This window comes from Amycolatopsis silviterrae, from assembly GCF_042684085.1.
Taxonomy (GTDB): Bacteria; Actinomycetota; Actinomycetes; order Mycobacteriales; family Pseudonocardiaceae; genus Amycolatopsis; species Amycolatopsis silviterrae.
Genome location: NZ_JBHUKS010000028.1, coordinates 55,073 through 168,190, shown reverse-complemented (window position 1 = coordinate 168,190; position 113,118 = coordinate 55,073). Strand labels below are relative to the sequence as shown.

The 113,118-nt window shown below is 70.3% G+C and carries 101 protein-coding genes and 1 riboswitch (1 of these 102 running past the window's edge); of the genes, 71 read left to right on the top strand and 30 right to left on the bottom strand.

The features are described from left to right. Positions 1 to 300 precede the first annotated feature (300 nt). From ACFSVL_RS36770 to ACFSVL_RS36755, 4 genes are read right to left on the bottom strand one after another with little or no spacing between them, the layout of a single operon-like run. Positions 301 to 606 (bottom strand): MoaD/ThiS family protein, encoded by a 306-nt coding sequence (locus tag ACFSVL_RS36770; RefSeq protein WP_378311142.1) that lies wholly within the window; start codon positions 604 to 606, stop codon positions 301 to 303. Beyond that, on the bottom strand, positions 603 to 1,718 hold the full coding sequence (locus tag ACFSVL_RS36765) for a WD40/YVTN/BNR-like repeat-containing protein (protein WP_378311140.1): 1,116 nt from the start codon (positions 1,716 to 1,718) through the stop codon (positions 603 to 605). The genes ACFSVL_RS36770 and ACFSVL_RS36765 overlap by 4 nt, the downstream gene beginning before the upstream one ends. A gap of 33 nt (positions 1,719 to 1,751) precedes the next feature. Continuing rightward, positions 1,752 to 2,549 (bottom strand): helix-turn-helix transcriptional regulator, encoded by a 798-nt coding sequence (locus ACFSVL_RS36760; RefSeq protein ID WP_378311139.1) that lies wholly within the window; start codon positions 2,547 to 2,549, stop codon positions 1,752 to 1,754. A gap of 58 nt (positions 2,550 to 2,607) precedes the next feature. Beyond that, entirely contained in the window at positions 2,608 to 4,716 is a 2,109-nt protein-coding gene (locus tag ACFSVL_RS36755; protein WP_378311137.1) for a 2Fe-2S iron-sulfur cluster-binding protein, read from the bottom strand. A gap of 205 nt (positions 4,717 to 4,921) precedes the next feature. Between ACFSVL_RS36755 and ACFSVL_RS36750 the strand changes: the two genes are divergently transcribed. Continuing rightward, complete coding sequence (locus tag ACFSVL_RS36750) at positions 4,922 to 6,343, top strand: alpha/beta hydrolase (protein WP_378311135.1); 1,422 nt, start codon at positions 4,922 to 4,924, stop codon at positions 6,341 to 6,343. Here the strand turns inward: ACFSVL_RS36750 and ACFSVL_RS36745 are convergent. Then, positions 6,340 to 8,202, bottom strand: a complete 1,863-nt coding sequence (locus tag ACFSVL_RS36745; RefSeq protein WP_378311133.1) for an FAD-binding monooxygenase — start codon at positions 8,200 to 8,202, stop codon at positions 6,340 to 6,342. The genes ACFSVL_RS36750 and ACFSVL_RS36745 overlap by 4 nt on opposite strands. Before the next feature lie 133 nt (positions 8,203 to 8,335). Between ACFSVL_RS36745 and ACFSVL_RS36740 the strand changes: the two genes are divergently transcribed. Then, positions 8,336 to 8,992: an IclR family transcriptional regulator gene (locus ACFSVL_RS36740; RefSeq protein WP_378311131.1), complete on the top strand. Its 657-nt coding sequence runs from the start codon at positions 8,336 to 8,338 to the stop codon at positions 8,990 to 8,992. 71 nt (positions 8,993 to 9,063) lie between these two features. After that, positions 9,064 to 10,008 carry a GNAT family N-acetyltransferase gene (locus tag ACFSVL_RS36735; protein ID WP_378311129.1) on the top strand — a complete coding sequence of 315 codons (945 nt, stop codon included), beginning with the start codon at positions 9,064 to 9,066 and terminating at the stop codon, positions 10,006 to 10,008. Here ACFSVL_RS36735 and ACFSVL_RS36730 read toward each other — a convergent pair. Then, a complete protein-coding gene (locus ACFSVL_RS36730; RefSeq protein WP_378311128.1) occupies positions 9,995 to 11,356 on the bottom strand; it encodes a serine hydrolase domain-containing protein in 1,362 nt (453 codons plus the stop codon). The genes ACFSVL_RS36735 and ACFSVL_RS36730 overlap by 14 nt on opposite strands. Then, positions 11,353 to 11,613, bottom strand: a complete 261-nt coding sequence (locus ACFSVL_RS36725) for a hypothetical protein (protein ID WP_378311126.1) — start codon at positions 11,611 to 11,613, stop codon at positions 11,353 to 11,355. The genes ACFSVL_RS36730 and ACFSVL_RS36725 overlap by 4 nt, the downstream gene beginning before the upstream one ends. A 178-nt stretch (positions 11,614 to 11,791) precedes the next feature. Here ACFSVL_RS36725 and ACFSVL_RS36720 point away from each other — a divergent pair, with 178 nt between their 5' ends. Then, positions 11,792 to 12,703 (top strand): GbsR/MarR family transcriptional regulator, encoded by a 912-nt coding sequence (locus ACFSVL_RS36720; RefSeq protein WP_378311125.1) that lies wholly within the window; start codon positions 11,792 to 11,794, stop codon positions 12,701 to 12,703. Between the two features lie 10 nt (positions 12,704 to 12,713). Here the strand turns inward: ACFSVL_RS36720 and ACFSVL_RS36715 are convergent, their stop codons facing one another. Continuing rightward, positions 12,714 to 13,859, bottom strand: a complete 1,146-nt coding sequence (locus ACFSVL_RS36715) for an FAD-dependent oxidoreductase (protein WP_378311123.1) — start codon at positions 13,857 to 13,859, stop codon at positions 12,714 to 12,716. 307 nt (positions 13,860 to 14,166) lie between these two features. Here ACFSVL_RS36715 and ACFSVL_RS36710 point away from each other — a divergent pair, with 307 nt between their 5' ends. The 10 genes from ACFSVL_RS36710 (at position 14,167) to ACFSVL_RS36665 (ending at position 24,937) form a co-directional block, all read left to right on the top strand. Beyond that, positions 14,167 to 14,691 carry a TetR/AcrR family transcriptional regulator gene (locus ACFSVL_RS36710; protein ID WP_378311122.1) on the top strand — a complete coding sequence of 175 codons (525 nt, stop codon included), beginning with the start codon at positions 14,167 to 14,169 and terminating at the stop codon, positions 14,689 to 14,691. Between the two features lie 189 nt (positions 14,692 to 14,880). Then, complete coding sequence (locus ACFSVL_RS36705) at positions 14,881 to 16,320, top strand: aldehyde dehydrogenase family protein (protein ID WP_378311120.1); 1,440 nt, start codon at positions 14,881 to 14,883, stop codon at positions 16,318 to 16,320. A gap of 24 nt (positions 16,321 to 16,344) precedes the next feature. Further along, entirely contained in the window at positions 16,345 to 17,616 is a 1,272-nt protein-coding gene (locus ACFSVL_RS36700; RefSeq protein WP_378311118.1) for an aminotransferase family protein, read from the top strand. A gap of 11 nt (positions 17,617 to 17,627) precedes the next feature. Next, positions 17,628 to 18,668, top strand: a complete 1,041-nt coding sequence (locus ACFSVL_RS36695) for an extracellular solute-binding protein (protein ID WP_378311116.1) — start codon at positions 17,628 to 17,630, stop codon at positions 18,666 to 18,668. Continuing rightward, positions 18,665 to 19,546, top strand: coding sequence for an ABC transporter permease (locus ACFSVL_RS36690; RefSeq protein ID WP_378311144.1), 882 nt, complete (start codon positions 18,665 to 18,667; stop codon positions 19,544 to 19,546). The genes ACFSVL_RS36695 and ACFSVL_RS36690 overlap by 4 nt, the downstream gene beginning before the upstream one ends. Further along, positions 19,539 to 20,357: an ABC transporter permease gene (locus ACFSVL_RS36685; protein ID WP_378311114.1), complete on the top strand. Its 819-nt coding sequence runs from the start codon at positions 19,539 to 19,541 to the stop codon at positions 20,355 to 20,357. Before ACFSVL_RS36690 ends, ACFSVL_RS36685 begins: the two co-directional genes overlap by 8 nt. Then, the gene (locus ACFSVL_RS36680; RefSeq protein ID WP_378311112.1) at positions 20,354 to 21,394 is read left to right on the top strand and encodes an ABC transporter ATP-binding protein; all 1,041 of its coding nucleotides are present in this window, start codon (positions 20,354 to 20,356) and stop codon (positions 21,392 to 21,394) included. The genes ACFSVL_RS36685 and ACFSVL_RS36680 overlap by 4 nt, the downstream gene beginning before the upstream one ends. Continuing rightward, a complete protein-coding gene (locus ACFSVL_RS36675) occupies positions 21,391 to 23,013 on the top strand; it encodes an amidohydrolase (RefSeq protein ID WP_378311111.1) in 1,623 nt (540 codons plus the stop codon). The genes ACFSVL_RS36680 and ACFSVL_RS36675 overlap by 4 nt, the downstream gene beginning before the upstream one ends. Before the next feature lie 6 nt (positions 23,014 to 23,019). Next, the gene (locus ACFSVL_RS36670) at positions 23,020 to 23,649 is read left to right on the top strand and encodes a flavin reductase family protein (RefSeq protein WP_378311109.1); all 630 of its coding nucleotides are present in this window, start codon (positions 23,020 to 23,022) and stop codon (positions 23,647 to 23,649) included. Between the two features lie 622 nt (positions 23,650 to 24,271). After that, positions 24,272 to 24,937: a DNA alkylation repair protein gene (locus ACFSVL_RS36665; RefSeq protein WP_378311107.1), complete on the top strand. Its 666-nt coding sequence runs from the start codon at positions 24,272 to 24,274 to the stop codon at positions 24,935 to 24,937. Here the strand turns inward: ACFSVL_RS36665 and ACFSVL_RS36660 are convergent. After that, positions 24,921 to 25,688 (bottom strand): methyltransferase domain-containing protein, encoded by a 768-nt coding sequence (locus ACFSVL_RS36660; protein WP_378311105.1) that lies wholly within the window; start codon positions 25,686 to 25,688, stop codon positions 24,921 to 24,923. The genes ACFSVL_RS36665 and ACFSVL_RS36660 overlap by 17 nt on opposite strands. A 518-nt stretch (positions 25,689 to 26,206) precedes the next feature. Between ACFSVL_RS36660 and ACFSVL_RS36655 the strand changes: the two genes are divergently transcribed. The 6 genes from ACFSVL_RS36655 (at position 26,207) to ACFSVL_RS36630 (ending at position 32,354) form a co-directional block, all read left to right on the top strand. Beyond that, positions 26,207 to 26,689, top strand: a complete 483-nt coding sequence (locus ACFSVL_RS36655) for a barstar family protein (protein ID WP_378311103.1) — start codon at positions 26,207 to 26,209, stop codon at positions 26,687 to 26,689. A gap of 72 nt (positions 26,690 to 26,761) precedes the next feature. Beyond that, a riboswitch (cobalamin riboswitch) is annotated at positions 26,762 to 26,905 on the top strand. A 105-nt stretch (positions 26,906 to 27,010) separates the two neighbouring features. After that, a complete protein-coding gene (locus ACFSVL_RS36650; protein WP_378311102.1) occupies positions 27,011 to 28,519 on the top strand; it encodes an ABC transporter substrate-binding protein in 1,509 nt (502 codons plus the stop codon). Next, positions 28,516 to 29,289 (top strand): class I SAM-dependent methyltransferase, encoded by a 774-nt coding sequence (locus tag ACFSVL_RS36645; RefSeq protein ID WP_378311100.1) that lies wholly within the window; start codon positions 28,516 to 28,518, stop codon positions 29,287 to 29,289. Before ACFSVL_RS36650 ends, ACFSVL_RS36645 begins: the two co-directional genes overlap by 4 nt. After that, positions 29,247 to 30,230: an ABC transporter permease gene (locus ACFSVL_RS36640; protein WP_378311098.1), complete on the top strand. Its 984-nt coding sequence runs from the start codon at positions 29,247 to 29,249 to the stop codon at positions 30,228 to 30,230. The genes ACFSVL_RS36645 and ACFSVL_RS36640 overlap by 43 nt, the downstream gene beginning before the upstream one ends. Further along, the gene (locus tag ACFSVL_RS36635) at positions 30,227 to 31,009 is read left to right on the top strand and encodes an ABC transporter permease (RefSeq protein WP_378311096.1); all 783 of its coding nucleotides are present in this window, start codon (positions 30,227 to 30,229) and stop codon (positions 31,007 to 31,009) included. Before ACFSVL_RS36640 ends, ACFSVL_RS36635 begins: the two co-directional genes overlap by 4 nt. Beyond that, the gene (locus ACFSVL_RS36630) at positions 31,002 to 32,354 is read left to right on the top strand and encodes an ABC transporter ATP-binding protein (RefSeq protein ID WP_378311095.1); all 1,353 of its coding nucleotides are present in this window, start codon (positions 31,002 to 31,004) and stop codon (positions 32,352 to 32,354) included. Before ACFSVL_RS36635 ends, ACFSVL_RS36630 begins: the two co-directional genes overlap by 8 nt. Positions 32,355 to 32,545: 191 nt before the next feature. On the opposite strand, the gene ACFSVL_RS36625 is transcribed toward ACFSVL_RS36630, so the two are convergent. Then, a complete protein-coding gene (locus ACFSVL_RS36625) occupies positions 32,546 to 33,076 on the bottom strand; it encodes a hypothetical protein (RefSeq protein WP_378311093.1) in 531 nt (176 codons plus the stop codon). On the opposite strand from ACFSVL_RS36625, the gene ACFSVL_RS36620 reads away from it, so the two are divergent. After that, positions 33,045 to 39,581 (top strand): DUF7927 domain-containing protein, encoded by a 6,537-nt coding sequence (locus ACFSVL_RS36620; protein WP_378311091.1) that lies wholly within the window; start codon positions 33,045 to 33,047, stop codon positions 39,579 to 39,581. The two genes, ACFSVL_RS36625 and ACFSVL_RS36620, sit on opposite strands and share 32 nt — an antisense overlap. Positions 39,582 to 40,436: 855 nt before the next feature. On the opposite strand, the gene ACFSVL_RS36615 is transcribed toward ACFSVL_RS36620, so the two are convergent. Further along, positions 40,437 to 41,015 carry a DUF305 domain-containing protein gene (locus tag ACFSVL_RS36615; protein ID WP_378311090.1) on the bottom strand — a complete coding sequence of 193 codons (579 nt, stop codon included), beginning with the start codon at positions 41,013 to 41,015 and terminating at the stop codon, positions 40,437 to 40,439. Between the two features lie 50 nt (positions 41,016 to 41,065). After that, the gene (locus tag ACFSVL_RS36610) at positions 41,066 to 41,452 is read right to left on the bottom strand and encodes a hypothetical protein (RefSeq protein WP_378311088.1); all 387 of its coding nucleotides are present in this window, start codon (positions 41,450 to 41,452) and stop codon (positions 41,066 to 41,068) included. 238 nt (positions 41,453 to 41,690) lie between these two features. Here ACFSVL_RS36610 and ACFSVL_RS36605 point away from each other — a divergent pair, with 238 nt between their 5' ends. The 3 genes from ACFSVL_RS36605 to ACFSVL_RS36595 all read left to right on the top strand — a co-directional run bounded on the left by ACFSVL_RS36605 (position 41,691) and on the right by ACFSVL_RS36595 (position 44,373). Further along, entirely contained in the window at positions 41,691 to 42,314 is a 624-nt protein-coding gene (locus tag ACFSVL_RS36605) for a superoxide dismutase (protein ID WP_378311086.1), read from the top strand. Positions 42,315 to 42,701: 387 nt separating this feature from the next. Continuing rightward, on the top strand, positions 42,702 to 43,601 hold the full coding sequence (locus tag ACFSVL_RS36600; RefSeq protein ID WP_378311084.1) for a winged helix-turn-helix domain-containing protein: 900 nt from the start codon (positions 42,702 to 42,704) through the stop codon (positions 43,599 to 43,601). 280 nt (positions 43,602 to 43,881) lie between these two features. Beyond that, on the top strand, positions 43,882 to 44,373 hold the full coding sequence (locus ACFSVL_RS36595) for a hypothetical protein (RefSeq protein ID WP_378311082.1): 492 nt from the start codon (positions 43,882 to 43,884) through the stop codon (positions 44,371 to 44,373). On the opposite strand, the gene ACFSVL_RS36590 is transcribed toward ACFSVL_RS36595, so the two are convergent. From ACFSVL_RS36590 to ACFSVL_RS36580, 3 genes are all read right to left on the bottom strand, one after another. Further along, positions 44,352 to 44,633, bottom strand: a complete 282-nt coding sequence (locus tag ACFSVL_RS36590) for a DUF3040 domain-containing protein (protein ID WP_378311080.1) — start codon at positions 44,631 to 44,633, stop codon at positions 44,352 to 44,354. The genes ACFSVL_RS36595 and ACFSVL_RS36590 overlap by 22 nt on opposite strands. 323 nt (positions 44,634 to 44,956) lie before the next feature. Beyond that, positions 44,957 to 45,223 (bottom strand): GlsB/YeaQ/YmgE family stress response membrane protein, encoded by a 267-nt coding sequence (locus ACFSVL_RS36585; protein WP_378311078.1) that lies wholly within the window; start codon positions 45,221 to 45,223, stop codon positions 44,957 to 44,959. Positions 45,224 to 45,348: 125 nt separating this feature from the next. Further along, a complete protein-coding gene (locus tag ACFSVL_RS36580; protein WP_378311077.1) occupies positions 45,349 to 46,248 on the bottom strand; it encodes an RNA polymerase sigma-70 factor in 900 nt (299 codons plus the stop codon). A 172-nt stretch (positions 46,249 to 46,420) separates the two neighbouring features. On the opposite strand from ACFSVL_RS36580, the gene ACFSVL_RS36575 reads away from it, so the two are divergent. The 5 genes from ACFSVL_RS36575 to ACFSVL_RS36555 all read left to right on the top strand — a co-directional run bounded on the left by ACFSVL_RS36575 (position 46,421) and on the right by ACFSVL_RS36555 (position 49,891). Next, positions 46,421 to 47,044 (top strand): class I SAM-dependent methyltransferase, encoded by a 624-nt coding sequence (locus tag ACFSVL_RS36575; protein ID WP_378311075.1) that lies wholly within the window; start codon positions 46,421 to 46,423, stop codon positions 47,042 to 47,044. Positions 47,045 to 47,085: 41 nt separating this feature from the next. After that, the gene (locus tag ACFSVL_RS36570; protein WP_378311073.1) at positions 47,086 to 47,280 is read left to right on the top strand and encodes a hypothetical protein; all 195 of its coding nucleotides are present in this window, start codon (positions 47,086 to 47,088) and stop codon (positions 47,278 to 47,280) included. Continuing rightward, on the top strand, positions 47,277 to 47,798 hold the full coding sequence (locus ACFSVL_RS36565) for a TetR/AcrR family transcriptional regulator (RefSeq protein WP_378311071.1): 522 nt from the start codon (positions 47,277 to 47,279) through the stop codon (positions 47,796 to 47,798). Before ACFSVL_RS36570 ends, ACFSVL_RS36565 begins: the two co-directional genes overlap by 4 nt. A 26-nt stretch (positions 47,799 to 47,824) precedes the next feature. Then, entirely contained in the window at positions 47,825 to 48,355 is a 531-nt protein-coding gene (locus ACFSVL_RS36560; protein WP_378311069.1) for a Chromate resistance protein ChrB, read from the top strand. Positions 48,356 to 48,757: 402 nt separating this feature from the next. After that, entirely contained in the window at positions 48,758 to 49,891 is a 1,134-nt protein-coding gene (locus ACFSVL_RS36555; RefSeq protein ID WP_378311067.1) for an MFS transporter, read from the top strand. A gap of 520 nt (positions 49,892 to 50,411) precedes the next feature. On the opposite strand, the gene ACFSVL_RS36550 is transcribed toward ACFSVL_RS36555, so the two are convergent. Both ACFSVL_RS36550 and ACFSVL_RS36545 read right to left on the bottom strand, forming a co-directional pair. Then, positions 50,412 to 52,475 (bottom strand): phosphocholine-specific phospholipase C, encoded by a 2,064-nt coding sequence (locus tag ACFSVL_RS36550; RefSeq protein ID WP_378311066.1) that lies wholly within the window; start codon positions 52,473 to 52,475, stop codon positions 50,412 to 50,414. Positions 52,476 to 52,611: 136 nt separating this feature from the next. Next, positions 52,612 to 53,577 carry an Lrp/AsnC family transcriptional regulator gene (locus tag ACFSVL_RS36545; protein ID WP_378311064.1) on the bottom strand — a complete coding sequence of 322 codons (966 nt, stop codon included), beginning with the start codon at positions 53,575 to 53,577 and terminating at the stop codon, positions 52,612 to 52,614. A 105-nt stretch (positions 53,578 to 53,682) separates the two neighbouring features. Here ACFSVL_RS36545 and ACFSVL_RS36540 point away from each other — a divergent pair, with 105 nt between their 5' ends. Beyond that, positions 53,683 to 55,074 (top strand): FAD-dependent monooxygenase, encoded by a 1,392-nt coding sequence (locus ACFSVL_RS36540; protein WP_378311063.1) that lies wholly within the window; start codon positions 53,683 to 53,685, stop codon positions 55,072 to 55,074. 1 nt (position 55,075) lies between these two features. Further along, positions 55,076 to 55,717 carry a class I SAM-dependent methyltransferase gene (locus ACFSVL_RS36535; RefSeq protein WP_378311061.1) on the top strand — a complete coding sequence of 214 codons (642 nt, stop codon included), beginning with the start codon at positions 55,076 to 55,078 and terminating at the stop codon, positions 55,715 to 55,717. A 4-nt stretch (positions 55,718 to 55,721) separates the two neighbouring features. Here ACFSVL_RS36535 and ACFSVL_RS36530 read toward each other — a convergent pair whose 3' ends face one another. Both ACFSVL_RS36530 and ACFSVL_RS36525 read right to left on the bottom strand, forming a co-directional pair. Further along, the gene (locus ACFSVL_RS36530; RefSeq protein WP_378311059.1) at positions 55,722 to 56,126 is read right to left on the bottom strand and encodes an SRPBCC family protein; all 405 of its coding nucleotides are present in this window, start codon (positions 56,124 to 56,126) and stop codon (positions 55,722 to 55,724) included. Then, the gene (locus ACFSVL_RS36525) at positions 56,123 to 56,440 is read right to left on the bottom strand and encodes an ArsR/SmtB family transcription factor (RefSeq protein ID WP_378311057.1); all 318 of its coding nucleotides are present in this window, start codon (positions 56,438 to 56,440) and stop codon (positions 56,123 to 56,125) included. The genes ACFSVL_RS36530 and ACFSVL_RS36525 overlap by 4 nt, the downstream gene beginning before the upstream one ends. Before the next feature lie 131 nt (positions 56,441 to 56,571). Between ACFSVL_RS36525 and ACFSVL_RS36520 the strand changes: the two genes are divergently transcribed. Together ACFSVL_RS36520 and ACFSVL_RS36515 are read left to right on the top strand one after the other, a co-directional pair. Then, positions 56,572 to 57,624 (top strand): hypothetical protein, encoded by a 1,053-nt coding sequence (locus ACFSVL_RS36520; RefSeq protein ID WP_378311055.1) that lies wholly within the window; start codon positions 56,572 to 56,574, stop codon positions 57,622 to 57,624. Positions 57,625 to 57,748: 124 nt separating this feature from the next. Further along, a complete protein-coding gene (locus ACFSVL_RS36515) occupies positions 57,749 to 58,483 on the top strand; it encodes a S1 family peptidase (protein ID WP_378311053.1) in 735 nt (244 codons plus the stop codon). On the opposite strand, the gene ACFSVL_RS36510 is transcribed toward ACFSVL_RS36515, so the two are convergent. Next, a complete protein-coding gene (locus tag ACFSVL_RS36510) occupies positions 58,473 to 59,558 on the bottom strand; it encodes an ROK family transcriptional regulator (RefSeq protein WP_378311051.1) in 1,086 nt (361 codons plus the stop codon). The two genes, ACFSVL_RS36515 and ACFSVL_RS36510, sit on opposite strands and share 11 nt — an antisense overlap. A 101-nt stretch (positions 59,559 to 59,659) precedes the next feature. On the opposite strand from ACFSVL_RS36510, the gene ACFSVL_RS36505 reads away from it, so the two are divergent. From ACFSVL_RS36505 to ACFSVL_RS36480, 6 genes are all read left to right on the top strand, one after another. Then, positions 59,660 to 60,931, top strand: a complete 1,272-nt coding sequence (locus tag ACFSVL_RS36505) for a YbiU family protein (protein WP_378311050.1) — start codon at positions 59,660 to 59,662, stop codon at positions 60,929 to 60,931. A gap of 162 nt (positions 60,932 to 61,093) precedes the next feature. Beyond that, positions 61,094 to 61,231 (top strand): lasso RiPP family leader peptide-containing protein, encoded by a 138-nt coding sequence (locus ACFSVL_RS36500; protein WP_378311048.1) that lies wholly within the window; start codon positions 61,094 to 61,096, stop codon positions 61,229 to 61,231. A 21-nt stretch (positions 61,232 to 61,252) separates the two neighbouring features. Beyond that, positions 61,253 to 63,061 carry an asparagine synthase-related protein gene (locus tag ACFSVL_RS36495; protein WP_378311046.1) on the top strand — a complete coding sequence of 603 codons (1,809 nt, stop codon included), beginning with the start codon at positions 61,253 to 61,255 and terminating at the stop codon, positions 63,059 to 63,061. Then, complete coding sequence (locus ACFSVL_RS36490; protein ID WP_378311044.1) at positions 63,045 to 63,296, top strand: lasso peptide biosynthesis PqqD family chaperone; 252 nt, start codon at positions 63,045 to 63,047, stop codon at positions 63,294 to 63,296. The genes ACFSVL_RS36495 and ACFSVL_RS36490 overlap by 17 nt, the downstream gene beginning before the upstream one ends. Beyond that, on the top strand, positions 63,293 to 63,499 hold the full coding sequence (locus ACFSVL_RS36485; protein WP_378311042.1) for a hypothetical protein: 207 nt from the start codon (positions 63,293 to 63,295) through the stop codon (positions 63,497 to 63,499). The genes ACFSVL_RS36490 and ACFSVL_RS36485 overlap by 4 nt, the downstream gene beginning before the upstream one ends. A gap of 40 nt (positions 63,500 to 63,539) precedes the next feature. Continuing rightward, positions 63,540 to 63,971 carry a lasso peptide biosynthesis B2 protein gene (locus tag ACFSVL_RS36480; protein ID WP_378311040.1) on the top strand — a complete coding sequence of 144 codons (432 nt, stop codon included), beginning with the start codon at positions 63,540 to 63,542 and terminating at the stop codon, positions 63,969 to 63,971. Here the strand turns inward: ACFSVL_RS36480 and ACFSVL_RS36475 are convergent. Continuing rightward, complete coding sequence (locus ACFSVL_RS36475; protein ID WP_378311038.1) at positions 63,920 to 64,813, bottom strand: LysR family transcriptional regulator; 894 nt, start codon at positions 64,811 to 64,813, stop codon at positions 63,920 to 63,922. The genes ACFSVL_RS36480 and ACFSVL_RS36475 overlap by 52 nt on opposite strands. Positions 64,814 to 64,884: 71 nt before the next feature. Here ACFSVL_RS36475 and ACFSVL_RS36470 point away from each other — a divergent pair, with 71 nt between their 5' ends. Next, the gene (locus tag ACFSVL_RS36470; RefSeq protein ID WP_378311036.1) at positions 64,885 to 66,669 is read left to right on the top strand and encodes a gamma-glutamyltransferase family protein; all 1,785 of its coding nucleotides are present in this window, start codon (positions 64,885 to 64,887) and stop codon (positions 66,667 to 66,669) included. Positions 66,670 to 66,928: 259 nt separating this feature from the next. On the opposite strand, the gene ACFSVL_RS36465 is transcribed toward ACFSVL_RS36470, so the two are convergent. Continuing rightward, complete coding sequence (locus tag ACFSVL_RS36465; RefSeq protein ID WP_378311034.1) at positions 66,929 to 68,425, bottom strand: acyl-CoA synthetase; 1,497 nt, start codon at positions 68,423 to 68,425, stop codon at positions 66,929 to 66,931. A gap of 83 nt (positions 68,426 to 68,508) precedes the next feature. On the opposite strand from ACFSVL_RS36465, the gene ACFSVL_RS36460 reads away from it, so the two are divergent. Beyond that, entirely contained in the window at positions 68,509 to 69,171 is a 663-nt protein-coding gene (locus ACFSVL_RS36460; protein ID WP_378311033.1) for a TetR/AcrR family transcriptional regulator, read from the top strand. Here the strand turns inward: ACFSVL_RS36460 and ACFSVL_RS36455 are convergent. Together ACFSVL_RS36455 and ACFSVL_RS36450 are read right to left on the bottom strand one after the other, a co-directional pair. Then, positions 69,158 to 70,732 (bottom strand): succinic semialdehyde dehydrogenase, encoded by a 1,575-nt coding sequence (locus tag ACFSVL_RS36455; RefSeq protein WP_378311031.1) that lies wholly within the window; start codon positions 70,730 to 70,732, stop codon positions 69,158 to 69,160. The two genes, ACFSVL_RS36460 and ACFSVL_RS36455, sit on opposite strands and share 14 nt — an antisense overlap. A 16-nt stretch (positions 70,733 to 70,748) precedes the next feature. Then, positions 70,749 to 72,377: a GMC family oxidoreductase gene (locus ACFSVL_RS36450; RefSeq protein ID WP_378311028.1), complete on the bottom strand. Its 1,629-nt coding sequence runs from the start codon at positions 72,375 to 72,377 to the stop codon at positions 70,749 to 70,751. A gap of 115 nt (positions 72,378 to 72,492) precedes the next feature. On the opposite strand from ACFSVL_RS36450, the gene ACFSVL_RS36445 reads away from it, so the two are divergent. The 4 genes from ACFSVL_RS36445 (at position 72,493) to ACFSVL_RS36430 (ending at position 79,564) form a co-directional block, all read left to right on the top strand. Continuing rightward, complete coding sequence (locus tag ACFSVL_RS36445; protein ID WP_378311026.1) at positions 72,493 to 77,565, top strand: leucine-rich repeat domain-containing protein; 5,073 nt, start codon at positions 72,493 to 72,495, stop codon at positions 77,563 to 77,565. Between the two features lie 260 nt (positions 77,566 to 77,825). Next, positions 77,826 to 78,035 (top strand): CbtB domain-containing protein, encoded by a 210-nt coding sequence (locus ACFSVL_RS36440; RefSeq protein WP_009077103.1) that lies wholly within the window; start codon positions 77,826 to 77,828, stop codon positions 78,033 to 78,035. Between the two features lie 27 nt (positions 78,036 to 78,062). Then, a complete protein-coding gene (locus ACFSVL_RS36435; RefSeq protein WP_378311025.1) occupies positions 78,063 to 78,902 on the top strand; it encodes a CbtA family protein in 840 nt (279 codons plus the stop codon). Continuing rightward, positions 78,899 to 79,564, top strand: a complete 666-nt coding sequence (locus ACFSVL_RS36430; protein ID WP_378311023.1) for a (2Fe-2S)-binding protein — start codon at positions 78,899 to 78,901, stop codon at positions 79,562 to 79,564. The genes ACFSVL_RS36435 and ACFSVL_RS36430 overlap by 4 nt, the downstream gene beginning before the upstream one ends. 54 nt (positions 79,565 to 79,618) lie before the next feature. On the opposite strand, the gene ACFSVL_RS36425 is transcribed toward ACFSVL_RS36430, so the two are convergent. Both ACFSVL_RS36425 and ACFSVL_RS36420 read right to left on the bottom strand, forming a co-directional pair. After that, positions 79,619 to 80,269, bottom strand: coding sequence for a cutinase family protein (locus ACFSVL_RS36425; protein WP_378311022.1), 651 nt, complete (start codon positions 80,267 to 80,269; stop codon positions 79,619 to 79,621). 29 nt (positions 80,270 to 80,298) lie between these two features. After that, complete coding sequence (locus tag ACFSVL_RS36420) at positions 80,299 to 81,021, bottom strand: C39 family peptidase (protein ID WP_378311020.1); 723 nt, start codon at positions 81,019 to 81,021, stop codon at positions 80,299 to 80,301. A gap of 231 nt (positions 81,022 to 81,252) precedes the next feature. Here ACFSVL_RS36420 and ACFSVL_RS36415 point away from each other — a divergent pair, with 231 nt between their 5' ends. The 3 genes from ACFSVL_RS36415 (at position 81,253) to ACFSVL_RS36405 (ending at position 84,938) form a co-directional block, all read left to right on the top strand. Continuing rightward, entirely contained in the window at positions 81,253 to 82,005 is a 753-nt protein-coding gene (locus tag ACFSVL_RS36415; protein WP_378311018.1) for a hypothetical protein, read from the top strand. Further along, complete coding sequence (locus tag ACFSVL_RS36410) at positions 81,990 to 82,463, top strand: nuclear transport factor 2 family protein (RefSeq protein ID WP_378311017.1); 474 nt, start codon at positions 81,990 to 81,992, stop codon at positions 82,461 to 82,463. Before ACFSVL_RS36415 ends, ACFSVL_RS36410 begins: the two co-directional genes overlap by 16 nt. An 84-nt stretch (positions 82,464 to 82,547) precedes the next feature. Beyond that, complete coding sequence (locus ACFSVL_RS36405; protein WP_378311015.1) at positions 82,548 to 84,938, top strand: HAD-IC family P-type ATPase; 2,391 nt, start codon at positions 82,548 to 82,550, stop codon at positions 84,936 to 84,938. Between the two features lie 403 nt (positions 84,939 to 85,341). On the opposite strand, the gene ACFSVL_RS36400 is transcribed toward ACFSVL_RS36405, so the two are convergent. Next, positions 85,342 to 85,611: a DUF1918 domain-containing protein gene (locus ACFSVL_RS36400; protein WP_378311014.1), complete on the bottom strand. Its 270-nt coding sequence runs from the start codon at positions 85,609 to 85,611 to the stop codon at positions 85,342 to 85,344. Between the two features lie 187 nt (positions 85,612 to 85,798). On the opposite strand from ACFSVL_RS36400, the gene ACFSVL_RS36395 reads away from it, so the two are divergent. The 12 genes from ACFSVL_RS36395 (at position 85,799) to ACFSVL_RS36340 (ending at position 97,078) form a co-directional block, all read left to right on the top strand. Next, positions 85,799 to 86,731, top strand: coding sequence for a phosphate/phosphite/phosphonate ABC transporter substrate-binding protein (locus tag ACFSVL_RS36395; protein WP_378311012.1), 933 nt, complete (start codon positions 85,799 to 85,801; stop codon positions 86,729 to 86,731). Further along, positions 86,728 to 87,492: a phosphonate ABC transporter ATP-binding protein gene (gene phnC / locus ACFSVL_RS36390; RefSeq protein ID WP_378311010.1), complete on the top strand. Its 765-nt coding sequence runs from the start codon at positions 86,728 to 86,730 to the stop codon at positions 87,490 to 87,492. Before ACFSVL_RS36395 ends, phnC begins: the two co-directional genes overlap by 4 nt. Next, entirely contained in the window at positions 87,489 to 89,090 is a 1,602-nt protein-coding gene (gene phnE, locus ACFSVL_RS36385) for a phosphonate ABC transporter, permease protein PhnE (protein WP_378311008.1), read from the top strand. Before phnC ends, phnE begins: the two co-directional genes overlap by 4 nt. 109 nt (positions 89,091 to 89,199) lie before the next feature. Next, positions 89,200 to 89,940, top strand: coding sequence for a GntR family transcriptional regulator (locus ACFSVL_RS36380; protein WP_378311007.1), 741 nt, complete (start codon positions 89,200 to 89,202; stop codon positions 89,938 to 89,940). Next, positions 89,931 to 90,359 carry a phosphonate C-P lyase system protein PhnG gene (locus tag ACFSVL_RS36375; RefSeq protein WP_378311006.1) on the top strand — a complete coding sequence of 143 codons (429 nt, stop codon included), beginning with the start codon at positions 89,931 to 89,933 and terminating at the stop codon, positions 90,357 to 90,359. The genes ACFSVL_RS36380 and ACFSVL_RS36375 overlap by 10 nt, the downstream gene beginning before the upstream one ends. Next, positions 90,356 to 90,907 (top strand): phosphonate C-P lyase system protein PhnH, encoded by a 552-nt coding sequence (gene phnH, locus ACFSVL_RS36370; protein ID WP_378311004.1) that lies wholly within the window; start codon positions 90,356 to 90,358, stop codon positions 90,905 to 90,907. Before ACFSVL_RS36375 ends, phnH begins: the two co-directional genes overlap by 4 nt. Next, entirely contained in the window at positions 90,907 to 92,019 is a 1,113-nt protein-coding gene (locus tag ACFSVL_RS36365) for a carbon-phosphorus lyase complex subunit PhnI (protein ID WP_378311002.1), read from the top strand. The genes phnH and ACFSVL_RS36365 overlap by 1 nt, the downstream gene beginning before the upstream one ends. After that, the gene (locus ACFSVL_RS36360) at positions 92,019 to 93,818 is read left to right on the top strand and encodes an alpha-D-ribose 1-methylphosphonate 5-phosphate C-P-lyase PhnJ (protein ID WP_378311001.1); all 1,800 of its coding nucleotides are present in this window, start codon (positions 92,019 to 92,021) and stop codon (positions 93,816 to 93,818) included. The genes ACFSVL_RS36365 and ACFSVL_RS36360 overlap by 1 nt, the downstream gene beginning before the upstream one ends. A gap of 5 nt (positions 93,819 to 93,823) precedes the next feature. Continuing rightward, the gene (locus ACFSVL_RS36355) at positions 93,824 to 94,555 is read left to right on the top strand and encodes an ATP-binding cassette domain-containing protein (protein ID WP_378310999.1); all 732 of its coding nucleotides are present in this window, start codon (positions 93,824 to 93,826) and stop codon (positions 94,553 to 94,555) included. Further along, positions 94,552 to 95,733, top strand: a complete 1,182-nt coding sequence (locus ACFSVL_RS36350) for an alpha-D-ribose 1-methylphosphonate 5-triphosphate diphosphatase (RefSeq protein WP_378310997.1) — start codon at positions 94,552 to 94,554, stop codon at positions 95,731 to 95,733. Before ACFSVL_RS36355 ends, ACFSVL_RS36350 begins: the two co-directional genes overlap by 4 nt. Beyond that, the gene (locus ACFSVL_RS36345) at positions 95,730 to 96,551 is read left to right on the top strand and encodes an inositol monophosphatase family protein (RefSeq protein WP_378310996.1); all 822 of its coding nucleotides are present in this window, start codon (positions 95,730 to 95,732) and stop codon (positions 96,549 to 96,551) included. Before ACFSVL_RS36350 ends, ACFSVL_RS36345 begins: the two co-directional genes overlap by 4 nt. After that, complete coding sequence (locus tag ACFSVL_RS36340; RefSeq protein WP_378310994.1) at positions 96,548 to 97,078, top strand: HD domain-containing protein; 531 nt, start codon at positions 96,548 to 96,550, stop codon at positions 97,076 to 97,078. Before ACFSVL_RS36345 ends, ACFSVL_RS36340 begins: the two co-directional genes overlap by 4 nt. A 763-nt stretch (positions 97,079 to 97,841) precedes the next feature. On the opposite strand, the gene ACFSVL_RS36335 is transcribed toward ACFSVL_RS36340, so the two are convergent. Beyond that, positions 97,842 to 98,345 carry a DUF2938 domain-containing protein gene (locus tag ACFSVL_RS36335; RefSeq protein ID WP_378310993.1) on the bottom strand — a complete coding sequence of 168 codons (504 nt, stop codon included), beginning with the start codon at positions 98,343 to 98,345 and terminating at the stop codon, positions 97,842 to 97,844. Positions 98,346 to 98,385: 40 nt separating this feature from the next. Then, the gene (locus ACFSVL_RS36330; RefSeq protein WP_378310991.1) at positions 98,386 to 99,054 is read right to left on the bottom strand and encodes an ArsR/SmtB family transcription factor; all 669 of its coding nucleotides are present in this window, start codon (positions 99,052 to 99,054) and stop codon (positions 98,386 to 98,388) included. 163 nt (positions 99,055 to 99,217) lie between these two features. On the opposite strand from ACFSVL_RS36330, the gene ACFSVL_RS36325 reads away from it, so the two are divergent. Together ACFSVL_RS36325 and ACFSVL_RS36320 are read left to right on the top strand one after the other, a co-directional pair. Beyond that, positions 99,218 to 100,441 carry a Cmx/CmrA family chloramphenicol efflux MFS transporter gene (locus ACFSVL_RS36325; RefSeq protein WP_378310989.1) on the top strand — a complete coding sequence of 408 codons (1,224 nt, stop codon included), beginning with the start codon at positions 99,218 to 99,220 and terminating at the stop codon, positions 100,439 to 100,441. A gap of 187 nt (positions 100,442 to 100,628) precedes the next feature. Continuing rightward, on the top strand, positions 100,629 to 101,639 hold the full coding sequence (locus ACFSVL_RS36320; RefSeq protein ID WP_378310988.1) for a ParB/RepB/Spo0J family partition protein: 1,011 nt from the start codon (positions 100,629 to 100,631) through the stop codon (positions 101,637 to 101,639). Between the two features lie 66 nt (positions 101,640 to 101,705). On the opposite strand, the gene ACFSVL_RS36315 is transcribed toward ACFSVL_RS36320, so the two are convergent. Next, a complete protein-coding gene (locus ACFSVL_RS36315) occupies positions 101,706 to 102,281 on the bottom strand; it encodes a flavoprotein (RefSeq protein WP_378310986.1) in 576 nt (191 codons plus the stop codon). Positions 102,282 to 102,492: 211 nt separating this feature from the next. Between ACFSVL_RS36315 and ACFSVL_RS36310 the strand changes: the two genes are divergently transcribed. The 9 genes in view from ACFSVL_RS36310 to ACFSVL_RS36270 are tightly spaced (at most 26 nt apart) and all read left to right on the top strand, a layout consistent with a single transcriptional unit that may run on beyond the window. Beyond that, entirely contained in the window at positions 102,493 to 105,684 is a 3,192-nt protein-coding gene (locus tag ACFSVL_RS36310) for a non-ribosomal peptide synthetase (protein WP_378310984.1), read from the top strand. After that, positions 105,681 to 107,228, top strand: coding sequence for a GMC family oxidoreductase (locus tag ACFSVL_RS36305; protein ID WP_378310983.1), 1,548 nt, complete (start codon positions 105,681 to 105,683; stop codon positions 107,226 to 107,228). The genes ACFSVL_RS36310 and ACFSVL_RS36305 overlap by 4 nt, the downstream gene beginning before the upstream one ends. After that, positions 107,225 to 107,935, top strand: coding sequence for a thioesterase II family protein (locus tag ACFSVL_RS36300; RefSeq protein WP_378310981.1), 711 nt, complete (start codon positions 107,225 to 107,227; stop codon positions 107,933 to 107,935). The genes ACFSVL_RS36305 and ACFSVL_RS36300 overlap by 4 nt, the downstream gene beginning before the upstream one ends. A 1-nt stretch (position 107,936) precedes the next feature. Continuing rightward, a complete protein-coding gene (locus tag ACFSVL_RS36295; protein WP_378310979.1) occupies positions 107,937 to 109,079 on the top strand; it encodes an acyl-CoA dehydrogenase family protein in 1,143 nt (380 codons plus the stop codon). A 26-nt stretch (positions 109,080 to 109,105) separates the two neighbouring features. Further along, a complete protein-coding gene (locus tag ACFSVL_RS36290; protein ID WP_378310978.1) occupies positions 109,106 to 109,570 on the top strand; it encodes a group II truncated hemoglobin in 465 nt (154 codons plus the stop codon). A gap of 1 nt (position 109,571) precedes the next feature. After that, positions 109,572 to 111,155, top strand: a complete 1,584-nt coding sequence (locus ACFSVL_RS36285; protein ID WP_378310976.1) for a class I adenylate-forming enzyme family protein — start codon at positions 109,572 to 109,574, stop codon at positions 111,153 to 111,155. After that, on the top strand, positions 111,067 to 111,927 hold the full coding sequence (locus ACFSVL_RS36280; RefSeq protein ID WP_378310974.1) for a GNAT family N-acetyltransferase: 861 nt from the start codon (positions 111,067 to 111,069) through the stop codon (positions 111,925 to 111,927). The genes ACFSVL_RS36285 and ACFSVL_RS36280 overlap by 89 nt, the downstream gene beginning before the upstream one ends. 26 nt (positions 111,928 to 111,953) lie before the next feature. Beyond that, complete coding sequence (locus tag ACFSVL_RS36275) at positions 111,954 to 112,997, top strand: methyltransferase (RefSeq protein ID WP_378310972.1); 1,044 nt, start codon at positions 111,954 to 111,956, stop codon at positions 112,995 to 112,997. Beyond that, on the top strand, positions 112,994 to 113,118 hold the 5' portion of the coding sequence (locus ACFSVL_RS36270) for an AMP-binding protein (RefSeq protein WP_378310970.1). 1,282 nt of this gene lie beyond the right edge of the window; 125 of the gene's 1,407 nt are visible here — the first part of the coding sequence; the start codon lies at positions 112,994 to 112,996; its stop codon lies beyond the right edge, outside the window. The genes ACFSVL_RS36275 and ACFSVL_RS36270 overlap by 4 nt, the downstream gene beginning before the upstream one ends.

The following is a 113,118-nucleotide window of genomic DNA, read 5'->3' as shown; positions in this document are numbered from 1 at the left end:
ACTACCAGCGACGACACCAGCAACCAGCGCCCAATCACGAACTACAGCTGGAGTACTAACCGGCATCGCCGCTCACGAGGTCCGAAGCTTGCTTCGCCGCGGCCGCGGACCTCGCGAGTGCTTATGCCGGTTGGAACCGGTGCCAACACTCACGACCCAGCGGCGCGGGTCAGCCCGCCTGTTCCCTCGCCGGCGTGGGCGCGCCCACGCCGCTCGGAGCCGTATTAGCCCCGGGCCCCGGTGCGCCGCTGGGGCGTGCCGGGACCCGGGGTTCTTCCCCTCGGCCGGGTGGTTCGGGGGTCAGCCGCCTGCCATGGCTCCGATGATCAGGAACGGCTCGGCTCCGGAGAGGACCGGGGCGGGCAAAGCGGTGTCCGGGGCGGTGTTCGACAGGTCTTCCTCGCAGGCGAAGAACCGGACGAACGCGCGGCGTTTGCCGGTGGTCGTGTCGCGGATCGTGCCGCGCAGCTGGGGGTAGGTGCGTTCCAGAGCGTCCAGCAGGGCGTCCCGGGTGGGCGGGTCTTCGACCGGCAGCTCGATTTCTCCCTCGACCTTCGCCAGGCGGCGCAGGTGCGTGGGCAGTTTGACGCGGACGACGGTGGTCATCGCAGGGTTTGCACCTCGACCGAGCACACCGCGGGCAGGTCGCGCACGATCGGGGCCCAGCTTTCGCCCGCGTTGTTCGACGCGTAGACCTGGCCGCCGGTGGTGCCGAAGTAGATGCCTGCCTCGTCGAGGGTGTCGACGGCCATCGCGTCGCGCAGGATGTTCACGTAGCAGTCCTGTTGCGGCAGGCCCTCGGTGAGCGGTTCCCATTCGTCGCCGCCGGTGCGGCTGCGGTACACGCGCAGCTTGCCTTCCGGCGGGTAGTGCTCGGAATCGCTGCGGATCGGGACCACGTACACCGTTTCCGGTTCGTGCGGGTGGACCGCGATCGGGAAACCGAAGTCGCTCGGCAGGTTGCCGCTGATCTCCCGCCAGTGGCCGCCCGCGTCGTCCGAGCGCATCACGTCCCAGTGCTTCTGCATGTACAGCACGTCCGGCCGCGACGGGTGCAGGGCGATCCGGTGCACGCAGTGGCCGACTTCCGCGTCCGGGTCCGGGATGCCGTCGGAGTGCAGGCCGCGGTTGATCGGCTGCCACGTTTCGCCGCTGTCGTCGCTGCGGAACGCGCCCGCGGCGGAGATCGCGGCGAACATCCGCTTCGAGTTGCTCGGGTCGAGGATGATCGTGTGCAGGCACAGCCCGCCCGCGCCCGGCTGCCAGCCCGGCCCGGACGTGTGCTTGCGCAGCCCGGTCAGCTCCTTCCAGCTCTTCCCTCCGTCGGTGCTGCGGTACAGCGCCGCGTCCTGCGCTCCCGCGTACACCGTGTCCGGGTCGGTGAGCGACGGTTCCAGATGCCAGATCCGGGTGAACTCCCACGGTTTCAGCGTGCCGTCGTACCAGAGGTGGTCGCCCGCCCCGCCCTCGTAGGCGAAGTCGTGGTCGACCTGGCTCCAGGTCTTCCCGCCGTCGTCGGAGCGCTGGATCAGCTGGCCGAACCACGACGTGGACTGCGACGCGTACAGCCGGTCCGGGTCCGCGGGCGACCCGGCCAGGTGGTAGACCTCCCAGCCGCCGAAGTGCGGGCCGTCCACCTCCCATCGGGTGCGCGCCTCGTCCGAGGTGAGAATGAACGCGCCCTTGCGCGTGCCGACCAAAACGCGAACTCCAGGCATGCCTTCTCCCTCACTCCCTGCCCCTGACCAGGCTCAACCTAATCGCGCCAGACGGGAGCCGCCTCTCCATTCTTGCGCTCCCGCCGAGGCCAGCGGCGGCAGCGCGACGAGCACCGGAGGCGACCACGCGGGCGCGACGTCCAGCCGGACGTCCTGGCGCAGCGGCGCCGGCCCGGCCCGGATCCGCACCGGGCGGGCCGCCGCGCCGACCGCCCGCACGCTCGGCGCGAGCTGCCCGCGCGGGCCGGCGGCCGACGGCAGCGCGCAGGCCAGCAGCCGGTAGGTGCCCGGCGGCACGCCGACGAGCGTGAACTCCAGGTCCGGCCCGAGCAGCGAGCCGCTGACCGGGATGCCGCGCGCCGACGATCCGGCGAACAGCCCGACGTAGACCGCGGGCGCCCCGTCGAGCGCGGCGACCGCGGCCGGGCTCAGCAGCGCGCGGCCGGTGACGGCGCCGCCCGCGCAGTCCGGCCCCGCGACCCGCACCGGTTCCGGCGGGTGCTCGGCGAGGAGACCGGGCAGCTGCCGGAACTGGTGCGGGCTCACCCCGACCGCCGCGGTGAACCGCGTGGTGAACGTGCCCGGCGCGGAGAAGCCGACCTCGTGGCAGATGTCGACCACCTTCTCGCCGGTGTCCAGCAGCAGCTCCTTGGCGAGCTGGAACCGTTGCGCGGCAAGGAATTTGCCCGGCGGCAGGCCGATCTCCCGCTCGAACGCGCGCGCCAGGTGGAACGGGCTGTACCGGACGTGGTCGGCCACGTCCTCGAGCGTGAGCGGCCGGGTCCGCCCGGCGGCGAGGAACCTCGCCGCCTCGAGCACGGCGTCCCGCATGTGCACACCTCCTCGGATGTGCCGCCATGGTAAATCCGCCCACCGACAATTCCGGGAATCAGCCGTCTTCCAGGTCGAGCACGACCGCCGAGAGCGGGCAGCCGACGCAGGCGAGCACATAGCCGCCGGCGCGCTGCCGCTCGGTGAGGCAATTCGGCTGCTTCATCGAGACCTCGCCCGAGCGCAGCCGCACCAGGCATTCGCCGCAGTTTCCGACGGTGCACGAGTACGGCATCGGCAATCCCGCGGCGAGGCCGGCGTCGAGCAGCGTGTCGCCGGGTTCGACGACGGCCGAGCCGACGTTCTCGACGATCATTTCCTGCGGGTCGGCGCTCATTTCCACCGAGCCGGAAGCACCGCTGGTGTACCGCTCTTCGTGGAATCGCTCGTCCGGCACGCCCAGTTCCGAGACCGCGTTCCGGGCCGCCGCCATCACCGGTTCGGGGCCGCAGACGCAGTACTCCGCCGACGGGGACGCGTCGCCGAGCCACCGGCGCAGCAGGTCCGCGTCGATCCGGCCGCGTTCGCCGGTCCAGCCGTCGTCCGGACGCGACAGCACGTGCGTGACCCGCAGCCGGCGGGGGTGGCGGCGCTGCAGCCGGGCCAGCTGAGCAGCGAAGATGGTCTCCTCATGGGACCGGCTCGCGTACAGCAGCGAGATCCGGCCGCGGCCCGGCCGGGAAAGCCGGGTGCGCAGGACGCTCATCATCGGCGTGATCCCGCTGCCCGCGGCGATCAGCACCAGGTCGGCGCGCGGGTCCGGGTGGAACGAGCCGGACGGCCCGCGCACCGAGAGCCGGTCGCCGACCCGCAATTGTTCGTGGACATAGGACGAGAAACGGCCGCCGTCGACGTGCTTCACGGTCACTTCGAGCCGCTTTGTCCCGGGCACGGACGAGGCGGAATAGGCGCGGCGCACCGACCGGCCGCCGAGATCGGCGATCAAGGTGAAGAACTGGCCGGGGCGGAAATCGAATCCGGCTCCGTCTTCCAGCGCGACGGTCACCGTTCGCGGGGTTTCCCGGCGGATCTCGGCGACGCGCACGGTGCGCAGCGGGCGTTCGAGTTCCGGCGCGGAATCGGCGTAGCCTTCGTCGTGCAGCTGGCTGCGGTATCCGCGGTCGATGGCGAATCTGATCAGTTTCGGGAACCTCGCGGCCAGCTTGAACAGGAATCCCGGCGGCGCACCGGCGACGCGGCTGAGCGACGCGTGTTTCACCGCCAGCGCCATCAGGTCCGGCACCTGGGTGCGGTCGACGTGCGCCTCCGGATGCCACAGCCGCGACCGCTCGATCGCTTCGCTGGGGACCAGTTCGGCGTGCGTCACGTCGATCAGCAGGGCCGCCTGAGGGAGATTTCCGCGCAGCGACAGGGGTTCCAGCAGCGCGGGCTCTGCGGTGAGGGAGGCGGTGCCGCGCAGCTGGAGGACGTCGGTGCGGCCGGGGACGAGCGCGGCGAGCGCGAGTTCCGGGTCCTGCAGGAGGTTGCGGGCGGTGTCGGCGCGTTTGTTGCCGTTGCGGTCCGGGATGAGGATCGTGCTGCCGTCGACGACCTGCGCGAAACCGGGCTGGTCGCCGCGCGGGCTGGTGTCGCTGCCGCCGGTCGCGTCGCCGGTGGTGAGGACGAGGAACGGGGCGCGGGCGAGGAAATCGGCGACGCCGGGCCGGTTGAGCGGGCCGTCGGCGACGGGGGACGGCTGCGCGGCGGGCACCGGGCGCGGCTGCCAGAGTTTGGAGCGGAAGACGCACCGTCCGCAGTGGACGTATGCCTCCAGCAGATCCACCGCCGTTTCGGGGCCGTCCGAGGCGGCGACGGTTCCGTTGATCCGCAGGGTTTCGCCGACGCCGGGCAGCAGGAGCACGAAGGAGATGCCCTGGCCGAGCGCTGGTTCCGGGGCGTGGGCGGGCAAGGCGAACGAGAGCCGCGTGGAGGAGCGGACGCGCAGGAAGCCGGGCGCGCCGCCGACGAAGGTGCTGTGCCGGCCGCCGTCGGCGGTCCGGTAGCCGCATCCGGCGAACGGGGAGTGCGCGAGGATCGTTTCGCAGCCTTCGTCGAGCCGGTCGAGCTGCTTCAGCTTGATCGCGGGGCCAGGACGGCCGATGGCGGCTTCCAGCTCCTCGACGGTGGTCATCCGGCGGGGCTCGGTCGCCAGGTTTTCGCTGGTCATGACTCTATTGTGAGCATTAGCTCGGGTATTCGGCTACTCGCTTTTCGGCGCCGTGCGTACCCGGTGTTCACCATGGGCACGGCGGGGTCCGGCGGCGGCGGGTGCTCGCATTCCGGGCCGCGGCGGGGTGACAAATGGCAGGGGTCTGCCCGGTTCCCGGCTGATGTGGTGAATCGGCAACCTGATCCGATGAGGAGAGACCCTGATGCTGAAGATCGCACTTGTCGCCACGGCGCTGGCGGGGGTGGTGTCGGCGGCGCCCGCGTCGGCCGGGCCGCTGCGGTGGAGTGCCTGTCCCGGCTCGCCCGTCTTGCAGTGTTCGAAAGTGACCGTTCCGCTGGACTACCGGCATCCGGACGGCCGGAAGATCGACGTCGCAGTCTCCCGGTTGTCCGCCGCGAAGCCGGAGAAGCGGCGCGGCGTGCTGCTGATGAACCCCGGCGGACCCGGTGTTGCTGGGTTGCGCGCTCCGACCGCGCAGCCGTTCCCGCAGGCGGTGCGCGACAGCTACGACATCGTCAGCTTCGACCCGCGCGGGGTCGGTGCCAGTGCGGGGCTGACCTGCAATCTCACCGATGCGCAGAGGACGGCCGCGGCCAACCCGCCGTACCCGCACAACCCGGCGGACGTGGCGAAGTCCGCCGAGCTGGCGAAGCAGATCGCCAAGCAGTGCACCACTTCGGACACGGCTGACCTGCTGCCGTTCATCACCACCGCGAACACCGCGCGCGACATGGACCGCATCCGCGAAGCGCTGGGGGTGTCGAAGGTTTCCTACTACGGCGAGTCCTACGGCACCTACCTCGGCGCGGTGTACACGACGCTGTTCCCGGAGCGAAGCGATCGCGTCGTGCTCGACAGCAGCCTGCCGCCGGAGGGTTACGACGTCGAAGCGCTGCGGGCGCAAGCACTCGGCTTCGAGCTGCGGTTCCCGGACTTCGCGAGGTATGCCGCGGCGAAGGACCAGCAGTATCACCTCGGCGCGACTCCGGCGGCCGTCACCGCGAAGTACTACGAGCTGGCCGACCGGCTGGAACGGAAGCCGGAGTCCGGGTTCGACGGCACGGCGTTCCGCGGCTTCACGTCCGGGGAGATTCGCAACGACGCCAGTTTCAAGGAGCTTGCCACGTACTGGCACCTGCTCGACACGCACCAGCCGCTTCCCGGGACCGCCGCGGCGAAGGAAGACAGCGACCGCGGCACCTTCCCGGTCGGCTACCTCGGCGTGCTCTGCGGCGATTCGCAGTGGCCGACGTCGGTGCGGACCTATCAGCGCAACGTCGAGACCGACCGGGTCCGGTATCCGATGTACGGGGCCTACACGGCCAACATCCGGGCGTGCGCGTACTGGCCCGCGCCGGCGGAGCCGAAGGTGCGGATCACCAGCGGCGGACCGGCGGACGTGCTGATGGTGCAGAACCTCCGCGACCCGGCGACGCCGTTGCCCGGGGCGCTGCGCACCCGGTGGGCGTTCGGCGGCCGGGCCCGGATGGTCACCGCCGACCAGGGCGGCCACGTCGCGTACGGCGCGGGCGCGAACGCCTGCCTGAACGACGCGGCGACGGCGTACCTGGTCGACGGGAAGTTCCCGGCGCGGGACCGGTTCTGCCCGGCCGAGCGTTCCTAGTCGGCACCGAAGATAGGAGCGAAGAAAGCGGCCAGCTCGGCGGTGGCGGTGAGCGGCAGGACGTTCGCGACGTACTGGTCCGGGCGGACTACCACCACCGCGCCGTCGGGCGAGATGCCGCGGGCACTGAAGATCTCGTCGCCCGCGTAGACCTTCTCGTAGTCGATCAGCCCGAACGGCCCCGTCCGGGGCAGGAAGACCGTCGGGACTTCGCCGAGGTCGACGTCCTCGTACGGCTGCGGGTAGATCACCTTGACGTCGAACCAGGCGTCGGCGTCCAGGTCCTTCGGCGTGTGCGCCACGACCGGTGATTCCGGGGAGTTTCCCAGCCAGTCGGCGAATTCGGTGACCGAAGCGGGCGCGGCGGGGGCGAAAACGTAGATGCGCCACCGGCCGTCGGCCTGGGCGTGGTGGCCCAGCTGGACCAGGTTCGCGTCGCAGACCCGCATCGCGGGGGCCGATTTGAAGCGTTTGCCGATCGGGAAGCCGGTCGCGAGGTCCTGGTGCTCCGGCGTCGCGATGAGCACCGAGGGCTGGTAGCAGGTCATGAACCCGGACGGGAACTCGAAGGTCTTCACGTAGAACTCTTCCAGCTCCGCCGGATCGGCCAGATCCTCGGGCCGGGTCGCCATCAGGGTCGACCATTCCTTGTCGAAGTCGATGAGGTTCTTCGCGATCAGCTGGCGTTCCGCGGAGTACGTGGACAGCAGCGACGCGGGACCGCGGCCGTCCAGGACGTGGCCGAGTTTCCAGCCGAGGTTGAACCCGTCCTGCATCGAGACGTTCATGCCCTGCCCGGCTTTCGCGCTGTGCGTGTGGCAGGCGTCGCCGGTGATGAAGACGCGAGGCAGCCGGGAGTCGCCGACGGGGACGTCGTCGAACTTGTCGGTGAGGCGGTGACCGACTTCGTACACGCTGTGCCAGGCCACGTTCTTAACGTCCACAGTGTAGGGATGCATGATCGCGTTGGCACGCGCGATGATCTGGTCGATGGTGGTTTTCCGCACCGCTCCGTGGTCTTCCGCGGAGACTTCGCCGAGGTCCACGTACATCCGGAACAGCGCGCCGCCCTCGCGGGGGATCAGCAGGATGTTGCCCCCATCGTGGGACTGGATGGCGCATTTCGTGCGGATGTCCGGGAAGTCGGTGACGGCGAGGACGTCCATCACGCCCCATGCGTGCAAGGCCTGGTCGCCGACGAGTTCCCGGCCGATCGACTCGCGCACCGCGCTGCGGGCACCGTCGCAGCCGACCACGTACTTGGCCCGCACGACGCGATCCTCGCCGGCGCGCGGGCCAGTGGTGTGCCGCAGCGTGACGGTGACCGGGTATTCGTCGCCCTCGGTGACGGCGAGGGACTGGAATTCCAGGCCGAAGTCGGGCGTCATCCGGCTCGGCGAGTGGGCCATGTACTCCGCGAAATAGTCCTGCACGCGGGCCTGGTTCACGATGAGGTGCGGGAACTCGCTGATCCCGGTGGGGTCGTCGGGCACGCGCGACGAGCGGACGATGCGCTTCGGGTCGGCGGGATCGGGCTTCCAGAACGACATCGTGGTGATCCGGTACGCCTCCTCGACGATCCGGTTCGCGAAACCGAAGGCCTGGAACGTTTCCACGCTGCGGGCCTGGATGCCGTCGGCCTGGCCGACCTCGAGCCGTCCGCCGCGCCGTTCGACGATCCGTGTGGTGACGTGCGGGAACCGGGACAGCTGCGCGGCGGTGATCATGCCCGCCGGGCCGGTGCCCACGATCAGCACGTCGACCTCGTCCGGCAGTTCCGCGGGCCGGTCGATCCCGGTTCCGGCGGCGGGCAGGACGCGCGGTTCGCCGGAAACGTAGCCGTGGTGGTGGAACTGCATGGATTTCCTCACCTCACTGTGAAGCGCCCGGGGGACCGTGTTCGATAATCGAACTGATTGTTCAATTATTGAGTACATCGATGCTAAGGTGGGCCGCTCCGGTGCACAAGACCCCGCGGGGAAGGACCGAGTCGTGACGGAAGCCAAGCAAGCGGCCGGGTCGCAGACGTTGTCGCGCGGGCTCACCGCGCTGGAAGTCCTCGCCGAGGCCGACGCGCCGCTGTCGATCGGCGAACTGGCGGCGCGGCTCGGGCTGCACCGGTCGATCACCTACCGCATCGTGCGCACGCTCGAAGACCACGGGCTGGTCGTGCGCGGCGCGAACGGCGAACTGGAGCTGGGTGCGCGGCTGGCGGCGTTGGCGCGCAACGTTTCCCGTGATCTGCAGTCGACGGCGCTGCCGGAGCTGACCGTGCTCGCGAACGAACTGGGCATGACGGCGTTCCTCGCGACGCTCGACGGCGAGGACTCCGTGGTCACGCTGGCCAGCGTCGAACCGCGGCAGGCGACGGCGGCGGTGGCGCAGCGGCCGGGCAGCAGGCACCCGATCACCGACGGCGCGCCGGGGCGGGCGATTCTGCAGCAGCTGCGCGGGGAGAAAGCGCCGTACGAAACGAGTCACGACGAGGTGATCCCCGGGCTGTCGTCGATCGCAGTGCCGCTCGCGGTGCCCGGACAGCATCCGGCGGCGCTGGCGGTGGTGTATTTGACCGGTCCGGCGGATGTGGCCGCGATCGGGGAGCGGCTGGAGCAGGCGGCGCGGGTGATCCGGGCGGAGCTGCATCCTTAGTGGACGGTGGGTTCGGCAGCCTGGGGAAAACTGTTCGACGCCGAGCCGTCCGCCTGAAAGAGTTGCCGACTATGACTGATCTGCTGACCGCCGCGGACGTCCAGCTCATGCAGGGCCTCGCGCAGCGGATCACCGCCGTGCGCCAGGACCTTGTCAACAGCGACGCGGCCTATGGCGAGCTGGCCTGGAACTGGGGCAGGGGGCACGCCGCGCAAGGGGCGAGCTGGGTCCGCCGCCTGTGGTTCGACGGAGGCGGAGCCGACCTCGTCGCGTGGGGCTGGGCGCAGCTGCCCCGCAGCGTGCGGCGCAGTGACGGGTCGGTGAAGGACGTCACCGGCGCCTACCTGGCGTTCCAGGTCCATCCCGACCACGCCGAGCTGGTTGACGAGGTCATCGACTGGTTCGACACCACCGCGGACGGCCTCGAACGCACCGTCCTGCCCGGCGCGGCCGACAAGTTCGGCCTGGAGCGCTGGGCGGCGCACGGCTACGAGCCCGATCCGGACGGTCTCGGCGACACCGGATCCTGGACGCAGCTGAACGAACGCGACCTCGCCGACCTGGAAAAGCCGGTGCTGCCGGACGGCTTCCGCTTCCGCACCGCCACCGAGGCCGGGCCCGCGGCGGCGTTCCAGGCCCATCTGGACGCCTGGGGCGTGACCGCGTACTCGCCGGAAGGCTACGAGGGCGTCCGCGCGACCCCGGCGTACCGCGGCGACCTGCACGTCCTGGTCGAAGCGCCGGACGGGACGATGGCCGCGTCCACGATCATGTGGCTCGACGAGGCGAACAAGACTGTCGAGTTCGAGCCGGTCGGCACCCATCCGGACTACCGGCGGCGCGGGCTGGGCCGGGCGATGCTGCTGCACGGCATGGACCGCGCGCGGGCGGCAGGGGCCACCCACGCGACGGTCGCTTGCCTTGGCGCGCCTGGACATCCGTCGGCGCGCGGGCTGTACTACAGCGTCGGGTTCCAGGAGATCTGCCGGGACGTGCCGCTGCTCAAGCCGGCGTGACGCGGGGGTGCACCCGGCAGTTGGTGTGAAGGTACCGCGCGCGGCCGTCCGCGAAGTCGTACATCGCGACTGACTGCGTGTCTTCGAGCGGATCCGCTGGCGGCAGCAGGAAAAGCGTGTCGCTCACCGGAAGCAGTTCGTACCGGACGCGGTGCGGTTTCCCGAGGAAATCCGCCTGTCCGGGGTCGATCGCCAGCGTCAGGTGCAGCTTGCCGGACTCGGCGGACACCTCGTACCGCGCGCCGGGACGCTCGTAGACGCCTTCGTACCGGGACGGGTCCAGCTTCCGCGCGGGGTCCGGCGCGGGCAGCGCCGGGACGGCGGCCTCGGTCAGGACCTCAGAGAACACCTTGCGGCAGAAGCTTTCCCGTGGTCCGCCGTTGGTCAGGATCGCGACGGCGGTCTTCGACTCCGGCAGGACCCGGAGCCGGGCGTTCTGGCCGATCGTGCTGCCGTCGGTTGCGTAGACGGTTTCGCCGTGCCAATCGCACACGATGAGCCCGAGCGCCCATTCCGGTCCGAACAGCAGCGGATCCGGCACCGGCACTCGCGAACTCTTCATCTCCCGGAGGAGTTCGGCCGGGAGGATGCGGGTTCCGTTCGCCGCCACGCCGTCGTTCAGCAGGACGTGCGCCAGTGCGAGGACTTCCCCGGCGGTCGAAGTGATCCCGCCGCCGGGACCGTACGCGCGCGGCAGGTGGTCGATCGGGGTGACGATCGGGCCCTCGGCCGGCGACCGGATCAGGTGCCCGGTCGCCGCCCGGGTCGCGTCCACCTGCTCGGGACGGGTGTTCGTGCTGGTCAGGCCCATCGGGGCGAAGAGCCGGTCGCGCATCAGGCCGTCCCAGGTTTTCCCGTCGGCGACCTCCAGGATCCGCGCGAGGATCGCGTACCCCAGCGCCGCGCTGTAGCCGTGGGTGCGGCCGAGCGGGAAGACCTGCGGCGCGTCGGCGATGTTCTCCGCCATGCGCGCGCAGACGTCGTCACCCTCGCCGGGATCGCCGTAGGATTCCTCGATCCCGTTGGTGTGGTTCAGCAACTGCCGCGGCGTGACCTGCGCGCTGGTCACCGGATCGGCGACGGCGAAGCCGGGCAGATACGTGCGGACGGGCTCGTCGAGATCGGCCTTCCCCTCGCCGACGAGCTGCAGGAACGCCAGCGCGGTCCACGTTTTGGTCATGGATCCGCACTGGTAGACCGTTTCGGTCGTCGCGGGCTCTCGCGTTTCGACGTTCTTGACGCCGACCGCGAACTCGGTGCGCCGCCCGTCGCGGAGGATGCCGACGGCGGCGCTCGGGATTCCGTACTCCGCCAGGAGTTCGGCGAGCCGCGCTGCGTCGAACGTCATCGCGCGAGACCGACCGCGTTCACGGCGTCCGCTTCGAAGTATTCCGTTGCGGCGTAAGCACCGGCGTGGGTCTCGAAGAACGCCCGGACCCCGTCGACGGTGTCGTGGGCGATCACGTTCACCGCTTTGCCGCCGTCGGTGCTCGCGATCGCCAGCTTCCACTTCGCGCCATGGGGGAGTTGGGCATGCGCCATCTTGAGGCTGCTCCAGAAGCGGGGGTGATCGGAGACCGTCGATACGGCCAGCACGTGCGTCATGGTTTTCCTCTCTTTCCGAATGCGGAAAAGCTACGTTGCGTTTTCTCCTTCGTCAACATCAAAAGAGCCAGTTTTCCCAGTTAGACGCAGATTATTGCAATGGGTATGAGAGTGAATGCAATTACCCGCGGCAGGTCGTTGCAATGTACTGTGGACGAATGCACGAGGGGGTGAGCCGATGCCGGGAGACCGGCTGACCCGCGAGGAACGGCTGCGGATCGAGGACTGGCTGGCCGGCGGGCTCGGGTACGCGGAGATCGCCCGGCAGCTCGGCAGGCCGACGTCCACGATCAGCCGCGAGGTCGCGCGCAACAGCACGGCCGGGGTCTACGCGGCGGACGACGCGCAGGAGACCGCCGGTCGCCGGGCCCGCCGCCGCAAGCCGGTCCGGCCCGCCGGGCAGGTGAGCGACGGTCTCCCGTCCGAAGCCGCGCGTGGTTTCGTGGACCGTTTCGCGCCGCTGCTTGCCGCGACCGGCCTGCCGCGGATGACCGCGAGAGTTTTCGCCTGCTTGCTGATCTCCGACGGCCTGACCTCCGCGGACCTGGTGCGGCAGCTGCGGGTCAGTCCGGCGTCGGTGTCCAAGTCGATCGGTTATCTGGAAGCCATGGCGCTGGTGCTGCGCCGCCCGGATCCAGGCGGCCGCCGCGAGCGGTACGCGATCGACGACGGCGCCTGGCTCCGGGCGTGGCGGGCCGACACCGACGCGCACGGCCGGATCGCGTCCGCCGCGCGCCGGGGGATCGACCTGTTCGGCGCCGACACTCCCGCTGGCGCGCGGCTCGGCGAGATGAGCCGGTTTTTCGGCAGGCTCAGCGAGCAAATGGGAGACAGCGACCTCGCGGAGGCCGTCGGGTACGACGCGTTGACCGTGGTCGCCGCGCTGGTGCACGCTGGACGGCCGCTCGCCCTGGACGCGCTGGCCGATGCGCTCGTCTGGCCTCGGGGCCGGGTGCTCGCCGCGGTGGAGGCGATCCAGTGTCGGCCAGCAATCGCCGACCCGCTGGCTTTGCGGATCGTCGGAGCTGAGACGTTCGGCTTGGCCGCCAGGGAGGACCGGCTCAGCCCGGCGCAGCGCGACGCACTGTGAGCCGGGCGATTCAGGCTGGCACGGGCAGCGGGGGCTGGCCCATCCGCAGCGCGCCGAACTTCGCGGACCTCCGGACCGCGTCGAACCCGTAGCCGAGCATCGCCGTCTCGTACTCCCGCAGCGCCGGAACGAGCGCGGCCCCGGCGGCGACCTCGGCGAGCTTTGCGGCGAGCAGTTCCGCGTCGCGCAAGGCGATGTTCGCGCCGACGCCGACCGCCGGGCTCATCGCGTGGATCGCGTCGCCGAGCAGCGTCACCGAGGTGGTCGGCCACGGGTCGATCGGCACGCTGGTGCGCATGAAAATCGGGAACAGCGTCGCGGGATCGGCGAGGGCCAGCAGCTCGCTCGCCTCCGGATTCCATTGGCGGGTCAGGGAAACCGTCAGATCCCGGAGCTGTTCGCCGGTGGCGGCGCGGAGTTCGCCGTCGGAACAGGGGAGCAGTTCGGTGCGGGCGGCGTACAGGCACATCACGTAGTCGCCGGGGTCGGTGAGACCGGGCAACGGAGCGGGCCGCCGGGAGTGGACCGGGGCGATGCCGATGTGCTGGTTGTCCGGGCCGACGAGCCCGCTGTAGATGCCGAACCATTCGTCGGGGATCAGTTCGGCTGTCTCGCGGGTGAGCGGGAAGCGGCCGTACAGGATGCGCACGCCGGTGTCCAGTACGGGTGCGTGTGGCAGGTATTGCTTGCGTACCACGGAATTAACGCCGTCGGCGGCGATCAGGACGTCGGCGGACTTGGTGGACCCGTCGGCGAACGTCGCGGTGACACCGTCGTCCAGGCGGTATCCGGTGCACTCGCGGCCGAACTCGACGACGTCGTCCAGTCCGTGCAGGAGGATTTCGCGGAGGGTGAGCCGGTTGATCGAGACGTTCCGCTCGACGGGCTCCGCGGGCGGCGTTCCGTCGAGGTATCCGGTGCGGGAAGGCGAAGAACTGGCCTCCCACACCGCCTTGGCGAGGTTTGGCGGGAGCAGCCGGTCGAGCGCGTCGAGGCCGTTCGGGTCGATCCGCAGGCGGTACCCCTGCAACCGGCCGACGGCCGAGCTGTCGCGTTCGCAGACGGTGACGGCGATCCCGGCGCGACGCAGGCCCTGTGCGAGCGCGAGCCCGCCGACGCCGGCTCCGACGATCAGGACGCGAAGGTTTTCAGGCACGGCGAATTCCCCTTCTGGATACGGAAACGAGGGGACGTGCTGGACGCACCTGAGCGGTGCGGGTACGAGCGCGGAGCGCCGCCCGGACTACCTACCGGGCTGTGGCTTTCGACGTCCTGGGCCACCATAGCTTTTTCCGGAAGCGGATTGTCAAGGACCGATCTCCGCCGCTGAACCGGCGGCACCGGGAAAGCTTGACCGCGATCCGCCGTTCCCCGGGAGTTGTTCCCGAAGCGCCCGCCGCTCTGGTCTACATTACAAACGTAATGTAGCGTGGGCGGAGCCCCAGCGGAGGAGGTGCGCAACCGTGGACGACCCGACCGGGATGAAGCTCGCCCTGCGCCGGGCGGCGGTCGGCGTGGTCGCCTCGGAAGGGCTGCGCGGCCTCACCTACCGCGCGGTCGCCCGGGCGGCGGGCTGCACCACCGGCGCGGTCCAGCACCACTTCTCCTCGATCGACGACCTCCTGCAGTCCTCTTTGGACCTCGTGCTGGAGGAAAGCGCCGAGAACGGCCTGATCGGGGCCCGCACCGGCGTCTGGGCGGACGGCCCGGAGGTGCGCCGCCGGTTCCGGGACAGCGCGGACCTGCAAGTGTTCCAGTATCAGCTGGTCGTGGAATCGGCGCGGCGGCCCGAATTGCGGCCCGTCGTCCGCCGGCTCTACGACGGTTATCTCGCCGCGGTCGGCAAGGAACTGTCGGCCGACGGCGGGCTGGCCCAGCTCGTTTTCTACGCCCTCGACGGAATGTTCCTGCACCAGGCGGCGGACCCGGACGCCGATCCGGGCCCGGCGCTCGAAGCCCTGCGCGGCCTGCTCGCGGCCGCGCGGTAAACCGAACCTCCCCGCACCCCGGCCGCGCTCGACGCCGCCGGGGCCGAAGTGTTGCCGAAACACGTTGTGCCGCAAGATCTTCCCACTGTCCTTTGCGGAATTTCGCCGCCGCTCAGGTGTTGACTTAATCAACACCTTGGGGTCAGACTCGGCGCATCCCCGGACCCGCCGACCCGAAAGGCACCTCCGATGCCCGACACCGCCGCCGCGACCTTGCTGATCGACGGCCGCTGGCAGTCCGCCCCGGCGACGTTCGACGTCGTCGACCCCGCGAGCCTCGCCGTCCTCGGCCAGGCCGCCGACGCGGGACCCGACCAGGCGCGCGACGCGCTCGCCGCCGCCGCGCGCGCTGCCCGGGGCTGGGCGGAGACCGACCCGGAAACCCGCGGCGGCTACCTCCGCGCCGCGGCCGCCGGAATCCGGGCGCGGCAAAACGAACTCGCCGCGCTGCTGAGCCGCGAGAACGGCAAGCCGCTGGCCGAGGCGAACGGCGAACTGGCCGGCGCCGCCCGGATGCTGGAGTGGGCCGCCGAGGAGGGCCGCCGCGCGTACGGGCGGGTCACCCCGGCGAACGCGGCCGGTCCCGGGCTCGTGCTGCGCGCGCCGGTCGGCCCGGTACTGGCGATCACGCCGTGGAACTTCCCGGCCAGCATGCTGATCCGCAAGGTCGGGCTGGCGCTCGCGGCGGGCTGCCCGGTGATCGCGAAACCGGCCGAGCAGACCCCGCTGATCGCCACCGCGCTGCTCGGAATCGTGCAGGAAACCGGGCTGCCCGCTGGCGTTCTGCAGTCCCTGACCACCACCCGGCCCGCCGAACTCGTCGGCGCGCTGCTGGCCGACCGGCGGCTGCGCAAGGTCAGCTTCACCGGCTCCACGGAGGTCGGGCTGGGCCTGCTGCGTCAGACCGGCGACATCCTCCGCCGGACGTCGCTCGAAATGGGCGGGCATTCACCGGCGATCGTGTTCGAGGACGCCGATCTCGAAGCGGCCGCGGCGGGCGTCGTCACCGGGAAGTTCTTCAACGCCGGGCAGAGCTGCACGGCGGTCAACCGGCTGTTCGTCCACGAAAGCGTCCGCGACGACCTGCTTTCCTTGATCGAGAAGAAAACCGCCGCGCTGAAGGTCGGCCGGGGCGACGCCGAGGGGACCAACGTGGGCCCGCTGATCGACGAGGCCGGGCTGGCGAAGGTGGAGAACCAGGTCGCCGACGCGGTCGGCAAGGGCGCGCGCGTGCTCGTCGGCGGCAGCCGGTGGACGGATTCCGCGCTGCCGGGCCATTTCTTCGAGCCCACCGTGCTGGACGGCGTCACCCCGGACATGCTCATCAGCCACGAGGAAACGTTCGGCCCGGTCCTCGCCGTCGCTACCTTCCGCACCGACGACGAAGCGGTCGACCTGGCCAACGCCACCGACTACGGCCTCGCCGCCTACGTGTTCGGCACCGACCTGCGCCGCATCTGGCGCACGCTCGACCGGCTCGACTTCGGCGTGTTCGGCGTCAACGACCCGGCTCCGGTGCGGCCGGAACTGCCGTTCGGCGGCCAGAAGAACTCCGGCCAGGAACGCGAAGGCGGGGCCGAAGGCATCGAGGCCTACACCGAGACCAAAGCCGTCGCTCTGCGGTTCTGAACCGCTCCCCGAAAGGAATCCGCATTGACTGACCTCGCCTCCATCGACCAGCGCACCCTCATCCATCCGCACACCGTGATCGGCGCCCCGGCCGAACCGCTCGTCCTCGACCGCGGCGAGGGCGCGCTGCTGTGGGACACCGACGGCAACCAGTACCTCGACGGCACCTGCGGCCTGTGGCAGTGCCCGGTCGGCCACGGCCGCGCCGAACTCGCCGACGTCGCCGCCGAGCAGATCCGCAAGCTGGAGTTCTACTCGTCCTTCGGCGACTACTCGAACGCCCCGTCGATCCGCCTCGCCGAACGGCTGCTTTCGCTCGCCCCGGCCGGGCTGGAACGCGTTTTCCTCACCAACGGCGGGTCCGAGGGCAACGAAACCGCGATCAAACTCGCCCGCCTCGCCTTCCACCACGCCGGTTCGCCGGAACGCACGGTGGTGCTGGCGCGCCACGGCGGTTACCACGGCATGGGCGGCGCCTCGCTGGCCGCGACCGGGATCGAGGGCTTGCGCGCCGGGTACGGGCCGCTGCTGCCGGACGTCGAATGGCTCGGCAAGCCGCACGGTCTCGAACACGGTCCCGACGCGACCGATCTGCTGGTGGCGGAGCTGGAGAAGCGCATCGAGGAGATCGGCCCGCACCGGATCGCGGCGTTCATCGGGGAGCCGGTGCTCGGCGTCGGCGGGATGGTGCCGCCGCCGGAGGGCTACTGGCCGCGCGTGCAGGAAGTGCTGCGCCGCCACGGGATCCTGCTGATCATGGACGAGATCGTGACCGCGTTCGGCCGCACCGGGCACTGGTTCGGCAGCGCGCACTTCGGCGTCGAACCGGACATGATCGTCACCGCTAAGGGGCTCACCAGCGGGTACATTCCGATGGGTGCGGTCCTCATTGGACGGAGGGTGCTCGAACTCGCCGAGGGCGCGACGTTCCTGCACGGTTTCACCTACAACGGCCATCCGGTCGGCGCGGCGGTCGCGCTGGCCAACCTGGACATCATCGAAAAGGAGAACCTGCTCGAACGCGCCACGGTGCTCGGCGCCCGGCTGCGCGCGCGGCTCGACCCGCTCGCCGAACTGCCGCACGTGCGCGAGGTCCGCGGCGTCGGCCTGATGCTCGGCATCGAGTTCGCCGACCGGCCCACCGCACCGGTGCAGGCGGGCTGCCGCGCGGACGGCGTGGTGGTCCGCGCGTCCGGGACCAGCATCGTGCTGTCGCCGCCGCTGGTGATCACCGAGGAACAGATCGACACGCTGGCCGACGTGCTGTGCAAGCACGTCGCGGCCGCGGCGAGCTGAACGGAGGAGCCATGAGACGCCGGATACCGACGCTGTTGTCCGCCGCACTTGCGCTCACCACCGCCGGCTGCGCGATTTCCGAAGGCGGCCCGAACTCGCTCGTGTTCGCCTCCTACGGCCAAGGCGCGTACCAGGCGGGCCAGCGCGCCGCGTGGCTCGACCCGTACGAGAAGCAGACCGGGACGACGGTCACCATCGACGGCCCGTCGAGCAACGCCAAGCTCAAGGCGATGGTCGAGGCCGGGAAGGTGACCTGGGACGTCGTCGACACCGACGCGTCCGCGGCCGCCGCGGTGTGCGGGAGCCTGCTCGAACCCGTCGACATGGGGCCGCAGGCCGCCGGGTTCCCGGCGGGCTCGCTCACCGACTGCGGGGTGCCGGACGCCTTCTTCGGCATGATGCTGATGTACAACTCCAAGGTCTACGGCCAGCATCCGCCGACGAAACTCGCCGACTTCTTCGACCCGAAGCAGTTCCCCGGCCGCCGCATCATCTACGGCGGCGACCCGAGCGTCGGCACCATCGAAGCCGCGCTGCTGGCCGACGGCGTGCCGCGAGACAAGCTGTACCCGCTCGACATGCGCCGCGCGCTCCGGATGTACGACCGGATCCGGCCGCAGCTGTCCATCAGCAGCACGTACGGCGACCAGCAGCAGCGCATGGCCGGCGGCCAGGCGGACATGGCGCTGATCGTCAGCGCGCGGGCGTTCTCGCTGCTCAAGGCAGGGGCGACGAACTGGAAGGTGGTGCCGGACATCCCGGTGCCGGTGACCTGGGACGTGCTCGTGGTGCCGAAGGGGACGGCACGCGCCGAGGAGGCGAAGAAGCTCATCCGCTTCGCCTCGCAGCCGGCGCAAGCGGCGGACTTCGCCGCGCGGGCGGGCGTGGGGCCGGCCAACACGGCCGCCCCCGCCGCACGTTCGGAGATCGGCCGCCAGCTCGACATCTGGGGCGAGGGCAAGGAGGACTTGCGAGTGCTCAGCGACGTGCGTTATTGGGCGGCGAACCGGCCCGAGCTGGTGAAGGCGTGGTCGGATTGGACGACCGGATGACCGCCGTGGCGACCCGTCCCGCCGCCGCCCCGCGGGCCGGGGCCGAAAAACGGCGGACCTCGTGGCTGCTGCTCCCCGCGGCGGCGGTGGTGCTGGTGTTCTTCTTCTATCCGCTGGCCGTGATTCTGTGGCGCAGTTTCACCGAGCCCTCGTTCGGGGTGAGCAATTATCTCGCGGTGCTCGGCGACGAAGTGCAAATCCGCGTGATGCTGCGGACGTTGCGGACCGCGCTGATCATCACCGTGGCGACGCTCGTCATCGCGTATCCCTACGCGTACGCGATGACGCTCGTCGGCCGCCGCGCGCGGTCGGTGTTGACGCTGCTGGTCCTGATGCCGTTCTGGACCAGCCTGATGGCGCGCAACTTCGCTTGGTACGTGCTCGAACAGCGCGGCGGCGTCATCGAAAAGGCGCTGGCGGCGATCGGCATCGACGGGGTCGTGCTGCTGGGTTCGGTGGCCGGCGTGACGGTCGCGATGGTGCAGGTGATGCTGCCGTTCATGGTGCTGCCGCTGCAAAGTTCGATGCTGAGCATCGATCGCAGCCTGCTGCACGCGGCGGGCAGCCTCGGCGCGCGGCGTCCGGTGGCGTTCCTGCGGGTGTACGTGCCGCTGTCGATGCCGGGCGTGCTGGCCGGCGTTTCGGTGGTGTTCATCATGTCGCTGGGCTTCTACATCACCCCGGCGCTGCTCGGCACGCCGCAGCAGGCGCTGGTCGCGCAGGTGATCGGCACCCAGGTCAACGACCTGCTGGACTTCGCGGGCGCCGGCGCGCTCGGGACGATCCTGCTGGTCGTCACGCTCGTGGTGCTCGCCGTGCTCAGCCGCGTGGCAGCGCCGCTGGGCACCAGCGCGGCTGGAGGTGCCGACCGTGGCTGACAATCCGTCCATCAGCAGGGCCGCCGCGGTGCGGCAGCGGAGCCTCGGCTGGGGCCTGCGCGTGTGGGTCGTCCTCGTCGCGTTCGTGCTCGTCGCGCCGACGCTCGTGGTGATCCCGATGAGCTTCGGCGCGGGCTCGACGTTCGAGTTCCCGCCGAAGGACTGGTCGTGGCACTGGTACGCGGAGTTCTTCACCAGCAAGCAATGGCTGGCCGCACTGGCGAACTCCGTCCAGGTCGGCCTGCTCGCGGCGGCGCTCGCCACGGTGCTCGGCGTGGCGGCCGCGCTGGCGCTCGACCGGATGCGCCGGGGCGCGGGAATCGTCCGGCAGCTGCTGATGGCTCCGATGATCCTGCCCGGCATCGTCGTCGCGGTGGCGATCTACGGGGTGTTCCTGCGCTGGCAGCTCAACGGCACGATGCTCGGTTTCGTGCTGGCGCACGCGGTTCTGGGGCTGCCGTTCGTGCTCACGTCGGTGCAGACCAGCCTCGCCGGGTACGACCCGATCATGGAGAAAGCCGCGGCCAGCCTCGGCGCGCCGCGCTTCACGACGCTGCGCAAGGTCGTGCTGCCGATCATCGCACCCGGCGTGCTGTCCGGTTTCGTGTTCGCCTTCGCCACCTCGTTCGACGAGGTCGTGGTCGCGCTGTTCCTGCAGACTCCCGCGATCAAGACCCTGCCGGTGAAAATGTACGAATCGATCGTGCTGGAAATCGACCCGACGATCGCCGCCGCGTCGAGCCTGATCGTCGTGTTCACCACCGTCCTGCTGTTCGTCCCCGCCCTTTCGCGCCGAAAAGAGCAATCATGACTGAGACAATCACGGGCGACGGAATCGCGACCGCCCACGTGACGAAGGCGTACCCCGGCGTCGGCCGGCCCGCCGTGGACGACGTTTCGCTGCACATCGCCGACGGCGAATTCATGACCTTCCTCGGCCCGTCCGGTTCGGGCAAGACGACGATGCTGTCGATGATCGCCGGGTTCACCCCGCTGACGTCCGGATCGATCACTGTGGACGGTCAGGAGATCTCGCGGCTCAAACCGCACCGGCGGAATCTCGGCGTGGTTTTCCAGCAGTACGCACTGTTCCCGCACATGTCGGTGGCCCGCAATGTCGCGTTCGGACTCGCCCAGCGCAAGGTGCCGAAGCCGGAGATCGCTCGGCGGGTGGACGAGGTGCTGGAACTGGTCGGGCTGTCGGCGGTGCGGGACCGGTTGCCGCGCCAGCTTTCCGGCGGGCAGCAGCAGCGGGTGGCCTTGGCCCGGGCGGTGGTTTACGAACCGCGTGCGTTGCTGATGGACGAGCCGTTAGGCGCGCTGGACAAGAAGCTGCGCGATCAGCTGCAACGCGAAATCGCGCGGATGCACCGGGAATTGGGGATGACGTTTCTTTTCGTGACCCATGATCAGCAGGAAGCGCTCACGCTGTCGGACCGGATCGCGGTGTTCAACGACGGCCGGATCGAACAGGTCGGCACGCCGGAGGAACTGTACGAACGGCCGGAGACGTTGTTCGTCGCGCAGTTCATCGGGGAGTCCAATGCTCTGCCGCTCACTCCAGGGGAGGTGACGATCGTGCGGCCGGAACGGTTGACGCTGCACGCTCCTTCGGAATCAGTCCCCAGTGGACACCAGCGGGTGAGCGCGCAGGTGACCGACATCGTGTACGTCGGCGACCACACGCGGATCTGGCTGCGCTACGCCGACGGTGCGCGCGGTTGTGCGGTGTTGTCGGCGGGTGCCGTGCACGAGCATCGGCCGGGAGACGAGGTGACAGTGGCTTGGCATCCGGAGCATCAGGCCGTGGTGCCGAGCAGCGACGTCCCGGAATTGGCGGCGGTATGACTGGGGATTTGCTGCTGCGCGGCGGCGTGGTCCGGACTTTCGACCCGGTGGTCGGCACGGCTTCCGCGGTGCTGGTGTCGGACGGCCGGGTCGCCGCGGTCGGCGACGACCAGACGGTTTCCGCTGCGGCCGCACCGGATGCGCGCGTGATCGAGCTGGCCGGACGGACTGTCCTGCCCGGACTGAACGACGCGCACCTGCACCTGGCTTTCTACGCCGCCGCCGGTCCGGAGTTCTCCGTGGACCTTTCCGCCGCGTCGACGTTGGACGAGGTCGCTCGCGCGCTGGCCGACGCGCCGCCGGGGGAGTGGATCGTCGGCCGGGGCTGGCGGGAAACGACGATCGTCGAGTTCGCGGACGGCCGTGAAGCGCCAACACGCGCTTGGCTGGACGGTGTGACTGGTTCACAGCCGACCGTGCTGCATCACGCGTCGTCACACGAGGTGTGGGCGAACAGCGCGGCGCTGAAATGTGCGGGAATCACAGCGGCGACACCGGATCCTGAGGCGGGCGAGATCGTGCGGGACGCCGTCGGGGAGCCGACCGGGGTTCTCGTCGAGAGTGCGCAGGAGCTGGTCGCGTCGCTGGTGCCGCAGCCGAGCCGGGAGCTGCGGCTGGATTCGATCGTGCGCACCATGGAGCGGTTGAACGCGCTCGGGATGACGAGCGTGACCGACCCGATCGTCCCGCCCGGCCTGTGGCAGGACTACCGGGACCTGCACGCCGCCGGCCGCCTGCGGATGCGGATCACCGCGCTGCTGCACTGGAACTGGCCGTCGCCGACCACGTCCGCCTCTTCGCTGGCGCAGCTGCTGGACGAGACGGACTTCTCCGTCGGCGACGACCTGCTGCGGATCGGCGGCATCAAACTGTTCGCCGACGGCGTGCCGACCCATTGCACCGCGTGGATGCACTCGCCATACCCGTCCGGCGACCACGGCAGCCTGGTGACCTTCGGCCCCGACGACGACGCGCGAGTGCGAGAACTGCACGAACTGATCCTGGTCGCCCATGTGCGGCGGGTGCGGGTGCAGGTCCATGTGACCGGCGACCGGGCCGCGGACGCGGTGGTCGACGCGATCGAGGCGGCGCAGGCGGCCGACCCGTGGCCCGACGCCCGGCACGCGCTCATCCACGGCACGTTCCTGTCCGCAGCGGTGCTGGCCCGGCTGGCGCGGTCCGGAATCGGGGTGATCACCAGCTCGCTGATGAGGACCTACAGCGGCCCGTCGATGGTTCGCGCGCTGGGCGAGTCCCGGTGGGCCGACGCGTTCCCCGCGCGGGCTTTGCTGGACCACGGCGTGGTCGTCGCCGACAGCTCGGACGCACCGGTGACCGTCCCGGACTGGCGGCGCGGCGTCGCGACTTTCACCGGCACACCCGGCCCGAACGAGTTCTCCACCGTGACCACCCCGCTGACCAGGGAGGAAGCGCTGCGCTTGTGGACCACCGGCCCCGCCTGGCTGGAACACGCGGAGGACGTCAAGGGCACTCTCGGTGTCGGCACCCTCGCCGACCTAGCGGTTTTCGCCCACGATCCGGTCACCGCTGAGAGTGCGGAGCTGCTGAGCGTACGGTCGGAATTGACCGTGCTCGGAGGACGTGTAGTGACAGAGTGAGGGCTTGTGTACAGCAGTAATACCGACGCCGACCGCGGCGCTTTCGTGTGGATGGTGAAGAACGCGGTCGTGCCGAGGCCGATCGCGTGGGTGAGCACGGTGGACGGCGCGGGCGTGCGGAACCTCGCGCCGTTCAGCTACTTCGCCCCGCTGACGATGGACCCGCCGACAGTGCTCTTCTCGATCTCTGACACGCCGAAAGACACGCTGGACAACATTACGGTCAGCGGCGAGTTCGCGATCACGATGGCGTTGAGCGGTCAGGAAGAGCTGGTCGCACGCACGGCGTCCACAGTGGACTCTTCGGTGGACGAGGCGGAGCACGTCGGCCTGTCGTGGGCGCCGGGAGTGCGGATCGGGGTCCCGCATCCGGCCGGTGCCGGGCCGAGCCTGGAGTGCACGCTGGTGAAGATCGACGAGTTCAAGGGCTCGCACCTGGTGTTCGGCGAGGTGGTGGGAGTAGCAGTGGACGACCGCCTCCTCCGGCCGGACGGCCGCCTGGACCAGGACGCATACCACCCGGTCGGCCGCATGGGCGGCGCGACGTTCACCCGGGTGGACAACTGGGTGCGGGTCCCGATCCCGGCTCCGGAGGAGTTCCTGGCCGGAAGCCAACACCCGAACCCGCGCCGCTAGTTCCCGGATCTGCTGTCCGTGAGGGGAACCCTCACGGACATCGGTGGGCCAACGCCAGGGAATTAAGCCGGGTGGTGCCAGCCTGCTGACCGTCCATAAAGGACGCCGGCGTCGATGAAATGCCCGGCTAAGGCCGATATGCCCGTTTCTTCCGGGCTGTGAGGGACTCCCTGAGGGAATCTGATTCCCTCAGGGAGTCCCTCACGGACGACACGTTCAGTTCCGGCCGCCCGCGTTGGGGGTCGGCGCGGTCTCTTGCCGAGCCCGGCCGCAGGCGTCGGGAACAGGATCGTCGTCCGTGAAGGACTCCTTGAGGGAATCAGATTCCCTCAAGGAGTCCTTCACGGACCTAAGAATATGGTCAGATGGGCAGTAATCGGGCATTTCGGTTGCGCTGGCGTCCTTTATGGACGGTCAGCAGGTGTTGACGCCACGCGACGTAAGTTCCTGGCATTGGGGACTCAGCGTCCGTGCGGGTGGCCCTCACGGACCCCGCCGCCGCTGGAGTCCGTGAAGGTTCCCCTCACGGACAGCGAACCGTCGCTCGGCGGAGGCGCTGCGGCGAACTGTCCGGCAGGTCCCGTATCCTCGACCCCGCCCACACCTGACCAGGGAGGTCCCCGTGGCCGACGCAACCCTCGCCGGCGTCCGCGCCCGGCTCGCGGACCTCGACGACCCCAAAATCCGGGCCGTCAACGAGAAGCACGGCGACGACCACAGCGTCAACCTCGGCAAGCTCCGCGCCCTCGCCAAGGAACTCAAAGCCCAGCCCGATCTCGCCCTCGAACTGTGGCGGACCGGCGACACCAACGCCCGCCTGCTCGCCCTCCTCGTCGCGCGCCCCAAGCAGTTCGGCCGCGACGATCTCGACCGGATGCTGCGCGAGGCGGGCACCCCCAAGGTCCAGGACTGGCTTCTCGTCAACATAGTCAAGAAGACCCGCCACGCCGAGGAACTCCGCGTGGCCTGGCTCGACGACGCCGACCCGGTGGTGGCGAGCGCGGGCTGGACGCTGACCGTCGACCGCGTCGCGAAGAAGCCCGACGGGCTCGACCTTTCCGGGCTGCTGGACGTCATCGAAGCCGAGATGAAAGCTGCCCCGGACCGGTTGCAGTGGGCGATGAACCACTGTCTCGCGCAGATCGGCATCGAGCATCCCGGCCTCCGCGCCCGCGCGATCGGCATCGGGGAGCGGCTCGGCGTTCTCAAGGACTACCCGACCCCGCCGAACTGCACCTCGCCCTACGCGCCGGTCTGGATCGCCGAGATGGTCAAGCGGCAGGCTTGACGAAGACCCCGACGAACACCATGCTCGCGGCCAAAAACGGCCCCTCGGCCAGCGCCGCCAGCCACCGGTCGCCCTCCGCCCGGTCCAGCTGACCCGCCCGCACCGCGCGTTCGGTGTTCCGGCTCAGGCCGAGAATCTTGTCCGCCGTCCCGAAATCGCGGAACACCGGCGTCGCCACCGAGACGTCGCGCACCTCCAGCCCGGCGGCCAGCGCCAGCCGCGCCAAGGAGCGGCCGACGGTCGCGTTTCGGACCATCGTCGAGCACACGAAACGGTTGAACGCGCGGTTCGTCGCGGGCTCCCCGGGATCGACCACCAGGCTGTCCCAATCCGGCTCGGCGACGCACGCCAGCCCGCCCGGCCGCAGCACCCGGTGCAGCTCCGCGAAAACCCCGGCGGGATCGGCGACGTGCTGCACCATCCGGTCCGCCCGCGCCCGGTCGACGCTCGCGTCCGCCAGCGGCAGCGCGTGCGCATCGCCCAGCCGGACCGAGACGTGCGGCGCGGAAGAGGCCGCCGCCTCGACCATTCGCGGTTCCGCGTCCACCCCGATCACCGTGCCCGAGGACGTCACCGCCTCCGCCATCGCGGGCAGGTCGGTGCCGGGCCCGCAGCCGACGTCCAGCACGGTCAGCCCGGGCCGCAGCTCGAGTGCGGTCAGCACCTGCCGTTTGTAGTCGCGTCCGGCTTCCGCGACACGGGCGTAGTAGTCGACTTTGTCCGGTCTGGGAACTCCGAAAGTCTCGGCCATGTCTTCGAGTGAACCAGAAAACCGCGAGGCGCCGCAGGCTCGGCTCGACCGGCCGATCCTCTCCGCGGGCCGTTCATGCGAAAGAAGGACTGTGCGGGATTTGCCGATTTAGGTACCGTGGCAAGGGGGCCTCATTATCGCAGCTCATGCACAATGAGGGGGAATCCGATGGTTGTTCGCCTTTCGTGCACACTGTGCGTGCGCTGATAGCGCTGGCAGTTTCGTTTTCGGCGCTCCCGGGTACGGCGGCCGCCTCCAGCGTCCGGCCCGCCAGCGCTCAGGCGAACGCCGAAGTCGTTCGTATTCCGGGATGTTCGCCGCGATCGCCGACGGCAGAAGAGGACTGCCCGCATATTCTTGAGGCGTACCACTGCGTCCTCGACCGCAATTGGTCTCCGTAGCGGGGCTCAAGGGCGGGAAGGTGCACGAAAATTCCGACGGAAAGCTCCAACGCTTGGTGATGGACAAAACGATCCGACCGGCAATTCGTGGTACACGACGTCGTCGAAGGGTAGGCCTTGTCTTCACTGCCCGCCGTTGTCGAACCGCGTTCCTGGGACGACGTGCTCCTGCAGAACCCGAACCCGGACTTCGGCACGGGCGACGAGGTGCTGAGCTGGGCGAAACCGTCCCTGCCAGCGCGCTGGAAGCGCGACTTTGACGAACTCCGGCAGCGCCCTCCCGAGGGCGGCGCACTGCTGAAGGTGATCGACGCCGCGTCGTGCCGGACCGATCAGGCGCTGTTCGGCGTATTCGCGGAGGAACTCCAGTTCCCCGGCTACTTCGGGCACAACTGGGACGCGTTCAACGAATGCCTGTCCGATCTGGTGGTACTGGACGACGGCGGGCTGGGCTCGGCGTTCGGCGATCTTCCCGGCGTGGCCGCGCGGGCGCTCGTGGTGGTGCTGCTGCGTGCCGAGGAACTGCTGGCCGAGTCCGGACCGGCGGGATTCGCCAGGTTCGTCCGGTCGGTGCAGTTCGCCGACATCGAGCACTCCTGAGGCTCACTAGGGAACCGGTGCCAGCCGCACCCGAGGCGTCCCGGTACGCCGTGGCCGATCCCCGCACGTGACATTACGCACGAACCGCGCGCGCCCGGGCCGCACCGCCTAAGGTGTGGCGGGCGTGGAGGGAAGACCGGTGCGATTCCGGGGCTGCCCCGCAACTGTGAGGCTCGCCGAGCCGAAGCCAGATACCTCCGCGGGATCCATTGATCGGTCGGCGCCACGCGGGTTTGGCCAGGCCGGAGAGCCGCCGCGGCACGCGGGCGGCTCTTCTTCCGGTTCTCCCGTCCCGGCATCGGCCCGGCGCGAGGGAGTCCCATGACCGTGCGCAGGCGCGGGTTCCTGCTGGGCGCCGCGGGCGTGCTCGCGGCCGGCTGCGGCGGCCCCCGGGCGTCCGGCGGCTCCGGCATCGACACGTTTTCCGCCGTGCTCAAGGGGTCCGGCACCGACGAACGGCTCGATCCGGGCACCAGCCACCTGTTCATCGACGAAGCACGGCTGAAAGCCCTGTACGACGGGCTGTTCGAGGTCGACGACACGATGCGGCCGGTACCGCGGCTGGCCCGTTCCGCCGAGCCGAACGCCGACGGCACCCGCTGGCGGCTCTCGCTGCGCGACGCGCGCTGGCACGACGGCGCGAAATTCACCTCCGCCGACGTGCTTTACACCCTGTCGCGCGTGCTCGGCCCGCCCGGACCGCAGCCGTTCATCGCCGCCGCGACGCTGGATTCGATCGACCTCTCGCAGTCGCGCGAAGTGGACGAACGGACGGTGGAGATCGCGCTGAAACGGCCGTCGTTCGAATTCCTGACCGCGCTTTCCGCGTACGGCACCAAGATCGTCCGCAACGGCACGAAGGACTTCAAGAAGCCGGTCGGCACCGGTCCGTTCCGGTTCGAGTCGTTCCGGCCCGGCCGCGAAATGGCGGCGACCGCGTATGCCGATTACTGGGACGGTGCGCCGAAGATCAGCCGGCTGCGCATCCTCAGCGCGGAAAACGACGCGCGCCCGGCCGCGTTGCGCGGCGGCCAGGCCGATTTCGCCGACGATCTGACCCCGGCCGCGGCGAAGACGTTGCGCGCGGCGAGCGGGATCGACGTGCATTCAGCGCCGCACAGCGGAATCTACTACTTCGCGATGAAAACCGACCGGCCGCCGTTCGACAACGCGGACGTCCGGCGCGCGATGATGCGGATGGTCGATCGCGAGGAACTGGTGAAGGTCGCGCTGCAGGGCGAAGGCGAGGTCGCCAACGATGTGTTCGGCAACGGCTTCGAGTACTACGCCGATCTGCCGCCGCACCCCTATGACCCGGACCAGGCGAAAGCGTTGCTGCGCAAGGCAGGCGCGGAGAACCTGACCTTCGAACTGTTCACCGCGCCCGCGGCAGCGGGATTCGTCGACGCGGCGAACCTCTTCGCCGAACAAGCCAAACGCAGCGGGGTGACGGTGAAAGTCCGGGTCGGTTCCGGCGACACCTATTACTCCGAATCGCTGAAAGCCGGTCAGCTCACCATGGGCCAGTCCGGTCCGCTGCCGATCCCGAACCATTTCGCGTCCCGGTTGCTCGGCGGCGCGCCGCAGAACCGCACCAACTGGCGCGATCCGGAATTCGACGCGCTGTACCGCCAGGCGCTGGCCACCGCGAACCAGCCGCGGCGGGCCGCGCTCTACCGCCGGATGCACGAAATCCTCCACGACCGCGGCGGTTTCGTGTTCTGGGGCAACGCGACCTGGACCAGCGCCGCCTCCGCGCAGTACCGCGGAATTCCCGCCGGAGTGCCCAATTCGCTGAACTGGGCCCGATTCGACAAGGTGACCCGATGACCCTTTCCGAGACCTCCCTCACCGCGGACCGCGCCCGGTACTGGCTGGAGCGCTGGGACCGGCAGCAGGAGTTCTACATGCCCGACCGCGAGGAGCGGTTCGCGGTGCTCGGCGACGTCCTGGCCGAACTGGTCCCGCGCGAGGACCCGCTGATCGTCGACCTCGGCGTCGGCCCCGGCTCGCTCTCGACCCGCCTGCTGGCCCGGTTCCCCGCCGCACGAGTGGTCGGAGTGGACGCCGACCCGCTGCTGCTCGGCCTCGCCGACCTCGCGTACGGCAGCGCCCGATTCCGCACGGTCACAGCAGATCTGCGTCAGCGCGGCTGGTACGAGGCGCTCGAACTCGACCGCGCCCCCGACGCGTTCGTCAGCACGACCGCACTGCACTGGATGAACCGCCTGCCGCTGCGCGATCTGCTGGGCGTCTGCGGCGAAACCCTCGCTCCCGGCGGTGTTTTCGTCAACGGCGACCACCTCTACGAAGGTGCTGCCGGACCGCAGCTCGACACCCTGAACCGCGCACTGACCAAGCGGCGCGCGGCCCGGGCCGGAGTGGTGCGCGACGAGGACTGGGCGGCGTGGTGGCAGGCCGTCGAAGCGGCTCCGGAGCTGGCCGACCTGGTCGCCGAGCGCGCGGGCGGCTTCGCGCACGAGGTCACCGACCGCCCCTCCGTGCACGATTACCTGGCCTTCCTGCGCGAGGCCGGGTTCGCCGAGGCCGGCACGGTGTGGCAGGTCGGGGACGACCGCATCGTCGCCGGGATCCGCTGACTCCCGGCGCGCGGTTCGCGCTGCGCCGGCTCGGCATCGGCGCGGGCCAGCTCGCGGTGCTGGTCGCGCTGGTGTTCGGGCTGTCCCTGCTGCTGCCCGGCGACGCCGCGGACGTGCAGAGCAGCGACCTGTACAGCGACCGGCAGCGCGCGGAAACGCGGGAGCTGCTGGGCTTGGACGTCGCGCCGCTGCTGCGGTTCGCCCGCTGGCTCGGCCACGCGGCGACCGGTGACTTCGGCACGTCCTACGCCAGCGGCGAGCCGGTTTCCGAGGTGATCGCCGGGCCGTTCGCGATCACCGGCGTCATGGCCGCGTTCACCACGATCCTGCTGCTGCCGCTGGCCGGCTGGGCGGGCTTCGCCGCCGGGCTGCGGCCGGGTTCGCTGCGGGACCGGGTGATCACGACGGTGAGCGTGTTCTTCGACGCGATCCCGGATTTCGTGCTGGCGGTGCTGCTGGTCGCGTACGTGGCGATCGGGCTCGGCCTGTTCCCGGCGACCTTCCTCGGCGTCGACCTGGGCACCATGCTCGCCGAACCGGGGTATCTGGTGCTGCCGCTGGTGGTGATGGTCGCGCGGGTGGCCGCGCCGCTGGTCCGGCTGGTGCGGGCGGGGGTGATCGACGTGTCCGCGAAGCCGTACGTCGAGCAGGCGCGGCGGCTCGGCGTCGGCCGGGTTTCGCTGCTGCTGCGGCACATCGCGCCGAACGCGCTGGGCCCGGCGATGCAGGAACTGGGCCGGACCGGCGACGGGCTGCTGTCCGGGGTGCTGATCGTGGAGGCGGTGTTCGCGCTGCCCGGCATCGCCTCGACGCTGATCGGCGCGATCGGGGACCGCGACGAACCGGTGATTCTCGCGATCGTGCTGGTGACCGGGGCGGTGGCGGTGCTGGTGAACGCGCTGATCGACCTGGCCGGGCGGCGGATGGCGCCGTCCCGGTGAAGGCGAGATGGGCGTACGCGGGGATGGTCGCCGTCCCGGTGCTGGTCGCGATCGCCGGCCCGGTCGTAGCGGGCTGGGCTCCGGCTGAGCACCAGGCTCCGTTCGGCCCGTCGACCTGGTCCCCGTTCGGCACCGACCGGCTCGGCCGCGACGTCCTCGCCGCCGCGCTCGAAGGCGGCCGCACACTGCTGGTCGTCACTGCCCTGACCGTGCTGTGTGCCTACGCGATCGGCTTCACTCTCGGCATGGCCGCCGCCGCGGCACCCCGCCCATGGCTGGAAGACCTGATCATGCGCCCGCTCGACGTCCTGCTGTGCCTGCCCTCGCTCCTGATCATCATCGTCGCCGCGGTGCGCACCAACGGATCCACCGTCGCGATCGCGGCGGCGGTCGGGCTCGCGCTCGTCGCCCCGATCGCGCGGTTCGTGCGCATGGCGGCGCGCGGCGTCGTGCACGGCCCGGTGATGGACGCGCTCCGCATGCAAGGCGAACCGCGCCGCCACCGCTACGGCCGGTACGCGCTGCGGGAACTCGCCCGCCCGGTCGCCGCCGACTTCGGCGTCCGCATCGCCGCGGCGATCTACTTCCTGTCCTCGGCCAACTTCCTCGGCCTCGGCTTCGACCCGGCATCGCCGGACTGGGCGGTGACGGTCGCGGCCAACAAGGACGGCCTCACCGCCGCTCCGTGGTCGGTGTTCCTGCCCGCCGGGCTGATCGTCCTGCTGGTGGTCGGCCTGAACCTGCTGTGGGACGACCTGCTGGCCGATCGCGATGGCTGAACCGCTGATCAGCGTCCGCGGCCTGACCGCGCACGCCGGCGAAACGCCGCTGCTGCACGACGTCTCCCTGGACGTCCACGCGGGCGAGATCGTGACGTTGTCCGGCCCGTCCGGCGTCGGCAAGACGACCGTCGCGATGACCGCCGCCGGGCTGGAACGGCCCGGGATCAGCGTGCGGGCGGAGACGGTCGCGTCGGCCAAGGTCGGCTACCTGCCGCAACAGGCCGCGGAGACGCTGAACCCGGCCCGGCGAGTCGGCCACGCGCTCGGCGAACTGGTCGGCCTCGATGCCGGGCGGTTGTCGCGCAAGCAGCGCCGGGAGCGCGTCGCCGAGGTGCTGCGGCTGGTCGCCTTCGAGTCCGCCGACGGCCTCCTGCGGCGGTACCCGTTCGAGTTTTCCGGTGGCCAGCGGACCCGGCTCGCCCTGGCCCAGGTCCTCGCGACCCGTCCCCGCGCGCTGGTCCTGGACGAGCCGACGACCGGCCTCGACGCCGTCAGCAAAGCCGACCTCCTCCGGCAGCTCTGCGCGCTCGCCGACGCCGGGGCCGCGCTCCTGGTTGTCACCCACGACCCCGACGTCACGGCGACCCGGGCATTGCGGCTGCAGGACGGAATCCTTACGAACGAACCGTCGCCCGCGGCCCGACCCCGTCCCCGGACCGTCGAGCGGGGCACGCGGGTGGCCGAGCTGCGCGGGGTCTCTGTCCACTATGGCCGGACGGAAGTCCTCAGCGACGTCGACCTGTCGCTGTATGCGGGGGAGACCGTCGGCGTGACCGGCCCCTCCGGCGCGGGAAAGACCAGCTTGGCCCGCTGCCTGGCCGGACTGGTGCCGGTCCGCGGCGAAGTGCTCGCGGACGGGGAGCCGTTGCCGTTGCTGCGCAAGCGAACGATTCGGCAGACCGCATACGTCCAGTACGTCTGGCAGGAGGCCGCGTCGTCGTTCGACCCGCGCCGCACGGTGCTCGACCAGGTCGCCACGACCGCGATCCGGCTGCGCGGCCGGTCTTCGGCGGACGCGGTCCGCGAGGCGGACGAAGTCCTTAGTGGACTGGGGCTCACCGAAGCGCAGTCCCGCCGCCGCCCGGACGGCCTGTCCGGCGGTCAGCTGCAGCGCGCGGCACTGGCCCGGGCCCTGCTGGCCGAACCCCGCGTCCTGCTCTGCGACGAGGTCACCACCGGTCTCGACCCGGAACTGGCCGCCCGCATCCTGGACTGCCTCGACGCCTATCAGCGCCGGACGTCCGCCGCCCTCCTGCTGATCAGCCACGACACCCGCGCGCTGGCCGCCCGCGCGGACCGGATCCTCTCCGTCCGGCACGGCCGGGCCGTCGATTCCGGCTGACTTTTCGCGAGAAATATTCGCGGCGATTCCGGCGGGAATGGCAACACCCCTTCAGGGCGTCACGGGTTGCCCCGGAAATCGGCCGAGGCCCCGGCGACCGCGGCGGTTTTACCTGGTTGGGGTCCCCCTATGCGGTGATTCCTTGCGGTTCGCCTCCCCGTCGCGGGGGAGGGCGCGGTACGAATTCCCTGTCAATTGTCGATGAACGCGGGTAGCAGCTCGGCAATTCCGTCCATCCCCGTGGGAGCTTTCGTGATGGCCCGTCGTTCCGGATTCATGCGCTCCCGCGGGAAGCGCGCCGCCGCGGCTTTCGCGGTCGTTTTCGCCGTCGGCGTCGCCAGCGCCGCGCCGGCGATGGGCGCGTCCCTGCCGCCCAGCCTCAGCCCGGCGGCCCCGTCCGCCGCGCCGTCCGCGTCCGGGCAGGCCAGTCCGGCGCCGTCCAGTGCGCCGTCCGCGCCTTCCAGCTCAGCCAGCCCCGCGAGCCCGGACGCCTCGGCTCCGGCCAGTCCCGCACCGGCCAGCCCGGCCGCCTCGGCACCCACCTCGGCACCCGCCGCCGCACCGCAGCCGAGGGCGGTCGAACCGAGAGGCCTCGGCACCCCGCGCAAAATCGGCCCCGACCCGGCCTTCTCGACGGTCGCCCACGGCGCGGTCACAATGGCGTCGAACTCGGTCGTCAGCTGCAGCACCGTGCCGACGTCCTGCGGGGAAACGGCGAACAACTCGACGTACGGCTCCTGGGTCAAGAGCGACCCGGCCGCACCGGGCAACACCGCGTCGAGCGCGAACCTGACCATCCCGCCCGGGGCGACGGTGCTGTCCGCCCGGCTCTACTGGCAGAGCAACCCGATCTCCTCGAACGCCGACTCCGGCGACCCGTCCCGCGCGAACCAGGTCGCGTTCAAGACCCCGGGATCCGGCTCCTATCAGCGCCTGACCGCCGACACCTACGACTGGTTCGACGCGCTCGGCGGCGGATTCCCGCAGATCACCGCGCACGCGGGCGTCAAGGACGTCACCGGTCTGGTCAAACAGGCCGGCGGCGGCTCGTACACGGTCGCCGACCTCCAGGCGTGCCGCGGCAACTCGGCCAACAACCTCAGCAACCTCGGCTGCTGGGGCGGCTGGTCGCTGGTCGTGGCCTACGAACTGGACACCGAACCGCTGCGCTACCTGCAGGTCTGGGACGGTTTCGACTGGGTGCGCGCGGGCGGCAGCCCCACCGCCACGACGATCGACCTGAACGGCATCCGCACCCCCGCCGACCACCCGCCGACCGCGACCCTCGGCGTCGTCCTCGGCGACGGCGACGCGAACATCTCCGGCGACTACCTCGAATTCGGCCGGGACGCCGCGTCGCTGCAGCGGCTGACCCTGCCCGCGCCCGGCGGCTCCAGCACTACCAACGCGTTCAGCAGCCGGATCGACCGCGTCGCCGCGAGCGGCACCGGCAGCAACGTCGCCGACCGCACCCCGAATCCGGCCAACAACTTCGGCTACGACGCGCGCACGGTCGACGTCACCGGCAAGCTGCCCGCCGGCGCGGACCGGGCCCAGCTGAAGGTCGGCACCACCGGGGACGCGCTCTACCCGCAGGTCGTCTGGCTGATGGCCGAGGCCAACGAGCCGAACCTGCAGATCGTCAAGACCAACGACCCCGAGGGCAACCTCCAGGAGCGGCCGCCGGGCTGGGTCGGGCGCGGCGGCGAGATCTCCTACGGGCTCGACGTCGCCAACCGCAACCCCGACGGCAGCACCACCAACCTCGACACCGCGACCGGCGTGGTCGTCACCGACACCCTGCCCGCCGGAGTGTCCTATGTGGCCGGTTCGAACCCGCGCTGCTCGGCGGCAGGCCAGGTCGTCACCTGCACGCTGCCCGACCTGGCTCCGGGACAGAGCACGCACGTCGGCTTCCGCGTCACCGTCTCGCCGACGGTCGCCGCGGGCACCCGCCTCGACAACACCGCGTCGGTGGTCTTCAAGGGCAAACAGACCGGCCGCGAGCAGACGCGCACCAGCAACACCGTCCGCAACGTGGTCGCGGTGCCGGAGTACACGCTGAGCAAGGTCGTGGACAAGGCGAACGCGCTCCCCGGCGACCAGCTCACCTACACCGTCACCCTGGAGAACACCGGAAACATCCCGGTCCCGCCGGTTACGGTGACCGACACACTCCCGCCCGGCACGACGTTCGTCAGCGCGGACACCACCAGCGGCACCGTCTCCGGCACCGGCCCGCTGCAATGGCATCCCACCGCGATCCCCGCAGGCAGCCGGGTCACGTTAACCGTTCACACCCGGATCGACGACGCGACCATCGGCACCACACTCATCAACCGCGCCAAGGTGACCGAAGGCCCGCCGCCGACCGTCCCGCCGGACCGGCAGTGCAAGGACGACGCCACGGCTTCCTGCGCGGAAACCGTCGTGCCCGGCACGAAAATCGAGATCACCAAGACGGCCTCGCCAGCCAGCGCGAACCCCGGCGACACCGTGAAGTACACCGTGGTCGTCCGCAACACCGGCCAGGTCGCGGCCCGCGGCGCGACGTTCACCGACGACCTGTCGAAGGTCCTGGACGACGCCGTCTACAACAACGACGCCTCACCCTCCGCGCAGATCTCTTACACCGCACCCAAGTTGACGTGGACCGGCGATCTGGCGGTCGGCGCTTCGGCGACGATCACCTACAGCGTCACTGTGAAAAATCCCGATCCCGGCGATCACAAGCTGACCAACGTCATCACGTCCACGACCCCGGGCAACAACTGCGCCACCGGATCCACCGATCCTCGGTGCGGCACAACGACTCCGGTCTCGGGAATCCGGATCAGCAAGACCGCCACCCCGGCCAGCGCGAAGCCCGGCGACACCGTCAAGTACACCGTGACCGTCGAGAACACCGGCCAAACTCCGTTGTCCGGCGCGACTTTCACGGACGACCTGTCGAAGGTCCTGGACGACGCCGCCTACAACGGCGACGCCTCGTCCTCGACCGGCTCGGTGAGTTACGCGGCACCGCGGCTGACCTGGACCGGCGATATCCCCGTCGGCGGCACCGCGACCGTGTCGTACTCGGTAAAGGTCAACAACCCTGACACCGGTGACCACAAGCTGGTCAACGCCATCACCTCGACCACGCCTGGCAACAACTGTGTCGCAGGCTCGACCGACCCAGCGTGCTCGACCACGACTCCGGTGTCCGGCATGCGGATCGAGAAGAAGGCCGACAAGCAGTCCGCGAACCCCGGCGACCAGGTGACTTACACGATCGTTGTCACCAACACCGGCCAAACTCCGTTGTCCGGCGCGACGTTCACCGATGACTTGTCTCAGGTCCTGGACGATGCCGTCTATAACAATGACGCCACCCCGGCCGCGCAAGTCTCTTACACCGCACCCCGGCTGACGTGGACCGGCGATCTCCCGATCGGCGGTTCGGCGACGGTGACCTACAGCGTCACTGTGAAAAATCCCAACACCGGTGACCACAAGCTGACCAACGTCATCACGTCCACGACGCCGGGAAGCAACTGCGTCGCAGGCTCCGGCGACCCGAAGTGCACGACGTCCACGCCGGTGTCCGGAATGCGGATCGCCAAGTCCGTCGACCGCGAACAGGTCGTACCCGGCGACAAGGTGACCTACACGATCACCATCGCCAACACCGGCCAGACCCCGCTGCCCGGCGCGACCTTCACCGACGACTTGTCTCAGGTGCTGGACGACGCCGTCTATAACAACGACGCCACCCCGGCCGCGCAAATTTCTTACACCGCACCCCGGCTGACGTGGACCGGCGATCTCCCGATCGGCGGCTCGGCAACCGTGAAGTACAGCGTCACGGTCAAGAACCCGGACCCGGGGGACAAGAAGCTCACCAACGTCGTCACGTCCTCGACGCCCGGCACCAACTGCCCGCCCGGCTCCACCGACCCGTCCTGCTCGACCACGACGCCGGGCAAGGAACTGACCGTCGCCAAGACCGTGGACAAGCAAACCGCGAACCCCGGGGACAAGGTCACGTACACGGTGAAAATCGTTAACACCGGCCAGGTCCCGCTGCCGGACGCGAATTTCACTGACGATCTGTCGCAGGTCCTGGATGATGCCGCCTACAACAACGATGCCGCGTCGTCGACCGGCTCGACCGCTTACACGGCCCCGCGTCTGACGTGGACCGGCAACCTGCCGGTCGGTGCCTCGGCGACGGTCACCTACAGCGTCACGGTGAACAACCCGATCTCCGGCGACCACCAGCTGCGCAACACGGTCAGCACCCCCGTGCCCGGCAACTGTGAACCCGGATCGACGGACCCGAAGTGCTCGACCCGGACGCCGCTGCCCGGCCTGACGATCGAGAAGAAGGTCGACAAGCAGTCCGCGAACCCCGGGGACAAGGTCACGTACACGGTGAAAATCGTTAACACCGGCCAGGTCCCGCTGCCGAACGCGAATTTCACCGACGACCTGTCGCAGGTCCTGGACGACGCCGCCTACAACAACGACGCCGCGTCGTCGACCGGCTCGACGGCCTACGCTGCCCCGCGTCTGACGTGGACCGGCGACCTCCCGATCGGCGCCACCGCGACGGTCACCTACAGCGTCACCGTGCACAACCCAGCCGGCGGCGATCACCGGCTGACGAACGTCGTTACGTCGGACACTCCAGGCGGGAACTGTCCGCCGGGTTCTGACGATCCGCGCTGTGGCACCACGACGCCGGTGTCCGGCATCGCGATCAGCAAGGTGGCGGACAAGAAGGACGCGAAGCCAGGCGACAAGGTCACTTACACGATCACCGTCGCCAACACCGGCCAAACCCCGTTGTCCGGCGCGACTTTCACCGACGACCTGTCCAAGGTCCTGGACGACGCCGCCTACAACGGCGACGGCGCAGCCTCGATCGGAGTGGTGACGTATGCCGCGCCTAGGCTGACATGGACCGGAGATTTGGCAGTCGGCGCTTCGGCGACGGTGACCTACAGCGTCACCGTGGCAACCCCGGTGAAGGGTGACCATCGCTTGACGAACGTCGTCACCTCGGACACCCCAGGCGCGAACTGCCCACCGGGCTCGGACGATCCACGTTGCGGGACAACGACTCCGGTGGCGGGCCTGGAAATTGCCAAGACCGTGGACAAGAAGGACGCGAAACCAGGCGACAAGGTCACGTACACGGTGACGGTGAAGAACACCGGCCAGACCGTCCAAACAGGAGCAACCTTCACCGACGATCTGTCCAAGGTCCTAGACGATGCGACCTACGGCAATGACGCCGCGGCGTCGATCGGCACCACGGCCTACGCCGCGCCGCGCCTCACGTGGACCGGTGACTTGCCCATCGGTGCCACCGCGACAATCACCTACAGCATCACCGTGAACGACCCGGTCAAGGGCGATCACCAGTTGACGAACGTCGTTACGTCGGACACTCCGGGCGGAAACTGCCCGCCAGGCTCGACAGACCCGCGCTGCGGAACCACGACCCCGATCGCAGGCTTGGAGATCGCCAAGACCGCAGACAAGAAGGACGTGAAACCGGGCGACAAGGTCACCTACACGGTGACGGTGAAGAACACCGGTCAGACCGTCTACAAGGGAGCGACGTTCACTGACGACCTCTCGAAGGTCCTCGACGACGCCACTTACAACGACGACGCAGCAGCCTCTCTCGGCTCCGTGGCCTATGCGGCACCGCGCCTGACCTGGACCGGAGACCTGGCGATCGGCGCTTCCGCGACGGTGACCTACAGCGTCACAGTGGCGAACCCGGTCAAGGGCGATCACCAGTTGACGAACGTGATCACCTCGGACACTCCGGGCGGAAACTGTCCGCCAGGCTCGAAGGATCCCCGCTGCGGAACCACGACTCCGGTCGCAGGCTTGGAGATCGCCAAGACCGCAGACAAGAAGGACGTGAAACCAGGCGACAAAGTCACCTACACGGTGACCGTGAAGAACACCGGTCAGACCCTCTACAAGGGAGCGACGTTCACTGACGACCTCTCGAAGGTCCTTGACGACGCCGCCTACGACAACGACGCAACAGCATCCATCGGCACTGTCACCTACACAGACCCGAAGCTGACTTGGCTGGGCGACCTCCCCGTCGGCGCCACCGCGACAATCACCTACAGCATCACCGTGAACAACCCCGTCAAGGGCGATCACCGCTTGACGAACGTGGTCACCTCGGACACCCCCGGCGGAAACTGCCCGCCAGGATCCACCGACCCGCGCTGCGGCACCACGACTCCGGTCGCGGGCTTGGACATCACGAAGGTCGCGGACAAGAAGGACGTCAAGCCAGGCGACAAGATCACCTACACGGTGACGGTGAAGAACACCGGCCAGACCGTCCAAACAGGAGCGACGTTCACCGATGACCTGTCCAAGGTTCTCGACGACGCCACCTACAACAACGACGCCACAGCCACGACCGGCACGACCACCTACGCGGCCCCGAAACTGACGTGGACCGGAGACGTGCCAGTCGGGGGAACCGTGACCGTGACGTACAGCGTGACGGTGAACACCCCAGTCAAGGGCGACCACACGCTGGCGAACGCCGTCACGTCGGACACCCCCGGCACGAACTGCCCGCCGGGCTCGAAGGACCCGCGGTGCGGGACCACGACCCCGGTCGCGGGCCTGATCCTCGCCAAGAAGGCGAACGTCACCGAGGCAAAGGCAGGCGACCAAGTCACCTACACCGTCACCGCCACGAACACCGGCCAGACCGCCCTGACGGCCGCGACCTTCACCGACGACCTGACCGGCGTCCTAGGCAACGCCGCCTACAACAACGACGCAACCTCCTCAACCGGCGCAGTGAGTTATGCCGCCCCGAAGCTGACCTGGACCGGCGACCTGGCCGTCGGCGCCGTCGCGACGGTCACGTACAGCGTGAAGGTCAAGACCCCGATCGGCGACGGCCAGAGCCTGCGCAACGTCATTTCCTCGACCACGCCCGGCACCAACTGCCCAGACGCCTCCACCGACCCGAGGTGCAAGACGACCACCCCGCTCACCAAGACACCGCCCACCCCGCCGACCCCGCCGACGATCCCGCCGACCCCGCCGGTCCAGCCACCACCGCCGAAGTCGCCGCTGGCGTCCACCGGCGTGGTCCTGATCCCCGTCGGAATAGTCGCACTAGCCCTCCTCGCCGGCGGCGGTGCACTGCTGCTGATCTCCCGGCGCCGCCGATCCCAGAGGTGAGCCATCCCCGCCGGGAACCCTTCTGACACAAGAAGAATCCGGCCACCGCCGACCAGTTCCGACCGCTGAGGGACCGCCCCAATGTGGCATTGGGTGCGTCACACGCACCGAACGCCGCATTGGGTGCGTCAGATGCACCCAATGCCACATTGGGGCGCTCGGCCAAGTCCTGCCCGGGGCCAGGCCGATGTCGCCGAGGTCCGTGAGGGTTCCCCTCACGGACATCTCCGCCGCCCCAGGGGGAGAACCCGGTGCGGGGGTCGACACTGCGTCCGCTGCTGGGAAACCTCATCGGAGCGGTCGGGAGACGGCGGATCGGCCGAGGCCAGCAGGTTGAGCGGGGGAGGTCGGCGTGCAGAGGCACCCCGGCCCCAGCCCGCAAACTATCCGCACCCGGCACCGGGGCGGCCCGAACGGCTGAAGCAGAGGTGATACCGCCTCCAGCCGCGCCAATGCGCCAACCAGCCCGCGCTTGCTACCGGCCGGGCCGTCTGAACGGCCCAAGCAAAGGCAGCACCGCCCCGACCCGCCAGCCCGCGCCGCGCATCGGAGCCGGGACCGCCCAACCGGCCCCGGCCCCCCACACCAGGGACTTGAGCCGGGGGCCGCATCCTGCTGACCGTCCATAAAGGACACCCGTGCCAGCGAAATGCCTGGTTAATGCCAGAATGACCGGTTATTCATGTCTGTGAGGGGAACCCTGGGGGAATCTGATTCCCCCAGGGTTCCCCTCACGGACGACAGACCCAGCTCCCGTCGCCCGCGACGGCCCCGGCGCAAGCCAACGGTCCGCCAGGGGCTGCGGCCTGGGCGGACACGCCTCGGCCGCGCCCATAACCCCGGCCCACGGCAGGATTACCCCTGCTTCAACAGCCCCTGCATCTCCGCGATCTCCGCCTGCTGCGCGTCGATGATCCGCTGCGCAAGCGCCTTCGCCCCGGCATCGGCGCCCTGGGCCAGTTCGGTCTTGGCCATCTCGACCGCACCTTGATGGTGCTTGATCATCATCTCCAGCCACGCCCGGTCGAACTCCGGGCCCTTCGCGGCGTCCAGGCTTTTCATGTCGGCGTCGGACATCATGCCGGTCATGCTGTGGTCGCCGGACATTTCGTGGCCGCCGGGCATGGAGTGGCTGGTGGCCGCGACGCCCCAGGCGCTCAGCCAGCCTTGCATCTGCCGGATTTCCGGGTCCTGCGCCCGGTCGATCCGGCTGGCCAGGTCGACCACCTTCGGGTTGCTGCTGCGCGACGGCACCATTTTCGCCATCTCCAGCGCCTGCTGGTGATGCGGGATCATCTGCTGGGCGAACGTCGCGTCAGCGGCGTTGTGGCTCGCCCGCGCGCTCGGCGCGGGGGCGGGCGAGTCGGTGCTGCTGCACGCGCCGAGCAGGAGCGAGGCCGTCAGGACGGCACCGCTGAAAAAGATTTTGCGCACGAGAAAACCTTCTCTCTCAAGGGAAATTGACCGGAACAGCGAAATGCCGGTCAGGTGCGCAACACGCAGAGAGAAGTCAGGACAGTCCGGCCGCGTCTGTCCGGCGGCCGGTCGACGGCGGGGGAGCCGCGTGTGCCGTCGGGTGTCGTGGCGACGGTGGGGTAGCGGCGGAAAGCCAGCAGGCCGAGGACGAGCGCGCCGGCGGCGTACAGGACCGCCAGGCAGAGGTGCAGCATCGAGTGCTCGCCGGCGGGCATGCCGGAGTCGGTGACCGCTGCAGTTTCAGCGGCCGGCATCTGGCTCGCCATGGCATGGACGGAACCAGCGGAACCATGAGCGGCGCCCGGAGAGGGCACGTGATGCATCACGGCGATGCCCAGGGCCAGCGCGAACAGCAGCAGAACCCGCTGCACGCTGCCGAGCCGGGACGCTGCCATGAGCCAACCGTACCGGGCGCCGCACGGCATCCGGGTGTGCAGGTGGCACGAGGGTGATGTTTCCGACGGGGCCGGTCACTGTGCGTGGCGGCGAGACCGGCCCGGTACCGGAAGTTGAACATTCACTCAACCAGGTTCCACGCCGTGGCGCGGAGGCCGCCCCCGCTCGCCTGGGACCCGGGTGTGCTACTAGGTTCGAGGGGGCAAGACTTGATGTCGAAGACAGAAGGAGGGCCCCATGGCCCGGTACGAGCTGCCCGAACTCGATTACGACTACGGTGCTCTCGCGCCGTCCATTTCGGGTGAGATCAACGAGCTGCACCACAGCAAGCACCACGCGGCGTACGTGAAGGGCGCGAACGACACGCTGGACAAGATCGCCGCCGCGCGCGAGGCGGGCGATTTCGGCTCGATCGTGGGCCTGGAGACGACGCTGGCGTTCAACCTGGCGGGGCATGCCAACCACGTGGTGTGGTGGAAGATCCTGTCGCCCGAGGGCGGGGACAAGCCGACCGGGGAGCTGGCGGCGGCGATCGACGAGGCGTTCGGGTCGTTCGACAAGTTCAAGGCGCAGTTCACCGCGGTGTCGACGACGATCCAGGGCAACGGGTGGGGCGCGCTGTCGTGGGACCCGCTGGGCAAGACGCTGATCACCCAGCAGCTGCGCGACCACCACAACAACCTGATCCTGCCGACCACGCCGATCCTGCTGGTCGACGTGTGGGAGCACGCGTTCTACCTGGACTACAAGAACGTGAAGCCGGACTACGTCAACGCCCTGTGGAACATCTTCAACTGGGCCGAGATCAGCAAGCGCTTCGACAACGCCGTCGCCGGCGGCAACGGCCTCCTGCTCGGCTGAGGCCAGGCAAGCACTGCGGCACCGGAAACGGGGTCCGGCCTGCGCGGCCGGGCCCCGTTTCGCATTCCTGCCCGCAATAGTCGTCCGGGTGGCGGAAATCGTTGCGGCGAATGTCGGGAACTGCTGGGCCATAGGCAGTCCGTGCGCACGGTACGGAGCAAGCGGCGTCCGGGCGTGCACGGCGGACCCGGCGAATGAGCGGCTTCGGCGAGACGATTTGTCTCGAATCCGCGGTTCCGCCGCGAACCGCCTCCGGAGGACCACCTGATTCAGCGAGATTCGCTGGCATTCGGTGGGTTCTTTCCCCGAAGGGAAAAACCGCCTGGACAGCGGCGGATCGGCGCGGCACCCTGGAAGTGCAACCATGTCGGGGGGCAGGGGGAGCACATGGCGTTGCGCATTCATTTCACCGACGACGATTTCGGCCGGACGAGGCGGCGCACCGGCCCCGATCCGCTGTGGGAACTGGTGCTGAGCCTCACCGCGCTGCAGAGCCGCCGTCCCGCAGGAGGGTTGCGGGTCTGGTCTGCGCGTGCCCGCAAGCAGCTGCGCCGGGAGGGGCTGCTGCCGCCGTCCCGTCCGGTCGCCGCGCTGGAGCTGCGCAACCGGGCGGTGAAGGCGCTGCCGCCCGGCGGCGAATCCCCGGTCCGGCACGCGAGCGTGCTGCGGCAGGCGGATCCGCGGCCGTTCGGCAGGCGCGAGATCGGCCCGGTCGCGGGAAGCGGCGTCGTGCACGTCCCGAAAACGAGGCTGCGCGCCGAACTTCAGACGTTCTTCGTGCACGGGGTAGCGGCGACATGGGCCGGGGACGGGGCCCGCGCCTCGTACGGCACCGCGCCGCGGGCGCCGATCTGGCCGCCTGCCAATAACAATCGGGACCCCGATGCGCCGCCGATTCGCTGGGAGAGCACGGAGGAACGGCCCGCCGACCGCAGTGTCTGCTTCGGCGGGTTGCTCGTGATCCCGGCCTATTTCCGGGTCGTGGAGCCGGATCCGGAGGCGAGGCCGGAGCTGCCGGGCAGTCCCGCGATCGCCGCGATCGACGCCGCGCCGGACCCGCTGCCGGACCTGCTCGGCGCGACCCGCGCCCGTGCGCTGCACGCGCTGGCGATCCCGCGGTCCACTGCCGAACTGGCCGGCGAGATCGGCGTGACGCCCGGTGCGGCGAGCAAGCACGCGGGAGTCCTCCGTCGCGCCGGATTGGTGGAAAGCCGTCAGGACGGAAGCACAGTCCGGCACGCGGTCACGCCCACCGGGCAGGCGCTGCTGAGCGCGTCCAGCGGGTGACCGCGAATGGCGGCGCGCCGGAAGAATTCCACGTACTGGCGGGAGACGGCGGGAATAAACGACCGGCGCGTTCCCGCTGGCCAGTCGGGAATGGGGCGCTCCCGGCCGTAGCGTCCAGGTTGCTTTCGAGTGGTGTTACCCACGAATGAGTGAAAATAGCGGGTGAAATCGGGCAAGCCCGTGCGATCGCTTGCCCGCGGCGGGCAGCTTTTCCCGCGACTGGGGCACATTCGGCCCGCGAACCCTGCCGTTCCCGGGGTTTTCGCGGCATTCTCGGGACATGGCTCCTGGTGGTTTCCGCGCGTCCGCGGTGCGCGGTCGCGTGTTCCTGCTGCCGGTGCTCGCCGCGGCCGTCGCGGTCTCGGCGGCGGCCGGGATCTGGCTGGGCCTGTGGATCCACCGGCAGGGCGCGGCGGCGATCGACCGCGCACCAGGCCGGTCCGTGGTCGCCGCCGTCCATCCCGGCTCCGGCGCGCTGCGCGGGACCGAGGGCACCGCGATCCCCGACACCCGGCGCGTCACCTGGACCGCTCCCGACGGCGGCACCGAGGAGGCCGACATCCCGCTGCGCTCCGACCCGGCGGCGCGCAGCCTGACCCGCATCCGCGTCGACAGCAGGGGACAGCTCCAGTCGTCCTCGCCGGACCGGATAGACGTGCTGTCGGTGTCGGTCATCACGACGGTCGCCTGGGAACTGGTCACCGCGATCGCGGGATTCGCGCTGTACCGCCGTTTCGGGCGCGTCGCGCGTTACCGCCAGTGGCAGCGGTAGAGCCACACGAGCGCGAGCGGGATCGCGGTCGTGAGCAGCGCGCCCACCGCGATCGGCGCGGCGGAGCCCATCCCGAAGCCGACCACCAGCGTGACCAGCCCGGTGAGGAACACGCTGAGCACGCCGAGCGCGGCCGCGGCGAACGTGACCGCAGGCAGCGGGCGGAACTTCTCGAACCGGCGGGCAAGGCGCGGATTCTCCTGGGCGAGGCGGCGTTCGATCTCGTCCAGCTGATGTTGTTCGTGGTCGCGCAGCGCCATCGTCCGCTCCGCCCCTCGACCTTGCCGGGACCTGCGTCCGCTGATTCTGCCACGAAATGCCGCCGGAATCCGGGGCCGAGTTCAATCCGAGTCCCGGCCTGGGTGAGTCCGCGACCGGGGCGGCTGATGAGGCGAAAGTCTTTCGGGACTGGCGGATTGGCGCCGTGCGAGGGGACCGTCCTGGGCTGCGTGCCTCGGCGATGGCCGCCGGCACCGCCGTGCGCTGGGGACGGAACTGGGGCGGTGACCACCGGGTTCCCGCGAGGCGGCCCGTGGATCCGGGCCGCCTCCACCGCGCCGTCCGCGACAGGGCGGGAGGCGGGTCAGTCGCGGCGGCGGCCGCCCACGATGAGGCGGTAGCCGACCAGGATGACCAGGGCGCCGAGCACCGCGAGGCCCCACGTGCGCAGGTCGAAGAAGGTCCCGAGCTGGGTGTGGAACAGCGTTTTGCCGATCCAGCCGCCCACGAACGCGCCCCCGATCCCGAGCAGGATGGTGATGATGCAGCCGCCCGGGTCCTTGCCCGGCATGAGGGCCTTGGCGATCAATCCGGCGATCAGGCCCAGCACGATCCAGCTGACAACGCCCACGTCGGTCCTCTCCTCGGTACGGCGGCGGCCCGGCAGGGGCCGCCCCTGGCGAGACCAGGATGGCATGCTCCGTCCGGGTGGCGCGCGGCACCGTCGGGGCTACTCTGCGTAGCACTGCCCGACGGTCAGCGGCGGAGGGCGGTTTCCTCTTCCATGTGCGACAGCTTCGCCGGATTCCGCACCGCGTACAGCCCGGTGATCCTGCCCTCGTCGATGCGGAGGGTGATCACCGTGTCGACCTCGCCGTCGAGCTGCAGCACCAGCGCCGGGTGGCCGTTGACGTGCCTCGGGCGCAGCGACTGGGCGGGGATCTGGACGTGCCCGGCGGCCAGCAGCCGCGCGACCTTGTCCGCGCCGACGATCGGCCGCAGCACCGCCTGCTTGACGCCGCCGCCGTCGCCGAGGAAGACGACGTCCGGGGCGAGCAGGTCGAGCAGTCCCTGCAGGTCGCCGGTCTCGACGGCCTTCTGGAACGCGTCGATCGCGCCGCGGGTTTCGGCGGGCGTGACGTCGCCGCGCGGGCGGCGGGCGGACACGTGCGACCGTGCCCGGTGCCCGATCTGGCGCACCGCGGCCGGGGTTTTGCCGACCGCCTCGGCGATTTCGTCGTAGGGCAGGTCGAAGACCTCGCGCAGTACGAACACCGCGCGCTCCGTGGGCCGCAGCGTTTCGAGCACCAGCAGCATCGCCATCGAAACGTGGTCGGCCAGTTCGACGTCCTCGGCGACGTCCGGCGCGGTGAGCAGCGGCTCCGGCAGCCAGGTGCCGACGTAGGACTCCTTGCGCCTGCCCAGGGTCCGCAGCCGGGTGAGCGCCTGCCGGGTGGTGATCCGGACCAGGTACGCGCGGTGCTCGCGGATCTCGGCGAGGTCGACGCCCGCCCACTTCAGCCAGGTCTCCTGGAGCACGTCCTCGGCGTCGGCGGCCGATCCGAGCATCTCGTACGCGACGGTGAACAGCAGGTTCCGGTGGGCGAGGAAGGTCTCGGTGGCGAGGTCCGGGCTCGCTTCGCCGGGCGCTGTCATGGGTGGCTCCTTCGGGTTCTCGGGTCGATCGCCCTTAGGACGCCGGCCGCCGCGAGTTTGTGACATCGCGGGTCTTCGCGGCGGATCCCGGCGGTTCCCGCGCGCGGTCCGGAATCCCCCACGGGATGCGAGAGTACTGGGAGAGGACCTCGACGGAGAGGAGTTCGCGACGATGGCGGAACGGGGACCGGACTGGCTGCGCCGGACGTGGGACGAGGCCGCGCCGCGGTACGACCGCGACATCGCCTGGTTCGAGCGGGCGCTGCTCGCCGACGGCCGGGAGTGGGTGTGCGCCCAGGCTGAGGGGGAGGTGCTGGAGGTCGCCGTCGGGACCGGCCGGAACCTGCCGTGGTACCCGCCGGACGTGCGGCTGACCGGCGTCGACCTCAGCCCCTCGATGCTGGACCTCGCCCGCCGCCGGGCCGCCGCGAGCGGGCGCGAGGTGACGCTGACCGAGGCCGACGCGCAGTCTCTCCCGTTCCCGGACGCCGCGTTCGACACGGTCGTCTGCACGCTGGGCCTGTGCGGCGTCCCGGACGAACGCGCCGCGATCGCGGAGATGCACCGGGTGCTGCGGCCGGGCGGGCGGCTTCTGCTGCTGGACCACATCGGCAGCCACCGGCGGTTCGTTCTCGCTGGTCAGCGGCTGCTGGAGAAGCTGACGGTGGCGCGGCTGGGCGATTACCTGACCCGCCGTCCGCTGCCGTTGCTCGCCTCGGCCGGGTTCGCGGTGGAGCAGTCGGAGCGGAGCAAAGCCGGGATTGTCGAACGGCTGTCGGCGCGGAAGGCGGGCTGATCCTGTACGGTCGTATTGTACGTTCGTATAGGAGGGTGAAGATGAACGGGAACTGGGGGCACGCCGCGGCCGGCGTGCTGATGGTGGCGGTCGGCGCGGTGCTGTATTTCGTGTTCCACGACGTCGAGACGCCGGTGGTCGGATTGCGGCAGGTCGGCGTGGTGGTCGGGGTGATCGGGATTCTCGAACTGCTCGCGGCCGCCTGGCGGGCGCGCACGGGGGCGTCGCGGCGGTGAAGCGCGCCGCCCATGTGCTCGACGCGGTGCTGGAAGTGCTGGCGGAGCAGGGAATCGGCGCGCTGAGCGTCCGGACGGTGGCCGCGGCGGCGGGCGTTTCCCCGGCGCAGGTGCAGTATTACTACCGGACGAAGAACGACCTGGTGCGCGCCGGTTTCGAGTACGCCGGCGAGCAGTTCCTGGCGGAAATCGAGGCGGCGCAACCGAAATCGATCGCCGGGGTCGTTGAGCTGTGGCTGCCGCTGGACGAACCGCGCTCCCGGCGTGCGCGGGTGTGGCTCGCGTATGCGGCGGCGGCCGTGGTGGATCCGGTGCTGCAGAAGGAAAACGCGAATCTCGATCGTGAGCTGCGGCAGTGGTACGTCGATGCCGGGCTGAGCGAGGACGTGGCGGCTCAGCTGTTCGCGATGATCGACGGGGTGACGCTGCAGTGTCTTTCGCTGCCGCTGGCGGACCGTCGGGCGCTGGTCGATCGGACGGTCGGCGCGTTCCTGGCGACGCTGTCATTACCTGGCTAGATGTAACACGTGCTACATTCTGTGCTGTGGCAGAGGACAAGTGGCTGGTGCTCGTGGTGCGGGTGCCGTCCGGGCCGTCGCGGCACCGGGTCGCCGTGTGGCGCGAGCTGCGGCGGGTCGGCGCGCTGTCGCTAGGACAGGGCGCCTGGGCGGTGCCGGACGTGCCGGGGTTCGCCGGCGGGGTCGCCCGGGTCGGCGAACTGGCCGAACGCGGCGGCGGCGAGGTGATCGCGCTCGACGCCGCCGAACGGGACGGTTCGCGGCTGGTCGAGCTGTTCACCGCCGAGCGGGAAGAGGAGTGGACGGAGTTCCTCGCCGACTGCGGGAAGTTCGACGCCGAGATCGACAAGGAAATCCGCATCCGCAAGTTCACGATGGCGGAGCTGGAGGAGGAAGAGCAGAGCCTGGAACGGCTGCGGCGCTGGTATCGCGACCTGAAGGCCAGGGACGTGTTCGGCGCGCCGTCGGCGGAGGAGGCCGAGCGGCAGCTCAAGCATTGCGGCGAACGGCTTGGAGAGTATACCGAGCGGGTTTTCCAGGCGCTGCATCAGATGTGAAGGCTTCACAAGGGGTGTGGCTCGCTGTGTCCGCGGTTTTCGGTGGTGCTGAGCGGGCCTGGGATCGGGTGTGAACGCTTCACGGGCTGTGCCTGGGATTGCCGGACCGGGTGTGAACGTTTCACGGGTGTTGTGGCGCGCCGTGTCCGCGGTTGTCGGTTGTGCCGGGTGGGCCTGGGATCGGGTGTGAACGCTTCACGGGGTGTGCCTGCGGTTGCCGGACCGGGTGTGAACGCGTCACATCGGTGGTGCCTTCGGGTGTTAGCGGTTGTCTCCGGTTTCGGCGGTCGGCTGTGAAGGTTTCACAGGGGCACTGGCGAGCGGTGTTCTTTGTGCACGGGCCGGGTTGTCCACTGTGTCGGGCGGTTTCTTCAAGCGCGGCACCGGATGTGAAGGTTTCACATGCGTTCTGCTGAACTGCGTCCGTTGTACGCGGCTGGTTTCGTCACGGCGTTCGGGGCGCACAGCATCGCCGCCAGTCTGGGGGCGTTCACGCACGGCGATTCGTTGCTGACGTTGGGATTGCTGCTCGCGGTGTACGACGGGGCCGAGGTCGTGCTGAAGCCGGTGTTCGGTTCGCTGGCCGATCGGGTCGGGCCGCGGCCGGTGTTGCTGGGCGGGTTGCTGGCGTTCGCGCTCGCGTCGGCGGCGTTTGTCGTGGCGGGGGATCCGGCCGCGGTCGGGTTGGCCCGGTTTGGTCAGGGTGCGGCTGCGGCTGCTTTTTCGCCTGCGGCGGGGGCGTTGGTCGCGCGGTTGTCGCCGAAGAAGCGGCAGGGGCGGGCGTTTGGGGGGTATGGGGCTTGGAAGAGCGTCGGGTACACCGTGGGGCCGTTGCTTGGCGGGGTGCTGATCGCTCTGGGCGGGTTTTCGTTGCTGTTCGGGACTCTTGCGGTGGTGGCGTTTGCTGTTGCCGGGTGGGCGGTTGTGGTGGTGCCGTCGCCGGAGCCGTTGCCTCGGCAGCGGCAGACTGTGCTTGATCTTGCGCGGAGGCTTGCTGAGCCTGGGTTTTTGCGGCCGACCGCGGTGTTGGCTGGGACTACTGCGGCGCTTGCGGTGGGGGTTGGGTTCCTGCCGGTGGCTGGGGCATCGAGCGGGCTCGGCGCGGTTGCTACTGGTGCGGTGGTGTCGGTGTTGGCGTTGTGTTCGGCGTTGGTGCAGCCGGTGGCCGGGCGGTGGCGGGATGCGGGGCGGGTTTCGGACGGGTGGGGGATGGGTGGGGGGTTGTTGCTGACTGGGGTTGGGCTTGGGGTGGGGGCGGTTGTTCCTGGGGTGGTGGGGGTTGTGGGTGCTGCGGTGGCGATTGGGGTTGGAGTGGGGGTGGCTACGCCGATTGGGTTTGCGCATTTGGCTGGGGCGGCGGCGCCGGAGCGGTTGGGGCAGACGATGGGGGCGGCGGAGGTTGGCCGGGAGTTGGGGGACGCTGGGGGGCCGTTGTTGGTGGGGGCGGTCGCGGCTGGGGTTTCGTTGGGGGGCGGGTTTGGGTTGTTGGCTGGGGTGTTGGGGGTCTTGGGGGTGGTGGTGGTTCGGGTGCGGTGAGCGGGGGGCTCGTCGCCTGGCGGCGACATTGCGCATCGGCTGGGTTGGGGGCACCCCGAAGCCCATTGTGATGACGGTGTGAGGGTGCTTGTCAAGGCGGGAAAGATGCCTTGACAAGCACCCTCACACCGCATGGGCGCTTCGTATCGGGGTGCAGGGTGGGGGCTGGCTGCTTGGGGGAGTTCGGTGGCGGGCGTGAACGACTCCTTGAGGGAATCTGGTTCCCATGCCAGGGACTTAGGCTGGGTGGTCTTGGCCTGCTGAGTGTCTATAAAGGACACTCAGGTCGGCGAAATGACCGATTAGTGCCGGAATGCCGTTTTCTTTAAGTACGTGAGGGGGTCCCTGAGGGAATCAGATTCCCTCAGGGTTCCCCTCACGGTCGACACGCTCAGCTCCCGCTGTCCGCGTCGGCCCCGGCGCAAGGCCGGGTCCGCCGGTGGCTTCGGCCTGGGCGGGCACGCCTCAGCCGCCGTAACGCCGCCTGGAGCCCTGGCATGGGATGAAGGAGTCTGTCGGGTTAGGTGGTTGCGATGGCCGGGTCGCTGGTGGAGGGGGTGCCGGTTTCTGCGTGGCCGGCGAAGCGGCGGAGGTATTGGCTGTCGTGATCCGCTTTTACCGTGATGTCGTACCAGCCGTTTGCTACGCCCCATTTCGGGACTGATCGTGAAGCACCTGGATCAACCGTGTAGTGGTAAGTCTCTGTTGGTGCGTAGGCGTCGATTCCGGTGAAGGTGACCGTTCGGGTGGTTGGATTTGTGAAGGTGACCGTCACGTAGCCTGCGTCGTGCCGTGCGGTTACTTCTGGGCCTAGGCCGCCGATTGTTCCTGCTTGTTCGCGTAGCCAGCCGTTCGGGCCGAAAACCTCGTATTGGTACCAATCGCTCGCGCCGCTGGGCAGATGCCAGCTGTCGGTGACCGATTTGTGGCCCTCCACTGTGTACGGCCACGGTCCGTCGGAGCGCATTCGGGACGTTACGTGGAATCCGGCGCCTGCGTCGCCGAGGTTGGTGAAGGTGAAGTACATCCGGCCGTCGCGGGCCTGGGTGTCGGCTGCCAGGTCGTAGGGCAGGGGGCGGGCTTTTCGGGTGCCCGGTTCCTGTTTCGGGATCGAGCCGTTCGACGGGGGTTCCGGGTGGTACGTCGGCGGGGTGCTGTGGTCCGCGGGCGGTTGGTAGTCGCCGGTGCCGGGCAGGGGTGGGACGCCGCTGTTCGCGCCGGTGAAGTCGAAGGCTGTGGTGAGATCTCCGCACACCGCGCGGCGCCAGGGGGAAATGTTCGGGTTGTGCACGCCGAATCGTTTTTCCACGAACTGGATCAGCGACGTGTGGTCGAAGGTTTGCGAACAGACCCAGCCGCCGGTGCTCCAGGGTGAAATGGCGAGCAATGGGACGCGCGGGCCTAGTCCGTAAGGCATTCCGGTGGAGTAGGACGCTGCGGCGCCGCCTTCGTACCATTCTCCGGCGACGCTCGCGGTCGATTGGCCCCAGTTGGCGTCGCGCGGCGGATAGGGCGGTACGACGTGGTCGAAGAAACCGTCGTTCTCGTCGTAAGTGATGAGCAGGACCGTTTTGCTCCACACGTCCGGGTTGGACGTGAGGGCGTCCAGTACGCCGGAGACATACCAGGCACCGTAGTTCGCGGGCCAGGCTGGATGTTCGCAATATGCTTCAGGGGCGACGATCCAGGAGACCTGCGGCAGGCGGTTCGCTTTGACGTCGGCGGTGAGGTGGTCGAAGAAACCGTCGCCGGCGGTGGCGCGGGTGCCGGTGCGCGCTTTGTCGTAGAGCGGCGTGCCCTGGGCGGATTTCTGGTACTGGGTCAGGTAAAGCAGCGAGTTGTCGCCGTAGTTGCCGATGTACGGGTCCTTGGTCCAGCCCCAGCCGTGTTCCTTGTCCAGGCCGTCGCCGATGTCCTGGTAGATTTTCCACGATACCCCGGCCTTTTCCAGGATTTCCGGGAAACTGGTCCAGCCGTAGCCGGATTCTTCATTGCCCAGCACCGGTCCGTTGCCGGAACCGTCGTTTCCGGTCCAGCCGGTGTACATGTAGTACCGGTTCGGGTCGGTGGAGGACAGCATCGAGCAGTGGTAGGCGTCGCAGACGGTGAACGCGTCGGCCAGCGCGTAGTGGAACGGGATGTCCTTGCGCGTCAGATACGCCATCGTGGTGGGGGTTTTCGCCGGGATCCACCGGTCCCACCGGCCGGTGCTCCACGCGGTGTGCGTGCCGTTCCAGTCGTGGTTGAGGTCCTCGATGAAGGTGAGGCCGAGATTGTCCTCGGCGGGCCGGAACGGCAGCGTCTCCGCGCCGCCGGCGTCGGCCTGGTGCCACACCGGTTTTCCGCTCGGCAGGGAGACCGGGCGCGGGTCGCCGAAGCCGCGGACGCCGTTGAGGGTCCCGAAATAGTGGTCGAACGACCGGTTTTCCTGCATCAGCACGACCACGTGCTCGACGTCCGCGAGCGTGCCGGTGCGCACCGCGGCGGGCACCGAGGCCGCCCGCGCGATGCTCGCGGGCAGCGCGGTGCCGGCGGCGGTGGCCGCGGCGAGCTGCATGAACCTGCGACGGCTGACCGATGACATCGATGTCTCCTCGAAAAGTCGGGGACAGTTTCGCGGACGAGTTCGGGAATTTCCACCCGGCAAAGCCGAACGAATCATCGACGGACCCTCCGAGCGCTGTCAACCGCCAGCCGGGATGGCGCCCGTTCGTACCGGGTCAAAGCCGGTTTGCTGCCTGTTTCACCGTTTTGATCACCGGCGCGGTTTCCACGTGGGTGATCGCGGGGAGCGCGGCGATGCTGGTGGTGAGATAGCGGTACAGCTCGTGCTGGCTGGCGCACACGACCGTCGCGTACAGGTTGGTCGGGCCGGTGGTCGCGGCGGCGTACGCGATTTCCGGGTGTGCGGCCAGCGCGGTGCCGGTTTCCTCCAGCGCCGACGGGGCGACGGACAGCCACAGCAGGGTCCGGATTCCCTTGCCGTACAAGCGCCAGTCGAGGTCGAAGTCGAAGTACAGGACGTCCCGTTCGCGCAGTTCCGCCATGCGGCGGCGGACGGTGGTGGGGGACCAGCCGGTCTCGGCGGCGAGTTGTTCGAACCCGGTGCGGCCGTCGGCGGCCAGTGCGGCGAGGAGTGCGCGGTCGCCGTCGTCGAGGGTCGCGGGGCCGGGGCGTCGGGGGAGCGGTGGCGGGCGCAGCCGGGCGACCGCGGCGTCGTCCAGCGTGCCGAGTTTGGCGACCATGTTGTCCGAGCCGCCGTAGAAAGCGTGCAGCACCGAATGGGCGGTGACGCCTTCGACCCGGGGCGTGCGGGGGAGTTTGGCCAGCAGCAACGCTTCGCTGTCGGCTTCGTTCTTGGTGCTGAGTCTGCAGGCGATTTCGGTGCCGCCGGACGTCAGGCTCACCCAGGCGGTGTCCGGCCGCCGGGCGAGTGCTTCGGCGACCGCGCTGGACGCGGTGGGGGCGCAGCGGACCCGCAGGAACCATTGCACCGCACCGAAAGCGGTCTCGTTCACGCTGCCGAAGACCCGGACCGCGCCGGTCGACCGCAGCCGGGCGTAGCGGCGCGCGACGGTGCGATCCGACACGCCGAGCACCTCGGCGATCGCGCTGAACGGAGCCCTGGGGTCGACCTGCAGGGCGTGCACGAGCTGCCGGTCGAGGTCGTCGTAGTCGGAATCCACCTGATCAAGGCTACCGGTGTCGGAATCCGCCGCGAATGGGTCGCTTTCTGGCACGGGGGCAGGTGCCGGGCGGAGAGTCGGCTCCGGAAACGAGAGGAGACGACCATGACTGCCGAGGTGCTCGTCGTCGGAGCCGGTCCGACCGGGATGACACTGGCGAACGAACTGCGGCTCGCCGGAGTGTCCTGCGTGCTGGCGGACCGGCTGCCGAGGGCGAGCGAACTGTCCAAGGCGGGCGGGCTGCAGTCCCGCACGCAGGAGGCGTTCGACCAGCGCGGCCTGCTCGAACCGTTGCTGGCCACCGGGGACTATCCGGTGACCACCGCGCATTTCGCCGGGCATCTGCTGTCGCTGGTCCGCGAGCGGCACCAGTTCCCGTGGCGGTCGGTTCCGCAGGTGGCGGTTGAAGGGTTCCTGGAGAAACACCTTGCTGCCCACGGCATCCACGTCCGGCGGAACCATGAGCTGGTCGCGCTGGAGCAGGACGCGGAGGGCGTCACCGCGACGTTCGCGGACGGCACCGCGATCCGGTCCCGGTACCTGGTAGGCGCGGACGGCGGGCGCAGCACGGTCCGGAAGCTGCTGGGCGCGGAGTTCCCCGGCCGTCCGGGAACGGAGACCACGGTGGCCGCTGACGTGCGGTTGAGTGCCGAGGTCCCGATGCACACGATCACCCCGGAGGGCTATCGCGCTCAGGTGTTCCCGCTCGGCGCGGACGCCGAAGGCCGGCCGCTGCACCGGCTCGCGCTCGGCGGGCCGGGGTGGTCGCTGGAACGGGACGTCCCGGTCACCGAGGACGAGATCCGCACCGGGCTGAAGACGGTCTTCGGCGACCGGGTGGACCTGGTCGAACTCCGGTACGCCCGGCGGATCACCAACGCCGCCCGGCAGGCCGCGCAGTACCGGCACGGCCGCGTTTTCCTGGCCGGCGATGCGGCGCATGTCCACCTTCCGCTTGGCGCGCAGGGCATGAACACCGGCATCCAGGACGCGCTGAACCTCGGCTGGAAGCTCGCCGCGGCGGTCCGCGGCACCGCGTCCGAGGGGCTGCTCGACAGCTACCACGAGGAACGGCATCCGGTCGGCGCGGCGGTGCTGCGCAACGTCCAGGCGCAGTCGCTGCTCCTGGACGACGGCCCGGATTCGGTCGCGGCCCGGGCGTTGTTCGCCGACCTGGTGGCACTGCCCGAGGTCCAGCACCGGCTGGACGACCTGTTGTCCGGCATGGGGTTGCGCTACGAGATGCCGGGGAGCCATCCGCTGGTCGGGCTTCCGGCGCACGATCTCGGTCCGGCGCTGCGGTCCGGACGCGGTGTCCTGGCCGACCCGGAAGGGCGGTTCGGGGAGATCGCGGCGGCCTGGGCGGATCGGGTGGACCGGGTCGAGACGGGTGCCGAGGCGAGGCTGGTCCGTCCGGACGGATACGTGGCCTGGGCTGGTGATCCGGCCGGGTTGGCGCCAGCGATTCGCCGGTGGTTCGGCGCGCCGGTGGGCTAGCGTGGCCGCGGTGCGGACCTGGCTGACTGACACCCGAACTTCGTACGACACCGTCGCCGTCAGCTACGCCGACCGATTGCGCGATTCGATCGCCGAAAGCGCTTCGCTGCGCAAGACGTTGGGGCTGTTCGCGTCGCTGGTGCACGGGAACGGCCCGGTGGCCGACGTCGGCTGCGGCACCGGGCATGTCACCGCGCACCTGAACGGCCTTGGCCTCGACGCGTTCGGCCTCGACCTCTCGCCGGGGATGGTGGAGGTGGCGCGGCGGGACTATCCGGGGGTGCGGTTCGCGGTCGGCTCGATGACCGCGCTTCCGCTGCCGGACGCGTCGGTGGCCGGGTTGCTGTCGTGGTGGTCGCTGATCCACGTCCCGGACGAGGCGGTGCCCGTTGCGCTCGCGGAGTTCCATCGGGTGCTGCGGGCCGGGGCACCGGTCGCGATCGGGTTCCACGTCGGCGACGTGGCCCGGTGGAAGACACAGGGTTACGGCGGGCATCCGATGCGGGTGCACGTCTACCGCCGCCGGCCCGCGCGGGTGTCGGAGTGGTTGCGCGAGGCCGGTTTCGCGGTCGAGGCGGAATGGGTGGAGGAGCTGGACAGCGAGGTGCCGCAAGCGGTGGTCTACGCCCGACGTCCAGCGTGACGGGTCAGCTGAAGTCCAGCTTCGCCAGCCGCGGCAGCACGCCGTCCCGCCAGCCGGGGCCCATCCGCTCGCACGCGTCGGCCTGGCGTTTGTCGTCGAGGTCGAAGCCGGAGTGGTTCAGCAGCAGCCGGGTGCCCTGGCCTTCGGCGACGAGCGTCCAGGTGAGGGTCCAGTCGCCGTTGAAAGTGTAGACGAACCGGGACGGCGGCTCGGATTCCGTTACCCGGCAAGGGATCGAGCCGAAGCCCGGCATCTCCAGATGGAACTCGTGGCCGACGTCCGGGCCGATGTCGCCGGGGGCCCACCACTTCGCGTGCAGCTCGGGGTCGGTGAGCGCGCGCCAGACTTTTTCCGGTGCTGCGGCGATGAACTGGTCGACCGAGATGCTGCCGGTCCGGGCGTAGGTCATGGGGTTTCCTCCTCGTTTTCCAGCAGGTCGGCCATGTCGCGTAGCCGGCCGCGCCAGAATCGTTCGAACGGGTGCAGCCATTCGCCGACCTGCTCCAGCGGGTCGCTCTCCAGGTGGTAAAAGCGTTGCCGCCCAACCGGTTCGTCGCGGACGAGGGCGGCGTCCCGCAGCACCTTGAGGTGCTCGGCCACCGCCGGACGGCTCAGCTCGAACCGTGCCGCGAGGTCGCCCGCCGTGCGCGGGCCGTCCGCCAGGATCTCCAGCAGGCGCCGCCGGACGGGGCTGGCGAGCGCGAGGAAGACGTCGTCGGGCATGACGCTACGTTACGTCGGAAGTTTCCGACATGTCAACCAGCGGGACCTCCGGACAGGATCGGTAACGTTCGCCGAGCCGCGCCGGATATCCGGACACTATGACACGTATGGGGAATTCCAGAGTTCGGAAGTTGACCCTCTCCTTGGCTGCCGTCCTCGCCGTGGCGACCGGGGCCCTCGCTCCGGCGGAGGCGATCGCGGCTCCGGCGGCCGCCGTCGTGACGCAGACGCCGGGGGAGGTGCGCACCAACGCCGCCGCCGTCGTCGGGCTCGCCATCACTCCGGAACTGCTGCGGCTCAGCGAAACCGACTTCGTCTACCAGATCTACCTGGCCGCGAAACGGCAGGGCGACGTCGCGCAGGAAGTCCAGTGGGAGGCGTACTACGCCTACTCCAAGGGATCGACGTCGCTCTTCCTCAGCACCTGGATTTACGAGGCGCACCAACGGGATCTGGACCGAGAGGCGCTGTACCAGGTCCGGCGCACGGAGCGGCAGCCCGCCGCCGAGCTGCTCGGTTTCGAGCTGACCAACGTCCTGCTGGCCAAGGACGACAAGAACTTCGTCTTCTCGCTGTGGGAACACGCAGCCAGCGGTTCGTTCGTGAAGTCCGCCGCGGTCGCCGCCTACAACGGAACTCCGGAGGCGCAGAAGGAATTCATCCTGCACGGCATCTTCGCCGAACACCAGCGCGACGTGGATGCGGCGAAGGAGGCGGCCGAGAAGGAAGCCGCGGAGAAGAAACTCCGCGACGCCCGGGTGAAGGCCGCTGCGGTCGTGGGCATGGACCCGGCGCTGGCCGCACAGCTGACGGACGAGTACTTCGTGCAGGACATCTGGTATCGCAACCTCGCGCCGGAGGATTCAGAGGTGTGGCACCAGGCCTTCACCAGCCGGACTCCGGAGCAGTGGCGGGCGTTCATCGACACCGGCATTTTCGCGGCTGCGGCCAAGGACAAGGTGGACACGATCAAGGTGCGAGCCGCGGCCGTAGTCGGGGTCGCGGCCGGGTATGCGCGGTATCTGGAGGAGGGCCCGCTGGTCCGGGAGATCTGGACGCGGGCCAAGCCGGGCAGCCAGGTGCAGGCGGCGGCCCGCCGGGCGATGGACAGCCAGTCGCCTGCCGACTGGCGGGCGTTCCTGGAGACGGGGATCTTTGTCGCGCAGGCGGCGGACAAGTCCTGAGCGCGGTGCCTCGTGAGTGGCAATCCCGGTTCTAACCGGCATCGCCACTCACGAGGCGCAACCCCTCGCCAGCCGGCGCGTCTTGATGTTGTCACCGCCAGGCTGCCGAAGGGATGTCTCGACCATGGTGCTCCGCTCACTCCGCCGGCTGGCGGTCCTGACTCCGGTCGCCGCACTGGCCGCGGTCACCCTGGCGTCCCCGGCTTCGGCGGTGATCGGCGGTTCGGTCAGCGGCTACGGTCCGTGGGCGGTGCGGATGCTGGTCGACGGGAAGCCCGAATGCACCGGCACCGCGATCAGCCGTGAGTGGATCATCAGCGCCGACCACTGCTTCGCCGAGGCCGCCGAGCCCATCGCCGACTCCCGGATCGAGTTCCGCGTCGGCAATCTCGACCAGCGGCTCGGCACCGTCGTCCGGCCGGTGCCGGGCAGCCGCAACAACCACACGCTGGCCGACATCATGCTGATCAAGGTCGCCCCGATGGACATCACCCCGGCGAAGCTGCCGAGCGCGGGGCCGGTGCGCCCGGGGGAGACGGTCCGCCAGCTGGGCTGGGGCGCGACCTGCACGGGCGACGAGAACAGCTGCCAGTCCGACGTGCTCAAGCAGGTGGACGCCAAGGTCATCGCCCCCGATGATCAGCGCTGCGAAGGCATGACCGTCTCGGGCGGCACCGATTTCTGCGCGCTGACCACGACCGGCGTCACCGCGGGCGGCGATTCCGGCGGGCCGGTCATGTCGACCGCTGACCGGGACGTTCTCGTCGGCGTCACCAGCAAATCCGACCGCAGCAGCGTCGCGGCCGATGGCGACGTGTTCGGTCAGCTGGACTGGATCAAGCAGACCATCAAGGGCTGAGGACGGCGTTCCGGAGGGACCGCACCGCCGCGTCGCGCGCGCCGGCCAGGGCGGGGGAGCCGGTGGCGTGCGGGGCGCGGAGCGGGACGTTGCGCGGCAGCCGCGCGAAGCGGCCGGACACCGCGTCCAGCACGGCGGGTTCGGAACCCCACGGGCCGCCCAGTACGACGAGTTCCGGGTCGGCCACGGTCACCAGCGCGAGCAGGACGCCGCAGACTGCCTCGGCGAGAGTGTCGAGGACGTCGTCGGATTTGATCGCGGTCAGCAGGGCGGCGACGTCGATCGCGGTCGAATCCGGTTGGCGGACGCCGAGATCCGCGAAGACGTCGATGAAGGCGGTCGCCCGCCCGTCCGCGCCGCGGGTGAGGACGTGCGCGATTTCCCCGGCGAAACCGGCGTGCCCGCGCCGCACTTCGCCGTCCGCGACCACCGCACAGCCGAGTCCTTCGCCGAGGAAGAGGTAAGCGAAATCTTCGGCGGCCTGTTCGGTGCGGGCGGCCCAGTTGACGTCGTTGTCCACGGTGACTGGTCCCGCGACGAGCGGCGCGAGGACGTCGGCGGGGGAGAGTTCTCCGAGCAGGAACGGGGAATCGGGCAGGTGGACCAGTTTCCCGGTGGCGCGGTCGACCGGATCGGCCGCGCTGACGACCGCGAGCCGGAGCGGCCCGGCTTCGCCTACTCGCGTCGCGGCCTTGCGCAGGGCGTTCGCGACCTTTCGCGGACGCACCGGGCGGCCGAGGTCTTCGACGTGCCGGGCGAGCACCTCGCCGTAGACGTCGACGGCCTCGGCGACCGCGCCGTCGTGGGCGATGCTGACGACCAGCGCCGTGCCGAGGTCGTCGGCCAGCGCGTAGTAGGTGCCGACGCGGCCGCGGCCGGTGGTGCGTTCGCCGGTGTCGCGCAGGAGCCCGGACTCGGCCAGCCGGGCGACGCTGTCGCCGACCGCGGGCTTGGAAATGCCAGTGCGGGCGGCGATTTGCGCGCGCGTGAGCTGCCGTTCGGCCAGCAGCGCTCGAAGGACGTGCTCGTCGGTCAGCGACCGGAGCAGGTCGAGGGAGGGCTTGGCCGGGGTCACCGGCGGGAGTGTAGCCGATTTGGTCAGGAGTGTTGCCTGAATCCGCGCGGGCGCCCTACCGTCGGTTCAGTAAGGAGTCCTTCCTGAATGGAGCGAGCGCCATGCAGCTGCCCCCGTTGCCGCACTGGGAGACGACGCCGGACGACGTTCCGGCGGCCGTTCGCGAGATCAAAGCCGCGCTGCGGGCGCGGATCGAGGCGTCCGGGCGCACCGTGGAAGAGGTTTTCGCGGTGATCGAGGCCCGCGTCGCCGCCGCGGTCGAGGAGATCGAGGCGGCGAAAGCGCGCGGCGAGGCGATCTGGCCGGAGCTGGACTACGCCGACATCGAGGCGGGCAACGTCTCCGGCGAAGACCTGGCCCGGATCCGGCGGCGCGGTTGCCTGGTGGTGCGCGGGCATTTCCCGCGCGAGCAGGCGCTGGACTGGGACGCGGGGATCGTCAGCTACGTCGAGGGGAACCGGTTCCTCGAGCAGTATCGCGGGCCGGGCGACAATTTCTTCGGCAGCCTCGTTTCCCGGGCCGGGATTTACCCGATCTACTGGTCGGCGGCGCAGATGGAGGCGCGGCAAAGCGACCGGATGGCGCGCGTGCAAAAGTTTCTCAACGAGCGGTGGGAGTCCGAGTCCGAGGGCGTGCGGTGGTTCGATCCCGGCCGCGATTCGCTGTACCCGGACCGCATCCGCCGCCGTCCGCCGGGCGCGGATTCCGGCGGCCTCGGCAGCCATCTCGACCCGGGCACGCTGGACCTCTGGATGACCGGGGAGTACCAGCGGGCGTTCCGGCATCTGTTCGACGGCACCGTCGAGTCCTACGACCCGTGGGACGCCGCGCACCGCACGGCCGGGCCGCAGTTCGAGGGCTCGACGATGTGCTCGGTGTTCCGCACTTTCCAGGGCTGGACCGCGCTGTCCGACATGGATCGCGACCAGGGCGTGCTGCACGCGGTGCCGATTCCGGAGGCGATGGGCTACCTGATGCTGCGGCCGTTGCTGGCCGACGTGCCCGAGGACGACATGTGCGGCGTCAAGGTGGGCAAGGTCTACGCGGTCAGCGAGCAGTGGCATTCCTTGCTGCTGCGGGCTTCCGTCGCCATTCCGGATGTGCGGGCCGGCGATTCCGTGTGGTGGCACTGCGATCTCATCCACAGCGTCGCCCCGGTGAAGAATCAGCAGGGCTGGGGCAACGTGATGTACATCCCGGCCGCGCCGTGGTGCGCGCGGAACGAGGCGTACGCCGGTTCGGTGCGGGAAGCGTTCGAGTCCGGGTCCAGCCCGTCGGACTTCCCGGCCGAGCATTACGAGCGTTCGTGGCCGGACCGGTTCGCCCCCGAACGGCTCAACGCGACCGGGCGACGCGGGCTCGGCATCGGATGAAAGTGGTCTAGTCCATTCGGGGCAGCGGTACGGGCGGGTCCGGTACTGCCAGGTAAAACTGTTGGTACGCACGGGAACTCTCTCCTGCTGTGGCCGGGCGGGGCGTGCCAATGTCGGGGACGGCGGTCGCAGCGGCCGCCGGAGTCGACGATCGGAGGCATCATGGACGTTCAGGACGAGCAGGTTCGCGAACTGCCCGAGTACACGCCGCCCGCGCTGGTCGAGGTCGGCGAGTTCAGTGACGACACCCTCGGCTTCGGCGGCCGCCTGTCGGACACGATGGGCTTCTTCGCCTCCTGAGGCGGGACGGGACTGCCGCCGATGAGCAGGCCGGGATTCTTGGTGCTGCCCGATCTTCCCGCCGCGGCGGGGATGCTGGGACGCGCCTGGGCGGGCGTCCAGGTGCACGCGCACGCGTCCGGGCGGCCGTGGCTTGTCGGCCGGTGGCGTCGCGCCGAGGTGGCGGTGGGGACAGCCGGGCCGGTGCGGCTGGCGGTGATCGGGGATTCCCCGGTCGCCGCCGTCCGGCTCGGCGAACTCGCGGCCAGGGTGTCGTCGCTGGCCGACGTCGACCGGGTCGCGGCCGCGCTGTCCGGCGCGTTCCATCTGGTGGCCACTGTGGACGGTGCGGTGCGGATCCAGGGCACCGCGACCGGATTGCGGCGGGTGTTCCACTGCCGGGCCGGCGGGGTGCCGGTCGCCGCGGACCGGGCCGATCTGCTTGCCGGGCTGGCCGAGTCCTCAGTGGACGAAGAAACGCTCGCCGCGCGGATGGCGTGCGGGCTGCAGCTTCCGCCGCCGTTGAACGAACGGCCGTTGTACGCCAAGGTTTCCGCGGTTCCGCCCGGTGACTGTCTGGTGTGGACGGACGGCCGGGCGCGGGAGAAGCCGTGGTGGCGGCCGCCGGCTGCTCGCGAGTCGCTGACCCGTGGTGCCGAAGGGGTGCGGGCAGCTCTTGCCGATTCGGTCCACTTAGGACGCGGGTCGGCCGATCTGTCCGGTGGCATGGATTCGACCTCGCTGTGCTTCCTCGCCGCGCGGGAGAATCCGGAGTTGCTGACCTTGCGCTGGGCCGAGGCGGAGGCAGGCAACGACGACGCGGAGTTCGCCGCCCGGTCCATCGCCGCGTTGGACCGGGCCGAACACGTGATCATCCCGCAGCACGAGCTTCCCGCCGTCTTCGCCGGTCCGGACCGGCCGATGGACGCCGACGAACCGTACGCGTTCACCCGGTCCGCGGCCCGGATCCGCTACAGTGCCGAAACCGTCGCCGCGCACGGGTCCGAAACGCATTTCGCCGGGCACGGCGGGGACGAGTTGTTCAGTCCGCTGCCCGGATATTTGCACCAGCTGCTGCGGCGTCGGCCGGTTACCGCGCTACGGCACGTCCGTGCGCACGCGGCGCTTCGGCGCTGGCCGTTGTTCGGGACGGCGGCGGGACTGCTCCGGCCGGGCACGGTCGCTGGCTGGTGGCGGGAGCAGGCCTCGCACCTGGCCGATCCGGTCGGCTCGGCACGCCGTCCGGTGCTGGGCTGGGGTGTCGAGCCGCTGCGGGCCCAGCCGTGGCTCACCGGCGACGCCTTGCACCTGGCCCGGAAAGCCTTGCACCGCACGGCAGACCAAGCCCGGCCCCTCGGCCGCGACCCGGGCGAACACCAAGCGATGCTCGTCCTGCGATCGGCTGCCGCCCAATACCGTTTGACCGCCGGACTTTTCGCCGACGCCGGGGTCCAGCTGCGCTTGCCGTTCTTCGACGACCGGGTGGTGGAAGCCGTCCTGCGCGTCCGGCGGCACGAGCACGCCGACCCGGCCCGCTACAAACCGCTGCTGGCCGAGGCGATGCGGGGAATCGTGCCGGACGTCGTGCTCGGCCGGGCCACGAAGGGCGAGTTCGGCGCGGACCTCCGCGACGGGCTGCGCCGCAATCAGGCGGCGATCCTGCGCCTGTTCGAGGATTCCGCACTGGCCGCGCGCGGACTGCTCGACCCGGACCGGCTGCGGGCCGCCGTGCTCGCGCCGCAGCGGGACTACCGCGTGGTCGCCGCACTGGAACCGCTCATCGGATGCGAGATGTGGCTTCGCGCCGCCGACCGCCCGGCCCCGAGGAGGCTCGATGCGCTTGCACCCTGACGTGACCACCGCCGACACCCCGGACGGCACCGTCCTGCTGCACCTGACGACCGGGCGGTACTGGCAGCTCAACGCCACCGGAAGCACGGTGCTGCGCGGGCTTCTGGACGGCGGGGAGCCGGAGGGGATCGCGGCGGAGCTGGCTTCGCTGCACGGGGTTGACGCGGCGGTGACGCGGGAGGACGTGGCCGCGGTGGTGGATCAGCTGGAGTCGGCTGGGTTGGTGATGGCATGACTGCGCCGATTGCACTGGCCCAGGTGCACTCCGCTGGGGTGGTGATGGCGGTGGTGGGGTTGGCTGCGGGGAGGGGCGGGGCTGTGGTGCTGGGGCAGCTGGAGTCCGCCGGGCTGGAAGCGGCGGTGGTGGGGTTGGCGGTGCGGAAGGATGCGGCTGCGGTGCTGCACCAGCTGCAGTCCGTTGGGTTGGCGGCGGCATGATCGCGCTGGCCCTGGTGCACCCTGCCGGGTCGGTGACGGCATGACCGCCCCGGTCGCGCTCGCCGCGCGTTCCCGCCTGCCGCTGCATCGCCGTCCGTTGCCGTTGCTCGCCGTCGCGCTGGCCCGTCCGCTTGCCCGGCTGCGGCCGGCCAGGCTGCGCCGCGTCCTGGAGTTCGCCCGCGGCGGCGCGCGGCTGGCCACGGTGCACGAAGCGCTGGCAGCCCGGACGGACGTCGTGTCGGTCAGCCTCCGCTGTGCCGGGCAAGGCTGTCTTCAACGTTCGATCGCCGCCGCGCTCCTGTGCCGGTTCCGTGGGTCCTGGCCGACGTGGTGCACGGGGGTGCGGACGAGCCCGTTCGCCGCGCACGCGTGGATCGAGGCCGACGGCCGCGCGGTGGGGGAGCCGTATCCGGACGGCCACTACTCGCCGCTGCTGTCGGTCCCGCCGCGGGTGATGTCCAGGAACGCCTGAGTCGCCGCGGTAATCGGTCCCGACCGGTACACCAGCCACTGCGGGAGTTTCTCCGGCGGCGAGAACCGGAGCACCTCGGCGCCGGCCCGGCGGGCCAGGTCCGCCCAGCCGTCCGGCATCAGGCTCGCGCCGATGCCGCGCAGCACCATCGGAAGCACCACGCTGCGGTCGCCCACCTCGGCCGCGATCGACAGGCCGGGCACGCTCGCCGCGAGCCGGTCGAAGAAGCCGCGGACCGCGGTCGCCGAGCTGGTGACCACGAACTGCATGCCGCTGAGTTCGGCCCGCTCGACCACGCCGTGTGAACCGATCACAGTGCCCGGCGGGGCGACCAGCAAAAATTCCTCATCCCGCAGGTGATGCGCGATCAGCCCCGGCCCGACCGGGCGTTCGGCGCTCCCGCACACCCCGGCCTCGCACCGGCCCTGCACCACCATCGCGACCACCTCGGCCGCCGACAGCGCCGCCGACGTGCTCACCAGAACGCCCGGATACCGCGTGCGCATCTCGGCGATGATGCTGATCACCGGCTCCAGCGCGGACGACGACGTGGCCGCGACGTCGATCCGCCCGGCCGGTCCGTCGCCCGCCATCCGCGCGGCGGCGCGCAGGGCGTCGAGGTCGCGCAGCACCAGGCGGGCGCGTCCGGCGAGCAGTTCCCCGGCGTTCGACAGCACCGCGTTGCGCCCGACACGATGAAACAACTCGACGCCCAAGTCCTGTTCAAGTTTCGCAATCGCTCGCGACAACGACGGCTGTGCCACCCGCAACGCCCGCGCCGCATGGGTGAACCCGCCGTGCTCGGCGATCGCGACGAAGTACTCCAGCTGGCGGCGTTCCATAGCGATACGCTATCGGACTGGTGCCTCAGATGTCTTTGACGTACCGCCAGCCCGCGCGCGACGATAAGGCCATGGTCCAGACGCGCCCGACGTTGCAGGGCACCTTCGGCATGGTGTCGTCCACCCACTGGCTCGCTTCGGCGGCCGCGATGGCGGTTCTCGAGGACGGCGGCAACGCCTACGACGCCGCGGTCGCGGGCGCGTTCGTGCTGCACGTCGTCGAGCCGCATCTCAACGGCCCCGGCGGCGAGGTGCCGATGATCCTCGCTCCGGCGGGCGGCGCGCCGAAGGTGCTGTGCGGGCAGGGGCCCGCGCCGGCCGGGGCGACGATCGACCACTACACGTCGCTCGGGCTGGACCTCGTCCCGGGCACCGGTCCGCTGGCCGCAGCAGTGCCCGGTGCGGTCGAAGCGTGGCTGTTGCTGTTGCACGATCACGGCACGAAGTCGTTGCGCGAGGTTCTCAAATACGCGATTCACTACGCGGCGGACGGCCATCCGGCGGTGGAGCGCGTCGGCTCGACGGTGGAGACCGTCCGGGAGCTGTTCGAGAACGAGTGGACCACTTCGGCTGAGGTGTATCTGCCCGGCGGGGTCGCGCCGAAGCCTGGTGCGTTGTTAAAAAATCCCACTCTCGCCGAGACGTGGCGTCGCCTGATCACAGAGGCGGAGGCGGCCGGGAGCGATCGGGAAGCACAGATCGAGGCGGCGCGGAAGGCGTGGCGGGAAGGGTTCGTCGCGGAAGCACTCGCCGCGTTCGCCGCGAAACCGGCCATGGACTCGTCCGGCGAACGGCACGCCGGCACCCTGACCGCCGACGACCTCGCCGCGTTCCGCCCGACCTACGAGGACCCGGCCACCCACACCTGGAACGGCTGGACCGTCGCGAAACCCGGGCTGTGGAGCCAAGGCCCGATCTTCCTGCAGCAGCTCGCGCTCCTGCCGGACGAACTGGACTACGCGACGCCGGACTACTACCACCAGCTCATCGAGGGCACGAAGCTCGCGATGGCCGACCGTGAAGCCTGGTACGGCGACAGTGCGGAATTGTCCATCGAGGCGCTGCTTTCCCGTGAATACAACGACATTCGCCGCCAGCTGATCGGCGAACGCGCGTCTTTCGATCTGCGGCCGGGCAGTCCGGAAGGCCGTACGCCGAAGCTGAGTCGGCACGCGCGGTACGTCGCGGACGGCGGGGTCACCGCGTCCGCGGTCGGGGCGGGGGAGCCGACCGTCGCGAAGGACGGCGTGACCCGGGGCGACACCTGCCACCTGGACGTGGTCGACCGCTGGGGCAACATGATCGCCGCGACGCCGAGCGGCGGCTGGCTGCAGTCGAATCCGGTGGTGCCGGAGCTGGGTTTCCCGCTGGGCACCCGGCTGCAGATGGCGTGGCTCGACCCGGGCCTGCCCAACTCGCTCGCGCCGGGCAAGCGGCCGCGCACCACGCTCACGCCCTCGCTCGCCTTGCGCGACGGCGTGCCGGTGATGGCGTTCGGCACGCCCGGCGGCGACCAGCAGGACCAGTGGAGTTTTCACTTCTTCCTCGCGGTGGCGTTGCGCGAAAAGGTCCGTGGCGGGCTCGATCTGCAGGGCGCGATCGACGCGCCGAACTGGCACACCGGCAGCTTCCCCGGCTCGTTCTACCCGCGCGGCATGGCGGCGGGCAGCGTGACGGTGGAATCGCGGATCGGCGCGGACGTCATCGCCGCGCTGGAAAGCCGGGGCCACGACGTGACGGTCGGCGAACCGTGGTCGGAGGGGCGGTTGTGCGCGGTGGCGAAGGATCCGGAGACCGGGGTGCTGTCGGCGGCGGCGAATCCGCGTGGTGCGCAGGGGTATGCCGCTGGGCGGTGAATCGTGTGGCGGGGGTGATCGCTGTGCGGGGAAGGCGGTTGTGCGCGGTGGCCAAGGATCCTGAGCCCGGGGTCTCCTCCAAGACTGCGAATCTACCTGGCGCGCAAAGGTATTCCGCTGGGCGGTGAGCTGCGTGACGGGGTGATCGCGGGGTGATCGCGGCGTGGTCGGAGGTGCGGTTGTGCGCGGTGGCCAAGGATCCCGAGCCTGAGGCCCTCTCCGCGTCGGCGAATCCGTGCGGGGAACCTTCACGGAGCTGTCACCGGGCGACGGAATCCGCGGAACCGGTGTAGCGGGCCCGAAGCTCGCGCTTGAGCAGTTTCCCTGTCGCGTTGCGGGGAAGCTCGGCGACCACCTCGACCCGGCGGGGGCATTTGAACGCGGCGATCCGTTCGCGGCAGTAGGCGATCACCGCGTCCCCGTCGAGCGAGTCGGCGGCCGGCACGACCACCGCGAGCACGGTTTCGCCCCATTGCGGGTCCGGCGCGCCGATCACCGCGACGTCGGCGATGTCCGGATGCCGGTGCAGCACCTGCTCGACCTCGATGGGGTAAACGTTCTCGCCGCCGGAAATGATCATGTCCTTCTTGCGGTCGACCAAAGTGACGAAGCCGTCGGCGTCGCAGCGGGCGAGGTCGCCGGAGTGGAACCACCCGCCGCGCATTGTTTCGGCGCTCGCTTCCGGCAGGCCCCAGTACCCGGCGAAGACGTTCGGGCCGCGCAGCACCAGTTCGCCGACCGTCCCGGTGGGGACGTCGTCGTCGCGTTCGTCCACGATCCGTGCTTCGACGTGCAGGAACGGCCGTCCGACGGACCCGGCGTGCGAGCGGACGAAGGCCGATTCCAGCACCAGCGCGGCGGGGGAGAGTTCGGTCATCCCGAAACCCTCCACAAAGGTCAGTCCCTTGCCCTCGTAGAACTCGATCACCGGCAGCGGGCACGGCGCGCCGCCGCACAGGAGGTAGCGAAGCCGGGACAGGTCGTAGGAATCGAAGTCCGGGACCTGCGTCATCGCCGCCCACATCGCGGGCACCATGAAGTGCACGGTGACCTTCTCCCGCTGGATCAGCGAAAGAGTCTCTTGTGGATCGAACTTGCCCGCTACTACCACCGTGCCGCCCGCATACAGCAGGGGAAGCGTGAACAGCGCCAGCCCGCCGATGTGGAAAAGCGGCGCGACGGTCAGCGTGATATCGGAGGGGAGCACGCCTTCCCCGGAGGTGAGCACGTTGATCGCGTTCGCCTCCAGATTGGCGTGGGTGAGCATGGCTCCCTTGGGACGGCCGGTGGTGCCGGAGGTGTACATCAGCACCGCGACCTCGTCCGCCCCGGTCGGTTCGAGTTCGACGCGGTCCTCTCCGAAGAGTTCGCTGTGGTTGACCAGTGTTCGGTCGCCGGCGGCTTCCCGGGCGAGCGCGGCGAAGGTGTCGTCGTGCACCACGACCACGGGACGGGCGTCGTCGAAAAGGTACTGGATTTCCGCCGCCGCGAGCCGGAAATTGACCGGCAGCGTGATCGCGCCGAGCCAGGCGACGGCGAAGAGCGTTTCGAGGTATCCGGTGGAATTCAGCGCCAGCAAGGCCACCCGGTCGCCCTTGCGCACGCCCAGTTCACGCAACGCCGCCGCCCGCCGCGCGACCCGCTGTTCGAGGTCGGCGTACGTGATCCGTTCGCCGGTCTCGGCGGCCACGAGCGCCACCGACTCGGGGGTGACCGCGCTGCGCCGGGCAATCCACTGCGCCAAGGTCGATGCCATGCCGAGACTCCTTCGTCCGCGGGGACCACGACGAAGGTAACCGTACGGACGGTCAGTGGTCAAACCTCGGCTACAGTGGCCCGATGGCACGCACCGGTCGCGCCGGGGACATCCTGGCGACGTTCACCCGCTATGTCGCCGACCGCGGCTACGACGCCACGAACTTCTCCGACATCGCCGGCGAGCTGGGCCTGTCGAAGGGCACTATCGTGCACCACTTCGGCACGAAGGACCGGCTGCTCGCCGCGCTGCACGAGTCGTACATGCGCCGCAGGCTCGCCGAGGCCGCGCTGATCCGCGACCGCCTCGCGACGCCGACGCGGCAGATGGCCGGGCTGCTGTACGCGTTCGTGCTGTACCAGGTGGTGGACCGCGAGGCGACCGTCGCGTTCCAGCGCGAGGTCGTCCGGCTCGCCGACCACGAGGCGATGGCCGAGGGACGCCGGATGCGCGCGGAGTACCTCGACCTGGTGCGCGGGGTGCTGTCCGCGGGGGTCGCGTCGGGGGAGTTCCGGGCGTGCGACGTGGAGGTGCAGAGCCTGCTGATCTTCGGGTCTGCGCAGTGGGCGTGGACGTGGTTCGACCCGGCGGGCCCGGTGTCGGCGGAGCAGGTGGGCGCGCAGCTGGTTGATTTAGTCCTGAGTGGACTGCTGACGCGCCGCACCCGGCTCAGCAGACTGACCGATGTGGACGGAAAGGTGGTCCGGGCGGTGCGTCAGTCCATTGCGGACGTTACCGGATCCTGAGCCGCCGCATCATCTTCAGCCCGGACAGCATTCCTTCCACGTACTTCTCGTACTTCTGCCCCGGCCGCGGGCTCATCACCGGCTTCTTCAGCACTGCCAGGTTCTGCACGTCGGTGTACTTCAACAGCCCCTGATCCCCGTGCCGGGCGCCGACTCCGGACGTCTTCACCCCGCCGGAAGGCGTTCCTTTGGCGGCATAAGCGGTCGCCAGGCTGTCGTTCACGTTGACGTTGCCCGTCTCCAGCCGAGCCGCCACCGCGGAAGCCGCGCGGAGGTCCTTGCCCCACACCGAAGCGTTCAGTCCGTACTCGGTGTCGTTCGCCAGTTCGACGGCCTCGTCCACCGTCCGGTACCGGTGCAAGGCCACCACCGGGCCGAACGTTTCGGTGACTCCGCACAGCATTTCCTTCGTGACGCCTTCCAGAATGGTCGGCTCGAAGAACGCCGGGCCGAGGTCCGGCCGGGGGCGGCCGCCGCACAATACGGTGGCTCCCTTGGCTACCGCGTCGTCCACATGGGACTTGACCCGGTTCATGTGGTCCACCGAAACCAGCGAACCCATTTCCGGGCCGAAATCGTACGCGGCCCGCACGTCGAGCGAGGAAGCCTTGGCCATGAAGGCTTCCTTGAACTCCTCGTAACGCGACTCCGGGAGGTAGATCCGCTCGATGTGCATGCAGATCTGCCCGGTGTTGCCGAACGCGCCGAATACCGCGCCTGGCACGGCGTCGGCGAAATCGGCGTCCGGCAGCACGATCATCGGGTTCTTGCCGCCGAGTTCTAGACAGCAGCCGATGAGGTTCCGGCCCGCTTGCTCGCCGATCACCCTGCCGGTGGCGGTGGAACCGGTGAACATCACGTAATTCGCCTGGTCGATGAGCGTCGGGCCGACGTCGGGGCCTTCGCCGCACACGACCTGGAACAGACCCTTCGGCAGCCCGGCTTCTTCGAGCAGCTGCACGCCGTAAAGCGGCGACAAAGCGGTTTTGTTGTCTGGCTTCAATACGACGGCGTTCCCGGCCATCAGTGCCGGGATCGCGTCGGAAATGCCGGTGGCGAAAGGGAAATTCCACGGCGCGATGATGCCGACCACGCCCTTGGGTACCCGGATTTCGGTCGACGACGACACCACCGGAACGGGTCCGCCGCGCCGGGTCGGGGCGAGCAGTTTGGGGGCCCGGCGGAGATAGTGGCTCATGATCATCGGCGGATCGCACGTTTCCTCGATCGCCATCCGCCGGTTCTTGCCGCTTTCGACCTGGATCAGGTCGGCGATCGTGCGCGCGCGGTCGATGAAGAGCGAATGCGCGCGCCGGAACACCGCGAGCCGTTGTTTGACCGGCGTCGTGGCCCATTTCGCCTGTGCCGCCCGCGCGGTGGCGAACGCCTGCTCGATGTCGTCGGGCGTCGACTGCGGCAGGTCCACCAGGACGTCGCCGGTGTAGACCTCGGCGAGCGGCCACACCGCGCCGCCCGAGCCCGGCACGCGCGCGACGAGCCCGCGGAGGAAGTCGTCGGTCGCCGAGGCCGGGCGGGTGGGCCGGACCGGGGTGAGGGTCATGGTCTTCCGCTCCTCGTCAGTTGCCGGAAAGAACCAGCTGCGCGCCCATTTCGCCGATCATGATGCAGGGTGCGTTGGTGTTGCCGCCGGTGATCGACGGCATGATCGAGGCGTCGCAGACCCGCAGTCCCTCGACGCCGCGGACCTTCAGGTCCGGCCCGACGACGGCCAGGTCGTCCACGCCCATCCGGCAGGTGCCGACGCCGTGGTACACCGAGGTCGCGCGGTTGAGGATGGCGTCGCGCAGTTCCTGGCCGCGCAGCTGCGTGCCGGGGTGGATCTCCTCGTTGATCGAGCCCTTGAACGCCTTGGAGGCGAAGATCTCGCGCACCATCTCGGAACCCTCGCCGAGCACTTCGAGGTCGGCCGGGTCGGAGAGGTACTGCGGGTCGATGAGCGGCGTCGCGGCCGGATCGGCCGAGGAGAGCCGGATCGTGCCGCGGCTTTTCGGGTAGATCAGCGTGGTGAGGACGGTCAGCGCCGGCCGCTTGTCGACCGGATGCCGGACCGGGGCGTCCTGGTTCGGCGACACGTACGCCCACGGCAGCAGGTGCAGCTGCAGGTCCGGCACCGTCGTGGCTTGCGACGTCTTGAGGAACGCGAGCGCCTCGAACACCGAGTTCGCCAGGAACGTCGAGCCCGGCTTGAGCAGCTCGCGGGCCATCCCGCGGGCGAAATACGGCGCGGTGCCCTTGTTCTTGCACGACGACGCCTGGAACGTCAGCGCGTGGAACATGTGGTCGTGCAGGTTGTCGCCGACCGGCAGATCGGCGAGCACGTCGATGCCGTGCTCCTTGAGATGCTCGGCGTGCCCGATCCCGGACAGCATCAGCAGTTGCGGCGACCCGACGAACCCGGCGGCGAGGATGACCTCCTTGCCCGCTCGGATCGTGCGGTGTTTCCCGTTCGCATCGGTCACCTCGACGCCGGTCGCGCGGCCGTTCTCGATTAACACTTTCCGTACGAACACGCGTGACTGAATCTCAAGCGTCCGCGGCGCGAGGTGGTGCAGGTAGCCGCGCGAGGCGCTGTAGCGCAGGCCGTCGGCGGCGTTCTGCTGCATCCGGCTGACGCCTTCCTGCGACTCGCCGTTGTAGTCGTCGATGATGTCGCAGCCGATCGCGTCGGCCGTCGCGTCGAGGAACTGCAGCGTGCCTTCCTGCGGGATCTTGTTGCGGGTGATCTTGATCGGCCCGCCCGCGCCGCGGAAGGCGTTCTCGCCGTCCTCGAAGTCCTCCATGCGCTTGTACGCGGCGTTGACGCCGTCGGCGTCCCAGCCGGTGTTGCCCTCGGCCGCCCAGGAGTCGAAATTCGCCCGGTTGCCGCGGACGTAGACCATCCCGTTGACCGAACTGGAGCCGCCGAGCACCTTGCCGCGCGGCACCGGCATGCGCCGATCGAGAACATGTTTCTGCGGTACCGAGTAGAAGCCCCAGTCGCTCATCTTCTTCAGCTGGGGGACCGCGTGCAGCGGGGCCACCAGCCCCGGCTTGCGCAGCAGCAGCTGCTCGTCGCTCTTGCCCGCTTCGAGCACGATCACGCTGGCCCCGGACTCCGCGAGCCGTCCGGCGACGGCAGCCCCCGAGCTGCCCGACCCGACGACCACGTAGTCGGCTTCGTTGCTCCGGGCCACCCTGGCTGCCATGTCCGCTCCTCGTCCCGCGCCCCGCCGAAACTATAACCTGTTCTAGTTCAGGCACGGTATAGCTTTCCCGCCGGACGCGCAACGCTTCGCGCGCGAACCTGATTGACTTGCCCCCATGGGGACCGAGGAAGCGAACCGCCGCATCGACGCCGCGCTCGCCGCCGGGGAGACGACGCTCGATCTGCGGGGCCTGCACCTGGCCGAGGTCCCGGCGCGGGTGGCGGAGCTCGGCGGTCTCGAGAAGCTGGTGCTGGAGGACAACTTCCTGCGGGAGCTGCCGGAATGGCTCGCGGACCTGCCGCTGCGGGCGGTGAACGCCCGGCGCAACCGGCTCGTCCGGCTGCCGGCGCGGATCGGGGAGATGACCGCGCTCCGGAGCCTGGAGGTCGACCGGAACCGGCTCGCCGAACTCCCTCGCACGCTGGCCGGGCTGGAACTGACGGAGCTGTGCGTCTCGGTGAACCGGCTGGCGGCGCCGCCGGAGTGGATCGGCGGGATGACCGGCCTGGAAGCCCTCGACCTCGGCTCCTGCGGGCTGACGGCGGTCCCGGAATGGGTGCGCGGCCTGCCGAAGCTGGTCCGGCTCGACCTGGACGGCAACCGGCTCGAAGCCCTCCCGGACTGGCTCGGCGAGATCTCCGGGCTGGCGAAGCTGTACCTGCACGGCAACCTGCTGACCGAGCTGCCGCACTGGCTGCGGGGCCTGCCGCTGGCCGAGCTGTACCTCGACGACAATCCGCTGGCTCAGGTGCCGTCCTGGCTGGGCGAACTGGCCGGGCTGACCGAACTCAGCCTCGCCCGCCTGCACCTGACCGAGGTCCCGGAATGGCTCGCCGGGCTGGATCGCCTGGCCGAAATCGACCTGGACGGCAACCGGCTGACCGCACTGCCGGACTGGATCGGCACCCGGGAAAACCTGCGGATGCTGGACGTCGCGCGGAACCGGCTGCGCACGCTGCCGCGGCTGCCGTCCGGGCTCCGCAGACTGGGTCTCGAGTCGAACCCGCTCCGGGAGCTTCCCGCGCAGCTGGCGGACCTGACCAGTCTGACGACGCTGACGCTCAGCGACTGCGGCCTGGCCGAGATCCCCGCGTGGGTCCGCGGCTGCACCGGGCTGATCCTGCTCTACGCCGACCGGAACGAGCTGACCGAGATCCCGGAATGGCTCGGCGAGCTGACTGAGCTGGAAGCCTTGTGGCTCAACGACAACCGGCTGGCCGAGCTGCCGGATTCGCTGCGGTGCCTGCGCGGTCTCTGCCGCTTGCACCTGGGCGGCAACGTGCTGCGCGGGCTTCCCGGGTGGCTCGGCGAGCTGACCGGCCTGACCACGCTCGGCATCGACGGATGCGGCCTGGCCGGGCTGCCGGAGTGGCTGAGCAGGCTGACCGGGCTCGACATCCTGTGGCTCAACGACAATCCGCTGCGCGAGCTGCCGGACTGGTTGGCCCGGCTGGAGAACCTGGTGCAGCTCCGGCTCGACCACACTCAGCTCGCCGAACTTCCGGACTGGCTGGGGGACCTGGCCCAGCTCACGACGCTGTACCTCGACTCGTTGCCGTTGGCCGAGCTGCCGTCGTGGCTGCGCCGGACCGAGCTGACTGAGCTGAGCATCGGCAATTGCGGGCTGGAAGCGCTGCCTGAGTGGTTCGGGGAGCTGACGTCGCTGCAAGTCCTCCAGATGTCGTCGAATCGGCTGGCGGAGCTGCCCGGTTCGTTCGGCAGCCTGACCGGGCTGGCCGAGCTGCAAATGGACCACAACCAGCTCACCGAGCTGCCTGCCCCGCTCGTCCGACTGCGCGTGCTTTCGTTGCGCGGCAACAGGATCGTGGAGGTGCCGGCCTGGGTTCGCCAGTGCACTGACCTCCGCGAGCTGTCGCTGGGGGACAACCGGCTCAGCGGGGTGCCTGAATGGCTGGGCGAGTTCACTGCGCTGACGGCGCTGGACCTGTCCCGCAGCGACCTCGACACAGTGCCGGACAGCCTGCGCGGCCTGCGTCACCTCGACGGGCTCGACGTGAGCGACAACCGGATCGCCGAACTCCCGGCCTGGTTCACCGAACTCGCGAGCTTGACCGACGTGCGCTTGGACAACAACCGGCTGGCGGTCCTTCCCGCCGAGCTGGCTGGGCTGAAACGTCTGGTGTCGCTTTCCGTGCGGAACAACCAGCTGGCCGACCTGCCGCACTGGCTGGGCTCGTGCCGGTCGCTGACCGATCTGTGGATCAGCACGAATCCGCTGAACCGCCTACCGGACGTGGTGGGCGAGCTGACCGGTCTCCAGAAGCTCGAATTCGACGACATCGGGACGGCTGAGCTGCCCGGGTGGCTGGCGGATCTCGTCGAGCTGCGCCATCTCTCGGCGGACGGGAACCCGCTGGACCTGACCTCCTTCGACTTCAGCGGGCTGACCGGGCTGCAGACGGTGTACCTGGCCCGGTGCACGCTCAGCGGGCTGCCGGAAACGCTCGGGCGGCTGACCGGGCTGAAATTCCTCATGCTCAGCGACAACGAGATCGCCGAGCTGCCGGGCTGGCTGACCGGGCTGACCGGCCTGGTCACTCTGTACGTGGACGGGAACCGGCTCACCGCGCTACCGGAGAACATCGGCGACCTGGCCAAACTCCGCCAGCTGCGGGCGGATCGCAACGAGATCGAGGACGTGCCGGAAAGCCTGGCCGGACTCGGCGGTCTCCAGACCCTCAGCCTGATGGTCAACGAACTGCTGGGCCTGCCGGACGACCTGGCCGGCCTCGTCTCGCTGGAAAATCTGTCCCTGGCCGAGAACCTCCTCTCCGAGCTGCCAGCCGACCTCGGCGACCTCGCTGGGCTCCGCAGCCTGGACGTCCGAGACAACCTGCTCGCCGCCCTCCCGGACAGCCTTCCGCGCCTGGAACGTCTCGACACCCTCCTCCTCTCCGGCAACGGACTCCGCAGCCTCCCCGCCGCCCTGGCCGAACTGCCCAACTTGACCACCCTCACCGTCTCCGGAAACCCCTTCATCAGCCCGCCCCCCGAAATCACCGCCAGCGGATCCGAATCCGTCCTCGAATTCCTCCGCGAACGGGAACGCGGCAGCACCGCGCAATGGGTTTCCAAACTCCTCGTCGTCGGCGAAGGCGGCGTCGGGAAAACCTCCCTCGTCCGCGCCCTCGCGGAGGAAGAACACGATCCGGACGAACCGTCCACGCACGGGATGCTCGTCCGCGACCTCCAGCTGGACCACCCCGGGCGGGACATCCGGATGCGGCTCAGCACCTGGGATTTCGGCGGCCAGCAGATCTACCACGCCACCCATCAGTTCTTCCTCACCAACCGTTCCCTGTTCGTCCTGCTGTGGAATTCGCGGCTCGGCTGGGAACAGGGGAAACTGCACTACTGGCTCGACATCATCACCGCCCGCGCGCCGGAGTCGCCGATCGTTCTCGTCGCCACGCACATTCACGGGCGGCCGGTCGACCTGCCGCTCGCGGAATTGCGGTCGAAATACCCGAGAATCGTCGCGAGCGTGCACGTGGACAACGCGACGCGGGACGGCGTCGGCGATCTTCGCGACCTTCTCGCGCGGCACGCGGCGGAGCTGCCGCTCATGGGTTCGGAGTGGCCGACCTCCTGGCTGACCGCCGCGGACGCGGTGCGGGCGGTGCCGGAGAACCACATCACGGTGAGCCGGATGTGGCGGATCATCGACGCCGCGGGCGTCACCGGCGCGGAGCCGAGCCGGTTCATCGCGCGGGCGCTGCACGAACTCGGCGACATCCTCTACTACCCGGACGATCCCGAACTGCAGGAAACGGTCGTGCTGCGGCCCTCGTGGGTCAACGACTACATCAGCCGCGTGCTCGACAGCGACGAGGTCGCCGCGAAGCACGGGCTGCTCACGCGGGAACACCTGACCGCGCTGTGGCACGACCTCGACAAGGGGATCCGCGACCATTTCCTCGGCATGATGGACAAGTACGACCTGTCCTACCGCGTCGAGTCGAGCGGCGGGGGAGACCTGAGCCTGGTCGTCGAGCGGCTGCAGTGGAATCCGCCGGAGTACGCGGAGCAATGGACGGCCGCGCGGGAGAATGCGCGACAGATCAAGGTCATCTACCAGCTCAACACCATGCCGCCGGGCATTCCGACCTGGTTCATCGCGCGGTCGCACCGGTTCAGCCGCGACGTGCACTGGCGCACCGGCGCGCTGCTCGGGCACCGCGACGGCAGGCACCTCGCGCTGGTCAACGCGGACCGGCAGCACAACACCGTCGAGCTGACCGTGCGCGGGCCCTCGCCCGCCGGGTTCTTCATGGTGCTCGACGAGGGGCTCAACCTGACCCTGGAACGGTTCCCCGGCCTGGACATCACGCGCTGCGTGCCGTGCCGGTGCGAGCCGGAGTGCCCGGAGCTGTTCGACTACGAGAACCTCCGCGCCCGGCTGGAGCGCACGCCGCCGAGGCACGAGATCGAATGCCACCGCTCCGGCGAGCAGGTGTCGGTGCCGGAACTGCTGTTCGGCCTCGCCCCGGCCGAACGCGACGCCACCCGCGCGTCGATGGAGCAGCTGACCAGGACCGTCGAGCAGTTCGGCGAGCGGCTGGAGGAGCAGAGCGACTACCACCAGCGGATGTTCCTGCGCCTGCAGCGGCTCGCGCAGCACCAGCAGGAAGCGCGCTGCCCCAGCGTGTTCGCGGTCGTCCCGGCCGGGCGGCGGCGGATCACCGGCTCGCCGTACGAGATCCACCTCTACTGCGAGGAACCCGGCGCCTGGCACCGGCTGGACGGCGACAAGGGCGTGTACTCGGTGTCGCAGCCGCGGGACTGGTTCGTCCGGCTCGGGCCGTACCTGGAGCACCTCATCCGGGCCTTGAAACACGCCGCGCCGCTGGCCGGGCCGGTGCTCGGGGTGGCCGCGGGCGTGCTGAACGACCAGCTGAAGTCCGACTGCGACCTGATGAAGGAGCTGGCCGCGCAGTTGCCGAAGGAACTGCACCGCGAGCGCCTGCTGCCCGGGACGGACCGGCCGGAGGAGGACGTCGCGGAGCCGCACGCGAAGACCGACGCGGACTTCCGCGCGCTGAAGGCGATGCTGGGCAAACTCGATCCGGACGAGGAGTGGGGCGGCCTGTCGCGCTACGACACGCCGGAGGGCCTCACCCTGTACCTGTGCCCCGAGCACCTGGCCTTCTACCGCGACCCGGCGTGAGCGGCCTTGCTCCGTTCGGTGCGACCCCGGGCACACCGGCTGCGCGAACCGGGCGATAGCGGACGTCCCGGGCCCTCGGGAGATTGACGGCCGGCCGGGCACCGCCGTACCGTGCTGCACGCGCGACGGCTTCCCGAAGCCGGTGGGATTCCGGCACGGTCGCGCCACTGTGTGCCCCATCCAGGACGGAGCGGGCGAGTCAGGTCGAGGAGCCGTCGTCAGGTCCACCCGCAAGGGACGCGTCATCCCGAAGGAGAGCCATGGCCACCATTCCGGCCGACCGGTCCACCCCGGTCGTCCTTCCCGTGTCGAAAGCCGCTTTGCTGCTCGGCGCGACGATCGTCGGCGCGCTGCTGCTGTACTACTTCATCGGCGTCGACCAGGGCGCGGTCTCGATCTTCGGCAGCGACACGCACGTGCACGAGTTCGTCCACGACGCGCGGCATTTCCTCGGCTTCCCCTGCCACTGACCCGCGCGCGGAACGGACAACCGAACAATGCAGAACAAGCTGATTCTGCGCGGCCTCCTCGCCGGAGCGCTGGGCGGATTGCTGGCGTTCGTCTTCGCCCGGATCTTCGCCGAACCGCCGACCCAGGCGGCCATCGACTACGAATCCGGCCGCGACGAGGCGCAGACGGCGCTCGACCACGCCGCCGGAATGCACACCGAGCACGAGGGCCACGAGATCTTCAGCCGCGCGGTGCAGGGCAACCTCGGCATCGGTCTCGGCATGGTGCTCTTCGGGGTCGCCATGGGCCTGCTGTTCGCGGTGACCTACACGGTCCTGCTGGGCCGCGTGGGCCGGATCCGCGCGCGGGTGCTGGCGGTGCTCGTGGCCGGGGGCGGCTTCCTGACCCTGTACCTCGTGCCGTTCCTGAAGTACCCGGCCAACCCGCCGGCGGTCGGGCACGAGGCGACCATCGGCGCACGCACCGGGCTGTACCTGACGATGGTCGTCGCGTCGGTGATCTTCCTGGTGGCGGCTGTGATCGTGGGCAAGCGGCTCGCGCCGCGGCTGGGCAACTGGAACGCGACGCTCGTCGCGGGCGCCGGGTTCGTCGTGCTGTCCGGCCTCCTGATGGCGCTGCTGCCGTCGCTCGGGTCGCTGGCCGTGAACGTCGCCGAGTACGGCCCGCAGGCCAGCGAAATCCCGCTGCCGCTCAAGGGCCCGGACGGCCAGATCGTGTACCCCGGGTTCCCCGCCGACACGCTCGTCGAGTTCCGGCTTTACTCGGTGGTGGCGATGGTCATCCTGTGGACGACCATCGCGCTCGTGTTCGGCCCGCTCGCCGAACGCGTGCTGGACCGCGGGCGCGCGGTTACCGTCGAGGCGTGAACCCGCTGACCGGACTGGGCCCGTTCTTCGCCGTCGACACGCATGCGGCGGACGAACCGGTGCGGCCGTGGCATCCGCTTTCCGAGGTCCTCGACGACGGTCCGGTGCTGCGCGAACGAATCGCGCAGAACCGGGCCGTGCTCGGCGGGGATTTCGTGGAAGTGCGGGTCGCGGCGTCGATCGCGCATCTCGGGCTGGCGGCCCGGATCATCTCGCCCGCGCTGGGGCTCGCCGTCGGCTCGGGAGCGGTGCCGGACTACTCGGCGGCCTGGTGGCAGCCGAAGCTCGGCGGCGCGTTTCCGTTGTCGCTGAAGGAAAATCCGGCGGTCGAGTCCGATGTGGTCACTGCGTTCGCCGAACGCGTGCTGCGCGGCCCGCTGGCGCGGCTGGACAAGGCGATGGCCCAGTTCTCGCTGGCGGAGAACGTCCGGCGGGGGAATGTGGCGTCGGCGCTGAACGGGGCGGTCACTGTGCTGTGGTCCGAACGTCCGGAGTGGACTCAGCGGGCGGCCGGAATCGTTGGCGCGCTGGAGGAATTGCCGGAACTCGCTGGTACTGCCACCCGGGTCGGCGGGCGGTTTCGCCGTCGCAGCTGCTGCTTGTTCTATCGCGCGACGCCGGACCGTGATGGTCCGAAGTGCGGCGACTGCGTGCTCGCCTGAGCAGAACGCCCCCGGCGTGCGGCCGGGGGCGCGCGCTGATCGACGGCGGCCGGCTTACCAGGGCGACCAGACGCCGTTGTACCACTGCTCGTTGGCGTCGTCGGTGTGGTGGTTGCCGTCGAAATCGACGTCGTAGTGGGTGATGTGGTCGTTCGGGTACCCGAGCGGGTTGGCGGAGGTGTCGCAGACGTAGTCCCGGTCGCAGATCGACTTGACCGGCACATTGCCGAAGAACCGGTCGACCCCGGCGAGCGGCGCGCCGACCGCGGGTCCGAACACGGCGGTCCCGCCGTCGGCGCCAGGCGGTCCTTGGCGTTTGGGATCGGCGACGAGAATGGCGTTGACGTTGCCGAACGACATCCAGTTGTTCGTGACCCACACGTGCACCACCGCGGCGCCCATGGAGTAGCCCATCATTTTGACATGCTGGCCGGGGCACGCCGCGCGTTGCTCACGGACCAGCCGGTTCAGTTCGTCGACTCCGGCCTGGGTGCTGGCCCCGTTGGGAATGTCGGTCGGGTATCCGACGTGCTGCGTGACGTTGTAGAAGCGGTCGGTGTCCCAATGGCTCCGCCAGCCGCCGACGGCGATCGAGTACGTGCCGTCGCACGGAGCGGTCGCGTGCGCGGCGGGCCCGGCCGCGACCGAAAGCCCGGCTGCCGCGAGAAGACTGGCTGAGAATGCCGCGATAGTCCTTTTCCGCATGTGCCCTCTCCTGGTTCTTGGCGTGGTTTCTAGGCGGAGTAGCCCTTGGGCGGGATCAGCGAGGCGAGCTGGTCGAAGGAGATCCAGTAGATCTGGTTGCCGCCGAAGTTCGCGGGGTCGGCGATGGCGACGGTGCGGTCCACGGGGTCGTAGCCGAAGACGGTGAAGTAGTGGTAGATCGTGTAGTCGGGGTAGCCGGGCGGGTGGTTGTTCGCCGGGGCGACGATGTTGGCCACCACGGGGTAGTTGCGGTCGATGTCGTAGACGATGTCGTTCCAGAGCCGGTCCCGTTGTTCCTGGGACGGCGGGTCGTTCGGCATCTCCTTGGTCTCGTACCACCCGCCGCCGAGGTTGTTGTTGAGCACGGCGGTGACCTGGCCGATCCAGCCGGTGCCGTCGGTGGTGGTGCCCAGTTGCGCGGCCAGGTCGCCCTGGCTGGGGGCGGCGATCCGGGCGGACAGCGCGATGCGGGTGGCGGCCGGGCCGCACCAGTAGCCGGTTTCCTGGACCTGGTAGTCGATGTTCAGCCAGCGTGGGCTGCCGTAGGGCTGGGCGGCCGGCGACGCCTGGATGTGCACCGCGGTGCCCGGCTTGATCTCCCCGCCGACGACCGAGGTGCCGGACTTCGTCCCGTGCGCGGCAGCGGACACCGGCAGCGGCTGTGAGGAGGGCGCGGCGTCGGCGACGCCGGGGTAGACCAGGGCGCTGACGGCCACGGCGGCGATCGCGGTGCACAGAGGTCTTTGGCGCATGAAGGCTCCCGAAGAGGTTGAGCGGCATCCGGCCGTTGCCGACGGCCCAAGGATGGCGGCGAGACCGCCGGGAGGCCAGGTCACGAACCGGTCGTTGGTGACCGATATCGGGCTGACCTGGCGTTCGGTGTGGAAATAACCCACCTCGGCCGTTCCCCGGTCGGCGCCCCTGCTCCCGTTGGCCGAGACGACGGTCGCCGCTGCGCGGCCGTCGTTCGTACGCTGGGGCCGGTGTTCTCCGAACGAGTGTTCTTCTCCTTCGTCGCGCTGGCCGACGCTTCGCGGAAGCGCGAGTACAACGAATGGCACCAGCTCGACCACCTGCCGGAGAACCTGCGCCTGCCCGGCGTCGCGCACGGAGACCGATGGGCCCGGACCGGCGACGGCACGGCGAGCCCGGAGCTGGCCGGCGTCGACTACGTGGCGATGTACTGGTTCCGCCCGCCGTACGAACAGAGCGTCGCCGAGTGGCGCAAGCTCGGCGAGGACTCGTTCCAATGGGGGCGCGGCCCGCTGATCCCGGGCGTGCGGCGGCCGTTGCTGGGCTTCTTCACTCCGGTGCTCGGCTATGTCGCGCCGAGGGTCCGGCTGTCCGCGGACGCGCTGCCGTTCCGGCCCAACCGCGGCCTGCACGTCACCGTCAGCGAACTGGCCGAACCGCACAGCGCCGAGGCGCACGCCCAGTACGCGTGGCAGGACCGGACCCGGATCCCCGACCTGCTGGCCTGTCCGGGCGTCGCCGGAGCCTGGACGTTCTCGTTCCTCGGCAGGCAGCAGCATTCGACGCTGAAGGTCGGCTCCGGTGAAGACCGGGCACCGGGTTCGCTGCGGGTCCGGCTGCTCTATCTCGACGAGGACCCCGTCGAGGCGAGCGCCGGGATCGCCGAGCGGGAGAAGGGCTGGGCGCCCGCGCCGCATCCGGAGGCGGAGCGGGTGCTGCTGTCCGGGCCGGTCCGCACGATCGTCCCGTGGCGGGACTGGTGATCCCCGTCGAGGAGCGGGCCGCGCTGCACGATCTGGTGCATCGCTACGCCGCCTGCGTCGACGAGCGGGATTTCGCCGGGGTCGCCCGGCTGTTCGCCGACGACGGGGTGCTCGTGCTGCCGGATCCGCCCCGCGAGTTCGACCCGGTGCTGGAGCATCGCGGCCCCGGAGGCGTCGCGGCGGCCCTGTCGGCGCTGGACGACGTACCGCTGACCGCGCACGGCATCACCGGCGCGGTCTTCGACCCTGGCGACGATCCGGCGTCCGCGCGCGGGCGGATCGGCTGCGTCGCCCACCACGTGAGCCCGCGCGGCGGACGCTTCGCCGACGCCGTGTGGCACCTGCGCTACCGCGACCGTTACGTGCGGGCCGAGGGCGTCTGGCGGTTCGCGCGCCGCGAGGTGCGCCTGGATCTGATCGAAACCCGGGAGGTCCGCGCGTCCCGTCTTGGCCGGTGACCTGCCCGGAGTCACCCGAACGGGCGGACCCGGCAGGGGCGGCCGGGCGACCGGTTTGCCCGGAAACTGCGTAAGGTCGAAACCATGTCAGGGGACGAGGCCTTGCTCACGCACGACAGCACGCGCGGGCTCACCGCGGCCGAGGTGGCCGAGCGGGTCGCCGCGGGGCGGACCAACGACGTTCCTTCGCGCACGAGCCGCAGCGCGTGGGAGATCGTCCGGTCCAACGTCTTCACCCGGATCAACGCGATCTTCGCGGTGCTCGCGGTCATCATCTTCTCCACCGGCTACCTGCTGGACGGCCTGTTCGCCGGGGTGATCGTGGCCAACAGCGTCGTCGGCATCGTGCAGGAGCTGCGCGCCAAGCGGACGCTGGACCGGCTCGCGATCGTCGGCCAGGTGCGCCCGCGCGTGCGCCGCGACGGGACCAGCAGCGAGCTGGCCCCGGAGGAGGTCGTGGCCGACGACGTGATCGAGGTCGGGGCGGGCGACCAGGTGGTGGTCGACGGCGAGGTGCTGGCCGCCGAAGCGCTCGAGGTCGACGAATCGCTGCTCACCGGCGAATCGGACCCGGTGGTGAAGCGCGCGGGCGACCCGATCATGTCCGGCAGCTTCGTGGTCGCCGGGAACGGCGCGTACCGGGCGACGAAGGTCGGCTCGGAGGCGTACGCGGCGAAACTGGCCGAGGAGGCGGGCCGGTTCACGCTGGTCGATTCGGAGCTGCGGAACGGGATCAACAAGATCCTGAAGGTCATCACGTACCTGCTCATCCCGGCCGGCGCGCTGTCGATCTACAACCAGCTTTCCGGGTCGCAGGCGCTGCCCGCCGCGCTGCGCGGGATGGTCGCGGCGCTCGTCCCGATGGTGCCGGAGGGCCTGATCCTGCTGACGTCGGTCGCGTTCGCGGTCGGCGTGATCCGGCTGGGCCGCCGGCAGTGCCTGGTCAACGAGCTGCCCGCGATCGAGGGGCTGGCCCGCGTGGACGTCGTCTGCGCGGACAAGACCGGCACGCTCACCGAGAACACGATGCGGCTGTCCGAGCTGCGGCGGCTGCGCGACCCGGGCGGTTCGGGCGGTTCGGGCGAGGAACCGGAGACGGTGCTGGCCGCGCTCGCCGCCGCCGACCCGCGCCCGAACGCCAGCCTGGTCGCGATCGCCGAGGGCTGCCCGGCCGCGCCGGACTGGCCGGCCACCGCCGTCGTCCCGTTCTCATCGGCGCGGAAGTGGAGCGGCGCGGCCTTCGGCGAACACGGCGACTGGGTCCTCGGCGCGCCCGACGTGCTGCTGCCCGCCGAGTCGGAGGAGCGCGCGGAAGCGGAACGGATCGGTGCGCAGGGCCTGCGGGTGCTGCTGCTCGGCCGGGCGGCGAACGCGGTCGACGCGCCGGACGGGCCAGGCGAGGTCAGGCCGGTCGCGCTGGCCGTGCTGGAGCAGAAGATCCGCGGCGACGCCCGCGAGACGCTGGACTACTTCGCCGCACAGGGCGTCGCGGTGAAGCTGATTTCAGGCGACAACGCGGTGTCGGTCGGCGGCGTGGCCCGCGCGCTGGCGCTGCCCGGCGGCGAGGCCCCGGTCGACGCGCGGACGCTGTCCGAGGATCCCGGCAAGCTGGCTGACCAGCTGGAAGACACCGCGGTGTTCGGCCGCGCGACGCCCGCGCAGAAACGGGCGATGGTCGCGGCGCTGCAGGCGCGCGGGCACACCGTGGCGATGACCGGCGATGGCGTCAACGACGTGCTTGCGTTGAAGGACGCCGACGTTGGTGTGGCGATGGGTGCGGGCAGCCCGGCTACCCGGTCGGTCGCGCAGATCGTGTTGCTGGACAATGCTTTCGCTACCCTGCCGCATGTCGTTGGCGAGGGTCGGCGGGTGATCGGCAATATCGAGCGTGTCGCTAATTTGTTCCTTACCAAGACTGTGTATTCGGTGCTGCTGGCGTTGATCGTGGGCGTGCCTGGGTTGATCGGGTTGGATGCGATGCCGTATCCGTTCCTGCCTCGGCATGTCACGATTGTTGGGTGGTTCACTATCGGGCTGCCTGCGTTTGTGTTGTCGCTAGCGCCTAATAATGATCGGGCTCGTAGCGGGTTTGTCGGGCGGGTGCTGCGGATGGCGGTTCCGGCTGGGGTGGTGATCGGGGCTGCGTCGTTTGTTTCTTATATCCTGGTTCATCCTGGTGGGGTGACTAGTGATGCGGTGCAGGTGCAGGCTAGTACTACGGCGTTGATTACGTTGATGGCGTTGGCGTTGTGGGTGCTTGCTGTGGTTGCGCGGCCTTATAACTGGTGGAAGGCGGCGTTGGTTGCGACTATGGCGGTTGTGTCGGCGTTGATGTTTTTGATGCCGTTTACTCGGGAGATTTTCCAGTTGGATCCCAGTAATGGCGGGTATACGGCTACTGCGGTGGTTTGTGCCGCGGTGGGGGTTGTGTTGATCGAGGTCGGGCGTTGGGTGGGGAATCGGGTCGGGCGGTAGGTCCTGGTTGCGTGGGGCACCCCGAAGCCTGATTGTGCTGACAGTTCGGGGGTGCTTGTCAAGGCGGGAAAGATGCCTTGACAAGCACCCCCGAACTGCAGGGAGGCTTCGTATCGGGGTGCGGGGGCGGGGCTGGGTGCCTCGCTGGTTTGAGTGCGTTGGCGGCGGTTCGCGGTGGGGCGGGGCTAGCGCCCCAATGTGGCATTGGGTGCATGTGACGCACCCAATGTGGCGTTGGTTGCGTGGGACGCACCCAATGCCACATTGGGGCGTTTCGGGCGGCGGGGGACCGGCTGGGGTCGCCGAGGGTCGTGAGGGGAACCCTGGGGGAATCAGAGTCCCTCAGGGTTCCCCTCACGGACTGCGGTCCGGGGGCCGGGTGCGGCAGGGGGGCGTGTGAGGGTCAGGTGTTGGTCGAGAGGTGTTGCTGCAAAGCGCTCAGTCCCTCGGTCCGCTTCCGGTCCTCGGCGTCTTGCTTGGTCATTTCGGCGTCGGTCAGTACTAGCGCGTCGGGGCCGGGGAAGACCGTTGAGTCGTGGTCTGCGCCTTGCCAGCGGACGGTGAACGGCGGGGCGCCGTCCGGTGAACCTACGGCTACGATGCGGCCCCGGTGTTCCGGCATGTCCACCCGGATTCCCTTCACGACCAGCCAGTCTCCGCGCTGTGCGTGCATGGTTCCTCCTCTCGCCAGGGGCTTCGCCCGGAGCGATACCTCGCCGCGCGTCGGGTGAAACGTCGAAGTAGTCCGATCAGGTGGCGGCAAGCGACTTTTCGTGTTCGGTTCGGCTTAACCGCGGCGTTCGCGCGGCGGCATCGGGCGGAAGGACCCTGCGAGCGGAGCCGATCCGAAGGAGCCTGCCATGGTCCGTCATACCGCCGTCGCCGCCTCGTTGGCGAGTGCCGCGCTGGTCCTCGCCGCCTGCGGCCAGAGTGCGGCGGGCGGCGCGCAGTCCGGCGACCCCGAGACGCTGGTGTTCGCCGCTATTCCCTCCGAGAACGCGCAGACGCTTCAGCAGGCTTATCAGCCGGTGATCAAGATGCTGGAGAAGGAAACCGGCAAGAAGGTGCAGTTCCAGAGTGCCACCGACTACGCCGCGGTGATCGAGGCGCAGCGCACCGGCAAGGTGCAGATCGCCCAGTACGGGCCGCTGTCCTACGTGCTCGCCCGCAACACCGGCGTCAAGGCGACGCCGGTCGCGGCGCAGGTCAAGAAGAAGGGCGAGCAGCCGGGGTACCGGTCCTACGGGATCGTGCCCGCTGGGTCGCCGGTCAAGGATCTTGCCGGGTTCAAAGGCAAGAAGGTCTGCTTCGTCGATCCGAATTCCACCTCCGGGTATCTGTATCCGAAGGCGGGACTGATCGACGCGGGGGTCGACCCGCAGTCCGGCGTGAGTCCGGTGATGGCGGGCGGGCATGACGCGTCCGCGTTGGCTGTCGCAAGTGGACAGTGCGACGCCGGGTTCGCGTATGACGCCATTGTGGACACTGCGCTCATCGACAAGGGCCAGCTCAAACCGGGTCAGCTGACTACGGTGTGGAAGTCCGACGTGATCGCTGGTTCGCCGGTCGCGATCTCCGACAGTGTCTCTGAGGATCTGAAAGCCAAGATCGCCACTGCGTTCCAGCAGAAGGCCAATGTGGACTACTTGAACGCCAACGGGTTCTGCGCGACCAAGTGCAAGGCGGCCGACGACGCGGGCGACTGGGGTTACGCGAAGGTGGACGATCAGCTGTACGACGGCGTCCGCAAGGTTTGCGCTACCACCAAGGACAAGCAGTGCACGGCCGCGTGAGCGAGGCGGTCCGGTTCGACCGGGTGAGCAAGAGCTTCGGCACGCTCGCGCTGGACGACGTATCGCTCACCGTCGAGAGCGGCGAGGTCGTGGTGCTGCTCGGCCGGTCCGGTTCCGGGAAGTCTACGTTGCTCCGGCACGTCGACGGGCTGCAGCGGCCGACGTCGGGCACCGTCACCGTGCTCGGCACGGACGTCGGCCGGGCCGGCGGCGGTGAGCTGCGGCGGTTGCGGCGGCGGATCGGGTTCGTGTTCCAGCAGTTCCACCTTATCGGCAGCCTGACCGTGCTGGAGAACGTCTGTTCCGGCGCGCTTGGCCGGCTGCGCGGGCCTCGGCTGGGCCTGCTCAGCTACCCGAAACGGCTCCGGCACGAGGCGCTCGACGAACTGGACCGCGTCGGCCTCGCCGACCGGGCGCTGCAGCGGGCGGACACGTTGTCCGGCGGTCAGCAGCAGCGGGTCGCGGTCGCGCGGGCGCTGCTGCAGCGGCCGGAGATCCTGCTCGCCGACGAACCGGTCGCGTCGCTGGATCCGGAGTCCTCGGCGCAGGTGATGCGGCTGATCCGGGAGATCAGCGCGGAACGCAGGCTGACCGTGCTGTGCAGCCTCCACCAGCTCGACCTGGCGCTGAGCTGGGGCGACCGGATCGTCGGCCTGCGCGCGGGACGCACCGTGCTCGACGCTCCGGCCGCCGGGCTCGACCGCGAGCGCGCGATGGAGCTGTACGCCGGGGTCGCGGCCGAGCCGGCGGCGGTCGGATGACCGCGGGCACCCTGGCCCGCCCGACCCGTTCCGGCACCGCCGCGGTGCTGGTGGTCCTCGGCCTGCTGGCCGCGGGCGTCTGGGCGCTGACCGATCTGCAGATCAACTTCGCGACGCTCGCCGACAGCGCGGGCAACGCGGTGGCTTTCGCGCGCCGGATGTTCCCGCTCGATTTCCCGCCGCTCGCCGAGCTGCTGGAGCTGGCCGGCCAGACGCTGGCGATCGTCATTTCCGCGACGCTGCTGTCGGTGCTCCTCAGCGTGCCGCTGGCGATCTTCGCGGCGGCCAACACCACGCCGGGTCCCGGTTCGCGGCTCGCCGCGCGGACGGTGATCGTGCTGGCCAGGGCGATTCCGGACGTCGTGCTGGCCATCGTGTTCTTCCGGATCTTCGGCCTCGGCGCGATGACCGGCGTGCTCGCGATGGGCCTGCACTCGGTCGGCATGGTCGCGAAGCTGTACGCGGACGCGGTCGAGCAGATCGACGAGGGCGTCCGGTCCGCGGTCCGGGCGGGCGGCGCGGCGCGCGGGCAGGAGCTGGTCACCGGCGTGTTGCCGCAGGTCATGCCCGCTTTCGTGGCGACCGCGCTGCACCGGCTGGACATCAACCTGCGGATCTCGGTGGTGCTCGGGTTCGTCGGCGTCGACGGTCTCGGCTACGCGATCGCGACGTCGTTTCAGCGGCTCGACTACCGGCGGGGGATGGCGCTCGCGCTGGTCGTGCTGATCCTGTGCGTGCTGGTCGAACTCGGGTCAGGCGCGATCCGCCGCCAGCTGTTGCGCGGCGGCGGACCCACGGTGCGGCTCCCGGCCCAGCGAGGGATCGCTCCACAATGGACCTTCGCGCGCGTGCGCCGCACTTGCTACGCCGCCGCGACCGTATTGGCGGTGGCGGTTTCGTTGTGGGGCGCGGAATTGTCGCCGGTGCAGTTCTTCCACGGTCTCGGCGACATCGGCCATTCGCTGGGCTTGTTCTGGCCGCCGGACACTGGCGGGATCTTCCCGACGCTGCTCGCCGACCTCGGCGAGACGGTCAAGATCGCTTTGGCCGCAACGGTTCTCGGCGCGCTGTTCGCGTTGCCGGTCGGCGCGCTCGCCGCGCGGAACGTAGCTCCGAGACCGTGGGTGGCGCGGGTGTTCCGGGTTTTCGTGGTGCTCGTGCGCGGGGTGCCGGAACTGGTGCTGGCGATCGTCTTCGTGGTGATCACCGGGCTCGGGCCGGTCGCGGGCACGCTCGCGCTGGTGGTCGGCGCGGTGGGGCTGCTGGGCAAGCTCGTCGCGGATTCGCTGGAGGAGGTGGACCCGGACGTCGAACAGGCGGTGCGGGCCACCGGCGCGACCCGATGGCAGGTGTTCACCTCCGCGACGCTCCCGCAGGCGGCCCCGGCGTTCGCCGCGCACGTGCTGTACCAGCTCGACGTGAACATCCGCTCGGCGACGCTGCTCGGCATCGTCGGGGCGGGCGGGATCGGATTCGACCTGCTCAGCGCGTCGCGGATCCTCGAGTTCGGCATGGTCACCACGATCCTGCTGCTCGTGTTCGCGACCGTGCTGCTGGTGGAGTTGCTCGCGGTATGGCTGCGCCGGGTCACAGTGTGAACGGCTCACAGCGAACGGCTGACAACTGTTCCGGGAATTCACTTTCGGGGGCGGGCGCGTTGGCCGCGGCGCAGTTGTCCGGACAAGCCGGGGGCGCATCGTCGGTGCCATGACCTCGACGAGGTACCTGGACATCGCGGAGAAGCTGGCTGTGGAGATCGCCGGGAGCGCGCCCGGCACGCGGGTCTCCAGCGAACCGGAGCTGGCCGCCCGGTTCGGGGTGGGGCGGGCGGCGGCCCGTTCGGCCCTGCAGGAACTGGAACGCCGGCTGCTGGTGCGGCGGGTGCGCGGCGCGGGAACGTTCGTGAACCGCCGCATCGACTACGTCATCTCGCACAGCAGGCCGCCGTCGTGGCACGCCACGGTGGAGGCGGCGGGCGCGACGCCGCGCTCGCAGATCAAGTCGGTGGACCGGCTGCCGCTGCCCGCCGGCCGCGCGGCGCATCTCGACCGTCCGGCCGGCGCGCTGATGCACCGGGTCGTGCGGACGTTTTACATCGACGACCTGCCCGCCAGCTGGATCGAGGAGTGGATCCCGGTCGAGGTGGCCCCCGACCTCGACCTGGCGCTGCACAGCGTCGAGTCGATCGACCTGGTGCTGCGGCAGATGGGCCGGGTCGCCCCGGTGCGGGCGTGGTGCCGGGCGAGCGTCGACCTGCCGCCGCCGGAGGTGCTGCGCGGACTGGGCATCGAGGCGAGCGTCCCGGTGTGGCTGGTGGACAGCGTCAGCCGGGACGCGCGCACCGGGCAGGTCCTGATGGCCAGCAGCGCGTGGACGCGCGCCGACGCGGTCCGCGTCGTGGTCGAACTTTCGGACACGGTCTACCCCGAGGAGAAAACGTGCGGATAGCGAGGGAAGAACGCTGCGGCCTGCTCGCCGCGGCGGAACCGGACGAGCTGCGGGAGCTGGCCGACGCCTGTCTCGCCGACGGCGCCGAGGTGACGGTAGTGCTGGCCCCCGAGGTCGGCACGATCTCCACCCAGGTGCGCGAACCTGTGGCGGCACAACGGTTCCTGCTCGGCGACGTGCTCGCCTGCCGGGCCGAGGTGGAGGTCGCCGGTCAGCGGGGCTGGGCGATGCGGCTCGGTGGCGACCGGGCTGCGACGCTCGCCGCGGCGGTGCTGGACGCCGAGGCCGAGGCGGGCCGTCCGCTGGCGTCCGAGGTGGACGGGCTCTGCGATCGGGTGGCGCGGCGGTTGGCGGAGCGGGACGAGCGGGAGTGGGCCGAGCTGGCTCCGACCGTCGTGGAATTCGAGGAGCTGACGTGATCACTCTGCCTGTTAATGAATCACAGCTGGCGTTTCGGACGGTGTTAAACGCGCTCGCGCACCCCGGCGCGACGTACCGGCTGCCGGACACCGCGGTGCCCCCGGCGGTCCTCCCGACGCTCGCGCTGGCCGATCTCGGCACCGCGGTGTGCGTGCTGGAGGACGGAACGGAGTGGGCGGAAACGGTGGTCTCCGCGACCTCCGCGCCGCTGTCCGATTTGAACAAAGCGCGGCTGGTGACCGCGTTGCGTGCGGTGACTGTCGAGGAGATCGCCGAACTGCACCGGGGCACTGCGCTCGCGCCGGAGGACGGCGCGCTGGTCACGCTCGCGGTGTCCGATTTGGACGGTGGCCCGGCGTGGCGGCTGACCGGACCGGGTGTCCCGGGCGAGACAACGTTGGCACCAACGGGTTTGCCTGCCGGGTTCGTCGCGGCGCGGGCGGAGCTGGTCGCGGGATTCCCGGCGGGAGTCGACTTCCTGCTGGCCTGCCCGGACGGCCGGATCGCCGGGCTGCCGCGCACGACGACGATCGAGGAGGAGCGCTAATGGGGTACTCGGGAGCGCGCGGCGGACTGGAAGCCATTCTCGCCGCGGAGGACCTGGTGCGCCGGGCCCGCGACCACGCACCGGTGCCGTGGGCGCCGGACGAGCAGATCGTCGCCCGGTTCCGGCTGGCCGTCGACCGCGTGATGGGCGAGGCCGGGCTGTTCGACGAGGACACCTCCGCCGCCGCGTTGCGCCAGGCCGAAGGCGACCCGCTGGAAGCCTCGCACCTGGTCCGCGCCTACCGGTCCACCTTGCCGAGGCTGGCCGTCGCCGACCCGGTGGACCCGGACGAGCTGCTGATCCTGCGCCGGATCGTGCCCGCGTTCCGCGAACCGGACGGTCCGCAGCTGCTCGGCCGCACCACCGACTACACCGGACGGCTGCTGGAGCGTCCGGCCGAACCGCCGGAGCCCGTCGAGCACGAGCCTGGCACGCCGAAACCGCGCACGGACGAGCAGAAGCGCCCGCGCCGGTTCCTCGACCTGCTGCGTGAGCTGGACCTGGTCGTCGAGCATCGCACCGGCGACGACCCGGAGCCGTTCGACCTGACCCGCAAACCGGCCCGGCCGCCCGCCCCGCGTTCGGCCGCGCTGGCGGCGATGGCGCGGGCGGAAACCGGCGCGCTCGTCGCGCTCTGGTACCGCTCGATCCTCGGCCCGGACGGCAACATCCACGAGGTGACGCTCGGCGAGGTCCGGCATGGCCGGCTGCCGCTGCGCGTCCGGCATCCGCACACCGGAAACCCGGTCGCGGTAGGCGAATTCCGGGTCACCGAGGCGGAAGCGATCGAAGACCTCGACGGAGCCGACGAGGACCGGACCTGCTTCGACGTCGGCTACGGCCTGTGCTTCGGGCACAACGAACGCAAGGCGATCGCGATGGCCAACCTCGACGTCGCGAACCGCCGGTTCGGCCGGCAGGGCCCGCTGGAGCAGCTGCTGCTGCTCACCACCGACGGCCTCGATTCCGGCGGCTTCCTCGAACACCTGAAGCTGCCCCACTACGTCACCTTCCGCTCGATGGTCGAGCGCAAACAGGCGATGCGCGCCGCGGCGGCCGCGGGGGAGGGCCCTGCGCCCCGCCCGACCGAGCCCGCCGGAAAGGAATGCTGATGAGCGTCACCACCGAGCTGCTGTCCGAAATGGACGCCGGGCCGGCCGGATTGCTCGACGAGGGCGGGAAACGCGAGGTCCGCCGCGCCGCGCTGACCGCGGTGTGCGTGCCCGGTTACCAGGTGCCGTTCGGCTCGCGGGAGATGCCGGTCGCGCGCGGCTGGGGTTCCGGCGGCCTGCAGGTGACTCTCGCTGTGATCGGTGCACAGGACACGGTGAAGGTCATTGACCAGGGTGACGACGCCGGGGTCAACGCCACCAACCTGCGCCGGATGATCGCCGCGACGACCGGCAGCGAGGAGACCGCGGACACGCGCGAGGCATCCATCGTGCAGTCGCGCCACCGTATTCCGGAAGAGGCGATGGCACCGGGGGATGTGCTGGTGTTGCAGGTGCCGGTGCCGGAACCGTTGCGCGGCGTGCAGAAATCGGTCGAGGAATGCGCGCGGATGCACGCCGAGGGCGATTACGCGGCGATGTGGGTCAGCCTGTACGAGGACATCGTGCGCAACGGCATGATCACCCGCACCACCGGCTATCCGGTGCTCGTGGACGGCCGCTACGTCCTGGCCACCACGCCGATCCCGCGCTGGGATGTGCCGCGGTTGCACCAGAGCGACCAGCTGAACCTGTTCGGCGCGGGCCGGGAGAAGCGGATCTACGCCATCCCGCCGCACACCGACGTCCGGCCGCTGACCTTCGACGACGTCCCCTTTGAGGTCGAGTACACGCCGGGCGCGGTGTGCAAACGCTGTGGCAGCGAAGACGTGTTCCTGGTGGAAGCCGGACCGAACGGCGGTTATGCCTGCAGCGACACCGAATGGTGTGCCCGGGTCCTCGCTGAGGACGTTGACGCGGAGGCGCATCGGGATCGCGCGCCGCTGCAACTGCTCCCGTCCTCGGCGCGGCTCACGTCTACTGTGGACTCGCCGCGGATTGAGCCGATCCGGGCGGTCGGCGGCCCGGAATGGGCGCTGCGAGCCGATGGGATTGGCAAGGTGCACGGCGTCGGCGGCGCGGACGCGGTGCCCGGCACCGGTCCGGAGCACGGCACCGCGGTGAGCCCCTCGACCGGCGCGATCGTGGCAGCCTGGGACGTGTCGTTCGATGTGGCGCCGGGGGAGGCACTCGGGGTGATCGGCGAGTCCGGGTCCGGAAAGTCCACTGTGCTCGCTTGTGTGATCGGCGACGAGCGGGCCACCGCGGGCAGCGTCCGGCTGGCCATTGTGGACAGTGGGAAGACCGACCTGCTTGGACTGTCCGATCAGGAGCGGCGGAAGCTGCGCATCGGCACGATGGCCGTGGTGCACCAGAATCCGGCCGACGGACTGGACCTGCGGGTGAGCGCGGGCGGCAACATCGCCGAACGGCTCACCGCGGCGGGCTGGCGGGGCTACCACGCGATCCGCCGCCGGGCCGCGGAACTGCTCGACCGCGTCGAGGTCCCGCTGTCCCGGATGGACGATCCGGTCGGCACGTTCTCCGGCGGAATGCGCCAGCGCGTCCAGATCGCCAAGGCACTGGCCACCGAACCGCCGGTGGTGCTGCTCGACGAACCGACCACCGGGCTCGACGCCTCGGTCGCCGCCGGGGTGCTCGACCTGCTGCGCGGCCTGCTCGCCGAACGGGACGTCGCGGCCGTCGTGGTCAGCCACGACTTCTCGGTGATCGACGCGCTCACCGACCGCACCCTGGTCATGCAGCTCGGCCGCGTGGTCGAGCACGGCCTGACCGACCAGCTGTTCCACGATCCGCACCATCCCTACACCCAGCGGCTCGTCGCCGCGGCCAGGAGGTGATCCCCGTGTTGCCCGTGCTTTCCGTTCGCGAGCTGCGCAAATCGTTTACCCTGCACACGATCGACGGCCGCACTGTCCATTCGCTGCACGGCGTCGATCTCGACGTGCACGCCGGCGAGCACGTCGCGCTCGCCGGGCCCAGCGGTGCCGGGAAGTCGTCGCTGCTGCGCTGCGTCAACCGGACTTACCTGCCGGATTCCGGTTCGGTCCGGCTGCGCACCGGTGCCGACGACGTCGAGCTGACCGACCTCGCCGACCGTGCGATGGCACGGCTGCGCGGCCGCGAATTCGGCTACGTGTCCCAGTTTCTCGCCGCCCCGCCGCGCAGCGGTCCGATGGCCGTGGTCTCCGCGACCGCTCGCCGCCGCGGCCTCGACCGTGAGGAAGCGCGCGACGCGGCTGCCGAAGCGTTGCAGCGCTTGAACTTGGACGAAGCGCTGTGGGACGTCGACTGCTCGGTGCTGTCCGGCGGCGAGCGGCAGCGGGTGAACCTGGCCGCGGGCACGGTCCGGCCGCCCCGGCTGCTGCTCCTCGACGAACCAGTGTCCGCATTGGACCCGGCGAACCGGGAGGCCGCCTTGGAACTGGTCGCGGGTTTGACCGCGCAGGGAGTCGCGGTGCTGGCCGTCTTCCACGACCTGGACGCGATGCACCGGCTCGCCTCGCGCGTCGTCCTGATGCGGGACGGGCGGATCGCCGCAGAGGGTGCCCCCGCCGAGATCCTGGCGGCGGCATGACGACCGGACTGGAAGAACGCTGGACGCTCGGCGCGCCGCCCGCCGACTACGTGCTCGGCCACGTCCGCGCCGTGCTGGCCGACCGGATCGTGGACGACGCGCTGGTAGCCGTGCGGGACGGCCGGATCGCCGAGGTCGCGCCGCATCCGCCCGGCGTGGTGTCCGATGTAGACGGTCAAGGCCTGCTGTGCGTGCCGGGCCTGGTGGACGTGCACAGCGACGGCTTGGAAAAGGAACGACTGCCGCGCCCCGGTGCCGAGCTGCCCGCGGAATTCGCGCTGTTGTCCTTTGAAGGAAAACTCCGTGCGGCGGGCGTGACCACCGTGTTCCACGGCGCTGGATTCGAGGAGAGCTTCGGCCGTGGCCTGGACCGTTCAGTGGCGCGCGCCCGCAGCCTGTGCGAGGTCATCGACGCCCGCCCGGACGGCCTGGTGGACCACCGGATCCTGTACCGGCTGGACGTCCGTTGCCCGGAGGGGTTGCGCGCCCTCCGGGAACGACTGTCCACAGTCGACGGAACGCCGGTGGTGTCGCATGAGGACCACACGCCCGGGCAGGGCCAGTACGCCGACCGTGCCTACTACGAGCGTTACCTGCGGGGGACGCGCGGAATGTCCGAAGTGGAGGCTGCCGACCACGTAGACCGGCTCGTCGCCGACCGCGACGGACGGCTGGACGTCCGTGAAGAAGCCATGACTTGGCTCGGCGAACAAGCTCGGGCGGGCCGGATCCGCTTGCTGGGCCACGATCCCAGCTCGGCGGAGGAGATCGACACCCTGGTGGAACGTGGCGGCGCGGTAGCCGAGTTCCCGACCACTGTGGACGCTGCCGAAGCCGCTCGCGACTGCGGACTGCCGGTAGTGATGGGCGCGCCGAACGTCCTGCGCGGCAGCTCGCACAACGGCAACGCCTCCGGCCGCGACCTGGTCTCGCGCGGCCTCGTTACGGCTCTGGCGTCGGACTACCTGCCGTCGGGCCTGCTGGCCGCCGCGTTCACCCTGGCCGAGGAAATCGGTCTGCCTTCAGCGCTCTCCCTGGTCACCGCCGGTGCCGCCGAGGTAGCCGGACTGGCCGACCGCGGACGGCTGGCTCCCGGCCTGCGCGCCGACCTCGCGTTGATCTCACCGGGCAGCCGCTGGCCGGTCGTCCACTCGGTACTCACCGGAGGCCGCGCATGAGCCACATTCCTTGGCCAGTCCCCGAACCGGTACTGCCGTCCGATGTGGACCCGGTACTGGCTCACGCGACCCGCGCCGCCGTTCGCGCTTTCGCGGAAGCCCGGCGGGTTCACGACCGCGCCGCGCTGGCGGAAAAGGTGCAGATCGGCGCCGACGGCACCCCGACGATGCGGCTCGACATCCTCGTCGACACCGCGGTCGCCGAAGCGGCCAACGCGCACAAGGTAAACCTCCTCAGCGAGGAAATCGGGTCGATCGACAACGGCTCCGCGGTGACCCTCGTCGTCGACCCGGTGGACGGCACCGCCAACGCCGCCGCCGGGGTGCCGCTGTCGGCGTTCGCCGGGGTGGTCGCGGTGGACGGCGTCCCGAAGGAAGCCCTCACCTGCTGGCTGGACACCGGCCGCTGCTGGCACGCCGTCGCCGGACGTCCCACGCCATACCGCACCAGTGGCCGCCGCGAGCTGGACGGTGCCGCCGTCAGTCTGTTACGTCCTCACGGCCCGGATGACAACGCGTGGTGGCGGATCACAAAACGTGCCGCGCGGGTGAGAATCCTTTCCAGCTCGTGCATCGAAGCCGCACTGGTCGCCGAAGGCTCGACCGACGCCTTCGCCGACGCCGGGTCCGACACCCACCGCATCATGGACCTGGCCGCCGCGATGGTCACCGTCCCCGCCGCGGGCGGTGCGGTCCTGGACGTGCACGGCAGGCCGCTGGAGATCGACCCGGACCTGACCCGCCGGTGGTCCGGAGTCGTCGCCGCGAGCCGGGAGCTGGCCGAGGAACTGGCGTCCACGATCAAGGAGGCGTTGTGAACGAAGCAGAACTCGCCTCGCTGGTCGACGGCCTGGCCGGCTTGCCGTACGGAGGGGAAGTGGTGGACCAGCGGACGCACGCCCTGCAGACGGGCTGGTTCGCCGCCGACGCCGGTGCTGACGATGAGTTGCTGCTGGCCGCCGTCCTGCACGATGTCGGCCGCGAGGAGTCGGTGCGCGCGCAGTATCCGGGGCTGCCGCATGAGCTGTCCGGTGCCGAGTTCGCCCGGGCGCACTTGAGCGAGGCGGCAGCGTGGATCATCGCGCAGCACGTGCCTGCGAAACGCTTCCTGGTCGCGACGGACGATGCTTACGCGGGCCGGCTGAGCCCGGCTTCGGTGGAATCGCTGGCACGTCAGGGCGGGGCGATGTCCACAGTGGAGGTTGAGGAGTTCCGGCGTCATCCGCGGTGGGAGGACGCGGTGCGGGTCCGGCGGTGGGACGACGCGGCCAAGGACCCGGACGGGCCGGTGCTCAGTACGGGGGATGTGGTGGCCGCGTATCGGCGGTGGTTGGCTGCGGGGTAGGGGGTCGTGAGTGGCAATGCCGGTTCTAACCGGGATTGCCACTCACGACCCGCCCGCTGACGGCACCCCAGCGCGCCGGGTGGCGGCCGGCGCGCGGGGGTGTGCCGGGCCGCGGCTGTTCCCCCCGACGTGTGGGACAGTCGCGGCGCCGGAGCTGCTGGGTGCGGCTTCGGGTGGGCTGATGGGCTGCTGCTTGGCGTGGGGTGCGGCGTTGCGGCTTTGCCGGGGTTGCTGCGCGTTGCGCGGGCTCCCGCGTTGCGTAGGTTGCGGTGTTGCGCTTCGCCGGGGTTGCCGGGTCGCGTGGCTCGCTGCGTTGTGCTTCGCCGGGTTGCTGCGTTGGGCGGGGCTGCCGCGTTGCGTGGGTTGCGGCTTGCCGCGCGTTGCGCGGGTCGCCGTGTGGGGCTTCGCCGGGTTGCTGAGTTGCGTGGGTGGCCGCGTTGCGCTTCGCCGGGCTTGCCGCGTCGCGCGGGTTGCGGCGGTGTGCTTTGCCCGAGTTGCCGCGTTGCGCGGGCTGCCGCGTTGCGCTTCTCCCGAGTCGCGGCGTCGCGTGGGCTGGTGCTGCGGCTTCGCGTGAGCCGCGGCGTCGTGAGCTGCGGTGCTCCCGTTTCGCGTGAGCTGCGCGTGGTGCTGCATCGTGTGAACCCCCGCGTTGCTGCTTGGCGTGAGCGGCGGTGCCGCGGCTTCGCTGGAGCTACCGCGCCGCAGCCGAGCGCGAAGCCGTGGCACCGCCGCCGCGCTACCCCGGCGAACCGGGGACGCCGCGCTACCCCTTCGCCCGCTTAGGAGCGACCTGCGCGACCGCACTCCCCGCAAGATAAAGCCCCACCCCGTAAATCGCATGCGTCCGCAGACTCCGCCACCGCGCCACCGCGGGCTTCGGAGTCTTCGCCGCCGCCACCCCCAGCCCGAACGCTGGCTGCATGATGAACCACGGCGCGGCAGTCGTCGCGAGACCGGTCAGCAGCGCCGGCAGCGGCGTCGGCTTGTTCGCCCAGCCGGGCCGCGTCGCGATGAGCAACCCGGCGAACGCGGTGCCGATCGAATAGTGCGCCGCCCAGCCGATTTCGCGTTCGTGCGGGACCGGTTCCGCCTTCGCGATGCTTTCGTGCCGGACGGTGCCCTCGGGCAGGTGCCCGAGCCACCGGCCGAGGAGGCGGTAGTCCAGCGGCTGCACGCCGGTCGTGCGGCGGACGATTTCGCCGCCCAGGTCCATCACGGCGGTGGCGCCGACGCCGATGGCGACGGTGCGCGCGAGGGTCGAGAACATGGTGCTCCTCAGATTCGGGGTAGGGGACCGGGAAACGAAGTCAGGACGGATCGCCGGCGAGCGGGTGGCCGTTCACCTTCCACTCGAGGATGCCGTCGGACAGCCGGAACGCGCGGAAGCCGTGCGCGGTCAGCAGCCGGACGGCCTCGTGGGAGAACGCGCAGTACACGCCGCGGCAGTAGGCCACCACGTCGAGGTCGGCGGGGAGTTCGCTGATCCGGTCGGCCAGTTCGGCCATCGGGATCGAGATCGCGCCGGGGATGTGCCCGGCGGCGTACTCCTCGGCGGGGCGCACGTCGACGACGATCGCCTGGCCCGCCTCGACGCGGCGCATCAGCTCGTCGCGGTCGACGGCTTCGGTGTCGTCCGAGCCGAGGTACCGGCGCGCGGCGGCGTCGACCGCGGGGGACTGCGCCGCGGCGACCGCGAGCAGCCTGCCATACAGCGAGGCGACGTCGGGGCTCGCGATGTGGTGGCGCACGGTCGTGCCGTCGCGCACCGCGGCGACGAGCCCGACCTGCTTGAGGACCTGCAGGTGGGCGGACGCGGTGGTGACGTTCAGCCCCGCGGCCTCGGCCAGTTCGACGACGCCGCGCGGGCGCTGGACGAGCAGGTCGACGAGTTCGAGCCGCTTGTCGTTGCCCAGTGCTTTGGCGACGCGCGCGAGTTCCCCGAACAGGGCTGATCGCGGAGGCGAGGGGTCGGTCAATCGATGCTCCGAAGGTGGTACGCGAGGCTGCGGCTATATTCCATAATTCCATGGAATACCGTAATGTGCCATCCGGCAAAGATCAAGGGGAAGGGAGACGCAGGGTGACCCTGCTCAACCGGCGTGCCGACGACGGCGGGCCCGAAGGACGGAGGGGACTCCGATGACCTCGGCGGACAACCGGAAGGGCGCGCTGCCCGCGGCCGTGTACCTGCTCGGGCTCAGCCTGTTCGCGATGGGCAGTTCCGAGTTCCTGATCTCCGGCGTGCTGCCGGGGATCGCCTCGGACCTGCACGTGTCGCTGCCCTCGGCGGGCGCGCTGATCTCCGCGTTCGCGGTCGGGGTGCTGGCGGGCGCGCCGCCGCTCGCGGTGCTCACGCTGCACTGGCCTCGGCGCGCGACGCTGCTGGCCAGCCAGGCGCTGTTCGTCGCCGCGATCGCGCTCGGCATGCTCACCTCGAGCTACTGGATCCTGATGGTGGCGCGCGTCATCAGCGGGGTCGCCTACGCCGGGTTCTGGGCGGTGGCGATGACGACCGCGGTCAGCCTGGTGCCGCCGGACCGGACGGCCCGCGCGCTGTCGGTGGTGGTCAGCGGGCTGAGCCTGGCGATGGTCGTCGGCGGCCCGGCGGGCACGGTGATCAGCGGGCTGGCCGGCTGGCGCGCCGGGTTCTGGGCGGTCGCGATCGCCACGGCGGCGACCGGGGTCGCGGTGTGGCTGACGCTGCGCCAGCCCGGGCAGGACGGCGGCCCGGAGCCGGAGCTCAAATCCGAGCTGCGGGCGATGAAACAGCCGAGGCTGTGGGTCGCCTTCGGCACGACGATCGCGACCACCGCGGCGTACATGGTGACCTTCGGGTACCTGGGCGCGATGGTCACCGAGACGAGCGGGCTCTCGGAATCCTGGGTTCCCGCGGTGCTGTCGCTGTTCGGCATCGGCGCGTTCGTCGGCCTCACCATCGGCGGCCGGGTCGCGGACCGGTTCCCGTTCCGCGTGCTGGCGGTCGGCATCGCCGGGATGATCGTGTTCTCGGTCGCGCTGGCGGCGCTCGCCGCGCAGCCCGCCGCCGCGATCCCGCTGGTGTTCCTGCTCGGCGTCGCCGCGTTCCTGGTCAACCCGGCGGTGATCGGCCGGGTGTACACGATCGCGGCGGGCGCGCCGACCCTGGCCGGCGCGACGAACGTGTCCGCGTTCCAGCTCGGCATCACGCTGGCCCCGCTGGCGGGCGGGCTGGCCATCGGCGCGGGGTTCGGTCTCGCCTCGGTCTGCTGGGTCGGCGCGGCGATCGCGGTCGTGTCCGGAATCGCGGCGTTCGCGGACAGCAGGCTGCACCGGCGGCCCGCCGTGCCGCAAGGCGCGGTTTCGGCCGTGGCGGAACAGCAGTAACAGCCGGAACGGCAGGAACCGTTTTTCGCGGCGCGGGCGGAATGGGGTTTTATGCCGAGCAGGGGCGCCGCGCCGCCGGAGGTCCCGCACGGGTCTTTCGGCGGCGCGGGCGCCACCGTTTGGTGGCTTACGCATTGGCGGCAGGCAATTACTGTGTGATTCGAGCTACTACATGTCTGGGGGGACAATGGTTCAGGTGTTGCGGTGCCGGGATTCCGCAGCCGCCGTCCGGCCCGAGGACTGGGCGGACGAACGGCTCGCCTGGCAGGCAGTGGACGAATGGATCGAAGGAGAACAGGCGGTCCCGGTGCCGATCGCCGCGCTGCGGCCGTCGGATTCGCCCCGGCTGGCCGGCGAGGACTGCGCGCACGCCCGGCTGCTGGCCACGGCTCCCGCCGAATTGCCGCCGGTGCTGGTGCACCGGCCCAGCATGCGGGTGATCGACGGAATGCACCGGCTGCAGGCGGCGCAGCTGCGCGGCGCGGAAACCGTGCTGGTCCGGTTCTTCGACGGCTCGGCGGCGAACGCTTTCGTGCTCGGCGTCCGGCTGAACGTCGCGCACGGCCTCCCACTGTCCATTTCGGACCGCCGGGCGGCGGCGATGCGGATCGTGGCCTCGCACCCCCGGTGGTCGGACCGGGCGATCGCGGCGGCGACCGGAATGTCGGCGAAGACCGTCGCGGCGGTGCGGCGCTGCGCAAGCGAGGACAATCCGCAGTTGCGCGTCCGGCTGGGCCGCGACGGGAGGGTGCGCCCGCTCAGCACCGCGCCCGGCAGGCTGCGGGCGAGCAAGCTGCTCCAGGAAAAACCGGAGGCTTCGCTGCGCCAGATCGCGATGGAAGCGGGGATTTCCCCGGGCACGGTCCGCGACGTGCGCGACCGCATCGCCCGCGGCGAGGACCCGGTCCCGCCCGCGCAGCGGACCGGCCCGCGCGCGCAGCTGACGAGCCGCCCGGAGCCGGTCCGCTGCGAGACCGGCGAGCTGATGGCGTTGCTGCGCAAGGATCCTTCGCTGCGGCTCACCGAAAACGGCAGGCGGCTGATCTCGCTGCTGAGCGTGTCCGCGATCAACGGGCGGGAGCAGCAGGAACTGCTGGGGACGGTCCCGCCGCACTGCCGCCGGACGGTGGCGGAGCTGGCGGCGGCGTGCGCGCAGGCATGGCAGGAACTGGCGGAAAAACTGGTGGAGCACGCCTGATCCGGCTGTCCGTGAGGGGAACCCTGAGGGACTCTGATTCCTTCCGGGTTCCCCTCGCAGACCGAGTCAGCGTGCGGAAAGAACGTCGGCGACGATCTTGACCGCTTCCGCGGGCGGCGGCATCGTCGGATGCCGGGAGATCCGGCCGAGGCCCACGTCGTACGTGTCGTGCCACACCGGTTCCGGCAGGTGCCCGCCGTCGGCGCGGATCGTCGCGACATTGCGGCGCACGGAGGGTTTCTCCCACATCGCCGCGCCCATCGACGGGAAATAGACCACCGGGTACGGCACCGAAAGCACGACGGTCGCCAGGCGGTTGGGGGCGGCTCCGGTCGCGGCCGCGGCGAGGAAGTTCGCCGTCGCCGGCAGCACGACCACCGCGTCGTGGTCGGCGGCCAGCCGGGACGGTTTGTCGGCGGGCCAGTCGGCGGGGGATTCTCCGTGCACGACGCGATCGGCGTGCAGGCGCACGGTCGCGGCCGGAATGAATTGTTCCGCGGTGTGTGTGAGGAGCACCGTCAGCGGTCCGCCGAAATGGCTCCGGAATTCGCTCAGATAGGCCGGGAGGGCGGTCACGGCGATGGAACCGGTGGCGCCGATCAGCAGTCGGGGCGGCCGGGCATCGGCGGAATCCTGGGTCATGGGCGCGATCGTGCCCGGATTCCGGGGGTGTCGCAATACTCTATTGCACGGCGTGTGCAACCTCCCGTTCTTGACAGTCTCCACTTGTGGGTGATGTCATCTGCCCTCGTCGCATTTCCTCGGCCGGACCGCATTGTTCCGGTTTTCCGGTGTGTTTCCTATTCCATCGTGATGTCTTGGGGGCAGGATGGCCGACTCGAATGTAGAACTGATGGATTTTCTCTTCCGCGGGGCCGGCGCGCGGCCGGGCGAACCGTTCCCGCTCACCGACATCCAGCAGGCCTATCTGGCCGGGCGGCATCCGGGGCTCGAACTCGGCGGCGGCGCCGCGCACTCCTGCTTCGAATTCGACTGCACCGGCCTGGACCTGCCGCGGCTGTCGCGCGCGCTGGACAAGGTGATCGGGCGGCACGACGCGCTCCGCACGGTGGTCGACGGCGAGGACCGCCAGCGGGTGCTGGACCGGGTGCCCGCTTACGAAATCGCCGTGCGGGACCTCAGTGAGCGGCTGGCCGAGGCGCAGGCCGCGGAGCTGGCTGCCGTCCGCGCCGAACTCGGCACGCAGATCCGGGACGCGGGCACCTGGCCGCTGTTCGACATTCGCGCGACAGTGCTGCCCGGCGGCCGGACGCGGCTGCACCTGAGCCTCGACCACCTTTTCGTCGACCTGCGCGGTTTCTTCGCGATGTTCGCCGATTGGCAGCGGCACTACGAGAACGAGGACCTCGCCGCCGATCCGCCGGAACTTCCGTTCCGCGCTTACGTTCTCGACCGGCAGCGCGCGGCGGAGAGCGAGGAGGGCGAGCGGGCCCGGGAGTACTGGCTTTCCCGGCTGGACGAGCTGCCGCCGGGCCCGGAACTCCCGCTCGCCGTAGCGCCGGAGCAGGTGGGCACGCCGGAGTTCATCCGGCTCGGCACTTCGCTGGACAGCCCGCGCTGGAGTGCGCTGGCGGCCGCCGCGGCGAGCAGGGGGCTCAGCCCGGACGCGGTGTTGCTCGCCGCTTACCGCGAGGTGGTGCGGGCGTGGTCGAACCGGCCGGACTTCACTGTCACGCTGACCTTGCTCGACCGGTGCGGGCGGAAAGACAGCGAGGTCGGGAACTTCGTGTCGCCCAGCCTGTTCGCGGTGTCCGATGTGGACTGTGGGACGTTCGCCGAACGGGCGGCCGCCGTGCAGCAGCGGCTCGCCGAGGACCGGCGGCACACCGCGTTCAGCGGGATCCGGGTGCTGCGGGAGCTGGTGCGGCGGCGGCACGACAGCCGCGCGGTCGCGGTGCCGGTGGTGTTTTCCAGTCTGGTGGAAGAGAATTCCGGCGCGGACGTGTTGCACGCGTTCGGCGAACCGGTGCACGGCGCGAGCCAGACGCCGCAGATCTGGCTGGAGAACCAGGTGCTGCTGCGCGACGGCGGGCTGGCGATCAACTGGAACGCGGTGGCCGGGCTGTTCCCGGACGGCATGCTCGACGCGATGCTCGGCGCGTACCGGTCCGTGCTGGCCCGCTTGGCCGACGACCCCGGAAGCTGGGACCGGTCCGGCCGGATCGTGCAGCTTCCGCCGGAAGCCGCGGCCGAGCAAGCGGCCGCCAACCAGACGGCCGCCGAGCTGCCGCCGGCCGCGCTGCACGAACTCGTCGCCAGGACCGCCCGTCGCACGCCGGACGCCGTCGCCGTGATCGCCGACGGCGCCGAGACCACCTACCGCGAGCTGACCGCGCACGCGCACCGCCTCGCCCGGCGGCTGCGGGACGCCGGCGAGGGCAAGCCAAACACGGTCGTCGCGGTGTCGATGCGGCCGGGCGCGGGCCTGATCGCTGCGTTGCTGGGAATCCTGCACGCCGGGGCCGCCTACGTCTCGATCGACCCGGACCTGCCCGAACAGCGCCGCCACAAGCTGCTGAGCCGGTGCGCGGCGACGGCGGTGATCACCGATCCGGAGCTGCGGGACGGGCTGGCCTGGCCGTCCGGGCTCACCGTGGTGACCGCGGCCGACGCGGAGGTGCTCGCCCAGGACGACGGCCCGCTGGACCGCAGGCAGGGATGCGACGACCTGGCGTACGTGATTTTCACTTCGGGCTCGACCGGCGAGCCCAAGGGTGTGATGATTTCACACCGCTCGGCGGCGAACACGGTGCAGGACATCAACCAGCGGTTCGGCGTCACGGCCGCGGACCGGGTGCTCGCGATGGCCCCGACCGGCTTCGACCTGTCGGTCTACGACGTCTTCGGGGTGCTCGGGGCCGGCGGCGCGATGGTCGTGCCGGAACCGGGGAAGGCGGGCGACGCCGGGCATTGGACCGAGCTGATCGACCGGCACCGCGTGACGATCTGGAACAGCGTGCCCGCCCCGATGCGGCTCTGGACGGATTCGCTCGACGACGCCCCGTCCGGAGCGGGAGCCAGCCTCCGGCTCGCGCTGCTGTCCGGCGACTGGATCCCGGTGACGCTGCCGGGACGGATCCGGGACCGGCTGCCCGGCATGGAGGTGGTCAGCCTCGGCGGCGCGACCGAGGCGTCGATCTGGTCGGTGTTCCACCGCATCCGCGAGGTGGCGCTCGACCGGCCGAGCATCCCGTATGGCAAGCCGCTGGCGAACCAGACGCTGCACATCCACGACGAGCACTTCGACCCGTGCCCGACCTGGGTGACCGGCGAGATCCACATCGGCGGGGTCGGCGTCGCGATCGGGTACTGGGGCGATCCGGAGCGCACCGCGGAACGGTTCGTCACGCATCCGCGCACCGGCGAGCGCCTGTACCGGACCGGGGACCTCGGCCGGTACCTGCCCGGCGGGGACATCGAAATCCTCGGCCGGACCGATTTCCAGGTGAAGATCAACGGCTACCGCGTCGAGCTGGGCGAGATCGAGGCCGCGCTCGCGGCGCAGCCCGGCATCCGGCAGGTGCTGGTGGACGCGCCGGTCTCCGCGGCAGGGCAGCGGCAGCTCGCCGCGTACCTGATCGTCGACGACCCCGGCGCGGCCGACCCGGCGAAGCTCCGGCCGGCGCTCGCGGAGACCCTGCCGGGATACATGGTGCCGCACCATTTCGTCGCCGTGGACGCGTTTCCGCTGACCGGCAACGGCAAGATCGACCGGGCCGCGCTGCCCCGGCCGTGGCACGGGACCGGCGAACCGCAGCGCGACGCGGCGCGCGGCGACGAGGTGGAAAGCGGTCTCGTGCGGATCTGGGCGGAGCAGCTCGGGCACACCGAAATCGGCGTCGAGGAAGGGTTTTTCGACGTCGGCGGCGATTCGCTGCACGCGATGGCCATCGTCCGGCGGTTGCGCGCCGAGTTCGGCATCGGCGACGCCGCCGAACAGGAGGTGATCGAGGGGCTGTTCACCAACGCCACCATCGCGGAGTTCGCCGACGTGATCCGGTCGCTCGTGGACGGGCGGCGATGACCGGCCCGGAGTACGACCTGATCGTGGCGGGGGCCGGTTCGGCGGGGTCGGTGATGGCCGCGCGGGCGGCGCAGGCGGGCCGCCGGGTCCTGCTGCTGGAGGCCGGGCCGGACCAGCCGCGCGACCCGAACCCGCTGAGCGACGGCACCCGGCTGATCCTGCAGGGCTTCAACTGGGATTACACGGCCAACCTGCGGTCCGGCGACGGAAAGGGCGCGCGGCGGGCGTTGTGGGAGCGGTTCCCGTACCGGCTCGGCAAGGTCACCGGCGGTTCCTCGGCGGTGAACGGCGCGGTCGCGCTGCGCGCCCTGCCCCGGGATTTCGACGACTGGGTCAAGCTGGGCAACCCGGACTGGGCGTGGGACCGGGTGCTGCCGTGGTACCGGAAGATCGAGCGCGACGCCGATTTCCCGCGCGACGGACGGCACGGCGACCGCGGCCTGATCCCGGTCCGCCGTCCGCGCCGGGAAGACCTGCACCCGCTCGACGCCGCGTTCTGGGACGAATGCCGCGCGGCCGGGCTGCCCGAGCTGACGGATCTCAATGGCGGCATCGAAACCGGCGTCGGCGCGGTACCGGCCAACGCCGTCGACGGGATCCGGATGGACGCCGCCGCCACCTATCTGGCCGAGGCGCGCAAGTGTCCGAGTTTTGAGCTGCGGACCGGCATGCAGGTCTCCCGGGTGGTCCTGGACGGACGGCGCGCGGTCGGCGTCGAAGCGGGCGGCGAAGTCTTCCGGGCGCGGGAAATCGTGCTGTCGGCCGGTGCGATCGGTTCGCCGCTGCTGCTGGAACGCTCCGGCATCGGGTCTGCGGCCCGGTGTGCGGCGCTGGGCGTCGAACCGGTCGCTGACCTGCCCGGGGTCGGCGAGAACCTCGCGGATCATCCGTCGGTGATGATCTGGGCGAAGCCGGCCGACGGGTTGTGCCGTCCGGGACTGCCGTGGCGCCAGGTCGCCGCGCGGGTGTCGAGCGGGCTGTCCGACGACGGCGCGGATCTGCAGGTGTGGCTGCTGAACAACGTCCCGAGCCAGGCGATCCCCAGTTTCGCCGACCGGCTCGGCTGGCCGATGGTCATCGGGATCTCGGTGATGCTGCTGCGCCCGCGGTGCCGGGGCAGCGTGCACGCGACGGGCGCGGACTTGTCAGCCCTGCCGGAGATCCGGCTCGGCTTCGGCACCGACGCCGACGACGTGGAACGCCTGATGCGCGGGGTCCGGCTGGCGTGGCGGGTCCTGCGGTCCGAGGGCTTTCGCGGGCGGCTGGAGAAAATCCAGCTCTGGAGCGACCGGATGGTCGAGGCCGACCAGCTCTTGCGCGGCGCGGTGCGCAACGTGATGAGCCCGGGCTGGCACGCCGTCGGCTCCGCCCGGATGGGCCCGGCCGCGGACCCGCAGGCCGTCGTGGGCCAGGACTGCCGGGTGCACGGCGTCGAGCGGCTCCGGGTGGTGGACGCGTCGGTGTTCCCCGCGATGCCGAGCGCGCCGACCCATCTGACCACCGCGATGCTCGCCGAGAAGATCGCCGGCGAGGCAAGGGAGTGACTTCTGTGCGGCTGTACTGCATCCCCCACGCCGGCGCGACGTCGTCGGTGTACCGCTCCTGGCCGGATCAGGTGCCGCCGGGCGTCGAAGTCGTCGGCCTCGACCCGCCCGGCCGCGGCGCCCGGGCCCGGGAAAAACCGGCAGCCGACTACTCGACGCTGGTGGAAGCCCTTGCCGGGCACGTGATCGCCGACCTGGAACGAACGGGCTGCCCGGCGTACGCGACGTTCGGGCACAGCTTCGGCGCGATGCTCGCGTTGGCGGTCGCCGCCCGCGCGGCGGAGGCAACCGGCGCGGCCCCGGCCGGAGCGGTGCTGTCCGCGTCGCTGCCGCCCCGCTTGCTCCCCGTGCCGGACGAACTCGCCACCCTCAGCGACGAGGAGCTGCTGGCGAAAATGGCCGCAGACGGCGGAACCGCGCCGGAACTGCTGTCGTCCGGCGCGATGGCCGGGTACCTGCTCCGTCTGCTGCGACAAGATTTGACGATCCGGCCGGAGTTCCGCGCGCACGCCTTGCTGCGGGTCGACTTTCCGCTGGTGCTCGTGGCCGCCAAGGAAGACGCGTACGTCCCGCCGGAGCAGATGTGGGCGTGGGCCGAGCACAGCACCGCGTCCGTCCGGTGCGTCGAGATTCCCGGCGGGCATTTCGCGGTGCTGCAGCATCCGCGCGAAGCGCTCGCGCCGCTGTTCCGGGAAGTGGTGTGCTGACATGGACCTCAACGCCTATGAGCAGGACCACGAGGATTTCCGCGCGCTGTGCCGGACTTTCCTGGAACGCGAAGCCGTGCCGAACCATCCGCAGTGGGAGCAGGACGGCATCATCGGCCGCGAGTTGTGGCTCGCCGCCGGGAAAGCCGGGCTGCTGGGCCTGGACGCGGCCGAGGAGGACGGCGGGGCGGGACAGCCGGACTTCCGCTACTCCGGAGTGTTCATCGAGGAACTGGTCCGCGCCGGGGTGACCGCGCCCGGTTTCGTCGCGCACAACGACCTGATCTCCTCCTATTTCGCGGTCCGGGCCACGCCGGAGCAGCGCGCCCGGTGGCTGCCCGGCCTCTGTTCCGGGGAGCTGATCGCCGCGATCGCGCTCACCGAACCGGAAGCCGGGTCCGATCTGTCCGGGATCCGGACGACCGCGGTGCGCGACGGCGACTGTTACGTCCTCAATGGACAGAAGACGTTCATCACCAACGGCGAGAACGCGGACCTGGTCATCGTCGCGGCGAAGACCCCGTCCGCCCGCGGCGGCTCCGGCATGACCCTGCTGGTGGCCGAACGCGGCATGCCCGGGTTCTCGCGCGGACGGCGGCTCGACAAACTGGGCTGGCGGGCCAGCGACACCAGCGAACTGTTCTTCGACGACTGCCGGATTCCGGCGGCGAATCTGCTCGGCCGGGAGAACGGCGGAATGGGCTGCCTGATGCGCGGCCTGCCGAGGGAACGGCTCTGCATCGCGACCGTCGCGGTGGCGACCGCGGAGAAGATGCTCGCGTTCACGCTCGATTACGCCCGCGAACGCGCTGCTTTCGGCAAACCGATCGGAAGTTTCCAGCACAACAAATTCCTGCTGGCCACTTTGGACACCGAAGTCACGCTGGCGAGGGTGTTCCTCAACCACTGCACGGCGGAACTCAACGCCGGACGGCTCACCGTGGCCGACGCGGCGAAGCTCAAATGGTGGACGACCGAATTGCAGAACACGGTCGCCGACCGGTGCCTGCAACTGCACGGCGGATCCGGCTACCTGAAGGAATCGGCGATCGCCCGCGACTGGGCGAACAGCCGCGTTCAGACGATTTACGGCGGCACCACGGAAATCATGAAAGAGATCGTCGGCACCGCACTGGGCCTGTGACGGCCCGGCAACGAAGGGAGACCGCGATGGGGGACCACCAGCCGACCGTCTACGAATGGGCGGGCGGGGAAGAAGCCTGGCACCGGCTGACCGAAGTGTTCTACAAGAAGGTCGTCGAGGACGATCTGCTCAAGCCGTTGTTCGAGCACATGCAGCCGGACCATCCGAAGCACGTCGCGATGATGCTCGGCGAGGTGTTCGGCGGGCCGGCCGTCTACACCGAGGAGTTCGGCGGCTATCCGCGGCTGGTCCGGCGGCACCGCAACCGGGACATCCAGCCCGCCCAGCGGGCGCGGTGGGTCGAGCTGATGCTCGAGTCGGCCGACGAAACCGGCCTTCCGCAGGACGCGGAGTTCCGGGCGGCTTTCGTGTCCTACATCGAATTCGGGTCGCGGCGGGCGATGGCGAACTCGGCGCCGGGCGCGGTTCCCGGTGAGCGAGAAACGCTGAAGCTGTGGGGCTGGGGCGAGGCGCGGCCGGGAGGCGAGTGAGGTGGGCATCGGCGAACGGGCGGCCCGCCTGCTTCGCGAGGCCCCGGACGAGACGGTTGCGATCGAGCACGACGGGACGCAGTGGTCGTGGGGGCGGCTGCGCCGGTGCGCGGACGCGGTCGGCGACGCGGTGCGCGGCGCCGGGATCGAGCCGGGCACCCGGGTCGGGCTGGTCCTGGAGAACCGGCCCGAGCACGTCGCCGCGTTCGCCGCCTTGCTCGCCGGCGCATGGTGCGCGGTCGTGGTCGATCCGTTGCAGCCCGCCGGACGGCTGCGCGAAGACCTCGGCCGCGCCGAGGTTCCGGTGGTGATCGGCGCGGCCGAGCAGCTCGCCGCGGCCGGTGCGCCGGGGGTGATCGCGCTCGGCCGGGACGGTTCGGCCCGGCTGTGCGGCACTCCGGCCGAGGCGAAGGCCGAGGACCCCGGCGCCGCGTTCGAGATGTCGACCTCCGGCACCACCGGGACGCCCAAACGGATCCCGATCCGCCACGGACAGGTGGACTGGGCCCTTGCGTCGGCTTCGCGGCCGTCCGGGACGGACGCGCTGCTGCTGCCGTCCGCGTCGGTGATCGCCAGCCCGCTGGCGCACATCGGCGGGCTGTGGGGCCTGGTCCACGCGCTGCACACCGGACGGCGGATCGTGCTGATGACGAAGTTCGCGGTGGACCCGTGGGTCGAGGCGGTGGAACGGCATCGAGTCCGCGCCGCATTCCTGGTTCCTGCCGCGCTCCGCGACATCCTTGCTTCGGAGGTGCCGCCGGAACGGCTACGGTCGCTGAAGCTCGTCACGTCCGGGTCCACCGTGCTGCCCGCCGAACTGGCGGACCGGTTCTTCCGGCGGTACGGCGTCCGGGTGCTGATGACGTACGGGGCGACCGAGTTCGCCGGTGCGGTCGCCGGCTGGACTTACGCACTGCACGAACAGTGGTGGGACCGCAAAGCGGGCAGCGCCGGGCGGGCGTACCCGGGCGTGCAGCTGCGCGTGACCGACGATCTTGGCCGGGAAGTGCCCCCGGACTGCGCGGGCAGGCTGGAAGTGCGCACGGCGCAGTCCGCCCACGGCGCGCGGGACTGGGTGCGGACCAGCGATCTGGCGCGGATCGACGAGGACGGGTTCCTGTGGAGCATGGGCCGCGCGGACGACGTGATCACCCGCGGCGGTTTCACCGTCCGGCCGGACACCGTCGAGCGGGCGCTGGAGCGGCATCCGGCGGTGCGCGAGGCGGCGGTGACCGGGGTGCCCGACGAACGGCTCGGCGCGGTCCCGGTCGCCGCGGTCGAGCTGGAACGGGGACAGTCCCCGCCCGCCGCCGAGGAGCTGATCGCCTGGTGCCGCAAGGAATTGCTGCCCTACGAACTGCCCGAGCGCGTGGTGCTGGTCGACGCGCTGCCACGCACGCCGTCGGCGAAGGTCAGCCGCGTCGCGCTGGCCGAACTGGTGCGCGCCGCGCCGCCGGACGAGACCCCGATTCCCGACGACACAGAAGGTTCCCGCCATGAGCACGACTTCGCACCGCGTTCCGACCGCGCTGCCCGGCTTCACCGTGAGCACGGCCACCGCGGCCGACTGGCGGCAGGTGACTGACTGGGCGCACCGGGAGGGCTGGAACCCCGGGCTGCGCGACGCGGAATGCTTCCTCGCCACCGATCCGGGCGGGTTCTTCGTCGGGAGCCTCGGCGACCGTCCGGTGGCGGCGGTGTCGCTGGTCAACCACAACGACCGCTACGCCGTGTGGGGCCACTACCTGGTCGACCCGGAGTTCCGGAACCACGGATACGGCCGGGCGACCTGCCGGGTGGCCCGCAAGCACGCCGGCGACCGGATCCTCGCGTCCGACGCCATGCCGGACCAGGTCGAGAACTACACCCGGTCCGGACTGGTCCGCGCGCACGACACCGTGCACTACGTCGGAACGCCGAGGCGGGCCGGAACGGGCGGGACGGTGCCGTTCGAGCCCGGCTGGCTGGACCGGGTCGTCGACTACGACCGGCGCAGTTTCCCCGGCGGACGGCCGGAATTCCTGCGGCACTGGCTCACCGCGCCCGGGCACACGACGGTCCTGCGGATCGTCGACGGCGCGCTCGCCGGGTACGGCGTGCTCCGCCCGGCACGGGGACGGCACCGGATCGGCCCGCTGATCGCGGACTCCGCGGCGGACGCCGAAGCCGTGTTCGCCGCGCTTGTCGCCCCGCTCGACACCGGCGCCGAGGTGTCCCTGTTCGCCCCGGGCGGGCAAGGCGGGTTCGCCGCCGGCCTCGGGCTCGTGGAGGAATTCCGGGTCGTGCGCATGTACACCGCGGACCCGGGCACGGCCGCGGACCGCGTCTACGCCATCGGCAGTCTCGAACTCGGCTGAAGCCGGCCGGCGAAACGGAGGAGAACATGACCGGAATCGGCACCGATCAGGCCAAGGCGCGCGGCACCCTGCTGCGGCGGCTGTTCGGCTCGCGGATCACCGAGGTGGTCGCGCTGATGGCGAGGCTGGATCTCGCCGACGCGATCGGGGACGGCGTCGCCGACGTCGGCGATCTGGCCCGCGCGTACGACATCCCGGCACCGCAGTTGCAGCGGTTGCTGCGGGCGCTGGTCAGCCTGGGCATGTGCGTCGAGGCGGGGCCGGGCAAGGTGTCGCTCAGCGAGACCGGCGCGCTGCTGCGCAAGGACTGCCCGGGTTCGATGTACGAGTTCGCCCGGTTTCACACCGCCGCCGAGACCACCCGGCCGTGGCTGAGCCTCGAACACAGCCTGCGCACCGGAAAACCGGCTTTCGACGAGGAATTCGGCAGCCCGCTGTACGACCACCTCGGCGCGCATCCGGAGATGTCCGCCCGGTTCGGCGCGGCGATGGGGGACGAAAGCCGGGCCGCCGCCGAGGCGATCGCGGCCCAGCACGACTTCTCCGGCTACCGGATGGTGACCGACATCGGCGGCGGCGACGGCACGCTGATCACCGCGATCCTGCGCGGGAATCCGGGACTGCAGGGCACGATCTTCGACACCGAGGAGGGCGCGGCCCCCGCGGTCGCGCGGCTGCGGGCGGCGGGGCTGGCGGACCGCTGTTCGATCGTCACCGGGGACTTCTTCACCGCGGTGCCGACCGGGGCGGACCTGTTCCTGGTCAAGAGCACGATCCACAACTGGGACGACGAGCACGCCGTCCGCATCCTGCGCAGCTGCCGGACCGCCTTGGGGGACAACGGAAAGCTGCTGATCGTCGACGTGCTGCTGCCGGACCGCGTCCAGCCGGACCCGGCCGGGCTGAACCCGTACATCAAGGACCTGCAGATGCTCGTGCTCCTCGGCGGGCAGGAGCGGACCCGCGCGGACTTCGACCGGCTGTGCGCGCAAGCGGGCCTGCGGATCGCCGGGGCCGAGGCGCTGCCGCCGCACGTGGGGCAGAGCATGCTCGAAGTGGTGCGGGCATGACGGGGTCGGTCGGTGCGCTGGTCGAGCGGTGCGCGCAGCGCTACGGCCGGACCGTCGCGGTCGAGTGCGGCGGCCGGAAGATCACCCACCGCGAGCAGATCGGCCGGATCCGCCGGACCGG

Excerpts from the sequence above, each read along its gene's own strand:
- ACFSVL_RS36550 (WP_378311066.1), bottom strand. The coding sequence starts at position 52,475 with ATGTCATCGGTCAGCCGTCGCAGGTTCATGCAGCTCGCCGCGGCCACC.
- ACFSVL_RS36450 (WP_378311028.1), bottom strand. The coding sequence starts at position 72,377 with ATGGCAGCCAGGGTGGCCCGGAGCAACGAAGCCGACTACGTGGTCGTC.
- ACFSVL_RS36650 (WP_378311102.1), top strand. The coding sequence starts at position 27,011 with ATGACCGTGCGCAGGCGCGGGTTCCTGCTGGGCGCCGCGGGCGTGCTC.
- ACFSVL_RS36720 (WP_378311125.1), top strand. The coding sequence starts at position 11,792 with ATGCCGGGAGACCGGCTGACCCGCGAGGAACGGCTGCGGATCGAGGAC.
- ACFSVL_RS36690 (WP_378311144.1), top strand. The coding sequence starts at position 18,665 with ATGACCGCCGTGGCGACCCGTCCCGCCGCCGCCCCGCGGGCCGGGGCC.
- ACFSVL_RS36760 (WP_378311139.1), bottom strand. The coding sequence starts at position 2,549 with ATGCGGGACGCCGTGCTCGAGGCGGCGAGGTTCCTCGCCGCCGGGCGG.
- ACFSVL_RS36745 (WP_378311133.1), bottom strand. The coding sequence starts at position 8,202 with ATGCAGTTCCACCACCACGGCTACGTTTCCGGCGAACCGCGCGTCCTG.
- phnE (WP_378311008.1), top strand. The coding sequence starts at position 87,489 with ATGACCGCGGGCACCCTGGCCCGCCCGACCCGTTCCGGCACCGCCGCG.
- ACFSVL_RS36350 (WP_378310997.1), top strand. The coding sequence starts at position 94,552 with ATGACGACCGGACTGGAAGAACGCTGGACGCTCGGCGCGCCGCCCGCC.
- ACFSVL_RS36505 (WP_378311050.1), top strand. The coding sequence starts at position 59,660 with ATGCAGCTGCCCCCGTTGCCGCACTGGGAGACGACGCCGGACGACGTT.
- ACFSVL_RS36380 (WP_378311007.1), top strand. The coding sequence starts at position 89,200 with ATGACCTCGACGAGGTACCTGGACATCGCGGAGAAGCTGGCTGTGGAG.
- ACFSVL_RS36675 (WP_378311111.1), top strand. The coding sequence starts at position 21,391 with ATGACTGGGGATTTGCTGCTGCGCGGCGGCGTGGTCCGGACTTTCGAC.
- ACFSVL_RS36530 (WP_378311059.1), bottom strand. The coding sequence starts at position 56,126 with ATGACCTACGCCCGGACCGGCAGCATCTCGGTCGACCAGTTCATCGCC.
- ACFSVL_RS36580 (WP_378311077.1), bottom strand. The coding sequence starts at position 46,248 with ATGACAGCGCCCGGCGAAGCGAGCCCGGACCTCGCCACCGAGACCTTC.
- ACFSVL_RS36595 (WP_378311082.1), top strand. The coding sequence starts at position 43,882 with ATGGCTCCTGGTGGTTTCCGCGCGTCCGCGGTGCGCGGTCGCGTGTTC.
- ACFSVL_RS36750 (WP_378311135.1), top strand. The coding sequence starts at position 4,922 with ATGCTGAAGATCGCACTTGTCGCCACGGCGCTGGCGGGGGTGGTGTCG.
- ACFSVL_RS36335 (WP_378310993.1), bottom strand. The coding sequence starts at position 98,345 with ATGTTCTCGACCCTCGCGCGCACCGTCGCCATCGGCGTCGGCGCCACC.
- ACFSVL_RS36400 (WP_378311014.1), bottom strand. The coding sequence starts at position 85,611 with ATGCACGCACAGCGCGGAGACTGGCTGGTCGTGAAGGGAATCCGGGTG.
- ACFSVL_RS36460 (WP_378311033.1), top strand. The coding sequence starts at position 68,509 with ATGGCACGCACCGGTCGCGCCGGGGACATCCTGGCGACGTTCACCCGC.
- ACFSVL_RS36445 (WP_378311026.1), top strand. The coding sequence starts at position 72,493 with ATGGGGACCGAGGAAGCGAACCGCCGCATCGACGCCGCGCTCGCCGCC.
- ACFSVL_RS36500 (WP_378311048.1), top strand. The coding sequence starts at position 61,094 with ATGGACGTTCAGGACGAGCAGGTTCGCGAACTGCCCGAGTACACGCCG.
- ACFSVL_RS36730 (WP_378311128.1), bottom strand. The coding sequence starts at position 11,356 with ATGACGTTCGACGCAGCGCGGCTCGCCGAACTCCTGGCGGAGTACGGA.
- ACFSVL_RS36590 (WP_378311080.1), bottom strand. The coding sequence starts at position 44,633 with ATGGCGCTGCGCGACCACGAACAACATCAGCTGGACGAGATCGAACGC.
- ACFSVL_RS36475 (WP_378311038.1), bottom strand. The coding sequence starts at position 64,813 with ATGGAACGCCGCCAGCTGGAGTACTTCGTCGCGATCGCCGAGCACGGC.
- ACFSVL_RS36575 (WP_378311075.1), top strand. The coding sequence starts at position 46,421 with ATGGCGGAACGGGGACCGGACTGGCTGCGCCGGACGTGGGACGAGGCC.
- ACFSVL_RS36275 (WP_378310972.1), top strand. The coding sequence starts at position 111,954 with ATGACCGGAATCGGCACCGATCAGGCCAAGGCGCGCGGCACCCTGCTG.
- ACFSVL_RS36525 (WP_378311057.1), bottom strand. The coding sequence starts at position 56,440 with ATGCCCGACGACGTCTTCCTCGCGCTCGCCAGCCCCGTCCGGCGGCGC.
- ACFSVL_RS36515 (WP_378311053.1), top strand. The coding sequence starts at position 57,749 with ATGGTGCTCCGCTCACTCCGCCGGCTGGCGGTCCTGACTCCGGTCGCC.
- ACFSVL_RS36470 (WP_378311036.1), top strand. The coding sequence starts at position 64,885 with ATGGTCCAGACGCGCCCGACGTTGCAGGGCACCTTCGGCATGGTGTCG.
- ACFSVL_RS36540 (WP_378311063.1), top strand. The coding sequence starts at position 53,683 with ATGACTGCCGAGGTGCTCGTCGTCGGAGCCGGTCCGACCGGGATGACA.
- ACFSVL_RS36645 (WP_378311100.1), top strand. The coding sequence starts at position 28,516 with ATGACCCTTTCCGAGACCTCCCTCACCGCGGACCGCGCCCGGTACTGG.
- ACFSVL_RS36755 (WP_378311137.1), bottom strand. The coding sequence starts at position 4,716 with ATGACCAGCGAAAACCTGGCGACCGAGCCCCGCCGGATGACCACCGTC.
- ACFSVL_RS36290 (WP_378310978.1), top strand. The coding sequence starts at position 109,106 with ATGGGGGACCACCAGCCGACCGTCTACGAATGGGCGGGCGGGGAAGAA.
- ACFSVL_RS36490 (WP_378311044.1), top strand. The coding sequence starts at position 63,045 with ATGCGCTTGCACCCTGACGTGACCACCGCCGACACCCCGGACGGCACC.
- ACFSVL_RS36360 (WP_378311001.1), top strand. The coding sequence starts at position 92,019 with ATGAGCGTCACCACCGAGCTGCTGTCCGAAATGGACGCCGGGCCGGCC.
- ACFSVL_RS36435 (WP_378311025.1), top strand. The coding sequence starts at position 78,063 with ATGCAGAACAAGCTGATTCTGCGCGGCCTCCTCGCCGGAGCGCTGGGC.
- ACFSVL_RS36495 (WP_378311046.1), top strand. The coding sequence starts at position 61,253 with ATGAGCAGGCCGGGATTCTTGGTGCTGCCCGATCTTCCCGCCGCGGCG.
- ACFSVL_RS36660 (WP_378311105.1), bottom strand. The coding sequence starts at position 25,688 with ATGGCCGAGACTTTCGGAGTTCCCAGACCGGACAAAGTCGACTACTAC.
- ACFSVL_RS36320 (WP_378310988.1), top strand. The coding sequence starts at position 100,629 with ATGGTTCAGGTGTTGCGGTGCCGGGATTCCGCAGCCGCCGTCCGGCCC.
- ACFSVL_RS36425 (WP_378311022.1), bottom strand. The coding sequence starts at position 80,269 with ATGCGGAAAAGGACTATCGCGGCATTCTCAGCCAGTCTTCTCGCGGCA.
- ACFSVL_RS36310 (WP_378310984.1), top strand. The coding sequence starts at position 102,493 with ATGGATTTTCTCTTCCGCGGGGCCGGCGCGCGGCCGGGCGAACCGTTC.
- ACFSVL_RS36365 (WP_378311002.1), top strand. The coding sequence starts at position 90,907 with ATGGGGTACTCGGGAGCGCGCGGCGGACTGGAAGCCATTCTCGCCGCG.
- ACFSVL_RS36570 (WP_378311073.1), top strand. The coding sequence starts at position 47,086 with ATGAACGGGAACTGGGGGCACGCCGCGGCCGGCGTGCTGATGGTGGCG.
- ACFSVL_RS36465 (WP_378311034.1), bottom strand. The coding sequence starts at position 68,425 with ATGGCATCGACCTTGGCGCAGTGGATTGCCCGGCGCAGCGCGGTCACC.
- ACFSVL_RS36610 (WP_378311088.1), bottom strand. The coding sequence starts at position 41,452 with ATGGCAGCGTCCCGGCTCGGCAGCGTGCAGCGGGTTCTGCTGCTGTTC.
- ACFSVL_RS36555 (WP_378311067.1), top strand. The coding sequence starts at position 48,758 with ATGCGTTCTGCTGAACTGCGTCCGTTGTACGCGGCTGGTTTCGTCACG.
- ACFSVL_RS36280 (WP_378310974.1), top strand. The coding sequence starts at position 111,067 with ATGAGCACGACTTCGCACCGCGTTCCGACCGCGCTGCCCGGCTTCACC.
- ACFSVL_RS36455 (WP_378311031.1), bottom strand. The coding sequence starts at position 70,732 with ATGACCCTCACCCCGGTCCGGCCCACCCGCCCGGCCTCGGCGACCGAC.
- ACFSVL_RS36480 (WP_378311040.1), top strand. The coding sequence starts at position 63,540 with ATGACCGCCCCGGTCGCGCTCGCCGCGCGTTCCCGCCTGCCGCTGCAT.
- ACFSVL_RS36630 (WP_378311095.1), top strand. The coding sequence starts at position 31,002 with ATGGCTGAACCGCTGATCAGCGTCCGCGGCCTGACCGCGCACGCCGGC.
- ACFSVL_RS36395 (WP_378311012.1), top strand. The coding sequence starts at position 85,799 with ATGGTCCGTCATACCGCCGTCGCCGCCTCGTTGGCGAGTGCCGCGCTG.
- ACFSVL_RS36295 (WP_378310979.1), top strand. The coding sequence starts at position 107,937 with ATGGACCTCAACGCCTATGAGCAGGACCACGAGGATTTCCGCGCGCTG.
- ACFSVL_RS36440 (WP_009077103.1), top strand. The coding sequence starts at position 77,826 with ATGGCCACCATTCCGGCCGACCGGTCCACCCCGGTCGTCCTTCCCGTG.
- ACFSVL_RS36680 (WP_378311112.1), top strand. The coding sequence starts at position 20,354 with ATGACTGAGACAATCACGGGCGACGGAATCGCGACCGCCCACGTGACG.
- ACFSVL_RS36770 (WP_378311142.1), bottom strand. The coding sequence starts at position 606 with ATGACCACCGTCGTCCGCGTCAAACTGCCCACGCACCTGCGCCGCCTG.
- ACFSVL_RS36765 (WP_378311140.1), bottom strand. The coding sequence starts at position 1,718 with ATGCCTGGAGTTCGCGTTTTGGTCGGCACGCGCAAGGGCGCGTTCATT.
- ACFSVL_RS36420 (WP_378311020.1), bottom strand. The coding sequence starts at position 81,021 with ATGCGCCAAAGACCTCTGTGCACCGCGATCGCCGCCGTGGCCGTCAGC.
- ACFSVL_RS36405 (WP_378311015.1), top strand. The coding sequence starts at position 82,548 with ATGTCAGGGGACGAGGCCTTGCTCACGCACGACAGCACGCGCGGGCTC.
- ACFSVL_RS36695 (WP_378311116.1), top strand. The coding sequence starts at position 17,628 with ATGAGACGCCGGATACCGACGCTGTTGTCCGCCGCACTTGCGCTCACC.
- ACFSVL_RS36600 (WP_378311084.1), top strand. The coding sequence starts at position 42,702 with ATGGCGTTGCGCATTCATTTCACCGACGACGATTTCGGCCGGACGAGG.
- ACFSVL_RS36315 (WP_378310986.1), bottom strand. The coding sequence starts at position 102,281 with ATGACCCAGGATTCCGCCGATGCCCGGCCGCCCCGACTGCTGATCGGC.
- ACFSVL_RS36735 (WP_378311129.1), top strand. The coding sequence starts at position 9,064 with ATGACTGATCTGCTGACCGCCGCGGACGTCCAGCTCATGCAGGGCCTC.
- ACFSVL_RS36345 (WP_378310996.1), top strand. The coding sequence starts at position 95,730 with ATGAGCCACATTCCTTGGCCAGTCCCCGAACCGGTACTGCCGTCCGAT.
- ACFSVL_RS36605 (WP_378311086.1), top strand. The coding sequence starts at position 41,691 with ATGGCCCGGTACGAGCTGCCCGAACTCGATTACGACTACGGTGCTCTC.
- ACFSVL_RS36305 (WP_378310983.1), top strand. The coding sequence starts at position 105,681 with ATGACCGGCCCGGAGTACGACCTGATCGTGGCGGGGGCCGGTTCGGCG.
- ACFSVL_RS36725 (WP_378311126.1), bottom strand. The coding sequence starts at position 11,613 with ATGACGCACGTGCTGGCCGTATCGACGGTCTCCGATCACCCCCGCTTC.
- ACFSVL_RS36705 (WP_378311120.1), top strand. The coding sequence starts at position 14,881 with ATGCCCGACACCGCCGCCGCGACCTTGCTGATCGACGGCCGCTGGCAG.
- ACFSVL_RS36485 (WP_378311042.1), top strand. The coding sequence starts at position 63,293 with ATGACTGCGCCGATTGCACTGGCCCAGGTGCACTCCGCTGGGGTGGTG.
- ACFSVL_RS36325 (WP_378310989.1), top strand. The coding sequence starts at position 99,218 with ATGACCTCGGCGGACAACCGGAAGGGCGCGCTGCCCGCGGCCGTGTAC.